The organism is Lonsdalea quercina subsp. quercina, assembly GCF_000688695.1.
Classification (GTDB): Bacteria; Pseudomonadota; Gammaproteobacteria; order Enterobacterales; family Enterobacteriaceae; genus Lonsdalea; species Lonsdalea quercina_D.
In genome coordinates this window covers 228,959-344,301 of the sequence record NZ_JIBQ01000009.1, presented here as the reverse complement: position 1 = coordinate 344,301, position 115,343 = coordinate 228,959, and the positions used below count along the sequence as shown (strand labels likewise).

The 115,343-nt window shown below is 54.8% G+C and carries 89 protein-coding genes and 2 tRNA genes (2 of these 91 running past the window's edge); 48 read left to right on the top strand and 43 right to left on the bottom strand.

The window, feature by feature from the left end:
* The 7 genes from SB13_RS10820 to SB13_RS10790 form a co-directional block, all read left to right on the top strand.
* Positions 1 to 761 carry the 3' portion of a malate/lactate/ureidoglycolate dehydrogenase gene (locus SB13_RS10820; protein ID WP_051616480.1) on the top strand. 337 nt of this gene lie to the left of the window's left edge, so the window shows 761 of its 1,098 coding nt (coding positions 338-1,098); the start codon falls outside the window, past its left edge; it ends in the stop codon at positions 759 to 761.
* A gap of 72 nt (positions 762 to 833) precedes the next feature.
* Complete coding sequence (gene hinT / locus SB13_RS10815; protein ID WP_026740370.1) at positions 834 to 1,184, top strand: purine nucleoside phosphoramidase; 351 nt, start codon at positions 834 to 836, stop codon at positions 1,182 to 1,184.
* A gap of 89 nt (positions 1,185 to 1,273) precedes the next feature.
* Positions 1,274 to 1,855, top strand: coding sequence for a penicillin-binding protein activator LpoB (gene lpoB / locus SB13_RS10810; protein WP_026740369.1), 582 nt, complete (start codon positions 1,274 to 1,276; stop codon positions 1,853 to 1,855).
* Between the two features lie 6 nt (positions 1,856 to 1,861).
* Positions 1,862 to 2,710, top strand: a complete 849-nt coding sequence (locus SB13_RS10805) for a phosphotransferase (RefSeq protein WP_026740368.1) — start codon at positions 1,862 to 1,864, stop codon at positions 2,708 to 2,710.
* Positions 2,711 to 2,748: 38 nt separating this feature from the next.
* Entirely contained in the window at positions 2,749 to 3,774 is a 1,026-nt protein-coding gene (gene nagZ, locus SB13_RS10800; RefSeq protein WP_026740367.1) for a beta-N-acetylhexosaminidase, read from the top strand.
* 351 nt (positions 3,775 to 4,125) lie between these two features.
* Entirely contained in the window at positions 4,126 to 5,433 is a 1,308-nt protein-coding gene (locus SB13_RS10795; RefSeq protein WP_026740366.1) for an NAD(P)/FAD-dependent oxidoreductase, read from the top strand.
* A 335-nt stretch (positions 5,434 to 5,768) separates the two neighbouring features.
* A complete protein-coding gene (locus SB13_RS10790; protein ID WP_036150315.1) occupies positions 5,769 to 6,308 on the top strand; it encodes a glycine zipper 2TM domain-containing protein in 540 nt (179 codons plus the stop codon).
* Positions 6,309 to 6,430: 122 nt separating this feature from the next.
* On the opposite strand, the gene SB13_RS10785 is transcribed toward SB13_RS10790, so the two are convergent.
* Together SB13_RS10785 and mfd are read right to left on the bottom strand one after the other, a co-directional pair.
* Entirely contained in the window at positions 6,431 to 7,333 is a 903-nt protein-coding gene (locus tag SB13_RS10785) for a glutamate/aspartate ABC transporter substrate-binding protein (RefSeq protein ID WP_026740364.1), read from the bottom strand.
* A 447-nt stretch (positions 7,334 to 7,780) separates the two neighbouring features.
* Entirely contained in the window at positions 7,781 to 11,230 is a 3,450-nt protein-coding gene (gene mfd, locus SB13_RS10780; RefSeq protein ID WP_026740363.1) for a transcription-repair coupling factor, read from the bottom strand.
* A gap of 136 nt (positions 11,231 to 11,366) precedes the next feature.
* On the opposite strand from mfd, the gene lolC reads away from it, so the two are divergent.
* The 11 genes from lolC to SB13_RS10725 all read left to right on the top strand — a co-directional run bounded on the left by lolC (position 11,367) and on the right by SB13_RS10725 (position 23,517).
* Positions 11,367 to 12,569, top strand: a complete 1,203-nt coding sequence (gene lolC / locus SB13_RS10775) for a lipoprotein-releasing ABC transporter permease subunit LolC (protein WP_026740362.1) — start codon at positions 11,367 to 11,369, stop codon at positions 12,567 to 12,569.
* Entirely contained in the window at positions 12,562 to 13,269 is a 708-nt protein-coding gene (lolD, locus tag SB13_RS10770; RefSeq protein ID WP_026740361.1) for a lipoprotein-releasing ABC transporter ATP-binding protein LolD, read from the top strand. The genes lolC and lolD overlap by 8 nt, the downstream gene beginning before the upstream one ends.
* Positions 13,266 to 14,513 carry a lipoprotein-releasing ABC transporter permease subunit LolE gene (gene lolE, locus SB13_RS10765; RefSeq protein ID WP_026740360.1) on the top strand — a complete coding sequence of 416 codons (1,248 nt, stop codon included), beginning with the start codon at positions 13,266 to 13,268 and terminating at the stop codon, positions 14,511 to 14,513. Before lolD ends, lolE begins: the two co-directional genes overlap by 4 nt.
* Positions 14,514 to 14,587: 74 nt before the next feature.
* On the top strand, positions 14,588 to 15,502 hold the full coding sequence (gene nagK / locus SB13_RS10760; protein ID WP_026740359.1) for an N-acetylglucosamine kinase: 915 nt from the start codon (positions 14,588 to 14,590) through the stop codon (positions 15,500 to 15,502).
* Between the two features lie 9 nt (positions 15,503 to 15,511).
* Positions 15,512 to 16,342 (top strand): Sir2 family NAD+-dependent deacetylase, encoded by an 831-nt coding sequence (cobB, locus tag SB13_RS10755; protein ID WP_026740358.1) that lies wholly within the window; start codon positions 15,512 to 15,514, stop codon positions 16,340 to 16,342.
* 479 nt (positions 16,343 to 16,821) lie between these two features.
* Positions 16,822 to 17,253, top strand: a complete 432-nt coding sequence (locus SB13_RS10750) for an NlpC/P60 family protein (RefSeq protein ID WP_394296373.1) — start codon at positions 16,822 to 16,824, stop codon at positions 17,251 to 17,253.
* Positions 17,254 to 17,739: 486 nt separating this feature from the next.
* Positions 17,740 to 18,474 carry an EAL domain-containing protein gene (locus SB13_RS10745; protein WP_026740356.1) on the top strand — a complete coding sequence of 245 codons (735 nt, stop codon included), beginning with the start codon at positions 17,740 to 17,742 and terminating at the stop codon, positions 18,472 to 18,474.
* Between the two features lie 103 nt (positions 18,475 to 18,577).
* Positions 18,578 to 20,029 (top strand): protein adenylyltransferase SelO, encoded by a 1,452-nt coding sequence (locus SB13_RS10740; RefSeq protein ID WP_026740355.1) that lies wholly within the window; start codon positions 18,578 to 18,580, stop codon positions 20,027 to 20,029.
* 344 nt (positions 20,030 to 20,373) lie between these two features.
* Positions 20,374 to 22,092 carry a L,D-transpeptidase gene (gene ldtD / locus SB13_RS10735; protein WP_026740354.1) on the top strand — a complete coding sequence of 573 codons (1,719 nt, stop codon included), beginning with the start codon at positions 20,374 to 20,376 and terminating at the stop codon, positions 22,090 to 22,092.
* A gap of 166 nt (positions 22,093 to 22,258) precedes the next feature.
* Complete coding sequence (locus SB13_RS10730; protein WP_026740353.1) at positions 22,259 to 22,807, top strand: YcbK family protein; 549 nt, start codon at positions 22,259 to 22,261, stop codon at positions 22,805 to 22,807.
* Positions 22,808 to 22,872: 65 nt separating this feature from the next.
* Positions 22,873 to 23,517 (top strand): MBL fold metallo-hydrolase, encoded by a 645-nt coding sequence (locus tag SB13_RS10725; protein WP_026740352.1) that lies wholly within the window; start codon positions 22,873 to 22,875, stop codon positions 23,515 to 23,517.
* Between the two features lie 77 nt (positions 23,518 to 23,594).
* Here SB13_RS10725 and SB13_RS10720 read toward each other — a convergent pair whose 3' ends face one another.
* The 4 genes from SB13_RS10720 to pncB form a co-directional block, all read right to left on the bottom strand.
* Positions 23,595 to 24,785: an amino acid aminotransferase gene (locus tag SB13_RS10720; protein WP_026740351.1), complete on the bottom strand. Its 1,191-nt coding sequence runs from the start codon at positions 24,783 to 24,785 to the stop codon at positions 23,595 to 23,597.
* Positions 24,786 to 25,028: 243 nt separating this feature from the next.
* On the bottom strand, positions 25,029 to 26,108 hold the full coding sequence (locus SB13_RS10715; RefSeq protein WP_026740350.1) for a porin: 1,080 nt from the start codon (positions 26,106 to 26,108) through the stop codon (positions 25,029 to 25,031).
* Between the two features lie 293 nt (positions 26,109 to 26,401).
* Positions 26,402 to 27,802 carry an asparagine--tRNA ligase gene (gene asnS, locus SB13_RS10710; RefSeq protein ID WP_026740349.1) on the bottom strand — a complete coding sequence of 467 codons (1,401 nt, stop codon included), beginning with the start codon at positions 27,800 to 27,802 and terminating at the stop codon, positions 26,402 to 26,404.
* Positions 27,803 to 27,982: 180 nt separating this feature from the next.
* Positions 27,983 to 29,188 (bottom strand): nicotinate phosphoribosyltransferase, encoded by a 1,206-nt coding sequence (gene pncB, locus SB13_RS10705; protein WP_026740348.1) that lies wholly within the window; start codon positions 29,186 to 29,188, stop codon positions 27,983 to 27,985.
* A 574-nt stretch (positions 29,189 to 29,762) separates the two neighbouring features.
* Here pncB and pepN point away from each other — a divergent pair.
* Positions 29,763 to 32,378, top strand: coding sequence for an aminopeptidase N (pepN, locus tag SB13_RS10700; protein ID WP_026740347.1), 2,616 nt, complete (start codon positions 29,763 to 29,765; stop codon positions 32,376 to 32,378).
* 241 nt (positions 32,379 to 32,619) lie between these two features.
* On the opposite strand, the gene ssuB is transcribed toward pepN, so the two are convergent.
* The 5 genes from ssuB to ssuE all read right to left on the bottom strand — a co-directional run bounded on the left by ssuB (position 32,620) and on the right by ssuE (position 36,900).
* The gene (gene ssuB / locus SB13_RS10695; RefSeq protein ID WP_026740346.1) at positions 32,620 to 33,414 is read right to left on the bottom strand and encodes an aliphatic sulfonates ABC transporter ATP-binding protein; all 795 of its coding nucleotides are present in this window, start codon (positions 33,412 to 33,414) and stop codon (positions 32,620 to 32,622) included.
* Positions 33,411 to 34,202 carry an aliphatic sulfonate ABC transporter permease SsuC gene (gene ssuC / locus SB13_RS10690; RefSeq protein ID WP_026740345.1) on the bottom strand — a complete coding sequence of 264 codons (792 nt, stop codon included), beginning with the start codon at positions 34,200 to 34,202 and terminating at the stop codon, positions 33,411 to 33,413. The genes ssuB and ssuC overlap by 4 nt, the downstream gene beginning before the upstream one ends.
* A 9-nt stretch (positions 34,203 to 34,211) precedes the next feature.
* Positions 34,212 to 35,357 (bottom strand): FMNH2-dependent alkanesulfonate monooxygenase, encoded by a 1,146-nt coding sequence (ssuD, locus tag SB13_RS10685; RefSeq protein ID WP_026740344.1) that lies wholly within the window; start codon positions 35,355 to 35,357, stop codon positions 34,212 to 34,214.
* A 19-nt stretch (positions 35,358 to 35,376) separates the two neighbouring features.
* Positions 35,377 to 36,333 carry a sulfonate ABC transporter substrate-binding protein gene (locus SB13_RS10680; protein WP_026740343.1) on the bottom strand — a complete coding sequence of 319 codons (957 nt, stop codon included), beginning with the start codon at positions 36,331 to 36,333 and terminating at the stop codon, positions 35,377 to 35,379.
* Positions 36,334 to 36,342: 9 nt separating this feature from the next.
* On the bottom strand, positions 36,343 to 36,900 hold the full coding sequence (gene ssuE, locus SB13_RS10675) for an NADPH-dependent FMN reductase (protein ID WP_026740342.1): 558 nt from the start codon (positions 36,898 to 36,900) through the stop codon (positions 36,343 to 36,345).
* A 248-nt stretch (positions 36,901 to 37,148) separates the two neighbouring features.
* On the opposite strand from ssuE, the gene pyrD reads away from it, so the two are divergent.
* The 8 genes from pyrD to rmf all read left to right on the top strand — a co-directional run bounded on the left by pyrD (position 37,149) and on the right by rmf (position 47,374).
* Positions 37,149 to 38,156, top strand: coding sequence for a quinone-dependent dihydroorotate dehydrogenase (gene pyrD, locus SB13_RS10670; protein ID WP_026740341.1), 1,008 nt, complete (start codon positions 37,149 to 37,151; stop codon positions 38,154 to 38,156).
* Between the two features lie 158 nt (positions 38,157 to 38,314).
* Positions 38,315 to 38,875, top strand: coding sequence for a cell division protein ZapC (locus SB13_RS10665; RefSeq protein WP_026740340.1), 561 nt, complete (start codon positions 38,315 to 38,317; stop codon positions 38,873 to 38,875).
* Positions 38,876 to 39,382: 507 nt separating this feature from the next.
* Positions 39,383 to 41,500, top strand: coding sequence for a bifunctional 23S rRNA (guanine(2069)-N(7))-methyltransferase RlmK/23S rRNA (guanine(2445)-N(2))-methyltransferase RlmL (gene rlmKL, locus SB13_RS10660; RefSeq protein ID WP_026740339.1), 2,118 nt, complete (start codon positions 39,383 to 39,385; stop codon positions 41,498 to 41,500).
* 4 nt (positions 41,501 to 41,504) lie between these two features.
* Positions 41,505 to 43,424 carry an ABC transporter ATP-binding protein gene (locus SB13_RS10655; protein WP_026740338.1) on the top strand — a complete coding sequence of 640 codons (1,920 nt, stop codon included), beginning with the start codon at positions 41,505 to 41,507 and terminating at the stop codon, positions 43,422 to 43,424.
* Positions 43,425 to 43,486: 62 nt separating this feature from the next.
* Positions 43,487 to 44,728 (top strand): membrane integrity-associated transporter subunit PqiA, encoded by a 1,242-nt coding sequence (gene pqiA, locus SB13_RS10650; protein ID WP_026740337.1) that lies wholly within the window; start codon positions 43,487 to 43,489, stop codon positions 44,726 to 44,728.
* Between the two features lie 13 nt (positions 44,729 to 44,741).
* Positions 44,742 to 46,385: an intermembrane transport protein PqiB gene (pqiB, locus tag SB13_RS10645; protein ID WP_026740336.1), complete on the top strand. Its 1,644-nt coding sequence runs from the start codon at positions 44,742 to 44,744 to the stop codon at positions 46,383 to 46,385.
* A gap of 3 nt (positions 46,386 to 46,388) precedes the next feature.
* On the top strand, positions 46,389 to 46,952 hold the full coding sequence (pqiC, locus tag SB13_RS10640; protein WP_026740335.1) for a membrane integrity-associated transporter subunit PqiC: 564 nt from the start codon (positions 46,389 to 46,391) through the stop codon (positions 46,950 to 46,952).
* A 254-nt stretch (positions 46,953 to 47,206) separates the two neighbouring features.
* The gene (rmf, locus tag SB13_RS17355) at positions 47,207 to 47,374 is read left to right on the top strand and encodes a ribosome modulation factor (RefSeq protein WP_071999766.1); all 168 of its coding nucleotides are present in this window, start codon (positions 47,207 to 47,209) and stop codon (positions 47,372 to 47,374) included.
* Positions 47,375 to 47,486: 112 nt separating this feature from the next.
* Here rmf and SB13_RS10635 read toward each other — a convergent pair whose 3' ends face one another.
* Complete coding sequence (locus SB13_RS10635; protein ID WP_026740334.1) at positions 47,487 to 48,533, bottom strand: 3-deoxy-7-phosphoheptulonate synthase; 1,047 nt, start codon at positions 48,531 to 48,533, stop codon at positions 47,487 to 47,489.
* A 133-nt stretch (positions 48,534 to 48,666) separates the two neighbouring features.
* Positions 48,667 to 49,494, bottom strand: coding sequence for a posphoenolpyruvate synthetase regulatory kinase/phosphorylase PpsR (ppsR, locus tag SB13_RS10630; RefSeq protein WP_026740333.1), 828 nt, complete (start codon positions 49,492 to 49,494; stop codon positions 48,667 to 48,669).
* 278 nt (positions 49,495 to 49,772) lie between these two features.
* On the opposite strand from ppsR, the gene ppsA reads away from it, so the two are divergent.
* Positions 49,773 to 52,151 carry a phosphoenolpyruvate synthase gene (gene ppsA / locus SB13_RS10625; RefSeq protein ID WP_026740332.1) on the top strand — a complete coding sequence of 793 codons (2,379 nt, stop codon included), beginning with the start codon at positions 49,773 to 49,775 and terminating at the stop codon, positions 52,149 to 52,151.
* Between the two features lie 513 nt (positions 52,152 to 52,664).
* Here the strand turns inward: ppsA and ydiK are convergent.
* On the bottom strand, positions 52,665 to 53,771 hold the full coding sequence (gene ydiK / locus SB13_RS10620; protein ID WP_394296372.1) for an AI-2E family transporter YdiK: 1,107 nt from the start codon (positions 53,769 to 53,771) through the stop codon (positions 52,665 to 52,667).
* Between the two features lie 301 nt (positions 53,772 to 54,072).
* On the opposite strand from ydiK, the gene ydiJ reads away from it, so the two are divergent.
* Complete coding sequence (gene ydiJ, locus SB13_RS10615; protein WP_026740330.1) at positions 54,073 to 57,126, top strand: D-2-hydroxyglutarate dehydrogenase YdiJ; 3,054 nt, start codon at positions 54,073 to 54,075, stop codon at positions 57,124 to 57,126.
* Entirely contained in the window at positions 57,123 to 57,548 is a 426-nt protein-coding gene (locus SB13_RS10610; protein ID WP_026740329.1) for a hotdog fold thioesterase, read from the top strand. Before ydiJ ends, SB13_RS10610 begins: the two co-directional genes overlap by 4 nt.
* Positions 57,549 to 57,563: 15 nt before the next feature.
* Here SB13_RS10610 and SB13_RS10605 read toward each other — a convergent pair whose 3' ends face one another.
* On the bottom strand, positions 57,564 to 57,965 hold the full coding sequence (locus SB13_RS10605; RefSeq protein WP_026740328.1) for a hypothetical protein: 402 nt from the start codon (positions 57,963 to 57,965) through the stop codon (positions 57,564 to 57,566).
* A 419-nt stretch (positions 57,966 to 58,384) separates the two neighbouring features.
* Here SB13_RS10605 and sufA point away from each other — a divergent pair, with 419 nt between their 5' ends.
* From sufA to SB13_RS10570, 7 genes are all read left to right on the top strand, one after another.
* Positions 58,385 to 58,756, top strand: coding sequence for a Fe-S cluster assembly scaffold SufA (sufA, locus tag SB13_RS10600; RefSeq protein WP_026740327.1), 372 nt, complete (start codon positions 58,385 to 58,387; stop codon positions 58,754 to 58,756).
* 14 nt (positions 58,757 to 58,770) lie between these two features.
* Complete coding sequence (gene sufB / locus SB13_RS10595) at positions 58,771 to 60,282, top strand: Fe-S cluster assembly protein SufB (RefSeq protein ID WP_026740326.1); 1,512 nt, start codon at positions 58,771 to 58,773, stop codon at positions 60,280 to 60,282.
* A gap of 93 nt (positions 60,283 to 60,375) precedes the next feature.
* Entirely contained in the window at positions 60,376 to 61,122 is a 747-nt protein-coding gene (sufC, locus tag SB13_RS10590) for a Fe-S cluster assembly ATPase SufC (protein WP_026740325.1), read from the top strand.
* Entirely contained in the window at positions 61,097 to 62,392 is a 1,296-nt protein-coding gene (sufD, locus tag SB13_RS10585) for a Fe-S cluster assembly protein SufD (protein WP_026740324.1), read from the top strand. The genes sufC and sufD overlap by 26 nt, the downstream gene beginning before the upstream one ends.
* Complete coding sequence (sufS, locus tag SB13_RS10580; RefSeq protein ID WP_026740323.1) at positions 62,389 to 63,615, top strand: cysteine desulfurase SufS; 1,227 nt, start codon at positions 62,389 to 62,391, stop codon at positions 63,613 to 63,615. The genes sufD and sufS overlap by 4 nt, the downstream gene beginning before the upstream one ends.
* Before the next feature lie 19 nt (positions 63,616 to 63,634).
* Positions 63,635 to 64,051 carry a cysteine desulfuration protein SufE gene (sufE, locus tag SB13_RS10575; protein WP_026740322.1) on the top strand — a complete coding sequence of 139 codons (417 nt, stop codon included), beginning with the start codon at positions 63,635 to 63,637 and terminating at the stop codon, positions 64,049 to 64,051.
* A 251-nt stretch (positions 64,052 to 64,302) separates the two neighbouring features.
* On the top strand, positions 64,303 to 65,307 hold the full coding sequence (locus tag SB13_RS10570; RefSeq protein WP_026740321.1) for a L,D-transpeptidase family protein: 1,005 nt from the start codon (positions 64,303 to 64,305) through the stop codon (positions 65,305 to 65,307).
* Positions 65,308 to 65,480: 173 nt separating this feature from the next.
* Here the strand turns inward: SB13_RS10570 and SB13_RS10565 are convergent, their stop codons facing one another.
* Both SB13_RS10565 and pykF read right to left on the bottom strand, forming a co-directional pair.
* Positions 65,481 to 65,717, bottom strand: coding sequence for a major outer membrane lipoprotein (locus SB13_RS10565; protein ID WP_026740320.1), 237 nt, complete (start codon positions 65,715 to 65,717; stop codon positions 65,481 to 65,483).
* 334 nt (positions 65,718 to 66,051) lie between these two features.
* Complete coding sequence (pykF, locus tag SB13_RS10560) at positions 66,052 to 67,464, bottom strand: pyruvate kinase PykF (protein ID WP_026740319.1); 1,413 nt, start codon at positions 67,462 to 67,464, stop codon at positions 66,052 to 66,054.
* Positions 67,465 to 67,761: 297 nt separating this feature from the next.
* Here pykF and SB13_RS17885 point away from each other — a divergent pair, with 297 nt between their 5' ends.
* From SB13_RS17885 to SB13_RS10530, 7 genes are all read left to right on the top strand, one after another.
* On the top strand, positions 67,762 to 67,938 hold the full coding sequence (locus SB13_RS17885) for a hypothetical protein (RefSeq protein WP_160168638.1): 177 nt from the start codon (positions 67,762 to 67,764) through the stop codon (positions 67,936 to 67,938).
* 173 nt (positions 67,939 to 68,111) lie between these two features.
* Positions 68,112 to 68,966 carry a BglG family transcription antiterminator LicT gene (gene licT, locus SB13_RS10555; RefSeq protein WP_026740318.1) on the top strand — a complete coding sequence of 285 codons (855 nt, stop codon included), beginning with the start codon at positions 68,112 to 68,114 and terminating at the stop codon, positions 68,964 to 68,966.
* 263 nt (positions 68,967 to 69,229) lie between these two features.
* A complete protein-coding gene (gene bglF, locus SB13_RS10550) occupies positions 69,230 to 71,116 on the top strand; it encodes a PTS beta-glucoside transporter subunit IIABC (RefSeq protein ID WP_026740317.1) in 1,887 nt (628 codons plus the stop codon).
* Between the two features lie 27 nt (positions 71,117 to 71,143).
* The gene (locus SB13_RS10545) at positions 71,144 to 72,538 is read left to right on the top strand and encodes a glycoside hydrolase family 1 protein (RefSeq protein ID WP_026740316.1); all 1,395 of its coding nucleotides are present in this window, start codon (positions 71,144 to 71,146) and stop codon (positions 72,536 to 72,538) included.
* Positions 72,539 to 72,633: 95 nt separating this feature from the next.
* The gene (locus SB13_RS10540; RefSeq protein ID WP_200873536.1) at positions 72,634 to 74,328 is read left to right on the top strand and encodes an alpha-L-rhamnosidase-related protein; all 1,695 of its coding nucleotides are present in this window, start codon (positions 72,634 to 72,636) and stop codon (positions 74,326 to 74,328) included.
* Positions 74,329 to 74,462: 134 nt separating this feature from the next.
* The gene (locus SB13_RS10535) at positions 74,463 to 76,067 is read left to right on the top strand and encodes a carbohydrate porin (protein ID WP_036150308.1); all 1,605 of its coding nucleotides are present in this window, start codon (positions 74,463 to 74,465) and stop codon (positions 76,065 to 76,067) included.
* A 46-nt stretch (positions 76,068 to 76,113) separates the two neighbouring features.
* Positions 76,114 to 77,145 carry a nucleoside hydrolase gene (locus SB13_RS10530; RefSeq protein ID WP_026740313.1) on the top strand — a complete coding sequence of 344 codons (1,032 nt, stop codon included), beginning with the start codon at positions 76,114 to 76,116 and terminating at the stop codon, positions 77,143 to 77,145.
* 118 nt (positions 77,146 to 77,263) lie between these two features.
* On the opposite strand, the gene SB13_RS18040 is transcribed toward SB13_RS10530, so the two are convergent.
* Positions 77,264 to 77,407, bottom strand: a complete 144-nt coding sequence (locus SB13_RS18040; protein WP_235202398.1) for a hypothetical protein — start codon at positions 77,405 to 77,407, stop codon at positions 77,264 to 77,266.
* 147 nt (positions 77,408 to 77,554) lie between these two features.
* Positions 77,555 to 77,631, bottom strand: a tRNA-Val gene (locus SB13_RS10525).
* 551 nt (positions 77,632 to 78,182) lie between these two features.
* Between SB13_RS10525 and SB13_RS10520 the strand changes: the two genes are divergently transcribed.
* Positions 78,183 to 78,743 carry a helix-turn-helix domain-containing protein gene (locus tag SB13_RS10520; protein ID WP_026740312.1) on the top strand — a complete coding sequence of 187 codons (561 nt, stop codon included), beginning with the start codon at positions 78,183 to 78,185 and terminating at the stop codon, positions 78,741 to 78,743.
* 416 nt (positions 78,744 to 79,159) lie between these two features.
* On the opposite strand, the gene SB13_RS10515 is transcribed toward SB13_RS10520, so the two are convergent.
* The 3 genes from SB13_RS10515 to SB13_RS10505 all read right to left on the bottom strand — a co-directional run bounded on the left by SB13_RS10515 (position 79,160) and on the right by SB13_RS10505 (position 82,049).
* A complete protein-coding gene (locus tag SB13_RS10515; RefSeq protein ID WP_026740311.1) occupies positions 79,160 to 80,026 on the bottom strand; it encodes an ABC transporter permease in 867 nt (288 codons plus the stop codon).
* Between the two features lie 30 nt (positions 80,027 to 80,056).
* Positions 80,057 to 80,932 carry an ABC transporter ATP-binding protein gene (locus tag SB13_RS10510; protein ID WP_051619097.1) on the bottom strand — a complete coding sequence of 292 codons (876 nt, stop codon included), beginning with the start codon at positions 80,930 to 80,932 and terminating at the stop codon, positions 80,057 to 80,059.
* A gap of 118 nt (positions 80,933 to 81,050) precedes the next feature.
* Positions 81,051 to 82,049: an ABC transporter substrate-binding protein gene (locus SB13_RS10505; protein WP_152545810.1), complete on the bottom strand. Its 999-nt coding sequence runs from the start codon at positions 82,047 to 82,049 to the stop codon at positions 81,051 to 81,053.
* Between the two features lie 2,135 nt (positions 82,050 to 84,184).
* Here SB13_RS10505 and SB13_RS10500 point away from each other — a divergent pair.
* On the top strand, positions 84,185 to 88,051 hold the full coding sequence (locus SB13_RS10500) for a non-ribosomal peptide synthetase (protein ID WP_026740309.1): 3,867 nt from the start codon (positions 84,185 to 84,187) through the stop codon (positions 88,049 to 88,051).
* A 201-nt stretch (positions 88,052 to 88,252) separates the two neighbouring features.
* Here SB13_RS10500 and SB13_RS17345 read toward each other — a convergent pair whose 3' ends face one another.
* The 13 genes from SB13_RS17345 to SB13_RS17045 all read right to left on the bottom strand — a co-directional run bounded on the left by SB13_RS17345 (position 88,253) and on the right by SB13_RS17045 (position 102,815).
* The gene (locus SB13_RS17345; RefSeq protein WP_072000241.1) at positions 88,253 to 88,405 is read right to left on the bottom strand and encodes a DUF2474 domain-containing protein; all 153 of its coding nucleotides are present in this window, start codon (positions 88,403 to 88,405) and stop codon (positions 88,253 to 88,255) included.
* Positions 88,406 to 88,423: 18 nt separating this feature from the next.
* Entirely contained in the window at positions 88,424 to 89,431 is a 1,008-nt protein-coding gene (cydB, locus tag SB13_RS10495; protein WP_026740308.1) for a cytochrome d ubiquinol oxidase subunit II, read from the bottom strand.
* A 1-nt stretch (position 89,432) separates the two neighbouring features.
* Entirely contained in the window at positions 89,433 to 90,854 is a 1,422-nt protein-coding gene (locus tag SB13_RS10490; protein WP_026740307.1) for a cytochrome ubiquinol oxidase subunit I, read from the bottom strand.
* Between the two features lie 242 nt (positions 90,855 to 91,096).
* Complete coding sequence (locus SB13_RS10485; protein WP_026740306.1) at positions 91,097 to 91,804, bottom strand: SDR family NAD(P)-dependent oxidoreductase; 708 nt, start codon at positions 91,802 to 91,804, stop codon at positions 91,097 to 91,099.
* Entirely contained in the window at positions 91,801 to 92,316 is a 516-nt protein-coding gene (locus SB13_RS10480) for a cupin domain-containing protein (protein ID WP_200872293.1), read from the bottom strand. The genes SB13_RS10485 and SB13_RS10480 overlap by 4 nt, the downstream gene beginning before the upstream one ends.
* A 14-nt stretch (positions 92,317 to 92,330) precedes the next feature.
* Positions 92,331 to 93,353 (bottom strand): NAD-dependent epimerase/dehydratase family protein, encoded by a 1,023-nt coding sequence (locus SB13_RS10475; RefSeq protein ID WP_026740304.1) that lies wholly within the window; start codon positions 93,351 to 93,353, stop codon positions 92,331 to 92,333.
* A gap of 742 nt (positions 93,354 to 94,095) precedes the next feature.
* Positions 94,096 to 95,280, bottom strand: a complete 1,185-nt coding sequence (locus SB13_RS10470; RefSeq protein WP_051616474.1) for an MFS transporter — start codon at positions 95,278 to 95,280, stop codon at positions 94,096 to 94,098.
* Positions 95,270 to 95,860, bottom strand: a complete 591-nt coding sequence (locus tag SB13_RS10465; protein WP_026740303.1) for a hypothetical protein — start codon at positions 95,858 to 95,860, stop codon at positions 95,270 to 95,272. The genes SB13_RS10470 and SB13_RS10465 overlap by 11 nt, the downstream gene beginning before the upstream one ends.
* A 16-nt stretch (positions 95,861 to 95,876) precedes the next feature.
* Complete coding sequence (locus SB13_RS17785; protein WP_160168637.1) at positions 95,877 to 97,205, bottom strand: chorismate mutase family protein; 1,329 nt, start codon at positions 97,203 to 97,205, stop codon at positions 95,877 to 95,879.
* Positions 97,202 to 99,202: an aminodeoxychorismate synthase component I gene (pabB, locus tag SB13_RS10455; protein WP_051616470.1), complete on the bottom strand. Its 2,001-nt coding sequence runs from the start codon at positions 99,200 to 99,202 to the stop codon at positions 97,202 to 97,204. The genes SB13_RS17785 and pabB overlap by 4 nt, the downstream gene beginning before the upstream one ends.
* A complete protein-coding gene (locus SB13_RS17925; protein WP_051616468.1) occupies positions 99,195 to 99,827 on the bottom strand; it encodes an anthranilate synthase component II in 633 nt (210 codons plus the stop codon). Before SB13_RS17925 ends, pabB begins: the two co-directional genes overlap by 8 nt.
* A 1,203-nt stretch (positions 99,828 to 101,030) precedes the next feature.
* A complete protein-coding gene (locus SB13_RS10445) occupies positions 101,031 to 101,567 on the bottom strand; it encodes a hypothetical protein (protein ID WP_026740302.1) in 537 nt (178 codons plus the stop codon).
* 363 nt (positions 101,568 to 101,930) lie between these two features.
* Positions 101,931 to 102,815 (bottom strand): LysR family transcriptional regulator, encoded by an 885-nt coding sequence (locus SB13_RS17045; RefSeq protein WP_026740301.1) that lies wholly within the window; start codon positions 102,813 to 102,815, stop codon positions 101,931 to 101,933.
* Positions 102,816 to 104,301: 1,486 nt separating this feature from the next.
* Here SB13_RS17045 and SB13_RS10435 point away from each other — a divergent pair.
* Positions 104,302 to 105,069: an SDR family NAD(P)-dependent oxidoreductase gene (locus tag SB13_RS10435; protein ID WP_026740300.1), complete on the top strand. Its 768-nt coding sequence runs from the start codon at positions 104,302 to 104,304 to the stop codon at positions 105,067 to 105,069.
* A 250-nt stretch (positions 105,070 to 105,319) separates the two neighbouring features.
* Here SB13_RS10435 and potF read toward each other — a convergent pair whose 3' ends face one another.
* The 6 genes from potF to SB13_RS10405 form a co-directional block, all read right to left on the bottom strand.
* Positions 105,320 to 106,432: a spermidine/putrescine ABC transporter substrate-binding protein PotF gene (gene potF, locus SB13_RS10430; RefSeq protein ID WP_036150306.1), complete on the bottom strand. Its 1,113-nt coding sequence runs from the start codon at positions 106,430 to 106,432 to the stop codon at positions 105,320 to 105,322.
* A gap of 287 nt (positions 106,433 to 106,719) precedes the next feature.
* The gene (locus tag SB13_RS10425) at positions 106,720 to 108,201 is read right to left on the bottom strand and encodes an aldehyde dehydrogenase family protein (protein WP_026740298.1); all 1,482 of its coding nucleotides are present in this window, start codon (positions 108,199 to 108,201) and stop codon (positions 106,720 to 106,722) included.
* 132 nt (positions 108,202 to 108,333) lie between these two features.
* Positions 108,334 to 109,092 (bottom strand): helix-turn-helix domain-containing protein, encoded by a 759-nt coding sequence (locus SB13_RS10420; RefSeq protein WP_463605557.1) that lies wholly within the window; start codon positions 109,090 to 109,092, stop codon positions 108,334 to 108,336.
* Between the two features lie 174 nt (positions 109,093 to 109,266).
* A complete protein-coding gene (locus SB13_RS10415; RefSeq protein WP_026740296.1) occupies positions 109,267 to 110,664 on the bottom strand; it encodes an NAD(P)/FAD-dependent oxidoreductase in 1,398 nt (465 codons plus the stop codon).
* A 336-nt stretch (positions 110,665 to 111,000) separates the two neighbouring features.
* A tRNA-Val gene (locus SB13_RS10410) sits at positions 111,001 to 111,077 on the bottom strand.
* 153 nt (positions 111,078 to 111,230) lie between these two features.
* On the bottom strand, positions 111,231 to 112,604 hold the full coding sequence (locus SB13_RS10405; RefSeq protein WP_026740295.1) for an MATE family efflux transporter: 1,374 nt from the start codon (positions 112,602 to 112,604) through the stop codon (positions 111,231 to 111,233).
* A gap of 265 nt (positions 112,605 to 112,869) precedes the next feature.
* Here SB13_RS10405 and SB13_RS10400 point away from each other — a divergent pair, with 265 nt between their 5' ends.
* Entirely contained in the window at positions 112,870 to 113,517 is a 648-nt protein-coding gene (locus tag SB13_RS10400; protein ID WP_026740294.1) for a riboflavin synthase, read from the top strand.
* 48 nt (positions 113,518 to 113,565) lie between these two features.
* Here the strand turns inward: SB13_RS10400 and cfa are convergent, their stop codons facing one another.
* Positions 113,566 to 114,717: a cyclopropane fatty acyl phospholipid synthase gene (cfa, locus tag SB13_RS10395; protein ID WP_026740293.1), complete on the bottom strand. Its 1,152-nt coding sequence runs from the start codon at positions 114,715 to 114,717 to the stop codon at positions 113,566 to 113,568.
* A gap of 347 nt (positions 114,718 to 115,064) precedes the next feature.
* Positions 115,065 to 115,343, bottom strand: partial view of an HTH-type transcriptional repressor PurR gene (gene purR / locus SB13_RS10390; protein ID WP_026740292.1) — the final stretch only. 747 nt of this gene lie beyond the right edge of the window; the window shows 279 of its 1,026 coding nt (coding positions 748-1,026); its start codon lies beyond the right edge, outside the window; it ends in the stop codon at positions 115,065 to 115,067.

The window sequence follows — 115,343 nt, the reverse complement described above, 5'->3', positions numbered from 1 at the left end:
CGACCTGCCACCTTGGGCGCATTGGAACCTATGGTGAAATGGCGGCCGATGAGGGCCTGATCGCCATCCACTTTGTCAACGTTAACGATCTTCCGCCCATCGTGGCGCCGTTCAGCGGCAGCGAAAGCCGTTTCGGCACTAATCCTATCTGTATTGCTTTCCCAGGCAGCAGCGAAAATCCGCCGTTCATTCTTGATTTTGCAACCAGCATGGTCGCCCTGGGGAAAACGCGGGTGGCTTATCTGGCGGGAAAAACCTTCGATGAAGAGGTGATGTTCGATAATGAGGGGCGTCTGACCAACGATCCCAGCGTGATGTGGGATGAAGCGCGTCCCGGCGCGCTGCGGCCCATTGCCAGACACAAGGGCGGGGGATTAATTATGGCGGCAGAACTGCTGGCGGGGATCTTGTCCGGCGGCGGAACTATCCAGCCGGAAAACGAACGTGCCGGGGCTATCGTTAATAATATGACGACCATCGTGATCGACCCTGCTCAACTGGTTGGTATGGAGTGGTTGCGTCGGGAATATGATGCCATGCTGGACTACGTACGCTCTTCGCGCACTCCCGATCCTGCCGCGCCTATCCTGATGGCGGGTGAACCGGAAATAATTGCTTGCCGCGAGCGCATGGCTGATGGCATTACTCTCTCCGATCAGGAGTGGCGAAAGATTGTCGAGGCGGGTTATTCACTGGGGATGCCGGAAACCGCGTTTGCTCTGTCATTCGCCAATGCGGTGATAAAAAACGAAGATGGTTGAAAACCATCAGATTTATCGCTCATACTTCACAACGATGCGCCAGAGGGCGCGGCTAAACAAAGGATAGTTATCATGGCTGAGGAAACAATTTTCAGTAAAATTATCCGCCGGGAAATTCCAGCGGATGTGGTTTATCAGGACGATTTGGTCACCGCGTTTCGTGACATCGCGCCACGCACACCCACCCACATTCTCATCATACCGAATGTGCTGATCCCTACCGTGAACGACGCCACCGCCGAGCATGAAGCCGCGTTGGGACGTATGATTACGGTGGCGGGCAAAATCGCCCGGCAGGAAGGGATCGCCGAAGATGGCTATCGCCTGGTCATCAACTGTAACCGTCATGGCGGGCAAGAAGTCTACCATGTGCACATGCACCTACTGGGCGGCTGTGCGTTGGGTCCATTACTGGCTATTTGATTTGTGACGTTGTCACAAAAAGTGTCGCGATACCGTTGTGGCTTATTAGCGTGTCGTCGTTTCTGCTTGGGTTTGTTGAGAGGAAAATCATGAAGAAATATCTCGGCGTATTACTGCTTGCGCTGATCGCTGCGGGCTGTACCAGCCGTCAGCAACAACCAGAGCAGCCGCCTGCTCCCGTTCAACCGGCGGAGCCGTCGGCGCCTTCGCAGCCGTTGCCCCCCCAGTCTGAGCCTGTTCCTTCACCGCCTAAACTTCAGTCTCTGGACTGGCAGGCCAGCGTTTCACCATTGGTGGATCAGATGTTGAAGGCGGAAGGGGTCACCAAAGGCAGCTTGCTGCTGCTTGATAACGTGAAGAACAGCACCAACGGCTCACTGCAGACCGGAAAAGCGACCGCGGCGCTTTACAATGCGCTGGGGTCTAACCCTGTGTTCACGCTGGTGTCGCGCCAGCAACTGGGCGTGGCGCGGCAGACGCTGGGCCTTTCCGCAGAAGATAGTCTGGGGTCGCGCAGCAAAGCGATTGGACTGGCTCGCTACGTCGGGGCGCAGTATGTGCTTTACAGCGACGCCAGCGGCGACGTGAAATCCCCTGAACTGGAGCTGCAATTGATGCTGGTTCAGACCGGCGAAATTGTCTGGTCCGGCACCGGCACGATTCATGAGTAAGGCTCTATGAGTCAATCAGCGCTCCTCGCGCTGATTGAACGACAAAAACCGGCGTTGACCGCCGGTTTTTGTTTGTCTGAGGTGCGGGGGCTCAGTTCAGAAAGCAGGCGGGTGCATACGCCGGAGGGTGACTGGCTGGCGCGAGGGCAATCGCGTGACGGCGCACAACTGGGCGGTAATCGTCGGCGTGAGTTCCGCATTTTGCGCCAGCTCTCCCAAGCCGGACTGGCGCCTCGCCCCGTCGACCTGGGTAGCAAGTGGCTGCTGGTGGAGTGGCTGGACGGAACCGTCGCCACGGACGCCCAGTTTGCTGAACTTCTGCAAAACGGTGAGCTGGCGGCACAGCTGGCGGCGCTGCATCATCAACCTGGCTACGGTTTTCCGTTGCCATTGAAAGCGCTGTTGGCTCGCCATTGGCAAAATATGTCGCCCGCCCGGCGGACGCCAAACCTGCTGCGTCATCTCAAACGGTTGCTAGGCCGCCCCTTGCCGCCGACGTTGATTCTCGCGCCATTGCATCTGGACGTACATCCGGGCAACCTCGTCCATCATGCGCAAACCTGGCATCTGATTGATTGGGAATATGCGGCCGATGGCGACATCGCTCTGGAGCTAGCGGCGCTGTTCCGCGCTAATGCGCTGGCGGCTGAACAACAGCAGCAGTTTCTGGACGATTACTGCCGCCATTGGCCCGGCATGTCCTCGCGATTACTGAGCGAGCGGATAACGCAGTGGCTGCCCTGGGTCGATTTCCTGATGTTGATGTGGTACGAAGTTCGCTGGCAGCAGACGCGCCAGACGACATTTTTGCAGGCCGCAACGCCGTTGCGGTTGAAATTAGGCTTGCCCTGGTAGGCTCGGCGGGCAAATAAAAACAGATGAATGAGGTTGTTGTGGGTCCGTTAATGTTAGATGTGGCCAGCTACGAGCTGGATGCCGAAGACCGCGAAGTGCTGGCACATCCGCTGGTCGGCGGCTTAATTCTGTTTAGCCGTAATTTTCATGATGCGGAGCAGCTCGGCGAGCTGGTGCGTCAGATCCGTCAGGCGGCGCGACAGCCGCTGGTCATTGCCGTCGACCAAGAAGGGGGGCGCGTTCAGCGCTTCCGCGACGGTTTCACTCCGTTGCCGGCGGCACAGTCTTTCGCGGCACTCAACGATTTAGCGCAGGCGGAAGCACTGGCGGAAGAGGGTGGTTGGCTGATGGCGGCTGAAATGATCGCTATGGACATCGACATCAGCTTCGCCCCGGTGCTGGACGTTGGTCACCAGAGCGCCGCTATCGGCGAACGCGCGTTTCATGACGATCCTCAAACCGTATTGGCGGTGGCGGATCGATTCATCACCGGCATGCACTCGGCGGGAATGAAAGCGACGGGCAAACATTTTCCAGGTCATGGCGCGGTGAGCGCGGACTCGCACAAAGAGACCCCGCGAGACCCTCGTCCGCTGGCTCAGATTCAGGAACGGGACATGTCCGTGTTCCGTGAATTGATTAATCGCGGACAGCTGGACGCGATCATGCCAGCGCATGTGATTTATACCGAAGGCGACCCGCTGCCTGCCAGCGGTTCGCCATACTGGCTGAAACGCGTTTTGCGGCAGGAATTGAAATTTGACGGCATCATCTTTTCCGATGATTTATCGATGGAAGGCGCGGCGGTCATGGGGAGCTATCCCGAACGTGCGGAAGCCTCTCTGTCAGCCGGTTGCGACATGATTCTGGTCTGCAATCATCGCGAAGGGGCCGTCAGCGTGCTGGATCATTTACCTCATCGCGAGGTGTCGGGCCTTGAGCGGTTATTGCACAAGGGCCATTTCACGCGTCGTGAACTGCTGGATTCCCCGCGTTGGAAACGAGTGAGTCAGCAATTGACCACGCTTAACGAACGCTGGCAGGCTCTTAAGGCGACGAAGTAGCCGACCGCTTTACTATCATAAACGGCACCGCGAGGCGTTCCATTTCTTAGGGACGCCTCGCTGATGTCGCCCTTTCACACTGGGTTTGATACGCGCAGATACCGGTTCATCTTGCGGGTGTTTTACGAATCGTTTCAGTTTTTTAACTGGCTGTTTATCAATAACTATTTTTGCTCGTCTGATTAAGAAATATCAAAAAGAATTGATATATATCAATTTTGGTATGACCATATGACCCGCCATGATATCCTGCCCGTAGATACCGACTAACTTCATAGAACCACATGTTATATAAGGATATTCTGACTTTCCTTTGTTAACCGTGGGTTTACCTATTTTCAGGGGGTCATTTTGACATCTTTGCCAATCAAAAAAATTGTGATTGTCGGCGGTGGCGCTGGCGGATTAGAACTTGCAACAAGCCTTGGGCACAAATTAGGTCGTAAAAACAAAGCCGAAATTACGCTGGTCGACCGCAATTCGAGCCATTTGTGGAAACCGCTGCTGCACGAAGTGGCGACCGGCTCTCTGGATGATGATATGGACTCCCTGAGCTATCTGGCTCACGCCAGCAATCATCACTACCAGTTCCAAATGGGGACATTGACGGGCATTAATCGCGAGCAAAAAGAGATCGAGCTGGCCGAAATTCGTAACGAAGCCGGCGAGCAGCTGGTTGCCGCGCGCACGCTGCCCTACGATATTTTGGTGGTTGCTCTGGGCAGTACCTCCAATGACTTCGGCACTGCCGGCGTTAAAGAACATTGCATCTTCTTGGATAACCCAAAACAGGCGCGTCGTTTCCACAACGAAATGCTGGATCTGTTCCTCAAATTTAACGCTGATCCCAACCGCAAAGAGCGCGTCAATATCGCTATCGTGGGCGGTGGTGCGACGGGCGTCGAGCTGTCCGCTGAGTTGTATAACGCGGTCAAACAGCTGAACAGCTACGGTTTCAACGCGCTGGACAATCAGACGCTGAATGTCACGCTGGTCGAAGCAGGCGAACGTATTCTGCCTGCGCTGCCGCCGCGTATTTCCTCGGCGGTGCATCAGGAATTGACAAATATCGGCGTGCGTGTGCTGACGAAAACCATGGTGACCAGTGCAGAGAGCCAAGGTCTGCATACCAAAGACGGCGAATTTATTGATGCCGATCTGATGGTCTGGGCCGCGGGGATCAAAGCGCCAGATGCGATGAAGGATATTGCCGGTCTGGAAACTAACCGCATCAACCAGCTGGTGGTGGAACCCACGCTGCAAACCACCCGCGATACGAGTATTTTCGCGCTGGGCGACTGTGCTTCCTGCCCGCAGGAAGGCGGCGGTTTCGTGCCTCCTCGCGCTCAGGCCGCGCATCAAATGGCGTCGCTGTGCTTCGATAACATCATGGCGCTGATAAACGGCAAACCACTGAAATCTTACGTCTACAAAGACCACGGTTCGCTGGTTTCGCTTTCCAATTACAGCACCGTTGGCAACCTGATGGGCAACCTGATGCGCGGCTCCGTGATGGTCGAAGGGCGGATTGCGCGTTTCGTTTACATCTCGCTCTATCGTATGCACCAGATTGCGCTGCATGGCTATGTGAGAACCGGTTTGATGATGTTGGTCGGACGCATCAACCGGGTGATCCGGCCCAAGCTGAAACTGCACTGATAGCCTGAACCTGGCCGCCTGTCCCCATGATGGGCGGCATTAATTAATTGTTTTGTAAATAGTTATGCTTACTCTTTCTTGCTGAAATTGATAAGAAAAATCCCAAATCGTAATGTTTGCGGATGTCGATCGTCGTTTGGTTCATTAATCCTATTGTCCCCCAAAATCACTTTGTGCAGACTTCCCCCTGTTTACGAACGGCGTTGCGCGCACGTCACATCACCCGAAAGTTGGCGCTTTCGGCATAATCATCACCGCTCTTCACAGGTCTGTTGCAACAGGATGGCGTTGGGGCGAGATGGAGAATGCGTGAATATTTATTCAGGAGGTTTCCTGTGAACAAGTCAATGTTAGCAGGCGTGGGGATCGGCGTTGCCGCCGCACTGGGTGTGGCCGCGGTCGCCAGTATGGATGTCTTCTCGCCGAAGCCGCAGTATGCCCAGGTGTTAGCTGCTACACCGATTAAAGAAACCGTTAAGACGCCGCGGCAGGAGTGCCGTAATGTCACGGTGGCCCACAGACAGCCTGTGCAAGATGAAAACCGTATTACCGGTTCGGTGCTCGGTGCGGTTGCCGGGGGCGTTTTAGGCCATCAGTTCGGCGGCGGTCGGGGCCGTGACGTCGCGACGGTAGCCGGTGCTTTAGCGGGCGGATACGCGGGCAATCAGGTGCAGGGCAAGATGCAGGAACGTGATACGTATTCTTCCACTCAGCAGCGTTGTCAGACGGTGTATGACAAGTCGCAAAAAGTGTTGGGTTACGACGTCACCTACAAGATAGGCGAACAGGAAGGTAAAGTGCGTATGGAACGCGACCCCGGTACGAAAATACCGCTAGACCGCAATGGTCAGCTGGTGCTGAGCGAGCAGATTTGAGCCGCTCCTCCAAGCCATTCGCTGTCCACACAGGTTCCGCCCAGGGTTTGTTTGGGCGGAACCTGCACGCTTAACCGGTTACATTTTTTCCGCGATGACCGGAGCGGGATGAAAGTCGTGCATCACAGAATATGGTCGTTCGGCGCTTTGAACAGGGCTTTCATATCCTCGGACATCTCAAAGTTCATGTTGATGTTTTTCGGGGGAATAGGCTGCGTAAACCAGCGCTGATACCACTTCTCCGCTTCGCCCTGGGTCTGCGCCTGAGCAATCGTCGAGTCCATCAACTGCTTGAATGCCGGATCCCCCTTACGCAGCATACAGCCATACGCTTCATGGGATTGCGGCGTGCCGACGATGACCCATTGGTCAGGTCGCTTGGCTTTTGCGCGCTCTCCGGCCAGCAGCGGATCGTCCATATAGAACGCGACCGCACGTCCGCTCTCCAGCGTTCTGAATGCATCGCTGTGGTCTTTGGCTGAAATGATGCGCATCTTCATCGCGTTCTTGTCATTCAGCTGGTTGAGCAGGATTTCGTTGGTCGTCCCCGCGGTCGTCACGACCGGTTTACCGGCGAGATCTTTAAAGTCACCGATCCCACTCTCTTTCCTGACCAGAAGTTTCCCACCTACGATAAAAATAGAGTTGGAAAATGCCACCTGTTGCTGGCGCTCCGCGTTGTTGGTGGTGGATCCACACTCAAAATCTATCGATCCGTTTTGTAGCAGAGGAATGCGCGTGGACGAGGTGATGGGCACCATTTTCACCGCCAGATCAGGCAGACCCAGCTGTTTTTTGACGGCATCGACAATTGCATTCGAATACTCCTGCGAGTAGCCGACGACTTTCTGATCGTTGTCCAGATAGGAAAAGGGGACGGAGGATTCGCGGTGCCCGACAACAATCAACCCGCGTGCTTTGATTTTCTGCAAGGTATCGGTGGCCGAGGGGCTGGTATCCGCGGCATAGGCTGCGTGGCAAGCGATCCCGGCCAGAATAGCCGAGATCCATATCGTTCTTTTCATTATGGACTCCGTGGTTAATGGGGTGACCGCTTAAGCGTAGAACGTTTACCTGAATCCTTCGCTGTTACGGGCCGCCGGCCTATGCGCCGAGCACGGTTGTCCGGCGGGGTGCATCATGACGCAAAATTGATGCCATGATGCATACTGCCAAATCTGAAGGAAGGCCATCCCTCGCTAAGCAAGGCGCCAGAGAGTGAAAAGACGTCAATGGCATGCGCATCGTCCGTCGGGCAGCGTTGTGCTGCACCTTGATAGTGCGTATTGACGAGAGCGTTTGTCTCAAGGGGGAGGACATCTGCGGGAGAGCCAAACATGGAGAGCGGCGTGTTGTCGCGCGGAAACGAGCGGTGAAACAGGGCGTGAACTGAAAAGACCCCGTTTAGAACCGGGGTCTTTTCAGTCAGGCGAGAGACAGACGCACTCGCCCGCCACACGCGGTTACGCACCTTAGGCCGGGCACGTGTGCTGCGCCATCGCGGTCAACAGTTCGCGGATGAAGGTTAATCGCGCAGGGCGATCGCTCAGATCGGTAATGAATTTGAGACGGGTCGGACCATCCAAGCGATACACGCTGGGTTCTCGCTGCAGCAAACCAATCAGATGGCTCGGCTCGACGCGGTTATTTTGGCTGAATTCGATGAAGCCGCCTTTGTCGTGACCTTCTATCCGCTTGATGCCCAATGCCTGCGCCTGCTGGCGTAGCGCCGCGATCTGCAACAGGTTGCGCGCGGCGTCCGGTAGCGGACCGAATCGGTCGATCAGCTCGGCTCTGAGATCCGTCAACTCGCCATCTCCGTGGGCGCTGGCGATACGTTTGTAGAACGACAGCCGGGTATTCACATCAGGAATGAAGTCTTCCGGCAGCAGGGAAGGCAGCCGCAGCTCGACGTCGGTCTGGTTGCTGATCAGATCCTCCAGCGAGGGTTCCCGACCTTCCTTGAGCGATTCGACTGCGCTCTCCAGCAACTCCATATACAGCGAGAAGCCGACGCTTTCCATCTGTCCGCTTTGCCCTTCGCCCAGTAGCTCGCCTGCGCCACGGATCTCCAGATCGTGGGTTGCCAGCGCGAAGCCGGCGCCGAGATCTTCCAGCGAAGCGATAGCCTCCAGACGTTTGTGCGCGTCCGTGCTCATAGCCTTCGGATTCGGGGTCAACAGGTAGGCGTAGGCCTGATGGTGAGAGCGGCCTACGCGTCCGCGCAACTGGTGGAGCTGCGCCAGACCAAAATGATCGGCGCGCTCAATGATGATGGTATTGGCGCTTGGAATATCGATGCCGGTTTCAATAATCGTCGTACACACCAGCACGTTGAAACGTTGGTGATGGAAGTCGTTCATGACTCGTTCGAGATCGCGTTCGCGCATCTGCCCGTGGCCGATGGTGATCCGCGCTTCCGGCACCAGCTCGCTGAGTCGTTGCGCCGCCTTTTCGATATTTTCGACATCGTTATACAGGTAATACNCCTGACCGCCGCGCAGCGTTTCGCGCAGAATCGCTTCCCGCACTACCAGGCTGTCATATTCACGCACAAAGGTTTTGACCGCCAGACGGCGTGCCGGCGGAGTGGCGATGATCGATAAATCGCGCATACCGCTCATCGCCATATTCAGCGTTCGCGGGATAGGCGTCGCGGTCAGCGTCAGAATATCCACATTGGCGCGCATGGCTTTGATGCGTTCTTTGTGACGTACGCCAAAGCGGTGCTCTTCATCCACAATCAGCAGTCCGAGATCGTGCCAGTGCACATCGCTCTGCAACAGCTTATGGGTGCCGATGAGAATATCGACTTTACCCTCGCGCGTTTGTTCCAGCACCTGTGATTGTTCGCTCTGACTGCGGAAGCGGGAAATCATCTCAATGCGAACGGGCCAGTTGGCGAAGCGGTCACGGAAATTATCAAAGTGCTGCTGCGCCAGTAGTGTCGTGGGGACCAAAACGGCGACCTGTTTATGGTTTTCGACCGCCAGATAGGCGGCGCGCATGGCGACTTCGGTTTTGCCGAAGCCCACATCGCCGCACACCAGGCGATCCATCGCCAACGGTTGGCACATGTCGCTCAACACGGCGTTGATGGCCTGAGCCTGATCCGGCGTGGTTTCGAACGGGAAACCTTCGCAGAACAGCTGGTATTGGGCTTTGTCGTGCTTGAAGGCGAAACCGCGCTTGGCCTCGCGCTGCGCATACACATCCAGCAGCTCGGCGGCGACATCGCGAACTTTCTCGGCGGCTTTTTGACGGGCGCGGACCCAGGCGTCGCCGCCCAGCTTGTGCAACGGCGCGTTTTCGTCGCTGCCGCCCGCATAACGGCTGATCAGGTGCAGGGAGGAGACCGGCACATAGAGTTTGTCGTTGCCGGCGTAATGCAGGATCAGGTACTCCGCCGTGATACCGCCTGCTTCAAGGGTGGTCAGCCCGGCATAGCGCCCCACACCATGTTCTAGGTGCACGACCGGTTGCCCGGTGCGCAGCTCCGCCAGGTTGCGGATGAGCGTTTCCGTGTTGATGGCGCGTCGGTTGTCCTGACGCGGTCGGCTGACGCGCTCACCCAGCAGATCGCTTTCGCATATCAGCGCCCAGTGTCGCAGGGTGTCCACGAATCCATGTTCGCTCGCCCCGACCTGCAGATAACAGCCGGGTTCCTGCGCTTGATCCAGACGGGCAATCGGCTTTGGCGCCAGTTTGATTCGCGACAACAGTTCCTGCAGCGTTTCCCGTCGGCCCTCGCTTTCTACCGAGAACACGATACGGCCGCTGAACGGCTCCNCGAAGCGGCGCAGCGCATCAAGCGGAGATTTTTGCTGATGCTCGACGGCCAGAGGCGGCAGCGTCTGGTAGCCCAGATTGACGTTGGCGGCTTTCGACGGCAGAGACTCCGTGCGTAGCTGCACGCGCGGCCACTGCTTGATTTCGCTGAGTAGCGAGTCGACCGGGAGCCATAAGACGGGAGGCGCCAGCAGCGGACGCATCGGATCGACACTGCGGCTGTCATAGCGCTGCTGAATATCCTGCCAGAAACGTTCGGCGCTGTGCTGTAAATCGCCGCTGTTGACAAGCAGCGTGCCTTCCGGGAAGTAGCTGAACAGCGAGGGCAGGGGCTGGCTGAAAAACAGCGGCTGCCAGTACTCAATCCCGGCGGGCCAGGTGTTCTTGCTGACCTGCTGGTAGACATGCTCCGGATCGCGGCGCACGTCGAACTGCTCGCGCCATTGGCTGCGGAACAGCTCAATGGCGTCTTTGTCCGTCGGGAACTCGTGAGCGGGCAGCAGGCTGATGTGATCGACCTCGTTCAGCGTTCGCTGAGTATCCACATCGAACAGCCGCAGACTGTCGATATCATCGTCGAAGAAGTCGATGCGGAACGGTTCTTCGCTGCCCATCGGAAACAGATCGAGCAAAGCGCCACGTGTGGCGAACTCCCCATGTTCCATCACCTGATCCACACTGCGATAACCCGCCTGTTCCAACTGATCGCGCAGTTTGTTGCGGGATAAATGCTGCCCTTTCTTCAGCATCAGCGCATGCCCATGCAGGAAGGTATGTGGGCAGACTTTTTGCATCAACGTGTTAACCGGCAGGATCAGAACGCCGCGCTCCATCAACGGCAGTTGATACAACGTCGCGAGTCGGGCAGAGATAATTTCCTGATGAGGCGAGAAACTGTCGTAGGGCAAGGTTTCCCAGTCCGGCAAGGTGGTGACCGGCTGATCCGTAAACTGTTGGATTTCGTCACGAAGCCGCAGCGCGTTTTGCATATCCGGGGCGATTAGCACCACCAGTCCTGCATGACGTTCAATGATTTCTGCGCATTCCACGGCGCATGCAGCACCGGTCAATTCGCCCAGCAGGCGCTGCTCTCCCGCTTTGCGTGGCAAGGTATAACGGTATTGTTCAGGCATAGTCTGATTATCAGGTCTTAATCTCGGCCCCTCTAAGAAAAAGCCGGAGAGAGAGATAGTTAGGGTTCCATAAAGCGGTACTACCCTTTATTATCCTTGATCACTTTGCTTTAGCAACCTCATCCAGACGGATTTCATGTATCAACCTGTCGCGTTATTTATCGGCCTTCGCTACATGCGTGGGCGTGCCTCGGACCGCTTTGGGCGGTTTGTCTCCTGGCTGTCGGCTATCGGCATCACCCTCGGTGTGATGGCGCTGGTCACCGTCCTTTCAGTCATGAACGGATTTGAGCGAGAACTGGAAAAAAGCATTCTGGGACTGATGCCTCAGGCGTTGATCACCACGCCCCAGGGATCGCTGAATCCTGACCATGTCCCCGCCACCGGTCTGCAAAATCTTGAAGGGGTGACGCGCGTCGCGCCCCTGACGACCGGCGACGTGGTGTTGCAAAGCGCTCGCGGCGTCGCGGTGGGCGTCATGCTCGGCATTAACCCGGATGAAGACGAACCGTTGTCACGCTATCTGGTCAACACCCGCCAGCAGCAGCTGCAGCCGGGGGCCTATCAGGTCATTCTGGGCGAACAGTTGGCGAGCCAGCTGGGCGTCAAGCGCGGCGATCAGCTGCGCCTGATGGTGACCAGCGCCAGCCAGCTGACGCCGATGGGCCGAATCCCCAGTCAACGTCTGTTCACCGTAGCGGGCACTTTTGCCGCCCAGAGCGAGGTGGACGGCTATCAGCTGTTGGTCAATCAGCAGGACGCCTCTCGACTGTTGCGCTACCCGCTTGGCAACATCACCGGCTGGCGGCTCTGGTTGCAGGAACCGTTGGCGGTAGACGCGCTCAGTCAGCAGTCATTACCCGCTGGGACCGTATGGAAAGACTGGCGCGAGCGTAAGGGCGAGCTGTTTCAGGCGGTACGAATGGAGAAAAATATGATGGGGCTGTTGTTGAGCCTCATCGTGGCCGTCGCGGCCTTTAACATCATCACATCTTTAGGACTGCTGGTGATGGAGAAACAGGGAGAAGTGGCGATTTTACAAACGCAGGGATTGACGCAGCGTCAGATCATGGCGCTGTTTATGGTTCAGGGCGGCGGCGCAGGCGTATTCGGTTCGCTGGTCGGCGCGTTGCTCGGCGTGCTGTTGGCCAGCCAGCTTAATACGCTGCTGCCGTTGCTGGGGCTGCTCATCGACGGCGGATCTCTGCCGGTGGTGATTGAGCCGCTGCAGGTGACCGTTATCGCCCTCGTGGCGATGCTGCTGGCGTTGCTCTCCACGCTTTACCCTTCCTGGCGCGCCGCCGCCGTCCATCCTGCTGAGGCTTTACGTTATGAATAAGACTTTACTGTTACAGTGCCGCCATTTGTGCAAGCGCTACCAGGACGGGAAGGTATCGACCGATGTGCTGAAGGACGTCTCGTTCGATATGGCGCCGGGCGAATTGATGGCAATAGTCGGGAGTTCGGGTTCCGGTAAAAGTACGCTGTTGCATTTGCTGGGCGGCCTAGATACGCCGACATCCGGCGAGGTGATTTTCAAAGACAAACCCCTGAATACGCTTTCGCCCGCGGCCAAAGCGGCGTTGCGTAACCGCGAGCTGGGGTTCATCTATCAGTTTCATCATCTGCTTCCGGATTTCACCGCGTTGGAAAACGTGGCTATGCCGCTGTTGATCGGCAAAACGCCGCCAAAAGCAGCCAAAGAGCAGGCGCGTGAAATGCTGGCGGCTGTCGGGCTGGAAAAGCGCAGTCACCATCGTTCGGCGGAGCTTTCCGGCGGTGAGCGTCAGCGCGTCGCGATCGCCCGCGCGCTGGTCAACAACCCGTCCTTGGTGTTGGCCGATGAACCGACCGGTAATCTCGATCAGCGTACGGCAGATACCATCTTTGAACTGTTGGGCGAACTCAACGTGCGTCAGGGCACGGCATTTCTGGTGGTAACACATGATTTACAGCTGGCGCATCGGCTCAGCCGCCAGTTGGAAATGCGCGACGGCCAACTGCAGCAGGAGCTGACTCTGGTGGGGGCGCCGCAATGAGTTTTCCTCCACTTTCACTCCGGGTGGGATTGCGGTTCAGTCGGGGACGGAGACGCAGCGGTATGGTGTCGCTGATCTCGGCGATTTCCACGATCGGTATTGCGCTGGGCGTGGCGGTGCTGATCGTCGGTTTGAGCGCGATGAACGGCTTCGAGCGTGAACTGAAAAATCGTATTTTGGCCGTGGTGCCGCATGGAGAGATCGAAGCGGTCAATCCCCCCTTCAAGGGCTGGCAGGGGCTGATCCCGAAGGTCGAATCGGTGCCGGGCATTGCGGCGGTGGCGCCTTACATCAACTTTACCGGATTACTGGAGCATGGCGCCAATCTGAGGGCGATTCAGTTTAAAGGCGTCGACCCGCAGCAGGAGCTTCGTTTAAGCGCGCTGCCGCACTTTGTTCTTAACGACGCCTGGAGCCGCTTTCAGGCCGGCGAACAGCAGGTCGTACTGGGCAAAGGCGTGGCCGACGCTTTAGGCGTGAAGGAAGGCGAATGGGTGACGGTGATGATCCCCAACAGCGATCCGCAGATGAAGCTGCTACAACCGAAGCGCATCCGTTTGCACGTCACCGGAATTCTCCAACTGAGCGGACAGCTCGATCACAGTCTGGCGTTAGTCCCGCTGAAAGACGCTCAGGGCTATCTGGATATGGGCGATGCGGTGACCGGTCTGGCGCTGAAGATGGATGACGTGTTCGCCGCCAATCAACTGGTGCGCGACGCGGGTAAGGTTACGGAAGAGTACGTTTACATCCGCAGCTGGATTGGCACTTACGGTTATATGTACCGCGATATTCAGATGATCCGCACGATTATGTATCTGGCGATGGTGCTGGTGATTGGCGTCGCCAGTTTCAATATTGTGTCCACGCTGGTGATGGCGGTGAAAGACAAGAGCAGCGATATCGCGGTGTTAAGAACGCTGGGCGCCGGAGACGGACTTATTCGCGCCATTTTCGTCTGGTATGGTCTGCTGGCGGGACTGCTGGGCAGCGTGCTGGGGGCCATCGTCGGGATTATCGCGACGCTGCAGCTCACGCCGCTGATCCGCGGTATTGAGACGATAACCGGTCATCGCTTTCTGTCCGGCGATATCTACTTTATCGATTTCTTGCCGTCGGAACTGCATGCCGCCGACGTCATTCTGGTGTTGGTCACGGCATTGGCTCTCAGCCTGATCGCCAGCTGGTATCCCGCACGCCGGGCCAGCCGCATCGATCCCGCCAGGGTGTTGAGCGGTCAGTAAGCGGGCGCATAACGTTCACGGCTCAGGCGCGATAGCGTCGAATCCTGAGCCAGCCGTAGTGACGGGAGTAGGGTATGTATTACGGGTTCGACATCGGCGGCACCAAAATAGAGATCGGTGTGTTCGACGCCGACTGGCGACCGGTGTGGCAAAAACGCGTGGCGACGCCGCGCGATGACTATGGTCAACTGCTGACGACGCTGAAGCAGCTGACCGATGAGGCCGATACCGTGGCCGGAACCCCGGGATCCATTGGTATCGGCGTGCCCGGGCTGTATGAGCAGGACACCAGCACGTTGTTCACCGCTAATCTGCCCTCCGCGATGGGACGACCGTTGCGGCAGGATCTTACCCGTCTGTTGCAACGAGACATCCGCATCAGCAACGACGCCAACTGTTTTGCCCTTTCGGAAGCACACCACGCTGATTTCCGCCGTTATCCGGTCATTGTCGGCCTCATTTTAGGGACCGGGGTCGGCGGGGGGCTTATCGTCAACGGCCATCCGGTCAATGGCGCGAACGGCATCACCGGGGAGTTTGGCCATACCCGTTTGCCGGTGGACGCGTTGGATATTCTGGGATGGGGGTCGTGTCGCGCGCCCTGCGGATGCGGCCGGAAGGGGTGTGTAGAAAACTACATTTCAGGCCGGGGCTTCGAGAGGCTCTACCAGCATGACTATTCACAGGCGCTGCCTGCCACCGCGATTATTCAGCGCTATTACGCTGGTGATAAGCAGGCCAAGATCCATGTTGAGCGTTACGTGAAGCTGCTCGCCGCCTGTCTGGGCACTCTGCTGACGTTGCTTGACCCGGATCTGCTGGTGCTGGGCGGCGGCCTGTCTAATTTTGGCGCTATTTATTCACTCTTGCCGCATTATTTACCTGACTTCCTGCTCCCCACGGCACGTTTGCCTTCGATCGAAAAGGCGCGCTATGGGGACGCAGGCGGTGTCCGGGGAGCGGCTTTGCTACACTTACTGGAGCTTTAAGGAGCAAACATGCATTCGCATCGGCGTTTAGGCCGTTTTCGTCAGGGGAAGCGTATGCGTCATCAGCGTTTGCGTGCGCGTATATTTCACATCGATTATCTGGCGGTGAAACACGTGAAAAAACCTCGTGTCGTGGTGCTCACCGGAGCGGGTATTTCCGCTGAATCCGGCATCCGTACTTTTCGCGCTGCCGATGGGCTGTGGGAAGAACATCGGGTAGAAGACGTGGCGACGCCGGAGGGATTCTCGCGGGATCCTGCGCTGGTTCAGCGTTTTTACAATGACCGACGTCGTCAGCTGACGCAGCCGGAGATCGCCCCGAATGAGGCTCACCGTGCGCTGGCGCAGTGGGAAGAGATTCTAGGCGACGACTTTCTGCTGGTTACGCAGAACATCGATGATTTGCATGAACGGGCTGGCAGCCAGCGCGTTGTGCACATGCATGGCGAATTGTATAAGGTGCGTTGCGACCGGAGCGGGCAGGTGTTCGAACGGGACGGAGACGTCGGCATAGACGAACGGTGTACGTGCTGTGAAATACCGGCCCGGCTGCGTCCTCACATTGTCTGGTTTGGCGAAATGCCGCTGGAGATGGACCGCATTTATCAGGCGTTAACCGAAGCGGATTTCTTCGTGGCCATCGGCACATCGGGCAACGTCTATCCGGCTGCCGGATTTGTGTATGAGGCGCATCAGCATGGCGCTCATACGATTGAGCTGAATCTGGAGCCGAGTCAGGTCGAAAGCCATTTCGACGAAAAAATTTATGGCCCCGCCAGCCAGGTGGTGCCGGATTTCGTTCGCCGCTGGTTGTTAGCGCATATCAGCATCTCGTTTTAAGCTCATCACCGCCCCCAAGGGTGGAGGCGAACGTTTGGCGCGCCCCTCGCGTGATCGAGGGCGTGGTGACTGAATCAGTTAAGTTGATGTGAGGGTTCATGCAGCGCATGGGCCTTTTTTTTCGCTTTTATTCCAGCAAGTTTGGTGGGTTTCTTTTGTGTCTGCGCAACGTCTGCTGCTTGATGCGGGCACCCTTTTCCAGGTTACCCCATACAGACCAGGTTAAACGGACCGCGCTTTTTATTGTGACAAGCGGGGCAGAGATACTGTTTTGTTTAGTTATTGTTGCATCATCGGTGTCATCATAGGGCAAATGCAAAAATCGATGGGGTATTTCAGCCATTGTTTAAAATAATAAGCATTATAATGTTCTGACTAAGGCCATAGAAAGCCAGTATGGCAGGTCAATTATCTTCCCGAACGTGAGTGAGCGTATGTACGTGTTGCGTTGGAAATTTATAGTGTTGGCAGCAGTTCTCATGATCCTCACGGGGTGCAGCCATCATGCGCCGCAGCTTAACGGCCGCTTGAGCGACTCTCGGGAAGTCAAGGCACAGTTACACCAGCAGCTGGCCGAATGGCGGGGTACACCCTACCGCTATGGTGGCCTTGACCGGCGGGGCGTGGATTGCTCGGGCTTCGTTTTTGTGACATTCCGTGACAAGTTTGGCCTGCAGTTACCTCGTTCCACTGAAGATCAGGTGGAAGTTGGTACGCGTATCGACAAAGAGGACCTGTTGCCGGGCGATCTGGTTTTTTTCAAAACCGGAAGCGGCAACAGCGGTATGCATGTGGGTATTTATGATGCCAATGAACAATTTATCCATGCCTCTACCAGCAAAGGCGTCATTCGTTCATCGCTGAACAACGTTTACTGGAAACGCGCTTATTGGCAGGCGCGCAGAATCTGAAGGCTGTCGGGCAATGCCAGCCTCTTTCTGAGCCGACGGATTGAGCTTAAGACGGTGAGAAGCCTTTCAACGGATTGAATCCAGGCTAAAAATGCGAATCAAGCATGTTGCAACGGTGGTTGAATATTTGTGATGCGCCGTGGGCGATATATGAATAACGTTTGGGAATTGAAATGTTTGTTAATAAACTGCAACGCTTATTGGGGGTTTGTCTGAAAAGTGAAAAACGAATTGTGTTCTCTTGGGGACACATTATAGAGTATCTGCAGGATGTTCTTTATTCGGCTTTTACCCTGCGTAGTTTTTTATTACGACCATCGCATTCTCGTGACTTTAAATGTCTTAATCTATTAGACTTATGATTAATATATTACAAACGATCAATAGATGAATAATTACTGATTGAGTTGTGGTGAATAGAAACGTGTCGTCGCTTGCGTCTCTGTTCGGGTGAATGTTCACATTATTTAATTCTGGCAAAACACTATGCGTATCCAGCTTGATGTGGAGTATATCAGCAACTACCTCTTTTCACCGGTCTATAGCCTGGATGCCCGGCTGCTGGCCGTGGAAATGACTGGCCGCTTCCACAGCGCCGCCGGCAACCTGGCTATGCCTCAGAGTATCCTGATGAGCCTGCTCGATAGATCGCAGAAAGTCGCTTTATTTAAAGAACAACTTCTTATTATTAAAAGCAAAGCGTCTTGGTTTAGAGATAATCAAGTGATGGTTTTGCTTAAGATTGATCGTGCATTGTCTGAATTAGTGATTCGCGATGAAAAAATTAAAGAGACACTCAACACACTTTCTTTTATCCAACTCGAAATTAATGAGATTTATCCCAACCTCGACGAGGGTAAGGATAATCCTAATATTTTGGCACTCAGTAAATCATTCAATTTGTGGCTGGATAATTTCGGCTCGGGAAAAACCAATTTGAAACCCTTCTATGATGGCTTATTTCGCCATGTGAAATTGGATCCCCGTTTCGTTCAACGCTTATTAATGCGTCCGACGGAAGTGTCCATGATCAACCCCATGCTGAGCGTCATCAAAAAGCACAACGCCGGTATGATGGTGATTGCTCAGGGCATTGACAGTCCAGCGCTACTTGAACAGTCGTACGATCTGGACATCAGTGGCGTTCAGGGGCAGCTGTGGCCTGCGGTGCCGTTAGAACAGCTGGATCAGAAACTGCCGGCTGCGGTGTGCTACGGCTAAATCTATCGGCAATCATCTTTTTTCGGCCGCGAATACCCTTATCTTTACTCGGTGTTAATTCCTCGAACTCCGCTCTACACTGCGGTAAAGAGAGGACCCGACCATGCCGTACCCCCCTAAATTCAACAATCGTTATTATCAGCAGCTGCCCGGCTTTTATACCCAACTGGAACCTTCCCCGTTGCAGGGGGGCAGGCTGCTTTATCACAGCGAAGCGCTTGCCGATGAGCTCGGATTGTCCGCTGACTGGTTTACTCCCGAAAACAGCCCTATTTGGTGCGGTGAAAAAAGTCTGCCGGGAATGCAGCCTATTGCGCAGGTTTATAGCGGACATCAGTTTGGCGTTTGGGCCGGACAATTAGGGGATGGTCGCGGAATTTTATTAGGCGAGCAGCAGCTAGCCGACGGACGCCACGTCGACTGGCATCTCAAGGGCGCGGGGAAAACGCCCTATTCACGTCAGGGGGATGGGCGTGCCGTGCTCCGTTCTGTGATCCGAGAGTTTTTGGCCTCCGAGGCATTACATGCGTTGGGGATACCGACGACTCGCGCACTGACTATCGCCACGAGTGAACAAGGGGTGCAACGTGAAACGGAGGAGCGGGGCGCAATGCTACTGCGAGTCGCGGAAAGCCATGTGCGTTTTGGTCACTTCGAACACTTCTATTATCGCCGTGAACCGGACAAAGTGCGCCAGCTGGCCGATTTTGTCATAGAGCACCACTGGCCGCAGTGGCACCAGGAATCGGACAAATATCGTCTGTGGTTTACCGACGTGGTGGAGCGCACCGCGCGTCTCATCGCACATTGGCAGTCGGTAGGCTTTGCGCATGGCGTCATGAACACAGATAACATGTCTATTCTTGGGATGACGATTGACTTCGGCCCCTTCGGCTTTCTGGACGATTACGATCCCCATTTCATCTGTAACCACTCTGACTATCAAGGGCGCTACTCTTTTGATAATCAGCCGGCTGCGGCCCAGTGGAATTTGCATCGGCTGGCCCAGTCGCTTTCCGGACTCATGCCGCCTGAGACATTGCAATCCGCGCTAGATCGCTACGCGCCGGTATTAATGCAGCAGTACGGCGATCTAATGCGCGCTAAGCTTGGCTTCTCATCATCAGAACACGCGGACAATGATATCCTGACGGGATTATTCCGGCTCTTGCAACAGGAAAAAGGCGACTATCATCGGACTTTCCTGCTGCTGTCCGAGACGGAAGTGCAAAATGAGCGTTCGCCGCTTCGTGACGAATTTATCGACCGCGAAGCCTTCGATCGCTGGTTTGGCGCGTATCGCCGTCGCTTACGCCTGGAGCCAGCTGATGATACTGCGCGACGCGAGAGCATGTACAAAGCAAATCCGACCTACGTATTGCGTAACTATCTGGCGCAGCAGGCCATTGAAGGCGCTGAGCGGGATGATGTCAGTGCGTTGACGCGTCTACATCGGGCTATCAGTCATCCTTTCGAAGCACAGCCGGATTTGGCTGAACTATCAGCGCCTCCCCCCGAATGGGGAAAGCACCTCGAGATATCCTGCTCCAGCTAAATGACCAGACATCAACACGGTGATTGGGTTTGTCGAGGCTGAGGTATTCTCATGGCCGTTTGTTTGCGTGGGGAACTGCCTGATTCAATAGGGATTAGGTTATTTTGTAAACAAATCTCTCCTAAGGGGACAAGTTTCTACAAAATAAGTTCATTCCGCCTGAAGCAAAAATTATTTTCTGTTTATATACTAGCGTTTAAAGCGATCTGAATTCATACCCGCTCCTCATCAGACAGGTTTCTTTTCCACAAAGCACCGTGACTTTCCGCAAATGCAAAATCTCTTTCCATAATGCGGCAAGGACGAGTACTGAATTCGGTAAGGTAAAAACAGGGGATTATTGGATGTTGTTAGCAAAAAGAAAAATGCAAGGTCTAAGACTGGGCATAACGGGAGGCACGCTTTGGCTTAGCGGCCTGATTGCGTTTTCAGCTCAGGCGGCCACGCAAACCATGCTGTCAGGGACGACGACGCCAATATCCACCGCAGAGCCTGCGGCTACCAGTTCGCGCGGGCCATTGCCTACAGGCATGACACTGCATTATGACTCTGCGCTGCGCGGGCTGTATAGGCAAACGGCTGAGCAGCCTATGTGGTCAGATAGTCGAGCCGTTAATGCATTCCAACAACAATTAGCCGAGTTGGCGCTCGCAGGGATTCAGCCACAGTTCACGACGTGGGTTTCCTGGTTGACCGACCCCAAACTGACCGGATTGGCGAGGGACCGGGTGCTGTCCGATGCCATGTTGGGCTATCTGCAATACGTCTCAGGCGTGGACAAAAATGGGAGCAGCTGGTTATACGCCAATGTGCCTTATACGCTATCTTTACCTCCGTCAGGGCTGATTACCGAATGGCAAAATGCGGTTAAAGAAGGCCGTAGCGCAGAATTCGTCGCCACCTTGGCTCCGCGGCACTCCCAGTATGTGAAGATGCATGAAGCGTTGAAAGCGAGCCTGTTGGACAAACGTCCGTGGCCCAAATTGCAGCTTGGCGGGACGCTGCGTCCGGGCGATCAAAGCAGCGAGTTGCCGGCTCTGCAGGAGATTTTGCAACGTACCGGCATGTTGGCCTCGAATGCGACTACCTTGCCGCTGTTCAATGACTCCCCTTCGACTGATGGCAGCGGGACCACAGCGCCGTCGGGGGCAACGAACGTCTACACGGGGGAATTGGTTGATGCCGTTAAGCGTTTCCAACATTGGCACGGCTTACAAGACGATGGTGCGATAGGGAAGCGGACAAAAGACTGGCTGAATGTGTCGTCGCAAATGCGGGCAACGCTGCTGGCGCTGAACATTCAGCGGTTGCGATTAATTCCCGACAATGTGTCGAACGGCATTTTGGTCAACATTCCCAACTTTTCGCTGACCTATTATCAGAATGGCGCCGAAATTTTATCTTCCCGAGTGATTGTCGGGCAGCCGAAACGTAAAACTCCGTTGATGAGTAGCGCGTTAGTTAACGTGGTTGTCAATCCGCCCTGGAATGTGCCAACGACACTGACCCGTCAGGACATCATTCCCAAGGTGATTATGGACCCGGGATATTTACAGCGTCATGGTTACACGCTGTTGTCTGATTGGAGTGAGAACGCGCAGCCGATCGACCCTACCATGATCGATTGGTCTCAGGTGTCAGCTGACCGATTCCCTTATCGTCTGCGTCAGGCGCCGGGAAGCACCAATTCGCTGGGACGTTATAAATTCAATATGCCGAACTCTGAAGCCATCTATTTACATGACACTCCGAACCATAATCTGTTCCATAAAGATATTCGGGCATTGAGTTCGGGTTGTGTGCGAGTCAATAAGGCCGCTGAGCTGGCCGGGCTGCTGTTGCAGGATGCAGGTTGGAATAGTGCGCGGGTGTCCTCGACCTTGGAAGAGGGGAATACGACATACGTCACCATGCGCAAGCGTATTCCGGTCAACTTCTATTATTTGACGGCTTGGGTCGCAGAGGATGGCAAAGCCCAATATCGTACAGATATTTACAATTATGATGGACGGTCCAAAACGGGTGAATCCATGCTGTCCAAAGTAGGATTATTATTGCAGTAAGCAAGGATTTCCGTAAGTTACGGCTGAGTCAGCCGATGCCGCGGGCGGGGCGCTTATCACACCTCGCCGTAGGGCGGGTTGACTCAGCAAGTTTCGGCGGTTAAGGTTCAAAGCGGTGCGCGTTTTGTGCCCTCACACCGATTATTAGCCTGGGTAATATTGCCATATGGAACACATCGATAACCATCGTCGCAAATGGTTGACGCTCGGAGGGGCTGCTTTGGGCATAGCCTTGCTTCCTGGTCAGTCACTCGCCTCATTATCTACTGCACGTCCTCGAATCTTAACACTCAATAATCTCAATACAGGCGAACGTCTAAAAGCAGAGTTTTTCGATGGGCGACGTTATATAAAAGAAGAACTTACCCGATTAGATTATTTCTTCCGCGATTATCGCGCTAATAAAATNAAAAGCATCGATCCGCAGCTTTTCGATCAGTTATATCGATTACAGGTCATGTTGGGAAACAACAAGCCAGTGCAGCTGATTTCGGGTTATCGCTCGCGTGGTACTAATGAAGACCTCCGCTCTCACAGCCGTGGCGTGGCTAAACAAAGCTACCATACGCAGGGTAAAGCGATGGATTTTCATATTGAAGGCGTGCAACTGGCGAATATCCGCAAAGCGGCAGTGAAAATGCGGGCGGGCGGCGTCGGATACTATCCACGCAGCAACTTCGTACATATTGATACAGGTCCTGCGCGTACCTGGTAAGAAAGAGAAAACAGCCCGCAGCGATGTTAATGGAACACGGGCTGTGGGGACGAAAGCGGAGCGATATGAAATATCAAATTATTCCTGTGACGGCATTCAGCCAGAATTGTACTTTGTTGTGGTCTGAGGCAAGTGGCGACGCGGCTTTAGTCGATCCCGGCGGTGAAGCAGAAAAGATCAAACAAGCCGTGGCGGAAGCCGGTGTGACCGTTAAGCAAATTCTTTTAACCCATGGTCATTTGGATCATGTTGGCGCCGCAGCAGAACTCGCTGACTATTATCAGGTGTCCATTAAAGGCCCGCAGCGTGCCGATGCTTTCTGGCTTGACGGGCTGCCGGCACAAAGTCGGATGTTCGGTCTTGATGATTGCCAGCCGCTGACGCCGGATGAGTGGCTGGAAGAGGGTGATACGGTCACTATTGGTGACGTGCATCTTTCGGTTCTGCATTGCCCAGGACATACGCCGGGGCACATCGTCTTTTTCTGTGAGTCTGACCGGCTGGCAATTTCAGGCGATGTCATCTTCAGAGGGGGCGTGGGTCGCAGTGATTTTCCTCAGGGCAATCACGACGCGCTGATTCAGTCGATTACCGAAAAGCTGTTGCCGCTCGGCGATGATGTAGCTTTTATTCCCGGGCATGGTCCGATGTCGACCTTAGGCGAAGAACGCCTAACTAACCCTTTTTTGCAGGGAATTACCGTCGGGTAAAGCGCCCTTTGCTGATTAAAAAAAGCCAGTTCGGCGTCAACCGGACTGGCTTTTTTCTTGCTCACAGATTCGCTTGTTTATAACACGGCAACGATCGCCTCGCACAGCGGAGCCATGTTTTCAGGGGTCATCCCTGCTACGTTGACTCGCCCGGAATTAACGGCGTAAACGCCGAATTCATCGCGAAGGCGGATGACCTGATCTTTGTTAAGTCCGCTAAATGAGAACATACCGTTCTGCTGGATAATGAAAGAGAAGTCTTGTTGTGCGCCTTTCTCCTGAAGGGTGTTCACAAAAAGCTGACGCATACGCTGGATACGTTCACGCATCGCCGTCAATTCCTGTTCCCAGATCCCGCGCAGAACATCGTTAGAGAGAATTGTCGCGACTACGGCTGCGCCATGAGAAGGCGGGTTAGAGTAGTTTGCGCGAATCGCCGCTTTTATCTGGCTAAATGCGGTATCGGCAATTGCACTCTCTGCAGCAACCAATGTGCAGGCGCCCACACGTTCGTTATACAGACCGAAATTTTTGGAGTAGGAGCTCGCGACTAACAGTTCCTGATGGTTAGCGGCGAAAGTCCGCAGGCCCTGAGCATCTTCGTCCAAACCATTCGCAAATCCCTGATAGGCGAAATCGAACAAAGGTAACCAGCCTTTCTGCTGTGAAAGTGACGCTAACTGAGCCCACTGCTCTGCCGTAGGGTCAATCCCCGTAGGGTTATGGCAGCAGCCGTGAAATAAAACGATATCTCCCGCCTGAGCGGCATTGAGGCTTGCCACCATGCCGTCAAAGTCCAGTTTATGGGCATTGGCGTCGTAATAATCGTAGTCACAAACTTCCAGCCCGACCGCGGCAAATACGTTTCTGTGGTTAGGCCAGGTCGGATTGCTGATCCAAACACGTTTAGCCGTAGTGTTATGCGCAATAAAATCTGCCGCGACACGGAGTGCGCCTGTACCACCTGGGGTTTGGGCTGTCCGCGCTCGTTTATTCGTGATGATGTCGTTATCTTTACCAAACAGCAACTCTTGCGTGCGGAGTGCAAACTCCGGTAAGCCGTCGATGCTGAGATAGTTTTTGCTGACTTCGTTTTCGAGCAAATACTGTTCTGCTTTTTTTACGCTGGTTAATACAGGTGTTTTACCGGTTTCGTCCTTATAAACACCGATACCCAGATTGATTTTGTGAGGACGCTCGTCAGCGCGAAAGAGATCGGCCAGCCCAAGAATCGGGTCGGCTGGAGCAGCAGAGATTTTTTCAAACATTGCGCAGTAGTTCCGTGACTGAATTTAAGCAAGAGAGTTAGCAGGTTAACGCTAGCATCAGGCTTTGCCAACCGTTTGCATCAAAGAAATGACAATTATTAGGAAAGGAAGAACACGAGCTGGCAAACAGAATGTTTGCTTTTACGCAAACTAAAACGCCAGTTGGATATACCAACTGGCGTGCAATCTTGACCTGGTTTATAAACTAAACTACCAAATTAAGGCAGATAAGCTTTATGCAGATTAGAACTGGTAAACAACACCCAGTGCTACGCGATCATCGTTAGCGAGGGCGTAAGCGTTATCGTCATCCAACAGGTTGATGTCGTATTCGGTGTAAACAGACATGTTTTTGTTGAACGCGTAGTTAGCACCCAGGCTGACGTATTTGGTGACGTAGTCGTTGTTGCCGTTAGAGTCGTCTTTTGCTTTCGCGGAAACGTAGCCCAGAGACGGAGTCAGACCGAAATCAAAGGTGTACTGAGCGACAGCTTCGAAGACTTTAGTTTTGTCTGCGGTGGTCGTTGAAAGTGCAGGCGTTATGGTGTTGTTGTGGCCGACGTAGGTCAGGTTACGGTATTCACCGTAGGTTGCGGCCAGATAGACGCTGTTAGCGTCATATTTCAGACCGGTAGCCCATGCTTCAGCGCGATCGCCGTGACCGTCGTTAGATTGAGCGGTAGTACGGTCAACAGCTTCATAAGAACCGATTACGCCCACGCCAATCGGAGAGGTGTAGGAAGAAGACACGCCCCAGCCGTCGCCATTCTGGCGATCTACAGCACGAGAACCTTCGTTTTTGCCCTGATACTGAACGGCGAAATCCCATCCATCAACCAGACCGAAGAAGTTTTTGTTGCGGTAGGTCGCTACGCCAGAGCTACGACCTGTGATGCTGTCTGTGTACTGGCTGTCACTGCCGAATTCCGGCAGAACGTCGGTATAAGAGATACCGTCGTAGGCGATGCCCAAGTTGCGGCCATAGTCAAATGAGCCGTAGTCCGCGAATTTGAACCCAGCGTAAGCGTAGCGAGTTTTGCTAGCGGATGCATTCTGGTTTTCAGCGCCTGATGCATTGAATTCATACTCGAAGCGACCGTAGCCGGTCAGTTCGTTAGTGATCTGAGTTTCACCTTTGAAGCCAAGACGAGCATAAGTTTTGTCACCGTCACTACTGTCGTCATCGGAGAAGTAGTGCAGGCCAACAACTTTGCCGTAAAGATCCAGCTTGTTGCCGTCTTTATTGTAGACTTCAGCTGCATTTGCTGCGCCTGCAGCCAACAAAGCCGGGATTACCACTGCAAGAAAATTGCGCTTCATCATTGTTACCCTCATTGGTGTTATTGGACACCTACATTTGCCCCAGAAAATTTCTTACGGAACTTTAGTGGCAATTGTGATGTCTTCCTGTGTCTGCACGCAGTTTTCCATTCACTAAGTCGTTAAGCCACCCTAAAAATGATACTAACTTCGCAATCAGGTAACTATTAGAAAATATGTATTACAAAATGTAAAAAACGCTGAACTTTTTACAAGAATGCAAAATAATCGAAGGGGCCGTTAGAAACGGCCCCTTCGTTATTCTAGATATTTGTTTTGCTTATATTAATTTTTTATTAAAAGCTCGCATTACGCGGAGTGCGTGGGAACGGAATGACATCTCGCACGTTTTGAACGCCGGTCACATAAGCGACTAGACGTTCGAAACCGAGACCAAAGCCGGAGTGGGGGACCGTGCCGTAACGGCGCAGATCGCGGTACCAACCGTAGTCTTCTTTATTCAGTCCCATTTCTTCCAGGCGGCGATCAAGGTGATCAAGACGCTCTTCACGCTGAGAACCCCCGATGATTTCACCGATACCTGGCGCCAGAACATCCATCGCGGCAACGGTTTTCCCGTCATCATTCATGCGCATATAAAATGCTTTGATGTCTTTCGGGTAATTTTTAACGACCACAGGCGCTTTGAAATGTTTTTCAGCCAGATAACGCTCATGCTCTGAAGAGAGATCGATCCCCCAAGACACCGGGTTTTCGAATTTTTCGCCGCAGTTTTCCAGAATGGTGATTGCGTCGGTGTAATCCACCTGAGAGAAATCAGCATGGATAAATTTCTCCAGACGCGTCAACGCCTCTTTATCTACGCGCTGAGCGAAAAATGCCATATCGTCCGCGCGCTCTTCCAGAACGGCTTTAAACACGAACTTCAGCAGGTCTTCGGCCAGTTTCGCCGTATCTTCCAAATCGGCGAAGGCAACTTCCGGTTCGATCATCCAGAATTCAGCCAGATGGCGGCTGGTGTTGGAGTTTTCAGCGCGGAAGGTAGGCCCGAAGGTATAGATTTTTGATAACGCGCATGCGTAAGCTTCGCCATTTAACTGGCCGGATACGGTCAGAAAAGCTTCTTTACCGAAGAAATCTTCGTTGAAATCGACTTTTCCCTCTTCGGTACGCGGCAGGTTTTCCAGATCCAACGTGGATACGCGGAACATTTCACCGGCGCCTTCGGTATCCGAAGCCGTAATCAACGGGGTTGAAACCCAGTTAAAACCTTGCTGATGGAAAAAACGATGGGTAGCTTGCGCCAGCGTGTTGCGCACACGAGCGACCGCGCCGATCAGGTTGGTCCGCGGACGCAGGTGCGCGACTTCACGCAGGTATTCGATGCTGTGACGTTTAGCCGCCATCGGATACGTATCCGGATCGTCCACCCATCCCACTACGCTGACGTCGGTCGCCTGCAGCTCAAAGCTCTGGCCCTGACCGGGCGATGGAACGACTTTACCCGTGATCGCTACGGAACAGCCGGTAGTCAGGCGCAGAACATCGCTCTGATAATTATCAAGATTATTATTAACCACGGCCTGTAGTGAATCAAAGCAGGAACCGTCATAGACGGCAATAAAAGAAATACCGGCTTTAGAATCTCTCCGGGTACGTACCCAGCCGCGCACGGTGACTTCGCTGTCAACGGCGACACGGCCTTGCAGTACGTCGACTACAGGCACTACGCTCATAACATTCTCTCTTTGAATAAAATGTGTTTAAAAACAGTAAATGCCCCAGCTCAGGGCAGCATTGCTATGTTACTTGCCGGTATGCAGGACACAAGTAGAAATCACCGGAATGCAATAAGTTTTGTGCATTCCGGTGTCGCTGGATTAAAGATTAAGCGCTGGGGAGTGGGAACTGGCGTTTCAGCTGGCCTTGCGTACCTGCGGCAGGTCGAAGGCTTCTCGTAAGGCGCTGACGAACGCCGGGTCGTGGCAAATGGTTTTTCCCGGACTGTCGGATAACTTCGCCACCGGCCGTCCATTACACTCTACTAACTTAATGACAATGTTGAGCGGCGTGACTCCCGGAATATCGCAGGTCAGGCGCGTACCAATGCCGAAAACGAGATTGATGCGCTGCCAGAAATGGCGATAAAGCGCGATGGCTTTTTCCATGTTCAGGCTGTCGGAGAACACCAACGTTTTCTCCATCGCATCTATTCCCAGCGAGAGGTAGTGAGCGATCGCTTTTTCGCCCCACTGGATCGGGTCCCCTGAGTCATGTCGCAAGCCCTGATATTTTTCCGCAAAGCGATGGTCGAAATCCCTGAGGAAGGCATCCATGGTGATGCAGTCGGTCAGTGCAATACCGAGTTGGTCGGGATATTCCTGCAACCAGGCTTCCAGCGCCGCCCGTTGGCTATTTTCGAGCGTCGGGCTAATTTGTTGATGCGCCTGAAACCATTCGTGGGCCTGAGTTCCTACCGGCGTCAACTCGAGTCTCCGGGCCAGATCATAGTTGCTGGTGCCAATCAGGTAAGGGAACTCATCTTTCAGCGTGCGCACGATGTTGTATTGCACGTCGCGGGAGAATCGGCGACGTGTGCCGAAATCCATCAGCTTGAAATGCGACAAATCCATACCCGCGCTCGCGGTCTCGAACTGGCTCAGCGTTTGACGCAGTTGAGCGATAGCCTCATTCACATCGACATGCGGTGAGCGATCGCGGTGTACGACTTCGCTCACCACGGACAGTAACGGTACCTCCCATAGGATCACTTCCCGCCACGGGCCGGCAATGCGAATATCCAGTCGCCCCTGATGAGCGCTGATTTGAACCTGCCGGGGATTGAAGCGAAACGTCTTTAGCCAATTCAGGTAATCTGTTTTAAAGAAAGGCAGCGCTGAGAGGTAGTCAAACTCGTCATCGCTGAGCGCCAGGCTGCCCATCGCTTCCACCTGCGCGGAGATCTCCTCCGCATAGATACCTAGTTTTTCATCACCGCGGCAGCGGAACTCCGCCGCCACCTCAACATCGTAGTACTGATGATAGACAGCCTGCTGCATATGCAGCTTGTAGGCATCGGTATCCAGCAACGAGGTCATAATCGGGGAAAGGGAAGAAGTCATAATGCGTTACAGCATCCTCGTTCAACGCAGTTAAGCGGTTAAAACGATGACGGAAGGGCTCGGAACCTTCCCAAAATCGTCTGTTTGTTCGGGCTATATCACCATATTGGACGTGTTTAGGCGAGATTCAAATGTGCGATTGTGAAAATAAAGTGTCTATTTTTTTGCCGTTTTTAACATTAGTGTTTGAAACCAAATGTTTTTTATACTAAACAAAAAATTCCAAAAAAACGTGTTGTGTTCGATTCAAAAGTGGAAAAGAGGGAATGTTTGCATTCCGTCACCGAGATCCCTTTAATAGAGGTAACAGCTTGTTCAATAAAGAATCTGTGTGTAAAAAAAACGCATTTTGATGTGTTGTTCAGATGGTTGGTGGGGAAACTCAGACACTGAGTTCACCCCCTGATACGTCTATATTGAAAGACTCGGTGGTTTAACTCAATTTACGCGCCGTGGAACGACGCAGGCGCTCGCCGCGAAAAAAAAGCGCCCGGTCTGAAATGGCGCTTCTTAACCCGGCGGGCCTGATTGCATGACCTGTCGCCATTATTGTCCGTCACTAAGGTAACGATTTATGAGCCAGCAACCCCAAGTAAAATACCGGCACGACTATCGCGCGCCGGACTACACCATCACCGATATCGCATTGGATTTTGACCTGGGCCCGGACAAAACACGGGTGGTCGCCACCAGTCAGGTGGTATTACAGGGCGAAACCGGGGCTCCTTTGCGGTTGGACGGCGAAGGATTGCACCTGATCGACATTCTGGTGGACGGCCAGCGTTGGACGGAGTACCAGCAACTCCCCGATGGTCTTGAACTCAACGGGCTGCCGCAAAAATTCGCGTTGCAGATCGAAACGGAAATCAACCCGTCGGCCAACAGCGCGCTGGAAGGTTTATATCAGTCCGGCGATGCTCTGTGCACCCAATGTGAAGCCGAGGGTTTCCGTCATATCACTTACTACCTTGACCGACCCGATGTACTGGCTCGTTTCACCACCCGAATTACGGCAGACAAAACCCGCTATCCCTACCTGTTGTCTAACGGCAACCGCGTGGCGCAGGGCGAGCTTGCCGATAACCGTCACTGGGTGGAATGGCAGGATCCGTTCCCCAAACCTTGCTACCTCTTTGCCTTGGTTGCAGGAGATTTTGACGTCTTACGCGACACGTTCACCACGCGTACCGGCAGAGAAGTCGCGCTGGAACTCTATGTGGATCGCGGCAATCTTGACCGCGCCGACTGGGCGATGACGTCGCTGAAAAATGCGATGAAATGGGATGAGACACGCTTTGGTCTGGAATACGATCTCGACATCTACATGATCGTCGCCGTCGACTTCTTCAATATGGGCGCGATGGAAAACAAAGGCCTGAACGTCTTTAACTCCAAGTACGTCCTGGCCAAAGCGGAGACCGCAACCGACAAGGATTACCTCAATATTGAAGCGGTGATCGGTCACGAGTATTTCCACAACTGGACTGGCAACCGCGTCACGTGCCGCGACTGGTTCCAACTTAGCCTTAAAGAAGGCCTGACGGTATTCCGCGATCAGGAGTTCAGCTCCGATCGAGGGTCGCGTCCCGCTAACCGGATCGATAACGTTCGGGTGATGCGCGGCGCGCAGTTCGCCGAGGATGCCAGCCCGATGTCCCATCCAATCCGTCCGGACCAGGTCATCGAGATGAATAACTTCTATACCCTGACGGTTTACGAAAAGGGTGCCGAGGTCATTCGCATGATGCACACGTTGTTGGGCGAAGAAAAATTCCAGGCTGGGATGCGGCTCTATTTCGACCGCCATGACGGCAGCGCCGCCACTTGTGACGACTTTGTTCAGGCGATGGAAGACGCGTCTGGAATCGATCTGACGCAATTCCGTCGCTGGTACAGCCAGTCCGGGACGCCGGTGCTGACCATTCAGGATGATTACGATGCGGAGAGTGAACAATATCGCCTGCAGGTGACGCAGAACACGCCTATCGGTCATGACAAACTGCGTAAACAGCCGCTGCATATCCCGCTGGATATCGAGCTGTATGACAACGAGGGTCAGCCGATCCCGCTGGTGCAGAACGGCCAGGCGGTGGGATCCGTGTTGAGCGTGACGGAACCCGAACAGACGTTTGTATTCGAGCAGGTGCCTTGTCAGCCGGTTCCTTCTCTATTAAGAGAGTTTTCCGCGCCGGTGAAAGTCAACTACAGCTGGGGCGATGAGCAACTGACCTTCCTGATGCGCCACGCCCGCAATGCATTCTCCCGCTGGGATGCGGCGCAAAGCCTGTTGGCGAGCCATATTCGTCTGAACGTGGCACGCTATCAGCAGAAACAGCCGTTATCGTTACCACTGCATGTGGTTGACGCTTTCCGCGGCGTTTTGCTGGATAACTCTCTGGACCCGATGCTGGCATCGCAGATTTTGTCGCTGCCCAGCGAAAATGAGATTGCAGAACTGTTCGATATTATCGACCCCGAAGCGATTTCCGCCGTGCGTCACGCGTTGACTCAAACGCTGGCGCAGGAGATGGCGGACGAGCTGCTGGCGGTGTATCGCGATAATCAGACACCAGCGTACCGCATCGACCAGGAAGATATGGGCAAACGCGCGCTGCGTAATGTTTGCCTCCACTATCTGGCTTTCGGCGACGAGCATCAGGCGGATACGCTGGTGAGTCGGCAGTTCGAGCAAGCCGACAACATGACGGACTCTCTGGCGGCGCTGTCGGCGGGGGTAAGTGCGTTGCTGCCGTGTCGCGATGCGCTGCTGGCGTCGTTCGACGAACGCTGGCATCAGGACGGCCTGGTGATGGATAAGTGGTTTACATTACAGGCCACCAGCCCGGAAACTGATGTGCTGGATCGCGTACGGGCACTGTTGAAACACCGTTCGTTCAGTCTGAACAACCCGAACCGTCTGCGGTCGCTGGTTGGTGCCTTTACTTCAGGCAACCCGGCGGCATTTCATGCCGCTGATGGTAGTGGCTACCGTTTCCTGACCGAAATGTTGGTGGACCTCAACACGCGTAACCCGCAGGTTGCCGCCCGGTTGATCGAACCGTTGATCCGTTTGAAACGCTACGATCAATCTCGACAGGAGCAGATGCGCAAGGCGTTGGAAACGCTCAAAGCGTTGCCTAATCTGTCGGGAGACTTGTTCGAGAAGATTACGAAGGCACTGGAAGCCTGATCGTCGTCGGAGATTCCCCCCTGGATTTAGGTGGCGTTAGCGTCACATGAATGGAGGCGTTTCTTCGCACAGCCGTCGAGGCGATGTTGAGGTCTTCAAGCAAGGCCTCAACGGACCGATTCATTGATGTGATGAAAAGGCTTCGTCTCTGCTGATGAAGATCACGCCGGCTTTACTAACGGTCTTACAGCCGCTCGCCTGTCCAAGGCAGCGGCTTTTTTTTCGTTTCAATCGATGGAAATCAAAACGTCGCCCGTGTTAACGACGCTGGGTGTTCATGCTTAGTGGGCGTCAGAATCCGTTCCAACACGCTGGCCTCCAGTTCGGCCAATCTCGCCGAGCCGCGTCGACGCGGCCGGGGATGATCGACCAAAACATCCAGACCGATTTGACCTTCCTCAATCAAAATAACGCGATCCGCCAATGCGACCGCTTCGCTGACGTCATGGGTCACTAATAGCACGGTGAANCCTTGTTGCAGCCAGAGCGATTCGATCAGTCCCTGCATCTCGATGCGCGTCAACGCATCCAGCGCGCCCAGCGGCTCATCCAGCAGCAGCAAACCGGGGCGATGGATCAATGCGCGGGCCAGCGCCACACGCTGTTTTTGTCCGCCGGACAGCGCGGCCGGCCATTCGTTTGCACGCGAGGCCAGTCCGACGGCAGCCAGCGCATCCTGCGCGGCAGATCGCCATTCACCGCGCAGCCCCAGGCCCACATTATCAATCACTTTTTTCCAGGGAAGCAGGCGTGCCTCCTGAAACATCAGTCGGGTATCCGCCCGAGACTGGCTTAACGGTGCGCTGCCTGCCAGCAATTCCCCGGACGACACCGTTTCCAGTCCGGCGAGCAGGCGCAGCAGGGTGCTTTTGCCGCAGCCGCTGCGGCCCACGACGGCGACAAACTGACCCGCGGGGATATGTAGCTGGATATCCTGCAGGATGGTACGCCGACCGTAACGTTTGCTAATGCTATTGATCAGCAATGGCATACCCGCGTTAAGACGCGCCGGCGAGGAGAGCGAGGTAAGATTCATGCAGGTTCCTCCTTAGGTTGATAGGCGGGATGCCAGCGAAGCCAGATGCGCTCAAGCAACACGGTGCTGACATCGGCCAGTTTGCCCAGGCAGGCATAAAGAATAATGGCGACCACGACGACATCGGTCTGAAGAAACTCCCGCGCATTCATCGCCAGATAACCAATTCCCGAACTGGCCGAAATGGTTTCCGCCACAATCAGGGTTAGCCACATCAGCCCCAGCGCGAACCGTACGCCCACCATGATGGAGGGGAGAGCGCCGGGCAGCACAACCTGCCGGAACAGGCTAAACCCCGAAAGGCCGTAGCTGCGCGCCATCTCCAGCAAACCGCGGTCGAGGTTACGGATGCCGTGATAGGTGTTGAGATAAATAGGAAAAAGCGTGCCCAGAGCGACTAAAAAGATCTTGGCGCTTTCTTCGATCCCGAACCACAGAATTACCAGAGGGATCAGCGCTAAATGCGGAATATTGCGCAGCATCTGCACGGAGGTATCGAGCAGACGTTCGCCCGTGTGGGAAAGCCCGGAAATAAAACCGAGCAGCAGTCCCAGCGAGCCGCCGATAGCGAAGCCGAGCAACGCGCGCCAAGTGCTGATCGCCAGATGTTGCCATAGCTCGCCGCTGACGGTCAGCCGCCAAAATGCTGCGACAATGGCTTCGGGAGAGGGCAGAATCCGGGTGGAAAGCCAGCCGGTTTGCGATGCAACCTGCCAGACGACCACCAGCAGGAGCGGCAGCGCCCAGGGCGTAAGTCGATAAGCCGTTTGTCGCCATAGCGATTTCATAGGCGCTCCTTAGCTTTGCGCGGCCTGCAGCGGCACATAGTTATTGCCGATGACTTCGCCCAGCGCCGGTAGTAGTCGCGACGCTGGCACGTCGGGCACGGCGACGTCCAGATGAGGAAACAGCAGCTCTGCCACGCGATACGCCTCTTCCAGATGCGGGTAGCCGGACAGAATAAACGTGTCGATGCCGAGGTCCGCATACTCCTGAATCCGCTCCGCGACCGTCGCGGGGTCGCCCACCAGCGCCGTCCCCGCGCCTCCGCGCACCAATCCCACGCCTGCCCAGAGATTGGGGCTGATCTCCAGTTTGTCTCGTTTCCCACCGTGCAGAGCGAGCATGCGTTGTTGGCCGACGGAATCGTAACGTCCCAGCGCTTGCTGCGCCTTGGCGATAGTGTTGTCGTCCAGTTGAGAGATGAGTCGATCCGCCGCCTGCCAGGCCTCACGGCTGGTTTCCCGCACAATCACGTGCAGGCGAATGCCGAAACGCACCGTGCGGCCATGCGCCGCCGCTTTGGCGCGCACCTGCTCGATTTTCTCTTTGACCTGTGCCGGAGGCTCTCCCCAGGTGAGGTACAGTTCCACTTGCTCCGCCGCCAGATCCTGCGCGGCGTCGGACGATCCGCCGAAGTACAGCGGCGGGCGAGGCTGCTGCACGGGCGGGAAGATCAGCCGCGCGCCTTTGACCTGAATGTGCTTGCCGTCGAAATCGACAGTTTCGCCTTCCAGCACCCGTCGCCAGATGTGGGTAAATTCGGCGGATGCTTCATATCGCTCCTCGTGATTAAGGAACAGACCTTCGGCGGCCAGTTCGTCCGGATCGCCGCCGGTCACCAGATTAAACAATGCGCGGCCGTTGGACAGGCGGTCCAGCGTCGCCGCCTGACGGGCGGCCAAGGTAGGCGAAATGATGCCNGGGCGTAGCGCGACCAGAAAGCGCAGCCGCTGAGTCACGGGGACGAGCGATGACGCGACTAGCCAGGAGTCCTCGCAGGAACGGCCGGTCGGGATCAACACGCCGCCGAAACCAAGTTGATCCGTCGCCTGTGCGATTTGTTGCAGGTAGCGGTAATCCACTGGACGTGCCGACTCACCGCTGCCGAGGTAGTGACCGTCGCCGTGTGTGGGGAGAAACCAGAAAATATTAAGGCTCATGACGTGTCTCCAGTCGATTTTATTGTTCGGAAGGGGCGTTCCAGACTTGGGATGAGATCGTGATCGGCACCGGAATCAGACGATTTTGATAGAACAGATCCGCCGTTTCCTGCTGCGCCTTGATAACGCGTTGATCCAAAGGGCGGATCACGGTCACCGGGCGATGATCCAGATAGCTCGCGATCACTGCGTGTGGAAGTCCTATCGCGTTGACCAGCAGGTCAGTACTTTGCGAACGTTCGCTGACCGTAAATTTTTCAGCTTCCGTCAGCGTGTCCAACACCTGCCGGATAAAAACGCCGTTGCGCTCCGCGTAGTGACGGGACGCCAGATAAAACGCGCCTGTCTGATTCAAATGGCTGCCGTCGGTCAACACGCGAACGTCGCCCTGCAGCAGGGCGGCGGAATAATAGGGATCCCAGATGGCCCAGGCGTCCACATTTCCCTGTTGAAATGCGGCGCGAGCATCGGCTGGGGTCAGGTAGGCAGGCTGAATATCGCTGAACGATAGCCCGGCCTGTTGAAGGGCGCGCAGTACCAGATTGTGTGAACTGGACCCCTTCTGGAGCGCCACTCTTTTGCCTTTCAGGTCTGAGACGCTTTTCACCGGACTGTTGGCGGCGACCAAAATGACTTCAGCTTTGGGCTTTGGGGGCTCAACGCCGATGTAAAGCAGGTCTGCGCCGGCGGCCTGAGCGAATATCGGGGGCGTATCGCCGGTGCTGCCGACATCAACGCTGCCCACGTTCAGCGCTTCCAGCAGTTGCGGTCCGGCAGGAAACTCGATCCAGCGAATGGCGGTATCCGGAAAACGTTTTTCCAGCAGCTGATGCGTTTTCGTGAGCAGCAGACTGACGGAGCCTTTTTGGTAACCGATGCGCAGCTGGGGCGGACTTTCGGCCGCGAAGGTGACGGAAGCCAGCCCCAGCGAGCCGATCATCAACCAGGGGGATTGACGTTTCAACCATGAAAACATGCGGAAATCCTATGCGCTGTGTTGCAGTTGAGGATAGTGTTGACGTCTCAGCAGCGCCTGAAACAGGTTCTCTAACGCTTCCTGTAGCCGTTCTTGCAAAGCGCTAGAGAATTCTGGAGTGCGGTCGTAATCGCGGATCTGGCTGTCGTCGGCGAACACGCTTTGGAGGATCTCCTGAGCCTTCAGCGCGTTGAGTACCGGCAGTAGGCTATAGTCGACCGCGAGCATGTGCGCGAGCGATCCGCCGGTGGCGATCGGCAGTACGGCCTTATGCGCCAGAGCCCGCTCGGGCAGGACATCCAGCAGGGCTTTCAGACCGCCGGTAAACGAAGCCTTGTAAATTGGGGTGGCGATGATCACGCCGTCGGCGGTGGACAACTGCTCGTTGAGTGTTTGCAAGGCCGGACTGTCGAAGCGGGCATTCAGGAGATCTTCCGGGGGAAAGTTGTGTAGATGCCAGGGTAGGACTTCCACGCCCTTGGCCGTCAGCCACTTGCTCGCATGCTGCAGAAGCGCGGTGGAACGTGATGGGTAGCGAGGACTTCCTGCTAAAGTGATAACGCGCATATGCACTCCTTCTAACGTATTGTTAGCAACTCTTACCATTGGGCAACATGCGGCCAGTCTGGCAGACACAGACTTATTCCATTAAATGATTTATTGTGTAATCGAAAGACTCAAAGTGCATAACATCAGCCGCGCCTTGGCCCTCCCGACGTGACCGGCGAGGCTTTTTTGTCACAGGTCAATTCCCTTTCCGATACGGATGGCCGATAATACTGCCCCGGTCTGCAACCGGGAATCCAGGAGAGTCCATGTACCCCCTTATTCGTAAAGCGTTATTCCAGCTCGACCCAGAGCGCGCGCATGAGTTTACCTTTCAGCAGTTGCGTCGTATCAGCCACACCCCGTTAGAATTTCTCGTCCGTCAGTCTGTTCCCACCAAGCCCGTGACGTGCATGGGGCTGTCGTTTAAAAATCCGCTGGGGCTTGCGGCCGGGCTGGATAAAGACGGCGAATGCGTGGATGCGCTGGGGGCTATGGGATTTGGCTTCATTGAAGTCGGGACCGTGACGCCGCGCCCTCAGCCGGGAAATGATAAGCCGCGCTTATTTCGTTTGGTCGAAGCCGAAGGATTAATTAACCGCATGGGATTTAATAATCTTGGGGTGGATAATCTGGTGGAGAATGTTAAGAAATCCCATTTCGGCGGCATATTGGGCATTAATATCGGCAAGAATAAAGATACGCCGGTAGAGAATGGAAAGGACGACTATCTGATCTGCATGGAGAAGACCTATGCGCATGCGGGTTATATCGCCATTAATATTTCTTCGCCGAATACGCCGGGATTACGAACCCTTCAGTATGGCGAAGCTCTGGATGATTTGTTACAAGCGGTAAAAAATAAACAGGCGGAGCTGGAAGCCAAACATCAAAAATATGTTCCTGTGGCGGTGAAAATAGCGCCGGATCTTTCAGAGGAAGAATTGATCCAAATTGCAGATAGTCTGGTGCGACATAATATTGATGGCGTGATTGCTACGAATACCACGCTGGATCGTCAATTGATCCAAGGGTTGAATCACAGCGGTCAGACCGGGGGATTAAGCGGTCGTCCGTTGCAACTGCTCAGCACCGAAGTGATTCGTCGTTTATCTCAGGAATTAAACGGTCGTCTACCTATTATCGGAGTCGGTGGTATTGACTCTCTAATGGCTGCACGGGAAAAAATGGCGGCGGGCGCGACGCTGGTGCAAATTTACAGCGGGTTTATTTTCCGTGGACCGGGTCTAATTAAAGATATCGTCACTCATATCTAATTTTTTCATCTTCATTCATAGCCGGGGGTTTATTTCTGCTCCCGGCTAGTCTATATTTTTTGTGCTGTATAAAAATAACGCATTCGAGTTCTCCACGGGTTAATTTTGCAGGCGTTAAATATCGCAGGCAGCGCAAAAGGAAGAATGAAGGTATCACGATGAAATTAAAACCTGACGATAATTGGCGTTGGTATTTTGACCAAGAACAGCAGCGTCTGATGTTGGATCTGGCGGATGGCATGTTATTCCGTTCTCGTTATCCTATGTCGATGTTAACCCCGGATGCTTTTATGGAAAGCGCGTTTTGCGTCGATGACGCCGCGTTATTTTTTACCTATCAGGAAAAGTGTCAGAGAATAACCCTCTCACAGGCGGAAAAAGCCGAACTGATATTAAACGCGCTGGTAGCCAATCGCTTTATGAAACCGCTAATGCCGAAAAGCTGGCACTTCACGCCACAATCCGGTGAAGGATACCGCCCAACGACAGGGGACATCGTCAACGTTCAACTCGTGGACCGCGATGAAGACGCCAGTCTTTTGGTGGTGGAAGAGGGTGAGAAAGCCAGCCTGTGTTTGCTGGCGCAAAGCCAACTGACGCTGAATGCGAAAACGCTGCAACTGGGCGATCCCATCAAAATTATGCACGATCGGCTGTCGCCGACGGCGGCGATTGACGATATCGACAGCGATTCGTCGCCGTATGCCTGCGTAGGCTGACTCCGCCGGTTCGGCTACAGATGTCCGGCGTCGACCGTGCCGGTCTTTCACCTATACATCTGCCGTGACCGCCGCATCCCCCCCTTGTCGCTCGAGGCAAGTTTTGTTTGTCCTCACCATGTCCCTCCCTGAGTTCCTGCGTCTTATCGCGCGTTTAACGTGGCCCGACGTGTCGATATAGCCGATTTGATGACGGTTTAGACGTCAAATGATGACCACGCATCGCCTCTTTATATACGTTTTGTGCGGCTTGTTCTGGGATATTCTGACTGCTCGCGACCTGAAGTTCCCTTCACTGACACTCCATTGCTCAAGCCACACCAGCTCGCGGGCGCAGGGGCGCTGCGGCATCATCTGACGAATGGGCATCGTGATGCTCAAGGCGCGATGCCGTCAAACCCAACTTTGCAAAGACCACAATGATTTCGATCGGCTGCGGTGCATTATGACAACCGGTGGGGATTAGCTATAATGCGCCTCAATTTTCTTTAAGGTGATATCTGCTCTATGAACTCTCTGTTTGCCAGCACGGCGCGTGGTTTGGAAGAATTATTAAAAAGCGAACTTGAGGCGCTGGGCGCCCAGGATTGCGCAGTCGTGCAGGGGGGCGTGCATTTTCAGGGAGACGATCGCCTGGTGTACCAAAGCCTGATGTGGAGCCGCCTGGCGTCTCGCATCCTGCTTCCGCTCAACGAATTCAACGTCTACAGCGATTTGGATCTCTATCTAGGGGTTCAGGCGGTAGACTGGTCGACGATTTTCAGCGTCGACAAAACCTTCGCCGTCCATTTCAGCGGCACCAATGACGAAATCCGTAATAGCCAGTACGGCGCATTGAAAGTTAAAGACGCCATCGTCGACAGCTTCACCCGCCGTACCGGCCAGCGTCCCGACGTCGCCAAACAGCAGCCGGATATTCGCATCAACGTTTTTCTGCAGCGTGAGAAAGCCAGCGTAGCGATCGACCTCAGCGGCGACGGTCTGCATATGCGGGGTTACCGCGATCTGGCCGGTCAGGCGCCCCTCAAAGAAAATCTGGCTGCCGCGATCGTGCTGCGTTCCGGCTGGGAAAAGGGTACGCCGATGGTCGATCCGATGTGCGGATCCGGGACGTTATTGATCGAAGCGGCCATGATCGCTGCCGACCGGGCGCCAGGGTTGCACCGCCATCATTGGGGATTCCTGGCCTGGGAGCAGTTTAATCCGACGCTGTGGAAAGAGGTGACGACTGACGCACAGCAGCGCGCCCGCGCCGGAGTGCAGGCTACCGCGTCGCGTTTTTTCGGCTCGGATAACGATCGCCGGGTGATTGACATCGCTCGCGCCAACGCGCGCCGCGCCGGCGTCAGCGAGTTAATCCGTTTCGATGTATGCGATGCCGTACAACTCAAAAATCCGCTGCCGGAAGGCCCTACCGGGACGGTGCTCAGCAACCCGCCTTACGGCGAACGTCTGGAAAGCGAGCCTGCTCTGATTGCGCTGCACAATATGCTGGGGCGTATCATGAAAGCGTCGTTCGGGGGCTGGCAGCTGTCTCTCTTCAGCGCTTCACCGGAGCTGCTGAGCTGTTTACAACTGCGCGCCGACCGCCAGTTCAAAGCCAAAAACGGTCCGCTGGACTGTGTGCAGAAAAATTACCAGCTGGCGGCGAACAGCGCTGAAAGCGTAAGCGCGCCGGCGGATGATTTCGCCAATCGACTGAAGAAAAACCTGCGTAAGCTAGACAAATGGGCCAAACAGCAGGGGATTGAATGCTATCGCGTCTACGACGCCGATTTGCCGGAATACAACGTCGCCGTTGACCGCTACGGCAGTTGGGTGGTGGTGCAGGAGTACGCGCCGCCGAAGACGGTGGATGCCCAAAAAGCCCGTCAGCGTTTGTTCGACGTCATCAATGCCACACTCAGCGTGCTGGGCGTGCCGACGAACCAGCTGATCCTCAAGACGCGTGAACGGCAAAAAGGAAAAAATCAGTATGAGAAGCTGGCCCAGAAAGGCGAGTTCCTGCTGGTGGACGAGTACAACGCTCGACTGTGGGTCAATCTGACTGACTATCTGGATACCGGTCTGTTCCTGGACCACCGCGTCGCCCGCAAAATGCTGGGTGAACTGAGTCAGGGAAAAGATTTTCTCAACCTGTTCGCCTATACCGGAACGGCCAGCGTTCATGCGGGCATCGGCGGCGCACGCAGCACGACGACGGTGGACATGTCGCGCACCTATTTGGAATGGGCGGAAAAGAACCTGCGCGCCAATGGTCTCACCGGGCGTCAGCACCGATTGATCCAGGCGGATTGCCTGAGCTGGTTGAGCCAGTCTAACGAACAGTTCGACGTGATCTTCATCGATCCGCCGACGTTCTCCAACTCTAAACGCATGGAAGCCACGTTTGACGTGCAGCGGGATCATCTGATGCTGATGAAAGATTTGAAGCGCCTGCTGAAACGCAGCGGTACCATCATGTTTTCCAACAACAAACGGGGCTTCCAGATGGATATGGAAGGTCTCGCCGCGCTGGGTCTGGACGCACAGGACATTACCGCACGTACCCAATCGCAGGATTTCGCCCGCAATCGTCAGATTCACAACTGCTGGCTGCTGAAGCACGCCGGAGAGGAAAAGTAATTACATGTCATTAATCAGTTTATCGGGCGCCTGGCTGTCATTCAGCGATGCGCCGCTGCTGGACAATACCGAGCTGCATATTGAAGACAACGAGCGTGTCTGTCTGGTCGGTCGTAACGGCGCCGGAAAATCGACGCTGTTAAAAATCCTCGCGAAGGAGATCCCTCTGGACGATGGGCGTCTTATTTTCGAGCAGGACCTGATTGTCGCCCGATTGCAGCAGGACCCGCCGCGCAACGTGGCCGGCAGCGTTTTCGACTTTGTGGCGGAGGGCGTCGCGGAGCAGGCAGAGCATCTGAAAGCGTATCACGCCGCGCTGCGGCTGGTTGAAACGGATCCCAGCGAGCGTAATCTGAATCAACTGGCTAAAGTCCAGGAAGTGCTGGACCATCAGGGTCTCTGGAAACTGGAAGATCGCATCAACGCCGTGCTGGAACAGCTGGGTCTGACCGCGGATACGCCGCTGTCGTCCCTGTCCGGCGGTTGGCTGCGCAAGGCCGCGTTGGGCCGGGCGCTGGTTAGCGCTCCCCGGGTATTGCTGCTGGACGAACCGACTAACCATCTGGACATCGAAACCATCGACTGGCTGGAAGGGTTCCTGAAATCGTTTCAGGGCAGCATCATTTTCATTTCCCATGACCGTTCTTTCATTCGCAATATGGCGACCCGAATCGTTGATTTGGACCGCGGCAAACTCGTTTCCTGGCCGGGCGACTATGATAAGTATCTGGCGGGCAAGGAAGAGGCCCTGCGCGTGGAAGAACTGCAGAACGCGGAATTCGACCGCAAACTGGCGCAGGAAGAGGTTTGGATCCGTCAGGGCATCAAGGCGCGCCGCACCCGTAACGAAGGCCGTGTGCGTGCGTTGAAGGCTTTGCGTCAGGAGCGTACTCAGCGTCGCGAAGTGATGGGATCGGCCCAAATGCAGGTGGAAGAGGCGGCGCGCTCCGGCAAAATCGTCTTTGAACTGGAGAACGCCAGCTATCAGGTCGGCGGCAAAGTTTTGCTGAACAACTTCTCCGCTCAGGTTCAGCGCGGCGATAAAATCGCGTTGGTCGGGCCTAACGGCTGCGGTAAAACCACGCTGTTGAAGCTGATGCTGGGCCAGTTGAAGGCAGATAGCGGCCGCATCCATTGCGGGACAAAGCTGGAGGTCGCCTACTTCGATCAGCATCGCGCCGAATTGGATCCGGAGCGGACGGTGATGGACAACCTGGCTGAAGGCAAGCAGGAAGTGATGGTCAATGGCCGCTCTCGCCACGTGCTCGGCTATTTGCAGGACTTCCTGTTCCATCCTAAACGGGCGATGACGCCGGTGAAGGCGTTGTCCGGCGGAGAACGAAATCGCCTGCTGTTGGCGCGGCTATTTTTGAAGCCGAGCAACCTGTTGATTCTCGATGAACCGACCAACGACCTGGACGTGGAAACGCTGGAGCTCCTCGAAGAGCTGCTCGACAGCTATCAGGGCACGGTATTGCTGGTCAGCCATGACCGTCAGTTCGTCGACAACTCGGTCACCGAATGCTGGATTTTCGAAGGCAACGGCGTTATCGGCCAGTACGTCGGCGGTTACTATGACGCACAGCAGCAGCGTTCAGTGGCGACCCCGCTGCGCGCGACGGCGGCTTCTGCTCCCGTCGAGTCCAAGTCTGCGCCCGCCGCATTGCGACCGGCTAAACCGGCCGCCACGGTGAAGCTCAGCTACAACCAACAGCGTGAACTGGCGCAGTTGCCTCAGCAGTTGGAAGAGTTTGAGCGTGAGATCGCTTCGCTGCAGGCGCAGATGAGCGACCCGTCGTTTTTCTCTCGACCTCATGAGGAAACGCAGCCGGTGCTGGACGCGTTAGCGTTGGCGGAACAGCGTCTGGAAACCAGCTTTGCCCGCTGGGAAGAGCTTGAGTCTTTGCAAAACGGCAACGCGTAGCTTTTGACGTCAGGCAAGCCCGCATCGCGGCTGCCTGGTTGGCTGGCAACAGGAGGTTATTGATGTGCACCCACTCCCACTCTGCGGAGGGTAAGATGCTGTGCCCGCAGTGCGACCTGCTGGTCGAACTTCCTGACTTACGGCCAGGGCAGCGGGCGGTATGCCCGCGATGCAATACGCTGCTGACGAGTCATCGTCCTGAAGCGCGCTGGCGTTCGGTGAGTTTCGCCATCAGCGCGCTGGTGATGCTGTTCCTGTCTGCGCTGTTTCCCTTCGTCTCCATGCAGGTGGCGGGGATCACCAGTGAAGTCACTTTGCTGGAAATCCCCAAAGTCATGGTGGATGAGAACTATGCCAGCGTCGCGACGCTGTTCATGCTGTTTGTGCAGTGTATTCCCGCCAGCTGCATGCTCATCATCATTGGGCTGTGCGGGCATATCCGGATGAATCTTGGGCTCACCCGGCTGCTTGCGCGGATTCTGTTCCAACTGAAAAGCTGGGGTATGCCGGAAATCTTTCTGGCTGGTGTGCTGGTGAGTTTTGTCAAACTGATGGCCTACGGCAGCATCGGCATCGGCATCAGCTTTATTCCCTATGTCCTGTTTTGTCTTCTGCAACTGCTGGCTTTCCAGAGTCTTGACCGCCGGCGTTTGTGGCACGATGTCACGCCCGCGCCGGCGGTGCCGGATACCCTCGAAACAGGGCGCAGCGGGATTGCGCAGGGCGTTCGCTCGTGCAGCTGTTGTACGGCGGTGCTCCCGGCGGATGTGCAGGTGTGTCCGCGTTGCCACACGCATGGACATCTGCGTCGGCGTCATAGCCTGCAGTGGACGCTGGCGCTGCTGGTCACCTCGCTCATGCTGTACATCCCGGCCAATATGTTGCCCATCATGGTGACGGAAGCGCTGGGCAATAGAATGGATTCGACGATTATGTCCGGCGTCGTCTTGCTGTGGGGCTCTGGTTCTTACCCGGTCGCCCTGGTGATTTTTATCGCCAGCATCATGGTGCCGACACTGAAGATGATCGCGCTCGGCTGGCTTTGCTGGTGTACGCAGGGCAAAAGCCGTCACGATACCGAGCGTATGCATCTGGTCTACGAAGTGGTGGAATTCGTGGGGCGTTGGTCCATGATTGATGTGTTCGTGATTGCCGTGCTGTCCGCGTTAGTTCGCGTCGGCCGTTTTATGAGCGTGTATCCTGAAATCGGCGCAGTGCTGTTTGCCGCGGTGGTTATTCTGACCATGCTTGCCGCTATTATGTTTGATCCCCGCCTGTTGTGGGATCGTTACAACCGTGAGTGAGAGGAGTTTTCCATTGACGAAAAATAACCACAGCGCCGCAGAGATTGAATCGCTTAAGCGCTGGTCTCCGGTCTGGATTGTGCCCATCGTCACGTTGCTGATCGGCGCCTGGATCCTGTTTTATCACTTCAGCCATCAGGGGCCGGAAATTACACTGACGGCACAGACGGCAGATGGCATTGAGGCGGGGAAAACGCCCATCAAGAGCCGTAGCGTCAACGTCGGCGTGGTGGAAAGCGTGGTGCTGAGCAAAGACCTCCATCAGGTTGAGATCAAAGCGCGTTTGAATAACGACATGGATCATCTGCTGAGCACCGATTCGGTGTTCTGGGTGGTCAAGGCTCAGGTTGGACGAGAGGGGATTTCCGGGCTCGGGACGCTGCTGTCAGGGTCGTTTATTCAGTTGCAGCCCGGNTCCAATAAGGATGAAAGCCGAGATTTTAAACTATTAGACAGTCCGCCGTTGGCGTCTCCGGATGCTAAAGGGGTCCGCGTGTCGCTGACCAGCGAACGCGCCGGCCAGTTGAATGCGGGCGATCCGGTGCTGTTCCGCGGTTATCGCGTTGGTTCGGTGGAAACCAGCCACTTTGATCCTGCGGAACGAAAAATGAGCTATCAGCTGTTCATTAACGCTCCCTACAACTCGCTGGTGACCAGCAACGTTCGCTTCTGGAAAGATAGCGGCGTCGCGCTCGACCTCTCTGCGCAGGGGATGCGCGTTGAGATGGGATCGCTGGCGACATTGCTGAACGGCGGCGTGAGCTTCGACGTGCCGAGCGGCTGGGAACGGGGCGATCCGGCGAAAGAACACGCCGAATACCAGCTGTATGACAGCCAGCGCAGCATTCAGGATACGCTCTACACCCGATTCAAGGAGTATCTGCTGTTCTTCGACGAGTCTGTTCGCGGTCTGCAGCCAGGCGCGCCGGTTGAGTTCCGCGGCATCCGTTTGGGCACCGTGTCGCAGGTTCCGTTCTTCCCGCACGAGATCAAGCAGAGTCTGACTAATGACTACCGCATTCCGGTCATGATCCGCATCGAGCCGGACCGTTTGCAGGCACACGTCTGGGATCAGTTGAATCTGGAAGAGGAAATCAAGGAAGCGCCGGCGCTGGGCCTACGTGCCTCCATGAAGACGGCTAATATCCTGACCGGCGCGCTATATATCGATCTGGACTTCTACCCGCAGTTGAAGGGACGTCCGGTGTCGATGGTCAAGGTTGACGGCTACGAGGTCTTGCCGACGGTCACCGGCGGGCTGTCGCAGATCCAGCAAAAATTGATGACGGTATTGGATAAGGTGAACGGTCTGCCGTTGACGCCGATGGTATCGCAGGCCACGCAAACGCTGGCTGAAAGTCAGGCGACGTTGCGCGAGCTGCAGAAAACGCTGGCGTCGCTGAACCAGATTACCGGCAACAAGTCGATGCAGGAGCTGCCTCAGGATATGCAGCGTACGCTGCGTGAGCTGAATCGTAGCATGCAGGGCTTCCAGCCAGGTTCTCCAGCCTACAACAAGATGGTGACCGATATGCAGCGGTTGGATCAGGTGTTGCGTGAACTGCAGCCGTTGCTGCGCACCCTGAACGGCAAGAGCAATGCGCTGGTGTTCGAAGCGTCGGGTGGTCAGGATCCGCAACCGAAGAAGGCGAAATAAATCATGATGAAACGATGGACATTGGCATTGGTGCTGCTGCTTGGGGCATGCAGCAGCGATTCGCAGAAGGTCTACTATCAGCTGCCGTCAGAGGCTGATAAAGCCACGGCTTCCGTGACTCCCGCCTCCGCGCCCCACCTATGGGTGCGCGGGGTGGCGCTGGCCGACTCGCTGTCGAACAGCGGGATTGTGTATCAGACGTCCGACGTACGGTACACCATCGCCAGCAACAACCTCTGGGCCAGCCCGCTGGATCAGCAGCTGCAGCAGTCGTTGATAGCGACGCTGCAGCAGGGGCTGCCTTCATGGGGGGTTGTGAGCCGTGAGCCGGATGGCGATCGGGCGACGCTGGATATCACCGTCTCGGCCTTCCAGGGCCGCTACGACGGTAGTGCGGTGATTCGCGGCGCCTGGACGCTGCGTTATCAGGATCGCATCATTACTCAGCCGTTCAACGTCACGCTGCCGCAGTCTGAAGATGGCTACGATGCGCTCGTAAAAACGCTGGCCGAAGGCTGGCAGCAGGTGGCTCAGTCCATCGTTCGTCAGGCTGCCGCTCTGTCCTGATGGGTTCTAAAAATAGACCGCTGAATGTCGATTTTTTATAAACAAAGGCATTCAGCGGTTTTGTTTTCCCCTCAAACGGTTACCGTGAACCGTTCCCGCTCCTCGGTAAAAGATTCCGATATTGGCTCACAAATATGACAATGGCGTGAATATTGCGTCTTGATCTTCAGACCAGGAATCGCTATTCCTTAAGTGTGGTTGCTCATAAAGTAATCACCATTCTTTCCACCAGACTCGTATGAGGGAAATGAGGCATGAAGAGACAGAAACGAGATCGCCTTGAACGGGCGCATTCACGCGGTTATCAAGCAGGTATTTCTGGTCGACCCAAGGAGCTTTGCCCCTATCAATCGATCAATGCTCGGTCTTACTGGTTGGGAGGGTGGCGTCAAGCCATGGAAGATAGGGCAGTAGCAGCTTAGCGCTGCCTTATCTATCGAAAAGGAACCACCTCCGCCTTGCTGCGGAGGTTTTTTATGGCGGCTCCGATGTGGTCAGGCAGCGTAACTCTTTCACGCTGCTTCCGGCGACGAATTACAAACGATGGCTCACTGCCTCCGCCAACTGAGCCAGTACACGCTCGCTATCTTCCCAGCCCAAACAGGGATCCGTAATAGATTGGCCGAATGTTAACGTGGCCGGATTGAGCGACGGCTGCGCGCCTTCCACCAGAAAACTTTCAATCATCACCCCCGCGATAGCCGTGGTTCCCTCTGCGATTTGCCCACAGATTGAGAGCGCGACTTCTTTCTGACGCCGGTGTTGCTTTTGACAATTGCCGTGGCTGAAGTCGATGATAAGCCGCGGCGTCAGAGAAAACGACGCCAACTGCTGGCAGGCTTGCGCCACATCTTCGGCATGGTAGTTGGGGGTTTCTCCACCGCGCATAATAAGGTGGCCATACGGATTTCCTGATGAACGGTAGACCGACATCCGGCCTTGCTTATCTGGCGACAGAAACATGTGAGGCGCCTGTGCGGACCGGATCGCATCAATTGCGATGCGGATATTACCGTTCGTTCCGTTCTTGAACCCGACCGGGCAAGATAGCGCCGACGCCATTTCCCGATGAATCTGGCTCTCTGTCGTGCGTGCGCCGATGGCGCCCCAGCTAATCAGATCGGCAATATACTGGCCGGTGACGATATCTAAGAATTCGGTGGCGGTCGGCAGGCCCAGCTTGTTGATCTCCAGCAGCAGTTGACGGGCGAGTGTTAAGCCTTTGTTGACCTGAAAAGTGCCGTTCAGATCCGGGTCTGCGATTAATCCCTTCCATCCCACCACCGTACGCGGTTTTTCAAAATAAGCCCGCATCACGATTTCCAACCGATGATGATAGCGCGTGCGAAGTTCGGCTAATCGTCGTGCGTACGTCAGAGCACTTTCCGGATCGTGGAGGGAACAGGGGCCGATGATGACAAGCAGACGCGGGTCGCGTCCGGATAGAATATTTTCGATGTGGGCTCTCGACGTGGTCACGGTTTCGGCGACGTCGGGCGTCATGGGAAGAAGGCTGATCAGTTGATCCGGCGTCATCAGCGTATCGAGGCGTGAGCTGCGGAGTTCGTCAGTTTGGGGCATGAAAGCATTCTCAGTAAAAGGGAAAAGGAGGCGCTGATAGGGTTAAGCGGAGCACATGAACTGGTGCTCAACGCTCTGGCTGGTCTCCATTCAGCACGATGCGGGAAAGTCTACCACCTGGCGTATTACTGTACTAGTACATGCGCCTGCTCATGCCCAGGATATCGATGATGCGAGCGGAAATTTCTTCCACGGAGTAGTTGGTCGTATTGATGTATTTGATCTGATAACGGCGGTAAAGCGCCTCGACTTCCCGCAGCTCCAGCCGACACTGCCGTAACGACGCATAATGGCTATTGCCGCGCCGCTCTTCGCGAATGGCGGCCAGCCGTTCTGGATCGATGGTCAGACCGAAAAGTTTATCGTGGTAGGGCCGCAGCGCCTCGGGCAACCGCAGATTGAGGTTGTCCAGGTCTTCGGCGATGAACGGGTAATTGGCGGCGCGGATGCCGAACTGCATCGCCAGATACAGGCTGGTGGGCGTTTTTCCGCAGCGTGATACGCCCAGCAAAATGACTTGAGCCTGATCGAGATTGCGCAGCGAGATACCATCGTCATGCGCAAGCGTGTAATCGATAGCGGCAATGCGGGCATCGTATTTGATCAGGTTATTGGCCGTGAGTCCGTGGGTCCGGTTCGCCACCGGGCTCGGTTCGATATTCAACTCCTGCTGCAGCGGCGCGACCAAGGCTTGCACGATATCCTGACAGAAGCCTTCGCTGCTGACGATGATGTCTCGGACCGACGGCGTCACAATAGAGTAGAACACCAGCGGGCGCACGCCGCTCTGTTGGTAAATCGCGTTGATCTGCTCCCGGACGGCGTTGGCACGGCTGGAACTTTCGACAAACGGCAGGGTATAGCTCGTGAAATCGACGGGAAACTGCGAGAGCACGGCATGCCCCAGCACCTGGGCTGTAATGGCGGTACCGTCGGAGACATAAAAGACGCTTCGTTCCACAGGGGCTCCTCAAGGCGACAGGCTCCCGAGCGGTCCATACGGAGTATCGGCATCCAGGACCAAGGCGGGGCATATCTTTCTGATTAAGTGGGTAAACCCACTCACTATTGATGTTTTTCCCCGGCCGCGCAATGTGAATCAGAGGCGACAATTTTTTTTCACTGGGTTGATCGATTCACCTTTCCCAGCTTTACAAAACGCTATGCTACGCTCGAAAAAGCTGAGGTTTCATCAGCAGTGCTTCCATACCCTACATTGTATGCAGAAGGATAATTTCGATGTCCAACAACGGTACAGATAAGCGTAATGTCTTGTGGTACGACCAACTCGGTATGCATGACGTGGAGCGGGTAGGCGGCAAGAACGCCTCTCTGGGTGAAATGATCACCAACCTGTCATCGCTGGGCGTGGAAGTCCCTAATGGCTTCGCGACAACCGCTCAGGCGTTCAATGATTTTTTGACACAGAGCGGCATCAACCAGCGGATCTACGCGCTGCTGGATAAAACCGACATTGACGATGTTAACCAGCTTGCCAAAGCTGGCGCCCAAATTCGTCAATGGATTGTGGATACGCCATTCCAGCCTGCGTTGGAACAGGCGATACGCGACGCCTATCAGCAGCTCTCAGAAGACGATCCAGACGCTTCCTTCGCCGTCCGTTCGTCGGCCACCGCCGAAGACATGCCCGATGCCTCCTTCGCCGGCCAGCAAGAGACGTTCCTCAACGTACAGGGCTTCGATGCCGTGCTGACGGCGGTCAAACATGTATTCGCCTCGCTGTTCAACGACCGCGCCATTTCTTACCGTGTACATCAGGGCTACGATCACCGCGGAGTCGCGCTGTCCGCCGGGATCCAGCGCATGGTGCGTTCCGATCTGGCGGCGTCCGGCGTCATGTTTACGCTAGACACCGAATCCGGGTTCGATCAGGTGGTTTTCATCACCGCGGCCTGGGGACTGGGTGAAATGGTGGTACAGGGCGCGGTCAACCCGGATGAGTTCTACGTCCACAAACCAACGCTGCTGAAGGGCAATCCTGCGATAGTGCGCCGCAACATGGGGTCGAAGAAGATCCGCATGGTGTATGCCCCCAGTCAGGAGCATGGCAAGCAGGTCAGCATCGAGGACGTCCCGGAGACGCAGCGTGACCGTTTCTGCTTAACCGATGAAGAAGTGCAGGCGCTGGCGCATCAAGCGCTGCTGATTGAAAAACACTACGCCCGACCGATGGATATCGAATGGGCGAAAGACGGACACACCGGTCGCCTTTACATCGTGCAGGCGCGTCCGGAAACCGTGCGCTCGAATGGTCAGGTTATGGAGCGCTATCACCTGCCCGCTAGCGGCAAAGTGCTGGTTGAGGGCCGGGCTATCGGGCATCGCATTGGCGCGGGTGAAGTCAAAAATATCAACGACATCAGTGAAATGCATCTGGTTAATGCGGGCGATGTGTTAGTGACGGACATGACCGATCCCGATTGGGAACCGATTATGAAAAAGGCCGCGGCTATCGTGACCAACCGGGGCGGACGTACCTGTCATGCGGCGATTATTGCCCGTGAGCTGGGGATCCCGGCCGTCGTAGGCTGCGGTGATGCGACGGAGCGGCTCGGTAATGGGCACAAGGTGACCGTCTCGTGCGCGGAGGGCGATACCGGCTACGTCTATCAGGATCTGCTGGACTTCACGGTGAAAAGCTCGCCGGTGGACGCCATGCCGACTTTGCCGCTCAAAATCATGATGAACGTAGGCAACCCGGATCGCGCCTTTGACTTCGCCTGCTTGCCTAATGACGGCGTAGGGCTGGCGCGGCTCGAATTCATTATCAATCGCATGATCGGTGTGCATCCGCGCGCGCTGCTGGAGTTTGACCAGCAGACGCCGCAACTTCAGCAGGAGATCAAAAGTTTGATGCAGGGCTACGACGATCCGGTCGAGTTTTACATCGAACGTCTAAAAGAGGGCATTGCCACGCTCGCCAGCGCCTTCTGGCCGAAGCGCGTTATCGTTCGGCTTTCTGACTTCAAGTCCAACGAGTATGCCAATCTGGTTGGCGGCGACCGCTACGAACCGGACGAAGAGAACCCTATGTTGGGATTCCGTGGCGCAGGCCGTTATGTGTCACCTGACTTCCGCGACTGTTTTGCGCTGGAATGTGAAGCCGTCAAACGGGTGCGCGATGTGATGGGGCTGACCAACGTCGAAATCATGATCCCGTTTGTCCGCACTGTTCAACAGGCGGAGGCCGTGGTGGCGGAGTTGGCGGCCCAGGGGTTACGTCGCGGAGAAAAAGGGCTGAAAATCATTATGATGTGTGAAATTCCGTCCAACGCGTTGCAGGCTGAAGCGTTCCTGCAGCACTTTGATGGATTTTCCATCGGCTCGAACGATATGACGCAGCTGACATTGGGCTTGGATCGTGACTCCGGCGTGGTATCGGCGTTGTTCGATGAACGCAATGAGTCGGTAAAAATGCTGCTGGCGATGGCGATTAAAGCCGCCAAAGCGCAGGGCAAATACGTCGGCATCTGCGGACAAGGGCCGTCAGATCATGAAGACTTCGCCGCCTGGTTGATGGAGCAGGGCATCGACAGCCTGTCGTTGAATCCGGATACCGTGGTGCAAACCTGGTTGAGTCTCGCGGAAATCCGCTAACAGAGAATCAGTTCGATGTGGTAATCGCGATACTCTCTCTTATGTTTTGTCACTCATCGCGTCGCGATAGAGAAAACGCTCGTGGTCAACCTGGGTTGTCACGGGCGTTTTTTTGTAGGGCGATGGGCGCTATCACCAGGAATAATTCGCAGCCAAAAAAAAAGCCCATCACAGGGGATGGGCAAAGACTACACACAGCAATTCGTTACTGGCTCTGACGAGGAGAAACCTCCGGACAGATGTTACTTCAACACTAGCTTCGACATTCATAGTATGAACTCGTGTCGAATCCGTCATTAAGAATCATCCTAATGGTTAATTGTTTTTTAACGATTTTTTTTAGTTACACAGTTCTTTTGCGGATATTTGCCTGTGTGCAAGGATTTACAGAATGCCAGTCATTGGGGGGAAATCGGAGTTGTCTTAAATAGGTAAGATTCGCTTAATTGTTTCCTATTCTCCAAGGCAGAGGCTGCCTCGGAGAATGTCATTGGATAAGGCAACGCCGGCTGGTTATAGCCGGGTGCTTTTGGGATCCACATGCACGTCTGACAGTGATGGCGGCTCCGGGGTGTCCTGCATCCAGGCGGAGAGCAGGCGGTAAGATACAGCCAACACAACCGGCCCAATGAAGAGTCCGATCATGCCAAAGGCCAGCAGGCCGCCGATGACCCCGGACAGGATCAGCAGTAGCGGCAGATCGGCACCCATACGGATCAGGATCGGTCTGATCACGTTATCCAGCGTAGCGACGACGCCGCTCCATACCAACAGCACGGTTCCCCAGGTTGTATCGCCCGTCCAGTACAGCCAGATGATGGCAGGGACCAGTACCGGCAGTGGACCAAGCTGTGCGACGCAGCTAAAGAACATCAAGACGGTGAGCAGCGTCGTGTAAGGGATGCCGGCGATCGTCAGACCGATCCCGCCAAGCACGGATTGCACGATAGCTGTCACGACCACGCCCAGCGCAACGGCGCGAATGGCTTGCGCGGCCAGGATCACCGCCGCGTCGCCGCGCTCCTGCCCTAAACGCATGGCAAGTCGACGTACGCCAAAGGCTACCCGATCGCCTCTGCTGTACAGTAATACGCTGAACAGCACCATCAGGGCGCAATGCATCAAGAAGCGACCAACGTGTGCGGCCTGCGCCACGACCCAGGTTGCCGTTTTCCCGACATAAGGCTGAACTTGCGACATTAGGGCGCTGCCGCCACTGTGAATGAGCGTCTGCCAGCTGTTATACAGTTTGCTACCCACCATAGGAACGGACTTCAGCCATTCCAACGTGGGCGGCGCCATGTGCTCCTGAGAAGACGCCCAGCCGATCAACGCCGAAGAGTTATCGATCACGCTGCTCACCAGAATAGACGTGGGGATAACAAAGAGCAGAACTAGTAGCAGCGTCATGGCGACGACCGCCAGCGACCGGCGGCCCCAGAGCAATTTCTGCAAGCGAATCAACAGCGGCCAAGTGGCGATAACCACCATGCTCGCCCAGGCAAAACCCAGAATAAAGGGCTGAACGACCCAGAAGCAGGCAATGATCATTATGGCAATGAACATGAGCGTGAACAGCATTGTAGCAAGGTCGAAACGGGGTGACTGAGAGTGTTCCATCAACGATTATTACCTCTTGAGCGAATGTCTTATCGACTGACGGTAGACCTTGTCAGCGGGAAAGATAATAGCGGTAAAAAAGCCAAGGTGCTGCATTTACTGCGGATCGAGTGGTGAGTCTTGATCGCACGCCTTGCGCCAAACAGGGCGTTTTCTCCGTAAGTTTTTATCGTTCCGTAGGCGCGCCCCGGCATGAAATGTGATAAAACAAAAAATCGTGCGGCGCCGGGATAAAGAAGCGCCACGCCTATCATTCTATCACTGTTTTGCAAACACTATTCTACAGACAGGGTCAACCACAATGATCCCACAGATCACTCAGGCGCCTGGCCTCGTTCAGCCGGTGCTCGACTTTTTGGAAGCGTTAAAACAACACGGATTCACCGGCGATACCGCCACCCACTATGCAGACCGACTGACAATGGCGACTGACAACAGCATTTATCAACTGTTGCCGGATGCCGTGGTTTTTCCTCGTTCGACCGCCGATGTGGCGCTCTTGGCGCGGCTGGCGGGCGAAACGGCATTCTCGTCGCTCACGTTCACGCCGCGCGGCGGCGGCACCGGCNCTAACGGACAGGCCCTGAATCGGGGCATCGTGGTCGATATGTCGCGCTACATGAACCGGATTCTGGAAATCAATCCCGAGCAGGGGTGGGTACGCGTTGAAGCCGGCGTGATCAAAGACCAGCTTAACCAGTACCTTAAACCGTTCGGCTATTTTTTTGCGCCGGAGCTGTCGACCAGCAACCGCGCCACACTGGGCGGGATGATTAACACGGACGCTTCCGGTCAGGGCTCTCTGATGTACGGCAAAACGTCTGACCACGTACTCGGCGTGCGGGCCGTGCTGTTAGGCGGCGAAATGCTGGACACGCAGCCCATGCCGGTGGCGTTGGCAGAACAACTGGCTGAGGAGCCGTCGCCGGTCGGGCGGATATACCACACGGTGCTTAACCGCTGCCGCGAGCAGCGCCCTCTCATCGTCGACAAGTTTCCCAAGCTGAATCGATTCCTTACTGGGTACGATCTACGTCATGTATTCAGCGACGACCTGCAGACTTTCGATCTCACGCGCATTTTGACCGGGTCGGAAGGATCTCTGGCCTTTATCACGGAAGCCAAACTGGATATCACGCCGTTGCCGAAAATCCGGCGGCTGGTGAATATCAAGTACGACTCGTTCGACTCCGCACTGCGCAACGCGCCGTTTATGGTGGACGCCAAGGCCTTATCCGTGGAGACGGTGGACTCCAAAGTGCTGAATCTGGCGCGCGAGGATATTGTCTGGCATTCGGTCAGCGAACTGATTACCGACGTTCCCGGTCAGGAAATGCTGGGGCTGAATATCGTCGAATTTGCCGGGGATGATGAAGCTCTGATCGATGAGCGCGTCGGGTCCTTGTGTCAGCGGCTCGATGATCTGTTGGCGAAGCGGGAGAAGGGTGTTATCGGGTATCAGCTCTGTCACGACCTCGCGGGTATCGAGCGGATTTATGGCATGCGTAAAAAGGCGGTTGGTTTGCTGGGCAACAGCAAAGGGCAGGCCAAACCCATCCCGTTTGCCGAGGATACCTGCGTTCCTCCCCAGCATCTGGCGGACTACATTGCGGAGTTCCGCGCGCTGCTGGATAGCCATCAGCTGAGCTACGGCATGTTCGGCCATGTGGATGCCGGGGTACTGCATGTCCGTCCGGCGCTGGATATGTGCGATCCGCAGCAGGAGATGCTGATGAAGCAGCTGTCGGATCAGATTGTGGCGTTAACCGCCAAATACGGCGGTCTGCTCTGGGGAGAACACGGCAAGGGATTTCGCGCCGAGTATAGTCCGGCCTTTTTCGGCCCGGAACTGTATGAAGAGCTGCGGCGCGTCAAAAGCGCCTTTGATCCGCAAAACCGCCTCAATCCGGGAAAAATCTGTGCGCCCATCGATGTCGACGCGCCGATGATGAAGGTCGATGCGGTGAAACGCGGCACCTACGATCGCCGCATTCCTCTGGCGGTTCGCTCCTCTTTTCGCGGCGCGATGGAGTGTAACGGCAACGGTCTGTGTTTTAACTTTGATGCACGCAGCCCGATGTGTCCGTCGATGAAGGTAACCGGCAATCGCATCCATTCTCCCAAAGGCCGCGCGTCGCTGGTGCGTGAGTGGCTACGGCTGCTGACGGAGCAGGGCGTGGATCCACTGGCGCTGGAAAATAGTCTGTCGGCGCAGCGCATCAGTTTCCGCACCTTGGTGCAGAAGACGCGCAATACTTGGCAGGCGCGCAAGGGAGACTATGATTTTTCGCACGAAGTGAAAGAGGCGATGTCGGGCTGTCTGGCCTGTAAGGCCTGCTCGACGCAGTGTCCGATTAAAATCGACGTGCCGAGTTTCCGCTCGCGCTTCCTACAGCTCTATCACACGCGCTACCTGCGACCGGCGCGGGACTATCTGGTCGCTGGGGTAGAGAGCTATGCGCCGCTGATGGCGAGAGCGCCGAAAACCTTCAACTTTTTCCTCAAACAGCCGTGGGTCGGCGAGTTAAGCCGCAAATGTATCGGCATGGTCGATCTGCCGCTGTTATCTTCCCCGTCGTTGCGGCAACAGTTTGCGGGCCATCCCGCGATGACGACCACGCTGGAACAGCTGGAACAGCTTTCCCCGCAGGCGCGCGCCGACTATGTGCTGATTGTGCAGGATCCGTTCACCAGCTATTACGATGCGAAAGTCGTGGCGGATTTCGTCAAGCTGGTGGAAAAGCTGCATTTCAAACCGGTGCTGGTGCCGTTCTCGCCGAATGGTAAGGCGCAGCATATCAAAGGGTTCCTGACCCGTTTCGCCCGGACGGCGAGTAAAACCGCGGATTTCCTCAACCGCGTGGCGGCCCTCGGGCTACCGATGGTCGGCGTCGATCCGGCGCTGGTGCTGTGTTATCGCGACGAATATCAGGAAGCGCTGGGCGACCGACGCGGCGACTTCAAGGTACAACTGGTGCACGAGTGGCTGGTGAACGCCTTGCCGGACGGCACGGACAGAGACGAGGCGGGCGAACCGTGGTATCTGTTCGGTCACTGTACGGAAGCGACCGCGCTGCCAACGAGCACCCAGCAATGGAGCCGCATCTTCGCGCGATTCGGCGCCAAATTGGAAAACGTCAGCGTCGGTTGCTGTGGGATGGCGGGAACGTATGGACATGAAGCGCCCAACCTGGATAACTCCAAGAAGATCTATGCGCTGTCCTGGCAGCCTGCAGTGCAAAAACTGCCGCCACAGCGTTGTCTGACAACCGGATATTCCTGCCGCAGTCAGATGAAACGGATGGAAGGACAGTCCTTCAAACATCCCTTACAGGCGTTGCTGGAGCTCGTATGAGTTTGTGGAAACGAGAGTGCGATCTGGAACAGCTTAATCAGCGGGCGGCCCACTGCATGGTGGGTCATCTCGGGATTCGGTTTACCCGCATGACTGACGATACGCTGGAAGGCGTCATGCCGGTGGATGAACGGACGCGACAACCGTTCGGTCGACTGCACGGCGGGGCTTCCGTCACGCTGGCGGAATCATTGGGGTCCGTCGCGGGCTATCTGTGCTCGCAGGACGATCAGCAGGTGGTGGGGGTGGAAATTAACGCCAATCACCTGCGGGGCGTCGGCGAAGGCGAGGTGCGAGGCATCTGCCGCGCGCTGCATGTCGGTAAACGGCATCAGGTGTGGCAAATCGACATCTACGATCCCGACGACCGGCTGTGTTGCACGTCGCGTCTGACCACGGCGGTCATCACACCCGACGGATAACGCTCAGCGTTCGCCTCAGGGCATAAACGCGACGCGTTTTGCGAAGTCGGCCTGGAATGCGGTGACTTTTTGCCAGCAGCCTTGTTGGCTGAACTGATTGCAGATCAGCTGTAGCGTCTGTCGGCCGAAGTGGTAGCTCTGCAGGCGGCACAGATGGCAGCGTCGCGGATTGTTGATCTCTCGAATGAGCCGATGGTGCATTTTGATCAGCGCCAGCAGATAGCTGTCGTCGTCGCCGTAACGTTGGCTCAGCTCCACCATCTTCATACCGGACAGATAGTAACTGCGAATGTGGGTGATATCGCTGTTGGGATTATCCAGATTCACTTCTGCCATATACATTTCCATCGTGGCGTCACGCAATGTCGCACGATAGTCATCGATATGGGATTGCAGCCAGGCATTGAAAGGAAACATGGGGTCAATCCTTTGTTAAATGATAATCGTTATCATATTTTCCCTCAAAGTGACATGCAACGGTTGAGATGTAAATAGCAGCAAAAAGCTTAAAATAGGGGGAAAATATCCGCTGATCTCTCCTGTTTATAAAATAGGTTCCAGCGATAGATGTTATACTTATGATAATAAAATGTTGAATAATCTACCGGTGCGATCACTTCAACTTCAATTATTGTTCTTTCATTTCATATGGTTAGAATAAGCGGCCACCCGTGAATCGGACCCGAACGTTTTCGGGGAGGTTAAAAAAACCGGTGTTTTAAGCCGAAGCGCCGTATAGCCCTAGAAATCACGAGGTTGAAGCCCCCTCACTATTATCACTACCATTAGGGCAGATCCGCTAAAAGCGGAAAATTTAGAGAGACGAGGTAATTCCCATGCAATCGCAAAATGTAGAGACATTTTCACTGGATGAAAATGTCTGGCAGGGACTCACGCTGACTGAAAGCGCAGCCGCCCATATTGTTCGACTGATGCAACAGGACCCCGAAGTGCAGGGGCTACGGCTGAGTGTGAAGCAGTCTGGGTGTGCGGGCTTTGGTTACGTGTTGGATATGATCAAACAGCCTGATGCTGACGAGCAAGTGTTTCAGCGCGACGGCGCCCGTCTTTACGTTCCTCTCAAGGCGATGCCTTTTATTGACGGCACTGAAGTGGACTACGTCCATGAAGGCTTGAATCAGGTGTTTAAATTTAACAACCCTAAAGCTCAACACGCCTGCGGGTGTGGTGAGAGCTTTGGGCTCTAAGCGGCGACACTATTATGGCGCGTAGTAACGTAGATGTATCCGATGATGTACAGATCTGGCTCGGCGACGGCCGCTACAAAGAGGGCTTCTTCACCGAACTGGCGACGGATGAGCTGGCCAGGGGTATTAATGAACAAGTGGTGCGGGCGATTTCCGCCAAGCGTAACGAACCCGAGTGGATGCTTGAGTTTCGTCTCAATGCCTTCCGCGCGTGGTTGGAAATGGAAGAACCGCACTGGTTGAAGGCGCATTACGACAAGCTTGATTATCAGGACTACAGCTATTATTCCGCGCCATCCTGCGGCCAGTGCGACGACACCTGCGGATCGCAGCCCGGCGCGGTGCAGCAGTCCGGTGAAAACGGCGCCAATACGCTAAGCGAGCAGAACTACCTGACTACCGAGGTCGAAAAGGCGTTCGAGCAGCTTGGCGTGCCGGTACGTGAAGGTAAAGAAGTGGCCGTCGACGCGATTTTCGACTCCGTGTCCGTCGCCACTACTTATCGTCATGAGCTGGCTAAACACGGCGTGATTTTCTGTTCGTTCAGCGAAGCGATTCAGGAACACCCGGAGCTGGTGCGCAAATACCTGGGCACCGTGGTGCCGTCCAACGATAACTTCTTTGCCGCGCTGAACGCTGCCGTGGCTTCCGACGGCACGTTCGTTTACATCCCGAAAGGGGTGCGCTGTCCGATGGAGCTGTCGACCTATTTCCGTATCAACGCGGCTAAAACCGGTCAGTTTGAACGTACCATCCTAATCGCGGACGATGACAGCTACGTCAGCTACATCGAAGGGTGTTCCGCCCCGGTGCGTGACAGCTATCAGCTGCATGCCGCCGTCGTGGAAGTGATCATCAATAACCGGGCGGAAGTGAAGTATTCCACCGTGCAGAACTGGTTCGCGGGTAAAGACAGCGAAGGCGGGATTTTGAACTTTGTAACCAAGCGCGCGCTGTGCGCGGGAGAAAGTTCGAAAATGTCCTGGACGCAGTCTGAGACCGGCTCTGCTATCACCTGGAAATATCCCAGCGTGGTGCTGCGCGGTGACAACTCGGTCGGCGAGTTCTTCTCTGTGGCGCTGACCAGCGGTCATCAGCAGGCGGATACCGGCACCAAGATGATCCACATCGGGAAAAACACGCGGTCCACCATTATCTCGAAAGGGATTTCGGCGGGCAGCAGCGAGAACACTTATCGCGGACTGGTGAAAATCATGCCGACCGCGACGAACGCCCGTAACTTCACCCAGTGCGACTCGATGTTGATTGGTAGCGAGTGCGGCGCGCACACGTTCCCGTACGTGGAAGTGAAAAACAATACGGCGCAGCTGGAGCACGAAGCGACCACGTCCCGAATTGGTGAAGACCAGCTGTTCTATTGTTTGCAGCGTGGTATCAGCGAAGATGATGCGATTTCAATGATTGTGAACGGGTTCTGTAAAGATGTCTTCTCCGAACTGCCGCTGGAGTTTGCGGTGGAAGCCCAGAAGCTCCTGGCTATAAGCCTTGAGCACAGTGTGGGCTGATCGCTGTGGAAGTGACAATGTCACCTATTGAACACACGCACTCCGGTGCCTATAAGACGAGCGCCTGCGGCAAAGGCGTCTGAAGGATAAAGTATGTTGAATATTGAAAACTTAAGAGTCAGTGTCGAAGAAAAAGAAATTATCAAAGGGCTGAATCTTCAAATCAAACCTGGCGAAGTCCATGCCATCATGGGGCCTAACGGCTCCGGTAAAAGTACGCTGTCCGCCACGTTGGCCGGACGCGAAGACTACGAAGTGACTTCAGGTTCCGTCACGTTTAAAGGCAAAGATTTGCTGGAACTGTCGCCGGAAGATCGGGCGGGCGAAGGCATTTTCATGGCGTTCCAGTACCCGGTCGAAATTCCGGGCGTCAGCAACCAGTTCTTTTTACAGACCGCGGTCAATGCCGTTCGTCAATATCGCCAGCAAGAGCCTCTGGATCGCTTCGATTTCGAAGACTTCATCGAAGAGAAGATCAAGTTGCTGAATATGCCGGCCGACCTGCTGACCCGTTCGGTCAACGTCGGTTTCTCCGGCGGTGAGAAGAAACGCAACGATATCCTGCAGATGGCCGCGTTGGAACCCAACCTGTGCATTCTCGACGAAACCGACTCCGGTCTGGACATCGATGCGCTGAAAATTGTCTCCAACGGCGTCAACACGCTGCGTAACGAAGAGCGCTCCTTCATCATCGTAACGCACTATCAGCGTATTCTGGACTACATCAAACCAGACTTCGTTCACGTGCTGTATCAGGGGCGGATTGTGAAATCCGGCGACTTCACATTAGTTAAACAGTTGGAGGAGCAGGGCTATGGCTGGCTTACCGACCAACAGTAATACGAAAGCGACGCAGGCGCTGCAGCAGTGGCAGCGGTTGTTCGACAGCGCCGGAGCGCGTTCTGAAGAAGCGGGCGAACACTGGCAGCAGGTATTGCAGCTGGGCGTGCCAAACCGCCGGCAGGAGCACTGGAAATACACGCCGCTGGACGGCTTGCTCGGCCATGAATTCACCGAACCTGCCGCGCGGACGGTCAATGCGGTGCAACGTGATGCGCTGTCACTGCCGCTGGATGCGTGGCGTATGGTGTTCGTCGACGGACGTCTGAGTCCCGAACTCAGCGACGCCGACTGGGGCCCTTATCAGGTGGAAGTAGCGGCATCCCCTGCGTCTCTGCCGATGGCCGCTCCGATTCAGCCGGACGTCTTCTTGCATCTTACCGAGAGTCTGGCCGCCGAGCGCACGCAAATTCGTCTTGCCGCTGGCGTACAGGCTGAAAAGCCGTTGTATCTGCTGCACATCAGCTCCGGCGACGGCGCGGTACTGAATACGGTTCACCATCGTCACGATTTGCAGGTCGGCGCGAACGCCGCCGCTACGGTAATTGAACACTATGTCAGTCTGGATGAGAGCGCGCATTTCAGCGGCGCCCGTCTGACCGTCGACGCGGGTGAAAACTGCGACGTTACGCATTATAAGCTGGCGTTTGAAGCGGCGGCGGGTTACCACTTCGCCCATAATGATGTGCGGATGGCGCGCTCGGCGCGCGTTTCTAGCCACAGTTTCCTGTTGGGGGCGGGGCTGACCCGGCATCAGACCAGCGCGCAGATGAACGGCGAAGGGGCCAATCTGACCATCAATAGCCTGATCCTGCCGCGTGGCAGCGAGGTTTGCGACACGCGAACCTATCTGGAACACAATCAGGGCAATGGCGAAAGTCGTCAGCTGCATAAGACGATCGTCCGCGATCGTGCCAAGGCGGTCTTCAATGGCATGATCAAAGTGGCACCTCATGCGCTGAAAACCGACGGCAAGATGACCAACAACAACCTGCTGTTGGGCCGTCTGGCGGAAGTGGACACCAAGCCGCAGCTGGAAATCTACGCCGACGACGTCAAATGCAGCCATGGCGCGACGGTCGGTCGTATCGACGAAGAGCAGCTGTTTTACCTGCGCGCCCGCGGCATCAGTGGTGAAGACGCGCAACAAATGATTATCTTCGCTTTTGCCGCCGAACTGACGGAAGCGATCTCTGACGACGCCCTGCGCGACGTCGTGATCAAACGCATAGCGGAACGCCTCATCGGCGCCGCGGGAGGTCAGCAATGAGTGATTACCCGATAGAACGCGTCCGGGCAGATTTCCCCGTCCTGAAACAGGAAGTCAACGGTCAGTCGCTGGTCTATCTGGACAGCGCGGCCAGTTCGCAAAAGCCGCAGTCGGTCATCGACCGTGAGCTGAATTTTTATCGCAATGAGTATGCCGCGGTTCACCGCGGCATTCACACGTTGAGCGCCCGGGCGACAACGGCGATGGAGGATGTGCGTACGCTGACGGCGTCATTCATCAACGCGGAGTCTGCGGAAGAGATCGTATTCGTACGTGGTACTACAGAAGCGATTAACCTGGTCGCCAACAGCTACGGGCGGACCTTCATGCAGCCCGGCGACAACGTGGTGATTACCGGCATGGAGCACCATGCCAACATCGTTCCCTGGCAGATGCTGGCCCAAACGCACGGTATCGAAATTCGCGTTCTGCCATTGACGGTCGACGGTGAGCTGGATGTCGCTTTGTTGCCGGAATTGTTGGATGAACGGACTCGCTTAGTCTCCGTTACCCACATTTCGAACGTGCTGGGAACCGTGAACCCGGTGCAGGACATCGTTCGTCTGGCGCATAGCGTCGGCGCGAAGGTGTTGCTGGACGGGGCGCAGGCGATCATGCATGAGCCTGTCGACGTTCAGGCGTTGAACTGTGACTTTTACGCGTTCTCCGGCCATAAAATTTATGGGCCTTCGGGGATCGGCGTGTTGTATGCCAAACATGCGTTGCTACAGGCAATGCCGCCGTGGGAAGGCGGGGGCTCGATGATTCGCGAAGTCAGCCTCACCAAAGGAACGACCTACGCCGATGCGCCCTGGCGCTTCGAAGCCGGTTCTCCTAACACCGCCGGGATTATGGGATTGGGCGCCGCATTGGATTACGTTTCTGCAATAGGACGCGAAGCGATCCACCGCTACGAAACCGACCTGATGCAGTATGCGGTATCCGCACTCAAGACGGTGCCGACGCTCATCCTGTACGGTCCGGAACAGCGCCAAGGCGTGATTGCTTTCAACCTCGGTCAGCACCATGCCTACGACGTGGGGAGTTTCCTCGATCAGTACGGCATCGCCATCCGTACCGGCCACCACTGCGCCATGCCGTTAATGGAACACTATGGGGTTTCCAGCATGTGCCGTGCGTCTTTGGCCGTTTATACCCAGCGTGAAGATATCGACCGGCTGGTCGCCGGGCTACAACGTATTCATGGTTTATTAGGCGGTTAAGTTAACCGCGGAGGATATTATGGCAAGTCTGCCGGAGCCGCAGAAACTGGTACGCAATTTTTCTCGCTGTCATAACTGGGAAGAAAAGTATCTCTACATCATGGAACTGGGATCCCGTCTGGAGCCGCTTAGCGACGATCTGCGTCAGGAAGACAATCGCGTGAATGGCTGTCAGAGTCAGGTATGGATCGTGGTGACGCGAGATGAGCAGGGTCGAGTCGCGCTGCAGGGCGACAGCGACGCTGCGATCGTCAAAGGACTTATCGCCGTTGTTTTCAGCCTTTATCAGCAGCTAACGCCGCAGGATATCGTCTCGCTGGATGTCCGGCCGTTTTTCCAAGAGCTGGCGTTGACCCAGCATCTTACCCCTTCACGTTCGCAAGGGCTGGAAGCGATGCTGCGGTCCATTCGCAGCCGGGCCGCTGAGCTGGCCTGATCGCTCTCTCTTGAGCGGCGTTGGCATCACGCTGACGCCGTTGTTCTCCTCTTTCCCTTCATGCTTTAAGAGTTCGCCCGTGGATCTGCGGGAGATCTGCTCTTATTCTTAATATTAGCTTCGCAACAAACTGAATGTTAAACAATTCAATCGTTAATAGTCCGGCAAACGGTCTATACGGTGGCGGTAGGGCATTTCTGCCGCCACCGTATAGATCACAATATTCGAGCCTTAAGAATAGGGAACTGATGATGAAACGCGCGTTGACGTTAATGGGGCTGCTCCTGGTGTCGTACATCGGCGGCATGCCAGCAGGGCAAGCCACCGAGTATCCGCTGCCGCCGCCAGATAGCCGTCTAGTTGGTGAAAACACTACCTATGTCGTTCCACACGATGGTCGTTCTCTGGAGGCGATTGCAGCCGACTATAAGATAGGTTTGTTAGGGATGCTGGAAGCGAATCCCGGCACCGATCCTTATCTTCCCAAGCCTGACATTTCGCTTACCATCCCTACCCAAATTTTGCTGCCGGATACGCCGCGTGAGGGCATTGTCATCAATCTGGCTGAACTTCGGATGTTCTATTACCCCAAGGGTCAAAATAAGGTGATCGTTTATCCTATTGGTATCGGTCAACTGGGACGTAATACGCCGGTGATGACCACAACCATCATCTCTAAACACCCGAACCCGACCTGGACGCCGACACCGAATATCCGCAAGCACTATAAAGAGCAGGGCATCGACCTGCCTGCCGTCGTGCCTGCGGGGCCGGATAATCCAATGGGACTATTTGCGATGCGTATGGCGAAGAGCGGTGGGGTCTATCTGATTCACGGCACCAACGCGAATTTCGGCATTGGTATGCGCGTCAGCTCCGGCTGTATTCGCTTGCGGGCAGATGATATTGAGGCGTTGTTCAACGCAGTTGAGCCTGGAACCCGGGTACAGGTNGTTAACGAGCCGATAAAAGTCGCCGTAGAACCTGATGGTAAGCGCTATATCGAAGTTCATCAGCCATTGTCTCGCACGGATAAAGATGACCCGCAGACGATGCCTATCGCGCTCAGCAAGAAAGTGAAGAGTTTTATCAACAATGAAGAGACCAATAAGGCGGTTGTCGAAAGCGCTATCGAGCGTCGCTCTGGCATGCCTGTGCTGGTAAACACTGGTGAACCAATCCCCGCTCAGCAAACGGCTAATGACGCCGCCGCGCCAGTGACGAGTGTAACCGATTCAGCGTCGTATCATCCGTAGCATCAGCTACGGGCCAGCAAAGATAGGGAGTCGCGTCTTCCAAGCCTGGAAGGGAGTCCAGTCTCAGGCGGCGTTAAGAAGAGTAGGGCCTAGCGAGAAGCGTTAGCTGAAGGATTTATGACAGACAAAAAAATGGCGCACAATGTGCGCCATTTTTCATTCTACAGATTCGATTACTTTTTGTAAGTGCGAACCTGGTTATCCAGACGCTGGTTAGCACGAGCTGCGTCGTCTTTAGCAGCCTGTACGTCAGAGCGGATTGCGGTTACATCGTTGGACAGCTGATCAACTTTGCTGTTCAGAGTCTGAACGTCAGAAGACAGTTGATCGATTTTAGCATTGCTAGAACAGCCAGCCAGCAGAGTAGAACCCAGAATTACCGCGCCCAGTACCAGTTTAGTACGATTCATTATTAATACCCTCTAATTGAGTTAATCTCCATGTAGCGATACAAGTATTACACAAACTTTTTTCTAATGAGAATAAATTTTTGATGAGAACACGCTTAATTTGGATTGTTCGCTCAAAGAAGCAGCGCCTTTAACTTCAAAGACAAAAAAAGTAAGGAAAACAGGCTTTTTTTATCAGATTACTCTGAATAGGCGTTATCTTATATGTCTTTTTAGCATAACTGACTGGAAGGATCTCTGCCCGAAATGCAGAGAAAAGTAAAATAAAGTCACCCATAAAAAAAGCGCCCCTAGGGGCGCTTGATACTCATCGGCGACTTATCGCCATGAGGTATTACAGGCGATGTACGGAAGCGGTGTTGGTGGTGCCGCTCGGTACCAGGGCGCCGGAAACCATGACGACAACGTCGCCTGATTGGGCAAAACCACTTTCCAACGCGGCCTCTTTACCAATGCGGTAGAAATCGTCGGTAGAAGCGATTTCTTTCACCAGCTGCGTTTCTACGCCTTTGGTCAGAATCAGCTGACGCGCGGTGACTTCATTAGTGGTCAGCGCCAGAATACGCGCATCCGGGAAGTATTTACGGATGGACTTGGCAGATTTACCACCGCTGGTGGCGACCACGATCAGCGGCGCTTCCAGTTTCTCTGCAGTTTCTACCGCGCCGCGGCATACGGCCTCGGTAATGCGCAGGCGACCGGTGTTCGCTGCGCGTTCCAGACGCGGTTTCATGACTTTGTCAGTACGTTCACAGATCGTGGCCATGATGCTGACCGCTTCCAGCGGGTATTTACCCTTGGCGCTTTCGCCAGACAGCATAACGGCGTCGGTGCCGTCGATGATGGCGTTGGCGACGTCACCAGCTTCCGCACGGGTAGGACGCGGGTTTTTGATCATGGAATCCAGCATCTGCGTTGCGGTGATAACGACTTTGCGCGCCTGGTTACATTTTTCGATCATCATTTTCTGAGCGAAAATCACTTCTTCAACCGGGATTTCCACGCCCAGGTCGCCACGAGCAACCATGATGCCGTCGGAAGCTTCCAAGATTTCGTCGAAGTTGTTCAGACCTTCCTGGTTTTCGATTTTGGAGATGATCTGGATGTGTTCGCCGCCGTGCTGTTTCAGATGCGCGCGGATGTCTTCAACGTCGGAACGTTTACGGATAAAGGAGGCGGCAACGAAATCAACACCCTGCTCGCAACCGAAGATCAGGTCGCGTTTGTCTTTTTCTGCCAGAGCCGGCAGCTGGATGGAAACGCCCGGCAGGTTAACGCCTTTGTTTTCGCCCAGGTCGCCGTTGTTCAGTACGTTACAAACAACTTCGTTACCGTTGATGGCAGTGACTTCCATACCGATCAGACCGTCATCCACCAGCACCGTGTTGCCGACGCTCAGGTCTTCTGGGAACCCTGCATAGGTTACCGCTACGCGATCTTTGTTACCGATGACGTTCTGATCGGTAGTGAAGGTGAAAGTCTGTCCGGCAGACAGAGAAACATCGGCGCCGTTTTCCAGCTTCATGGTACGGATTTCTGGACCTTTGGTGTCCAGCAGGATGGCGGCTTTCTGACCGGTTTTCTGCATGATGGCGCGCAGATTCGTGATGCGTTGACCGTGTTCGGCGTAGTCACCGTGAGAAAAGTTCAGGCGCATAACGTTCATGCCTGCGTCCAACAGCTTGGCCAGCATTTCCTCGGACTCAGTTTTAGGGCCGATAGTACAAACGATTTTGGTCTTTTTCATAACGGTTAATTTCTACAAGTTGTGATGGATAAAAATGGGAACCGGCGGTTAAGGCTGCTAACCCCCGATAGGGATTTGCTGAAAAAAGAGACAGAACACGTTGAGTGCAGAGAGTGACAGCAACCGAAATTTTGAAGGCACTCAGGGTCAGATATCATCCTAAAAGAGTGGATGAAACGAGGTAATACCGTTTTAAAACTTGTTATTAATCTTGGCACGGTAGTTTGCTGAAACCATTCAATAAGACAACGCCCGTATTATAGTTGCTGAGTGATGAGAAACAAGCGGTGAGGCAGTATGATAACCTATATTTTAGTGCGTTTACGCAAAAAAATAGGCGATTTTTCACTTTTGCGCACTGGTGTTGCGCAATCTCTCTGCAATCATATTTCCCTGCAGATAAAAATCATGCAATCCAATGATTATGCGCCATATTTCGCTATGTCAGTCGGTATTGTAGAAAATAATGTGTAAATTTTAAGCTTTTGTGTCGATCTCCGTCACGTTTCTTCGTGATGCATATTGAGAGAGTCTGAGGGGAGGTTGATGATGGGTGCCAGGGTTGTTACTGCTGACGGCAGGCAAGACCAGATATTCGCTTGTAGACGAGTGGATGTCTGGTCTTTTTGTTTCCAGGGTTCGTAAAAATGAAAATAGCCAAAATACTCAATAATAATGTCGTCACCGTCTTGGATGAACACCATAACGAACAGGTGGTTATGGGGCGAGGGCTAGGTTTCAAAAAACAGATTGGCGATCGCCTCGATAAGGCGCTGATTGAGAAAGTGTTCGAACTGCGCAGCAGCGAACTCACGTCGCGGCTGAGCGAGATTTTGCAGGGAATACCGCTTGAGGTGTTCACCACCGCGGACAAAATCATCGCGTTAGCGAGGAAACAACTCCCGGGGAAGCTGCAAAATAGCATCTATGTATCGCTGACCGACCACTGTCATTTCGCCATCGAGCGTCATCGGCAGGGCGTGGATATTCGCAACGTGCTGCTCTGGGAGATCAAACGGCTATATCAAAAAGAGTTTGCGGTAGGTCTGGAGGCGCTGGAGATCATCCATCGCCGCCTTGGCGTTCGTTTGCCGGAAGACGAAGCCGGGTTTATCGCGCTGCATCTGGTCAACGCGCAGCTCGATAGCCAGATGCCGGAGGTGATTCAAATTACCAAGGTGATGCAGGAGATACTCAATATCGTCAAATACCACCTGGATGTGGACTACAACGAGCAGGCGCTCAGTTATCACCGCTTTGTCACTCACCTCAAATTTTTTGCGCAGCGGCTCGTCGGGCATGATCCGGTCTCCAACGATGACGAATCACTGCATGATGTCGTCAAAGAGAAGTATGCTCAGTCCTACGCCTGCGCGGAAAAGATCCAGACACACATCCATCGGCAATACGATTATGTTTTGACGAAGGAGGAACTGATGTTCCTGACCATTCATATCGAAAGAGTGCGTGCGGATATCTCAGGACAAGAACCGGAGGAGTAAAAAGCAAAAGAGTGTTGTGCATCACAAATTAATTGTCAGCTAATTAAAGTCGCTTGCTTGGGTGATCAAAACCCCGCAAGCTGACCCGCAAGATTTGGATTGTTACTGCAGTTGCCTTCGGGCAACGCAGGCGAAACCTGAATCGCTTCCTGAGTCGTCATGAGACCGCCGGGGAAGTGATTCAGGTTTTTTTTCGTCTAAAAAACAGCCTCGCCCGTCATGTCGGATGTTATCTGGCTGTGACCCGCATTAAGGAATGTCCTATGGAATATAAGATGTTAGCCAGTGAGATCATTGAGGGTGTTGGTGGCCGGGACAATATTAGCAGCGTCCTGCATTGCGCCACTCGCCTGCGTTTCAAACTCAAGGATAGTGCTAAAGCCGATGCCGCCACGCTGAAAAACAATCCCGGCGTGATTATGGTGGTGGAAAGCGGCGGTCAGTTTCAGGTCGTCATCGGCAATCATGTCAGCGACGTTTATCGCGACGTCGCGGCCGCTGCGGGGATGGAAAACGGCGAAAGTGCCGCCTCGCAGGATGAGAACAAATCAGACAGTTTGTTTTCCCGTTTCATTGACATTATCGCGGGCATCTTTACGCCATTTATCGGTGTGATGGCGGCATCAGGGATACTCAAAGGCCTGTTGGCATTATGTCAGGCGCTGGGGTGGCTGGAATCAAGCCACGGCACGTATCAAATCTTGTTCGCGGCCAGCGATGCGCTGTTTTATTTCTTCCCGGTGATCCTGGGTTACACCGCGGGCAAAAAGTTCGGCGGCAATCCGTTTACGACGATGGTCATTGGGGGAACGCTGGTGCATCCCATGATGATCACCGCATTCAACGCCATGCAGTCAGCCGATTATCAGCCGATGACCTTTCTGGGCATCCCCATCACGTTTTTGAATTACAGCTCGTCGGTTATCCCGATTATTTTCGCCTGCTGGGTATCGTCCAAACTGGAGAAAAAATGCAATGCGCTGCTGCATGCCAACGTCCGAAACTTCTTGACGCCGCTGCTGTGCATCTGCATCACGGTGCCGCTAACGTTTCTGGTGATCGGCCCGTGTGCAACCTGGCTCAGCGAGCTGCTGGCCAGCGGCTATCAGTGGCTCTATAACCTCAACTCGGTCGTTGCAGGCGCGGTGATGGGCGCGATTTGGCAGATCTGCGTGATTTTCGGCCTGCACTGGGGACTGGTGCCGCTGATGCTGAACAACCTCAGCGTGCTGGGACACGATACGCTGCTGCCGCTGTTGACGCCCGCCGTGCTGGCGCAGGCGGGGGCAACGCTCGGCGTGCTGCTGCGTACCCGGGATGCCAAACTCAAAGGTATCGCCGGCTCTGCTTTCTCGGCGTCGATCTTCGGGATCACCGAACCAGCCGTCTACGGCGTCACGCTCCCTCTGCGTCGTCCGTTCATCTTCGGCTGCATCGGCGGCGCCATCGGCGCGGGCATTATGGGCTATTTCCACTCCACCATTTACTCCTTTGGTCTGCCCAGCATCTTCACTTTCACCCTGATTATTCCCCCCGAAGGCTTTAACAGCAGCGTGTGGGCGGCCATTGTCGGCACGGCGATTGCCTTCCTCTTTGCCGCTGTAGCCAGCTGGCTGTTCGGTATCCCGGCCGCAGCGCTTTCNCCCAAAAAGGATGCACCGACAGCTGCGACGGTCGACTCTGCGCTGGGCATCCGCACGGAAACGCTGGCGAGTCCTCTGACGGGTCAGGCGATCCCGCTGGAAGAGGTTAACGACAGCACCTTCGCCAGTGGACTGCTGGGGAAAGGCATCGCGGTTGTGCCTGAAGAGGGCAAGCTTTATGCGCCGGTAGACGGCACGGTGGCATCGCTATTCAAAACGCATCACGCCATCGGCCTGGCCGCAGATAACGGGGCGGAAGTGCTGATCCATGTCGGCGTGGATACGGTGAAACTGGACGGCCTTCATTTCACGCCGCACGTCGCTATCGGCGACATCGTCAAGCAGGGCGATCTCCTGCTGACGTTCGACGCCGAGGCGATCGCAGCGGCGGGATATGACCTGACCACTCCCATCATTATTTCCAACAGCGACAGCTATCTGGATGTGCTGCCATTAGCCCGCGGCGCCGTCGTTGCGCGCGCGCCGCTGCTGTCGTTGGTGCATTAACTCACTCTCGTGTACAGGAGAAACTCAATGAACGCTCGTTTTCCGAAAGACTTTTTATGGGGCGGCGCGATTGCCGCCAATCAGGTGGAAGGCGCCTATCAAGACGATGGCAAAGGACTCTCGACGTCGGATCTGCAGCCGCAGGGGATCTTCGGCGATATTGTTGAGCGCCAACCCGGCGACAGCAGCATTAAGGATGTCGCCATCGACTTCTATCACCGTTATCCGCAGGACATCGCGCTGTTCGCTGAAATGGGGTTCCGTTGCCTGCGCGTGTCCATCGCCTGGACGCGTATTTTCCCGCAGGGCGACGAGCTGACGCCCAATGAAGCCGGGCTGACCTACTACGACAAGCTGTTCGACGAACTGGCGAAGCATGATATCCAGCCGCTGGTCACGCTCTCGCATTACGAGATGCCCTATGGACTGGTGAAGCGCGTCGGCGGTTGGGGCAGTCGTACAACGATCGACTGTTTCGAGCGCTATGCCCGCACCGTCTTCAAACGCTATCGCAATAAGGTCAAGCTGTGGTTGACCTTTAACGAAATCAACGTCTCGCTGCACGCCCCGTTTACCGGCGTCGGTCTGCCGCCGGACAGCGACAAAGCCGCTATCTACCAGGCCATCCATCACCAACTGGTCGCCAGCGCCAAGGCGGTTAAAGCCTGCCATGAAATCATTCCCGACGCGCGGATTGGCAACATGTTGCTGGGCGCGATGCTTTACCCGCTGACCTGCAAACCGGACGACGTTATGGAAAGCCTGCGCCAAAACCGCGAATGGCTGTTCTTCGGCGATGTTCAGGCTCGCGGGGCCTATCCCGCCTATATGAAACGCTTCTTCAAAGAGCAGGGAATTGCGCTGCGCATCGAAGAGGATGACGTCCAGGCGCTGAAGGAAACGGTTGATTTCATTTCGTTCAGCTACTACATGACCGGCTGTGTCACCCAGGACGATGAAGAAATCCAAAAAGCGCGCGGCAACATCCTGAACATGATCCCCAATCCGTATCTGGAAAGCTCCGAATGGGGCTGGCAGATAGATCCGGAAGGGCTGCGCTACCTGCTTAACGTCCTGTACGACCGCTATCAGAAACCGCTGTTTATCGTGGAAAACGGGCTGGGGGCGAAAGACCAGCTGGAGGCCGACGGCACCATCAACGACGACTACCGCATTAAGTACCTCAATGATCATCTGGTGCAGGTCGGTGAGGCGATCGCCGATGGCGTCGACGTACTGGGATATACCAGCTGGGGACCCATCGATCTGGTTAGCGCCTCCAAGGCGGAAATGTCCAAACGCTACGGCTTTATTTATGTGGACCGGGACGATCAGGGGGCGGGCACGCTGGAGCGTAAGCGCAAGAAGAGCTTCTACTGGTATCAATCGGTCATTCGCAGCAACGGTGACGCGCTGAAGTGATCGACGGGCGGGCATGGCGTCTTCCATGCCTTAACGTCTGACTACGGGCTGTGCGGCCGCAGCGCCGGGCCCGTCCAAGAAGGTGGCTGATAACCATGAATAGAAGAGAGTTATTGATCCACGCGGCCGTCGTCACCGCCTGCGCCCGTCTCGCGCCGTTACGCGCGGCGGATAAGACGGCTGGCGCGGCGAAAACGGGCGGCGACAGACCGACGGCGCTGAACCGACAGCAGCATTGGATCGCGATGGCGGAAGTGCTGAAACCGTCGCTGTCCGAAGAGTCTTATTCCGCGTTGAACGTCGTCGCGCCTCGGGAAGCGCCCGAGCATCTGTTGGGCGTGGCGATGACGCAGCAGTATGACGTGGGCGAATTGACGAACAAGAGTTTCAAGACCGGTGACAGTTTCATCGTGGATTTCGGCGAGCACTATACCGGTTATCTGACGTTCTCATTGGGATGGCAGGGCGTTTCCTGCGATGCACCGGTGCGTTTGCGATTGATTTTTGGAGAGGTTGTCACGGATGTGACGCAGCCGCTCTATCCCTACAACGGCTGGATCAGCGCTTCCTGGCTACCGGATGAAATACTGAACGTCGATTTTCTGCCGCAGCAGGTCAGGATTGAACGCCGCCATGCCTTCCGCTTCGTCAAAATCGAAATTATCTCCACTTCGACGAATTTCAGCGTCACGTTCAGCCAACTACAGGTGAAGGCGGTCTCTTCCGCCGGTCAGGATCGGCTGGCGCCGGCGCGCTATGACAGCGACCTGCTGAAGAATATCGACCGCGTCAGCATTCGGACATTGCACGAATGTATGCAGACCGTCTTCGAGGACGGGCCGAAGCGCGATCGGCGGTTATGGGTTGGCGATCTGCGCCTGCAGGCGATGGTCAACTATGTGAGCTTCAACAACACCGCGCTGGTTCGCCGCTGCCTGTATTTGTTCGCCGGGCTGCAGCGGGACGATGGTTATATCACGGCCTGCGTCTATGAACAGCCGGAGCCGCGTATGGGCGAAGTCGTGCTGATCGACTATGCCGCATTGTTCGGCAGCATCGTGCGCGACTATCTGCGGGCGAGCCACGACACCGCGACGGCACAGGAGCTGTGGCCGGTGGCGAAACAGCAGTTGGCGTTGGCGCTGAAGAATGTCAATGCGCAGGGCCTGTTCGTCGCGCCGGAAAAGGATTACGTGTTTATCGACTGGAATCCGGGATCGGACCAAAGCGCCGCGCTGAAAGGTCTTGATAAACAGGCGGCGATCCAGGGGCTACTGATTTACAGCTGTCAGGAGGGCATCGAACTGGCGAAATCGCTGGGAAGAGATGCCGAGGTCGCGTATCTGGAGGAAATCGTTGTGCGGATGAAGCAAGCGGCACGCGGGCTGTTTGATGAAAAGCAGGGCGTGTTCGTCAGCGGCGAACAGCGACAAATCTCCTGGGCATCTCAGGCATGGATGGCGCTGGCCGACGTGCTGCCTCAACCGCAGATGGCGCAAGCGTTGACCCGCGTTATGTCGCTGCCCCAGGCCATTCGGCCGCTTACACCCTACCTGTACCACCACATGGTCGATGCGCTCATTCATTGTGGACTGAGCGAAGAAGCGCGAACGCTGGTGGAGGAGTATTGGGGGGCAATGGTCAAAACCGGGACCAATACCTTCTGGGAAGCGTTTGATCCTAAAAAACCGATGTCGTCTCCCTATGGCAGCAAACAAATCGACAGTTACTGCCATGCCTGGAGCTGTACCCCCAGTTACTTTATCCGCCACGGTTTCGCCCGCGGATAGGCAGACATAAAAAGCGTTCAAGGTGAGAGGCGGAGCATCGCCGCTTCGAATAAAAACGTTGAGCAACGCACGTTGACCGGGAATAGCGGGCAGGCGAGTTTGCGCCCCCGCGCATCAACATTGGAACCACCATAATGATAAAAATTAACTCTGTATCCGTAAAAATCATCACGCTGGCTCTGCTCTACGCCGGTGTGCCTTATCACGCGCTGGCCGCGAAATTAACCGTGGAGGAACGACTCGAACTGCTCGAAAAGGAATTAAACGCCACCCGAAAAGAGTTGCAGGAATATAAAATCGCCGCCAGTCAGGCCCAACAAAATACGGCGCCGAAGCAGCGCGACGTCAACGTGATGGTCGTGAACGATAGCGCCCAATCCACGGCAAAAGCTACGCCGACGTCTTCCTCCACCTCGGTCAACGGCGGCGCCAACGCCAGCACCAGCAACGCTACCGTTTCTTCGACGCCGATGACGCTTGGCGACATCAGCAACTACGTGAAAAACGACATCGGCTTTACCTACTCGGGGTATTTTCGATCTGGCTGGGCCACCTCATCGCGCGGCGTACCCAAGTCTTATGCGATTGGGTCTCTGGGCCGTTTCGGCAATGAGCACAGCGGTTGGTTCGATTTGATCCTGAACCAACGCGTTTACGATCAGGACGGCAAAACCGCGCATGCCGTCGTGTGGCTCGATGGCAATGTGGGGCAGTCATACAGTAACGGCGTATTCGACTCCAGCAGCGACAACCTGCTCCAATTTTCCGACATGTACGTCACCACCACGGGCTTTATTCCGTTTCTGCCGGAGGCCACGTTCTGGGTCGGGAAACATTATCTGAAAAATTATGAAATCCAGATGCTGGACTGGAAAGCGCATAAGGCCGATTCTGCGGGCGCAGTCGGGCTGGAGAACATTGACGTGGGCGTCGGGAAATTGGATATGGCGTTACTGCGTCAGGATCTGGATCTCTACGATAAGTCCTACACCTCAACGACGCAGGTGAATACCAACGCCATCGATATCCGCTACCGGGAAATCCCACTCTGGAATAAGGCGACGCTGGAAATAGACGGCAAATACAACACGGCGAATGAAAGCGACAGTCAGCATTCGAGCAACTATTTCGAATTAAAAGACGCGTGGCTGGCGACCGGTCTTTTCCGGCAGAACTTTGATAACGGCGGATTTAATGAATTTGCCCTCCAGTACGCCAGTAACTCCATCGCCAGTGGCTTCATGCGGATATCCGACGCCAATCCGGACTACGGCGATGGCAAATATTATTACGGCGAACATACCGGGGGGACCGCCTTCCGGCTGATCTCGCAGGGGGAAACGTACCTGCATCCCGACGTGATCATGGCAAACGCGCTGGTGTATGGCCGCGGCAACGATCTGTACAGCTATGAGACCGGCGCGCACACGGACTTTGAAACGTTCCGTGCGGTAGTCCGTCCCGCGTATATCTGGGATCAGTACAACCAGACCGGCGTCGAGCTGGCCTATTTCAACCAGACCAACAAGGCAGGCGGCGTCAACTATCGTGAGTCAGGCTACAAAACCACGCTGTTCCACACCCTCAAAGTCAGCACCAGCATGCTGACCTCTCGTCCGGAGATCCGTTTTTACGCCAGCTATCTGAAATCGCTGGAGAACGGCATCTCTCAGTTCAGTTTCGAGGACGATAAAGACGATCAGTTCAGCCTGGGGGTGCAGGCGGAAGTCTGGTGGTAACTCGGCACATCCATGTTGTGTCCTTTTCGCTTATGGGGATCTTTTTATGATTATCACTAGAAGTAAGAAACGCGGGTTAATGCTGATGAGCCAGGGTCTGGCTCTACTTCTCGTCGTGCTGTGGAGCGTGTCGTCGCGAGCGGCCGAGCTGCCGTATGACGTGGTGGAACACAAGCAAATCAGAGTCATGATTAGCAGCGATGCTAAAAACGAGGCGGACGACGATTTCGCGGTGGCGCACGCGTTAATGTCGCCCACGCTGAAGGTGACCGGTCTTATCGCCGCCCACTACGCTCGAACGGCGCCGTTGTTAAAACGTCCTGCCGCTGACAGCATGATGGAAAGCTATCGCGAGCTGCAGCGCTTAACACAGGTGATGGGAAAAACGGCGGTGCCGGTTTATCGCGGCGCAACGGGGCCGCTGGAGGGTAAACCGGCCCTGAGCGAAGGCGCGCAGCAGTTGATCGACGAGGCCAAAAAAGACGATCCTCAGCCGCTATTTGTTCTGGTGCTCGGCGCGCTGACCGATGTTGCGGCCGCGCTGCAGGCGGACCCGACGATTGCCAAGAAAATGACCGTGATTTGGATCGGCGGCATGCCTTATCCAAAGGGCGGCTGGGAATACAACCTGTTTAACGATCCGCAGGCGGCGAATGTGGTGCTCCAGTCCAACGTTCCGCTGTGGCAGGTCCCGCATAACGTCTACATGTCGGTCAGGGTCTCTTTGGCGGAGCTGGCGGCGCGCGTCAAACCGCAGGGCAAGGTCGGCGAGTATCTGTGGCAGCAGCTGATTGACTTTAATCGGGAAATCTCGATGACCTTAAAGGACGTGCCCTGGCCGAAAAGCGAAGTGTGGGTCTTGGGCGATAACCCCTCGGTCGCGCTGTTGCTGGATGACCACGAATACCAATATACACTGCGTGATGCACCGCAGATTAATGATGACCTGAGCTATGGGCAGCAGAAAAGCCCCCGACAGATCCGGGTTTATCATGCTGTGGACACGCGTTTCACGCTGGAAGATTTCTACGCCAAGCTGGCGTTGCTCTATGGAGAGAAGGGGACACGCGCACAGTAGGACGGGGTTAACGACAGGGGATTGATCCCCCTGACTCAAACAAAAGTAGCAAAGACATCCAAGCCGTCACACAAAATGTGGCGGCTTTCGTTTAGGCACGCGTTAGGCGTGTAAGAAACTATCGCGGCGAAATGTTGTTCTGGCTGGGGGGGGCATAGACGCTGACCGGCAGTAGCGTGCTTTGTAGTTTGGCGGCCCCGATTTTGATCAGCGTGGTTTTGTAGGAACCAGTAGCGTGTCGGTAATGGACGGTTGGCAACATCTGGAGAATCGATGATAAAGCGAACAAAGCCGGGGGAATAAACGGATAGAACCAGCAATACAGGGGAAAGTCACGATTAGAAAACGGGGGATCATCAATGATGACGGATAGGTCAGGGAACTAGGACTGCCGAAGGCAGAAAAGAATTGGTACGACCGAGTGGACTCGAACCACCGACCCCCACCATGTCAAGGTGGTGCTCTAACCAACTGAGCTACGGTCGTACAGGGTGTTTCGCATAAAATCTAGAGATAACTCTTTGATTAAAATGCTTTTTCTTGCGTTCCAGTAACTGGAATGGACGTCATTATGGACTGCTCCGGCATGGATGGCAAGCCCTTTGTTGCTTCTCATATTCAAGTGTCGAATGTTTGGCCGACTTTCCGCTCCAAAGCCTATAAAGAGAGCTGAGGCGAATAAAAATCGCTCTACTGTGACCCTCTCATACCGGGCGGCGATGACGGGTGTGGGGGCTCACCGAATTCGGCTCTGTGGCACAACCGAATATGTTGATAGAAAGGGGGAATCGATAGGTAAGATAAAAGTCAGATTAAGCAATGGATAAATGCACAAATAATATGCGACCAGAAAGTTAACTTGATGGGTAATAAGAGAGCAGACCAGTAAAGTCCAGATTTAACCTACCATAATTTTTGTTAAGTGCTATGGTTTATGAGAATTGCTTAAACGATAAAAATTCATACTGTTCGATTTAGCCGCACTAAAAACGGCTTTACTTGGTTTCTATTGCTTGCGGTATGGGGGTGGTATAACAATGGACTATGTGTTCCTGGTTGAGAATGAAATCATTTCTTATTCTTTACAGAATATCATTATCAGTAAAATAATGACGGATAGCGATAGGTGTTTTGTCGCTGCGGATATCTGTGATTTAGTCAACAATCTGCAGCAGGAAAAAGAGCAGGTATTTCTTATTGAAGTATTGCATGACTCTTCCATCATCTCTTCGCTGGTTGACGTAATAAAATACATCAATAGCAATAACAAGATTGTCATCTTCAAAGACAGTCAGCCTGACCGGATGTTTCGCTATATCAATTACGATGCGATTATCGATTTGAAAAGTCCGATCGTTGAAATCATCTCCAAGATACAAGACGTCACACACCATGCCTCAGGCCCATCCTGGGATGTGCAACTGAAAAAACTCTCTCCCAGAGAGCAATTGGTGCTTCAGTATCTGTTGAAGGGGAAAAGCAACAAGGAAGTGTCTGGCCTTTTGTGTTTGAGTGAAAAAACGATTAGCTGCCATAAGCAAAGCATGCTACGGAAACTCAATATCAAAAGTATTATGGAAGCGTCTCAGCGTCGATGATTATTCGTGTTGCTGCGCGAGATTTTTATTAGAATCGACAATTGTTTATATTCATACACACGCAAATAAAATGTTTTTTCTTCGAGCGTCAGTTAACTCTCGTTGTTTATCTCACGTGACATTTTATTTACAATATTTTTATAAGCGTGAATAATAATATAATTCAATATTGTCTACTCTATTTAAAATCGATGTCTTTTCTCTTTATCTTAAATAGATTGATGGTGTTGAAATAATCAACTAATAAAAATATCGAGGTATCGCTCTAAGTCTCAAACTTACGCCCGGTTGTAAGGTGTGACGGCGATGAAGTCAGTCCCACATCTTATTCATACATAAAGAAAAGTGCATTTCCCTTTGCCTGTATCGAGGGGCAGTACGCCGACGAAATACCCTCGTCGGCGTACTGCGTATTGCTAGCGCTGCATTCCCCAGCGTTTGATCGTGACCCGTTCGATGGTGGCGAAGATCAGCGTTTCCACGAGCAGTCCAATGATAATCACCGAAGCTAATCCGGCGAATACCCGGTCGGTATACAGTTCGTTGCGGTTCTGAAAAATGTACCAGCCCAGTCCGCCTTGTCCGCTGGATGCGCCAAAGACCAGCTCGGCGGCGATGAGCGTACGCCAGGCGAAAGCCCAGCCTATTTTGAGACCGGAGAGAATAGAAGGCAGCGCCGCCGGGATCAGAATGTGCCAAACGTAGCGTAACCCCTTAAGTCCATAATTACGGCCGGTCATCCTCAGCGTCTCCGAGACCCCGAGAAAGCCTGAATAGGTATTTAACGCCATCGGCCACAGTACCGAATGAATCAGCACGAAAATTAAACTTTGTGTGCCCAGCCCGAACCACAGCAGCGCCAGCGGTAACAGCGCGATAGCGGGCAGGGGATTCAACATAGAGGTTAGCGTGGACAGCAGATCGCGGCCCAGCCGAGTGGAGACCGCCAGTGCGCTGAGCGCCAGCGCCAACGCGGTCCCAATCAGATAGCCTTTCACCAGCGTACTCATGGAGATGGCGATCTTAGCGGGCAGTTCGCCGTTACGTATATCCTCAATAAACGCCGTCGCCGCCTGAGTAAACGTCGGCAGCAACAAATCATTATTTTGCCAGCGGGCGGCGCCCTCCCACAGCAAAGCCAGCAAGATCAGCAAGAGTGACTTGCGGACGGCGCCCTGATTCCACAGGCGGTTAAGCAGCGGTAATGGCTGGGCGACGTTAATATCGGTCAGCGGAGCCAGCTCTCTCTGGTACTCCGGACGAACAGGGGGATGTTGACTCATCGTGAAACCTTTCATGTTAAGAGATAAAACTCAGCGCGAGTGTTGTCCAGCCAGCGCGCGAATGGGCGAGGGCGTCGACGAGGTTGGCGCCGGGGCCACGGAATGGCCCGTCGGAAACAGCAGATCGTGGATGCGCCGCGCCGCCGCCTGAAACTCTGTGCCGCCTTCATCGTGGTGAGAGAACTGATGACAATTGAGCTCGGCGCGCACGCGTCCTGGATGGGGCGACAGCAGCAGAATGCGGTTACCGACGACCAGCGCTTCTTCAATCGAGTGGGTGACGAACAGCAGCGTGAAGCGCACCTCCTCCCAGAGTTCCAGCAGCTCCTGCTGCATTTTGCGGCGTGTCAGCGCATCCAGCGCGGCAAACGGTTCGTCCATCAAGAGCACCTTCGGTTTCATCGCCAATGCGCGCGCAATGGCGACCCGCTGCTTCATCCCCCCGGACAGCGTATGCGGCCAGGCGTTGGCGAAGTCGGCCAGCCCTACTTTTTCCAGATAATACATCGCCTGATCTCGCGCTTCGGCGGCGGACAGCTTGCCGGTCACGAGGAGTGGGAACTGCGTATTTTCCAACACGGTTTTCCACGGCGGCAGTTGGTCGAACTCCTGAAAGACCATCATCCGTTCCGGCCCCGGCTGCGAGATGGCCTTTCCTTCCAGCAGGATGCGGCCATCGACCGGCGGAAGAAATCCGCCGACGGCTTTCAATAGGCTGGATTTACCGCAGCCGGAAGGGCCGAGCAGGATGAAGCGTTCAGCCGGGAAAATATCGAAGCTCACGTCATGGGTGGCGCGCACCCGGCGTTCGCGAGTGGCGTATTCCAGGCCGACGTTCTCCACCTGTAGCAGTGGGACGTCGGGCCGGATCGTGGCGTCACGATCCTGCGATAAATGTTTAGACATCTTGGTTTCCTCTCGTTGTTGTCCACCGCCAGTGAGGACGACGATAACGCCCCGTCGGCGCGTGAATGCCCGCCAACCCCCAAGGTCGGTAGGCCGGAGATCTCCGCGCCGGCGGCATTTAGCTTCCCGAATCGACGTGTGGATCGTCGAAGAAGTAATCCTTAACCGACTCAGGATTGTTTTTCAGCGCGCCAACGCGGTACATGAACTGGCCCAAAGACAGCGTGTTTTGCGGCGTAATACTGAATTTGGATTCAGGACTTTTGAGAATGCTCAGCAACAGCTTGCGGTCGATTTTTGACTTGGTGATGCGAATGAAGGCGTCTGCCGCCGCTTCTGGATTTTTGGTGGTGAAGTCTGCCGCTTCGGCCAGCGCATCGACGAAGATTTTGTAGGTGCGAGGGTTCTCTTGGCGGAATTTTTCTGTGGTGTAAAGCACCACCGGCGATGTCGGGCCGCCCTGAACGTCATAGGAGTTCAGAACGATATGCGCCTTGGGATTGCCTGCCAGCTCCTGCTCTTGGAAAGGGGCGTTGGCGAAGTGAGCGGAAATTTCCGTGCCGCCGCTGATAATGGCGGCAGTGGCGTCCGGATGCGGCACCGCGACTTGCAGCTTATCCAGACGGTTAAACGCTTTATCGCCCCAACGTTCGGCCGAAGCCGCCTGCAGGAAGCGTGATTGCAACGAGACGCCAACGGCCGGGACGGCGATGCGATCTTTATCGGTGAAGTCGGCGATCGTTTTGACGTTGGGGTTAGTGCTGATGAGATAGTAGGGGAAGCTGCCGGTGGCGAGCACAGCCTTCACATTCTGACGATTTTTGGTGCGATCCCACAGGGTAAACAGTGGGGCGATGCCCGCGCCGGCGATATCCACGGATCCTGACAGCAACGCATCATTCACCGCCGCGCCGCCCGAGAGCTGCAAGTAATCTACTTTGACGTCCAGTCCTTCGGCCTTGGCATGTTTCTCAATCAGCTGCTTGTCCTGCGCCACGTTGAGCAGCAGGTAGACGATGCCGAATTGCTGTGCGATGCGCAGCTGGCCTTCCGCCTGAGCCTGCATGGGGAAGGTGAGCGCTGACGTCAACAGCGCGGCAGTGGTTGTCAAACTCATGACAATGCGGGAAAACCGCCTGGTGGAACGAGGGGGACTCTTCTGGTGTTTCATACTTTATTTCCATTAAAAGTGTTTATGCCCTTCGGCCAGATCTCTCCGTTTTCAACGGCACAGGCTGTGTAAAATAGCGATGGCGATAAGTCATTATTGAGTTGTCGTCATGCCAATGACCGTCATTTTATTCAGTCTGTGAATCTGACCGGCCTGAGGATTTTAAATAAATGTTTTTTATTACTTTAGTTTAATATACCCCGCCTTTATCAGGGTATAAGGCGAAGCATAAGTGACCCTTTCCTCCTCGCTAAATCGCGTTTTGTAATAAGCTAGAGGCAATGGTTATTTCACGAATAAACGGCGTCAGCGCCAGCCGATAATGTGGGTAATACCCTTTCCTTAATCATTGGATAATTCTGTTTTTCCGCTGACTTAAATAAAAGATTAAAGGTAACTCATTGATTGTTATGTTTTTTATTGTTGTAACCCATGTCGTTCACCGGTGAGCTGAAAATAAGTGAGGGAACGAGAATATCCCGATAAGTACAGTACCGAACTATTTGCTTATTTTGTTTTTGATTATCTATATTTCATCATTAGCTAATGCCTTAAGTTTATTAGGGTAAAAAATCCGCACGGCGATCGCAAAAAGACTCAAGCGTGGCTCTTCTTTAAAAATAGGGCCATTTTGTAATGTGTGGGGTGATGACCCACGCTGGGGCCATTCAGGACTATCTATAAACACTTCTCTCTTTCGGGCATACACGTTTTAAGATCGCGTTAGCGTCTGACCTGATTTCGTCTTTACCCAGAGGTAATCATCGGACAGACGTAAATTTTTTCCTATTTCTCTGCTGGTGAACCGTGTGGGCGGTAAGAGCCTCCTTCATTAACGTGACTTAGCTATATGCGCACGAATCATTTTCGAAAAAGAATAAAAGCCGCCTTTTAATCAGTCCACGTTCCGGGACTATTTACATTGCCCTCAAATGACAATAGGCCAAATAAGGCCATGAATTTATCTTGCTCAGATATCTCGATGAAATAATAACGCTAAGTAAACACAGTGGATGAATGTCGAAATTAACATTCCTAAATAAAAACTCAACGAAAGGGATTTATCGGTAATTAAGTTAAACCTGACGAAAAAAAGGCACTATTCCAAAACAGAATACCGTGGGCTGATATTTTCTCATTAGAAAGAAGGGCATGTCGCTGAAAACAGCGCCCTTCGTCAAAAACCGACGGTCTAAGCCATCAAAACAGCATGAGCGGGGAAGTGAGCGCTGAAGGGGTGTCGCATCCGAGCATGGCGGAGAACCCCGCCAATACTGGCGTAAGCGGCGGTTAAGCCTTTCCGCGAGTGCGCTGAAGGGTGACGTGGCAGACGCTGCAGGAGACGCGTGATGCTCAGGCGGAAAGGCTGAGGGCACGGTGCGGCAGGGTTATCCTCGAAAATCGACTTTTTGCCGTAAAGTTATTTTCATTAAGCGGGATTGTTTCGGCCCGTTATTTAAATCACAAATGTAACTCGATATAAATAGTGACACACTCTCCCAGATGACTATTCAAGATAAGCAACGGCTGTTATCAACAGAATAAAAATGGAGAAGAGTTTTGAAATGTCCGTTTTTCTTATTTTTTATCGAGAAAGGTCGAAGTGATTATTTTAGAGTCGTGTCAATTTATTGTTTTTAAGTTATTGATTTTGTTAATCTTGTTTCTGATTGTTGTTTGGTGAAATTCTCGCTGATCGGGGTACTAATGAGACGGCGGTAATATTGGGGTGTGGGTGTTTTCATAATAAAACTATCTTTTTAATTCGCGGAAATTCAATATGGATATTTATTTGAAATAGCCAAAAAATAAATACTGATGATACTTTGCTCAGACGTTTTATTTGCTCTTGCTTAATTAACTTTTTTATATCTATCATAGAAAAACAAAATGACAGACCATTAATTCTTACCCTCTGGGTATTATTACTTATTAGATTTCCTCGTGAAATTATTGCACCGGGCCGATAACTCTATGGTTATTAAGCTACGTCAGTGGCGAAAATCGATACTCGTTAAAAACTCTCAGTCGTAGAAATTAACGAGTGGAATCTGCGTGGTAATTATAAAGAGGAATGTTTTATGCCTGAAAAGGAACCCTGTCCACTGAGCGCTGCCCAACAGGAAGTTTGTTTCGCTATCGCAAAAGCTGAACATAATCTGAATTATCATTTATGTGACGTGCTTGAGTTTAAAGGGCAGCTTAATCGTGATTTGCTCATTCAAGCTATTAATACCGTGTGCCGCGAAGTCGATACCACGCACACTCAATTCGAAATAAACCCCGCGTCTGGGCAATACGTGCAATATGTCGTGCCTTGCCAGACACACGCTTACGTGCAATATGTTGATCTTTCCGCCGAACGCGACCCTGAACCGGCCTATCAATTGCTACTCGATAATCTCCTGGGTCGAGATATGGACCTGGCTCATGCGCCGCTGATCCGCTACTGCCTGGTCAAAATAGCCGACGACCAGCATCGCCTGATAGAGATGGGAACGCACTTGATCCTTGACGGTTACAGTCATGGGATATTGTTCCGACTGCTGGCGGAACATTACGGACAGCTACTGCGCAATGAAACCCCCGCGCCACTGATGCTGGAGCCGTTAAAACGGGTGCATGAAGTGGAACAGGTGTACCGTAAGAGTTCTTCTTATATAAAGGATCAGGCCTACTGGCGTGATTATTGTCTGGCTTTGCCGGAAGTCACGCAGCTGGTGCCGGGCAATGTGCCGCTGACTACGCTCAACCGCCTGCGGAAGCGTTACACCGGGGAAAATTTGGACCGCCTGAGAACCCTCGTCTCGGTCAACTATCCGGAGTTACGTTTATCAAGCATCCTCATCGCGGTGTGCGCCGCCTACCTGCATAAAATGACGGGGCAGGACGAACTGGTTGTGGGCATGCCCGTCGCCGCCCGTAAAGCGAAAGCGCTGCGCAACATCCTGTCGATGGTGGCCAACATTCTGCCGTTACACATCTCTTTCTCTGCCGACTCCACGATAATTTCCGTCGCGGCGGCTATTCAGCGTCAACTGCGCCACCATTTGTTACATCAGGGCTACCGTTCAGAATCGATGATCCGCGATCTTTACGCCGAGCGCGGGCACAAACCCCTGTTTAACACGTTGATCAATGTGATTGCCTACGACCAGAGCGCCCACTTCGACGGCTGTGAGATGTCAGTGGATAACGTGGCCTGCGGGCCGGTAGAGCATCTGAGTTTCAATATTTTCGACCGTAATAGCGACGGTCACCTGGACTTCGGGTTCGACGCCAACGCGGATTTGTATCCGATGGACGGTTTGGCGTTGTATTACCAGCGGCTGATTTCTCTGCTGGAGCAGTTTGTGGACGCGCCGGCGTCGCGGGTGGCGGATTTCGACCTGCTATTGCCCGGCGAGCGTGAACGTGTTTACCCGCTGCCGCCCCGTCCGGATGCGCTGCCGTTGTTCCCCGAAACGTTTGCCGATTCCGTACGGTCTTATGCCAATGAGATTGCGCTGGTACAAGATAAACGTCAGGTCAGCTACGCCGAGCTGGATGAGGCTTCCAACCGCCTGGCCGCGCATCTGCGGGAACGGGGCATCCGCCCCGGCGACGATGTAGCGGTGGTTGTCGCGCGCAGCGTCGAGTGGGTGGTGACGATGGCCGCACTGTTCAAACTGGGAGCCTGCTACATTCCTATCGTGCCCGAGTTACCGGAGGGCCGTATCAGCTACATTCTTGACGATGCGAAGCCTGCCGCCGTGATAGTGGTATCGGACAGTCCGCTGAACGCCGACGTCGACCCGTCCATCGTGCTGCATCTGACGGCGGAGAGTCTGGCCGCACTGCCGCCAGCGACGCATCCTCTGGATCGTTTCGATCAGTCCACGCTGGCCTACCTGATCTATACCTCCGGCTCGACCGGCAAACCGAAAGGGGTGGAAGTCACCCACCGTAATCTGGTGTCGATCGCCGGTTCGGCGATGGCGGCGGCGAAATTACAGCCTGGCGTTCGAGTACTGCAATTTATCGCGGCGGGCTTCGATATGTCGGTATTGGAAATCTTCATGACGCTGCTTTCCGGCGCAACGTTGGTGATTGCGGACAAGGTTTCCGCCACGCCGGGCCGGGCGTTGGCGTCGCTGATCAAAAGCAAGAACATCCATGCGCTGGTCATGACCCCCAGTCTACTGGCTTACCACCAGACGGAGGATTTCCCACAGGGTATGACGCTGCTGCTAGGGGGAGAATCCTGTACGTTGGCGCTGTTGGCGCGCTTCTCCCACTGCCGTTTGCTTAACGTCTACGGCCCGACGGAAACCTCGTTCGCCACCTCGATTAACGCCCATTACGGCGCCGCCGATCTCTCGATTGGCGACCCCACGGCCAACACGCGTCTCTATGTCGTAGACCGGAATCAGCGCCTGTTGCCGCCGGGCGCCTGGGGGGAGCTGTATATCGCGGGGCCGGGGGTCGCCAGAGGTTATCGCAACCGGCCGGATCTGACGGCCGAAGGTTTTGTCCCCGATCTGCTGGACCCCGAACGCAGAATGTACCGGGCGGGTGACCGTGTGTTCTTCGATCATCAGGGACTCATTCACTATCAGGGCCGTAAAGATAATCAGGTCAAGCTGCGCGGTCTGCGCATCGAGCTGGATGAAATCAAAAACGCGTTGCTAAGCTGCCAAGGGGTGGAAGATGCGGTGGCGATGCTGAAAGAGCTGGCCTACGGCCCGGCGATCGTGGCTTACGTCGCCAACAGCCAGCTGGAACTGGACAGCGAAACCCTGAAGCTGGCTGTCGGTCGTCAGCTGCCCCAGTATATGGTCCCCAGCGTGATTATGGTGGTCGAGTCTTTTCCGTTGACGCCCAACGGCAAGCTGGCTGTCCGGGAGCTTCCCGAGCCTATCATGCTGGACAAGGTTGAACTGTCGCCGCCGCGCACACCGGAAGAGGAGTCGCTGTGCCGGCTGTTCGCCACCATCCTTGAGTGCGACAAAGTCTACGCCAACCAGAACTTCTTTACGCTCGGAGGCCATTCGCTGCTGGGGCTACAGCTTATCAACCTGATCCGCGACGAGTTCGGCGTGCAGTTGGGCATCACCGATTTTCTCTCCTCGCCGACGCCGCGACAGCTGGCGCAACGACTCAGAATCGCTGGCTGTGCCGCCGACCCGTTTGATCCTATTCTGCCGTTGCGTACGACGGGCGATCGTCCACCGCTGTTTTGCTTCCATCCCGGCGGCGGGATCGGTTGGGCCTTCGCCGGGCTGCTGCCTTATCTGCCGGACGACCAGCCGGTCTACGCATTGCAGTCGCCCATCCTTCAGGATCCGACGCGCGTCATTCATTCCATTGATGAAATGGCGGTGGACTATCTGCGACGGATCCGGACGATCCAGGCGCACGGCCCTTATCAGCTGGCCGGGTGGTCGGTTGGCGGCAACGTCGCACTGCGCGCCGCCAATCTGCTGCAAGCGGCGGGCGAGGAAGTCAGCTTCCTGACCATGTTCGACAGCTACCCGCTGCAACACGGCAGGGCGTCGCTGCGACTGGATGACGAGACCATCATCACGCGGATGACCCGGGCGATTTCCGGCGCGGCGCGCGGAGGAATGAAAGGGCTGAAGAGTGCGATGGAGGAGGCGCTCGGGGATCGCAGCATTCGTGAAACGTTCCTGACGCGTCTCGTCGGCGACGCCACGCTGATGCTGGATCTGCTGGAGAAATGTCGATATCAGCCCTTCCACGGCGACCTGCTCTTTATCCGCGCCTCGACCGATATTCTGAGATCGCAGGAACAACAGCCGGAGCTTTGGCGCCCCTACGTCACGGGAAAACTGATTCAATATGATGTGGATGCCACGCATGAGTGCCTGCTGCAACGCCAGTATCTGCAACAGTTTGGGCGTCAGTTCGCCGACGAGCTGTTGAAACGTCAGAACTGTACCGCCTGAGCCTCTTAGGTAAAGCATCACTTTGATTATCGTCGTTCAGATCAGGGCGACCTGAGCGGCGCGATTTTTCATCGTTCGCCAGGGAAAGACACACAAGACGACGGACTGGCTCTCCTCTCCGTCAATCAATAAATTCGGTCATCGTACCGTCATAAAGCCTCAGGCTCCGACGATTTCCGCCGGAGCCTGAGGCTTTTCTCATTAGTGGCTCTTCATTCCTGCCGCAGTCATCATCATGCGAAACAGCAGCGAGACCACGCCCAGCGCCAGAATACTTCCCGACCAGATAAGCACCATCCACAGCAGCCGCTGCCACAACGGCGCACGGGGGGGAGCGGTGTTGATTTCAGCCATATTGCCTCCGCAATTCTGTTAGTGATAACCCGCATCCGGTTTGATTTTTCCCCGGAAGACGTAATAGCTCCAAAAGGTATAGATCAAAATGATCGGGATGATGACCAGTGCTCCGACCAGCATAAAACGCTGGCTCTGCGGGGGAGCGGCGGCATCCCACAGGGTAATGGCCGGAGGAATGAGGTGCGGCCAGATACTGATGCCGAGTCCGCTAAAGCCCAGAAAGACCAGCCCCAACGTCAGCAGAAACGGTGCGTAGTGCGCATGCCCTTTCACCGCGCGGACAATTCCCCATGAACAGGCCAATACCAGCAGAGGCACCGGCGCAAAATAGAGCAGGTTCGGCATCACGAACCAACGGTCGGCGATAGCGCGATGCTCAAGCGGCGTCCACAGGCTGATGATGGCGAGAATGACCAGCAGCGCGGCCACCAGCGGGGTCGCCAGCGCGGACATTTTGCGATGCAGTTCATGCTCGGTTTTCATAATCAGCCATGTGCAGCCCAGCAGCGCATAGGCCACGACCAGACCGACGCCGCAGAACAGCGAAAATGGCGACAGCCAGCCCAACGCCGGACCGGTGTAGGTGCGTTCCGTGACGGCGAATCCGTTGAGAAACGCGCCGACGACCACCCCTTGACTGAAGGTCGCGAGCAGGGAACCGGCGATAAATGATTTATCCCAGAAAGGGCGATGCGCGGGGGTCGCCTTAAAGCGAAATTCAAAGGCGACGCCGCGAAAGATGAGCCCGATCAGCATAGCCGTCAACGGGATGGCGAGCGCATCGATAATCACGGCGTATGCCAGCGGGAATGCGCCGAATAGCGCCGCGCCGCCCAGCACCAGCCAGGTTTCGTTGCCGTCCCACACCGGGGCGACCGTGTTGACCATCATGTCGCGCTCCCCGGCATCCTGATTGAAGGGAAACAGGATGCCGATGCCGAGATCGAAGCCATCCATCACGATGTACATCAGGGTGGCGAACACGATAATGGCGAACCAGATAAATGGAAGATCGATAGTCACGTTATTTCCCCTCTTCGGTCGTTAACGGTTCACGGCTCGCCGACAACGGTCTTGACGGCGTTTGCGGTTTGCCCGGTCCACCTTCCGGCGTATGGGTGCCTTCACCGGGCCGCGGCCCTTTTTTGATCAGGTGCATCATGTAGATGTAACCGATGCCGAAGACCGAGCAATAGACTGCGATAAAGGCGAGCAGGCTGAGACTCATTTGCAGATCGCCGTGTGCGGAAACCGCCGCTGAGGTGCGCTGGAGACCGTAGACCACCCAAGGCTGACGGCCGATCTCCGTGGTGAACCAGCCGGCAAGAATGGCGAGCAGCCCGGAAGGCCCCATCAGTAACGTAAACCAAAGGAAAGGACGCGACTGATACAGGCGGCGTTTGACGCGTAGCCACAGGCTGATCAGCCCCATCAGAATCATCAGCAGGCCCAGCGCGACCATGATCCGAAACGACCAGAAAACCACCGTGGAATTGGGGCGGTCGGCTTTGGGAAAACTCTTTAACGCTGGCACCTGTTTGTCCAGACTGTGCGTCAGGATCAGGCTGCCCAGATAAGGGATCTCCAGCGTATATTTCGTACGCTCTTCGTTCATATCCGGCAGGCCGAACAGGATCAGCGGCGTGGCTTCGCCCGCCCGATTTTCCCAGTGACCTTCGATAGCGGCGATCTTGGCCGGCTGATATTCCAGCGTGTTGAGACCGTGCATATCGCCCAGCATTGCCTGAATAGGCGCGACAATCAGCGCCATCCACAGCGACATCGACAGCATGGTGCGGATAGCCGGGGTATCGTTGCCACGCAATAAATGCCACGCGGCCGAGGCGCCGACGAAAAATGCGGTGGAGAGGAAAGCCGCCGTGGTCATATGCAGCAGCCGGTAGGGGAAGGAAGGGTTAAAGATGACGGCAAACCAGTCGACCGGCACGACGACGCTGTTGATGATCTGGTAACCCTGCGGCGTATGCATCCAACTGTTCGACGCCAGTATCCAGAACGTGGACATTAACGTGCCCAGCGCCACCATGCAGGTGGCGAAAAAGTGCAGCCCCGGCCCGACGCGGTTCCAGCCGAACAGCATTACGCCAAGGAAACCGGCCTCCAGGAAAAAGGCGGTCAGCACCTCATAGGTCAGCAGCGGGCCGGTAATACTGCCCGCATACTCGGAAAAACCGCTCCAGTTGGTGCCGAACTGATAGGCCATGACCAGCCCAGAGACGACGCCCATACCAAAATTGACGGCGAAGACTTTCGACCAGAAATGGTAAAGATCGCGATAGTCCTCGTTGCGGGTTTTGAGCCATAGCGCTTCCAGCACGGCCAGAAAGCTGGCTAAGCCGATAGTGATGGCAGGGAAAATAATATGAAAAGATACCGTGAACGCGAACTGTATCCTTGCAAGATGAAATGCATCTAATCCAAACATGTCTCGCCTCTTACTGAATGAACATCTCCGTTTCCCCCTTTCGCCTGCGGCTCGGTGAACGATATCCACACAATTCGAAGGGCAAAAGAGAGAGATAGCCTAATCTTAGGTCGGATTTGCCTATCCCGAGAGGTCAGCGTCCAAATACACGCTTCGCTCAGGTGTTCAGTGCGCGGTAAACAGGGAAGGACGTTGACGGTCAGGAGAGAGAAACACCGCCCTGACCGTCACGGGGTAAAAAACTAGCGAAGAAAGCGACAACACTCCAGATCCACATTGGGCACAATGGCGCCAGGCGAGAGAGAGAGCAGGAACTGGACACAGTTCACCACATCGTCAGTCTGGATTTTATCTTCCGCCATGACGCCTGGAAAATCGCGCGTCATGTCGGTATCAACAAAGGCGGGATTGATATTGGATAGCTTGATGTTATGCGACAGCAGATCCAGCATCAGTGATTCGGAAAACCCGAGCAGCGCATGTTTAGATGCGCTGTAAGCGCCAATGCCGGGCAATACTCTTCGCGCCGCGTTGCTGACAATATTAAAGATGTAACCCATCCGCTTTCTTTTCATGGCAGGCAGCACGGCCTGGATAAGCTGAACCGGCGCAAGAAAATTGACGGCGGTCAGTTCTGCCAACTGTAAAGGCATAATCGCCTCGGTACCGCCGTGGAATATTCCTGCGTTATTGATAAACACGTCAATATTGGGCTCGTTTTCCAGTCTTCGACACAGGGAAGCGACGTCTTCGCTATCCGACAAGTCCGCTTCGAGCAGCGTGATGCGACAGGTCGGAGACAGACTTTCCCATTCGCGCTGTAACCGCTGACCGGCTTCGCGGTCGCGTACTATCGCGATGACGTCGTACTTCCCTTGCTGAATAAAGCGGGTCGCCAGCCTTTTTCCAATCCCGCGCGACGCGCCAGTGATCACGAGGGAGGAAGTCATGAACGACCTCCGTAGCTATAACGCTGTATCCACGATGGCAGTTGAGGGAAGGTGGTCAGCAAATCGTCCTGCCGCGCGATGACTGAGTCAACGATCTCCCAGCCGGGAAACACGACCTCGCTGACCAAGCCAAACTCGGCATCGGCTGAAAGTTCTGTTGATTTCCATACGCCGCCGTCGGCGACCAGTTGCAGCCGATGTCCCTGTTCAATATCGGGACCGAGGATATGTTCTTCGGTCGTGCCGTCGGGATGGATGAACCGATAAGTCAGCGGTCCTCCCGAGTGATAAAAGTGCATGATCGGCGACAGATTTTTATGGAAGTAACCGATGGGGCTCTCTTTGGTCAAAAGATAGTAGATGCATGTCGACAGGTGTCTTCGACCATTGTTGTGCTCCCGGTCGGTATTAATCAGATCCTGACTGCGATACGTCTCGTTGTAGTAGCCGCCTTCTTCATGTTTTTTCAGCGACAGCGTTCTAATGAGCATTTTCGTGGTCATTGCGGACATGGCTGTTCTCCTGGTTAGCGCGCCTGTAGCTGTCGTGTGTCGGTCGACGCCGCATCTAGCGGGTAGGGCATGTCTTCAAACNCCTGTTCGTGGTAAGGATGCCACCCGATGTTCTCAGCCAAAGCGCTACGGAACGGGCGATCGTGTGCCAGGCAGTCAAGGGCATACGAGAACGTATATTTGGGCTGCCAGTTGAGCAGTCGGACAGCTTTTTGATTGACGTACACCCGATCGATACGATCAAACAAGCGCCAGCCCAGCGAGTCATAGATATCGCGATAATGCGGGAACAGCGAGCCGACGACGGCGTCCGCATCCTGATTGAGGCGCAGGCAGTGCGCTTTATCAAAAGGCGTGGTGGTGCTCAGGATAAACGTGTCGAAGTGTGCCTCGGGGCGGTAGGTGAGGGCGGCGGCCAAATGGGCATTCACCGCATCTTCGATATCTATGCGCCGATACAGCAATTCATTGACTTTGGCGTTGTCGCTGCAAAAGGCGTTGCGGACGTCGGGGTTATCATCATCCTCATAGAAAAAGCGAGAGACTCTGAGTACAACGCAGTTGAGCCGGTAATTCCGTGAGAAAATGCGGCACAGTTCTTCGCCACCCAGCTTAGTCACTCCGTAGATGTTTTTGCTCAAGATTTGCTCGCTTTCATCAATCCAGCTGGCGGGCGAACTGGCTGCCGGTGACAGCGTGTCGCCGTACACGCTAGTTGTGCTGGAGAAAATAAATGATTTAACGTGATGGTTTTTGGCGCTTTGTAATAAATAGTACGTGCCTAATGTGTTGGTTTCGATAAATTCGCTGTGGGGGTGGGTCGCAATATGCGGCTTATGCAGTGCCGCAGTATGAAATACGATATCCACGTCTTTCATGCATCGGTCAATTAATGATTTATCCGTGATGTCACCGATGATATCGGTATTTTCCGATTGGCGCCGGTCAAAGCCAATAACATTAAATCCTCTTTCTTTGCATTTAATGGATAAGGCTGCGCCAAGATTTCCGCTACTTCCTGTAATTAAAATATTCATGCTTAACCTCAATTTTATTCTCTATCGATAGCTAAGAGTGATCTCCTGAAATGTGCCGCATTTCAGGAGGGTAAAAATGAAGGCGTGATAAATGCATGATGCAATAAAGGACTTATAATCTGCCCCTCATACGTCGATAAGTTTATCTTATGTATGATTCGTATTTTGTGGGTATGAGAATTATCTGAATGAATGCTGCGAAACCCTTGCCTGTCAAGGCTTTGATGGTACTGAAAAGGTGTGTTATTACCGGATTTCCTCTCCTAAACATGGGGTTAATTACCGATAAAGTGAAAATAAGAAAAACGTGAATGGGATTGAAGGTATTGTTATTCACTAAACAATAAAGCTTATGTGAAATAGGTGTCATTCATCGATGAAGAATAAAATAAAGTTTGTCGTTCAAGGTGGGATGATTCGGTTTTGGTTGATGGGAGTTGTTATTCCATCAGATTGGCGTGACGTTGTAGTTAGGTTCTAGATATGTTGTGGTTATGTCTTATTGATGTCCTGGTTATACCGTGGTTATTATGTGCTGCTCTTTTTTCCTATTTTATAGGAACCATTATATGTTCAATATATCGCTTTTTACCTGAGCATGAAAAAAGACCTCATCGGTGCGAGGGGAAATAACCCCGTGCACAGCATATTCACGAATTGTTCGGTCTTAAGGGCGGTTATCTAATGCCAGAATGCATGAGTGCGATTTGATGGCATATGCCCGCCCGCGTGAATGCTGTCCTCAGGGAGGCTTGCGCATCACGCGCGTTGCCGGGATCAGCGCCAGGATCCCGATGATCCCCGCGATCAGCGCCAGCATCGAAAACCCGCCTCGCGCAATGAGGAGACCGCCCAGCGCGCTACCGGCGCCGATGCCGATATAGATGACCGCGCTGTTGATCGCCAGCACCTGTTGGGACGCAGCGCCCGCCAGTCCCAGCAGCCGATGTTGAATTGGAACCAGATACATATAGCTGACGATGCCCCAGCCCGCGCCGAGGGCGAACGCTGCGACAGCCGAGTCCCGCAGTAGAACCAGCGCGACCAGCCCGGCCGTTTGCAGTGCGATGACGCAGTTAAGCACTCCCCCCGGCCCCCAGCGATCGGTCAATATCCCCGTGGCGATATTGCCGAGCACTGAGCCGATGCCATAGGCCATCAACACCCAAGGCAGCACCGGCATGTCGCCAAGACGGGTATTGGCCAGCAGGACGCTGATGTAGGCATACACGGTAAACTCCGACGTGACGACCAGCAACGTGACGCCGAACAGCCCCCAGACGGCAGCGGGAAAACGGCGCGATCCCGGCGCGAAGCGCGGCGCGTCGGCAGGTCGGGCGTCGGTGGGGGCCAACAGCGTGAATAGCAAGGCCCACGCCAGCGCGCCGAAGAACACGACGCTATAAAACGCCCAGCGCCAGTTCATGGCGTGTGACATCCAGGCCGTCAGCGGCACGCCCAGTGCCTGCGACATCGTCATGCCGCCGAAGATCAGCGCCAGCGCGACGCCTTTTCGACCCGGAGGCATGCGCTGAGCGGCCAGCGCGGTCGCCGTCGGCGTGAACGTCGCCGCGCCTAAAGCGGACACCATGCGTCCGACCATCAAGACGCTGAAGGTCGGACTCAGGGCGCTTAGCCCATTGCCCGCGATGAAGCAGGCCAGAGACAGCAGCAACACCCATTGAGGCGGCCACGCGCGCAGCCACCAGGCGCTCAGCGGTGCGAACGCGGCGTAGCACAGAGCGGAAACGGACACCAGTCTGCCCGCGGTCGCGGGAGAGATCGCCAGGTCGCCTGCGATGTCGTGCAGCGCGCCGATGGCGACGAAGGTATCCAGACCGATGGCGAACGCACCGAAGGTCAACGCCAGCGGCATCAGCCGAGCGCGCAGCGAGCCGCCAGCACGCGCATGAGGGTCAGGAAACATGCTGCGGCGCGTTCAGCTCGGGATAAGGCATGGCGATGATCTCCCCGCGATAACGCGCTCGCGGACCATACAGCAGCCATGTCGTGACGACCTCGCCGAAGGTTTCCAGAAGTTCGATGCGATCGGGGTTCTCGGTGGCGACGAAGGTGTAGGCCAGTCCTGCATCGTACTCGCCCGCCAGCAGTTTCGCCGCCACGACCGGTTTGGACGTTTCAAGGATAATTTCATCCCAGTCTTCGGGATGGATATAGCCCAGCGTGGGTTCCGGCAATGCCAAATGGCGCGGGTGTTCGATATCGCGACGCTTGAGCAACGCCAGAGGCTGGGTAGGGAAAATAAAGGTGTCCACAACCGGAAGTCGTTCGCGGTAGCGCTCGGTGACGATGTGTACCTGATGATGGGCGCTGCACTGTAGCAGGTAGGCATCGCCATCATCGACGGCCTGTTGGCCTGCGGCCACGAGATCGTCGACCAGAATGATCTCTGCCTCCGCCTCCGGCACGTTCTGGAAGCGCAGGTAGTGCCGCAGGGCGTTCTCATGGCAGGTGCCGGAAGGGCCCAGCGTGTAAATTCGTATCATGCGTCAGATCTCCTTCTCAGTGCGGTTGCGCAGTCCGATCATCGTTGATGATGTTGTCTTCCAACCGGCAGGCCTCGTCGATAATGCGTTCGTAGAGTGCGATCGCAAACTCAGGGTCTAGCCCATGACTCGCCGCGCGTTCCGCGCACCGCTGTTTCACGGCCTCGACCCGGCTTGGCTGCATCATCGGGATGTTGTGCGTACGTTTGTATGCGGCGACCTGTGCACAGATATCAATACGCTGGGCGATTAGATTGATTATGGCGTCGTCCAGCGTGTTGATCTGAACTCGGAAAGGCTCCAGTCCTCCTTGCGGATTTTGTACATGAGAGGCGTCGGTCTGGGCGTGGGGGCCGCAGAGGCCCTCAACCAGCGCGAAGGCGCAGTCGGACAGGGCGCTCATGTGATAGCCGCCTTCCTGCACGAAGCAAATCGGCACGTTAGCCGCGGCGAAACGCTTGCCGATCGCGTGGAAGATCTCGGGCGAGAGTCCCCAAATTCCGTGAGGATCGTCCTCGATGATATCGAAGCCGACGCTGACGACCAGCGAGCGCGATCCCGCCGAGAGGGCGTCGTTGAGCACGTCGTCCAGCGCGGCCAGATAGGCGGATGGCTCGGGTGGGGTCTCGAATCCGATATAGCGATGCGCAGGATGGGCCGGAGCGATGGCGTGACGATAAGGAAAGGTCTTTTCGCTCAACGCATGCAGACTGTAAAAACGAATATCCGCATGATCCGACAGTACGTCGCTTGTCCCATTACCGACGTGATGATCGATATCGATAACGCTCACCGGACCCAGTCCTTCGTCGGCCAGCGTGCGTGCGGCGAGGGCCGCGTTGTTGAGATAACAGTAGCCGCCCAGAAAGTCTTTCCCGGCATGGTGGCCCGGTGGTCGGCAGAGCGCGTACGTATAGTGGGCCTGACGTTGCGTCAGACCCCGCGCGGCAAGCAGGCTGACCACGGCTGAGGCCTCCGCCCGGGGATAACAGTCAGGGTCCAGCAGCGTATTCTGCACGATGTCCGGCGCGGCATAGCGTTGCGCCAGCGCCCGGGCATGAGCCGGATCTCGGGGCGGCTCGACGTGACGAAGTCCATCAAGGTAATGAGGGTGATGGAGTCGCGGCAGTAATGCCGCCAACGTTGTTTTCGCCGCATTCACCTCGTCCTGAGACGGCGAGGCGCAGGATACCCCGGGCTGGCGAAGGAGTCCTCGGCCAATGATGGCGGTTCGCTCAGACACTTCTTTGGAGGGGACGAATTGGCCGTCACCGGTAGCCAGTAGCGCGACGGGCGTCGGCGCCGTGTCTGTCACCTGATAAATCCGCATAGTTGTTTGTGTCATCCCTGGCGTCTCCTGTAGCGAGCCCCGGCGCTGGCGTAGCCGGCGGCCTGATAAAATCGAGTGAGTTTCTCCAGCGCCGGATAGCCGTCCATCGGCAAAGTGGCTTCTATCATCGGCCATCCACGTAGTTGCGCTTCGCGATCCACCGCGTCCAACAATCGTTGCCCCAGACCCGCCGCGCGGTAATCGGGTGCGACCCATAGCTCCTGCAAAATGCCGTATTCGCTGCTTGCGCGCAGCGCGTGCACACGGGAGACGGTCGCCAACGCGATAATCGCCTGGCTGACGGGGTCTTCGATTAGATAGGCAAAGCCAAAATCCGGGGAGGCGGTGATGCGGATGGCGGCCTGGCGGGCGCCGTCGTGGGAAAACTGCGGCCCGGGTCCGCCCAGTTCCCGCAGGAGCTGATAGACCGCGTCCGCCATCGCCTGCGCGTCTTCTGGTTTGGCCAAACGCAGCAGCGGCTCAGCGGCGGGTGACCCGGCCGCATCGCTGAATTCGCCTGCAATCGTGAAAGGCGCATCCGCCTGACCGGTGACGGACTCGGCGATAGCGGCGAGCGGCGCCTGCGCCTTTAACAGGATTTCGTCGAACTCCGCGACAGGGTCGGACAGCGCGACGATAGCGCCTCCGCAGCCGACCGAGACGCTGTCCGGCCTACAGACGATAGTGCGAATGACAATGTTGAGATCCACGCTGCCCGACAGCGACAGGTAGCCGATGGCGCCGGAATAAATGCCGCGCGGAGCTTCTTCCATCGCGTCGATGATTTCCAGCGTGCGAATCTTCGGCGCGCCGGTCATGGAGCCGCCGGGGAAGCAGGAGGCGATACAACTGAGCACGGTTTCGTTAGCGCCGAGACGGCCTTGAATGACGCTGACTAACTGATGAACGGTGCGGTAGCTTTCGATATGCATCAGGCTAGGGACGCTAACGCTGCCGGGCTCGCAAACGCGGCCGAGATCGTTACGCATCAGATCGACAATCATGAGATTTTCGGCCCGGCTCTTCTCGTCCAGACGTAGCGCTTCGGCAATGGAGGCATCGCGGGCGGGATCGTCGTCTCGCGGCGAAGTGCCCTTGATCGGTTTGGTCTCTACGATGCCGTCGCGCTCGATGCGCAGAAAACGCTCGGGGGAGGAGCAGGCTACCGCCAGTTCGCCAAAGCGAAGATACGCGGCGTACGGCGCTGGGTTGCGGCGACGCAGTCGGCGGTACAGATCGAGCGGGTCAACATGGACCTGAGCGGAAATGTCATTGGTCAGACAGACCTCATACGTCTCCCCGGCGGTGATGTTTGCCAAACACGCTTCGATGTTGGCCAGATAGGTATCCCGGTCCTGGCGCAACGTAAAGTTCACCGGAGAAGAAGCCGTTCCCTCCGCGATGGGAGGGGCGGACGGCAGGCGGCTCAACGTCGCTTTCATCGCCTCGGCCCAGCCCTGCGCCGCTTCCTCTTCCTGCGGGTGATAGATGGCCACGACATAGAGCCGTTTTTCGACGTGATCAAACGCCAGAAAGCGGGTGCAAAACAGAAATGCGGCGTCGGGATAAGGCGAGGGGGGCGACGGCACATTACAGGTCAGCGTTTTCAATTCATAGCCGAAATAGCCGACGTGGCCGCCGATAAAGGGGATGTCGGGCAGCGTTTGCCGTTCGTCCAGAGTGAGCGAGGCTTGGCGATGTTCCAGATAATCGAAAATCGACAGCGTCAGCGTCTCTTCGCTGTTATCTATGGGCCGGATGACTTGCACGGTCTGCCGCTGGGCATCGAAAAGCGTCATGCTGGCATCGTGGCCTGAGGCGTCCCCCATAAAAGACCAGCGCGACAGATGGGGAGCAATCAGGCTGCTGTCCAGCCAGAACGCGTAGTCGCTGTGGCCGTAAACGTGCACGAAAACGTCTTCGGCGTCGACGGTCAGCGGCAGCGGTTCGCACAGCAGTGCGTAACATTCAGGGGAGGCGATCGCGGGGTCGCCGTCGTGGGCTTTAAACATGTAAACCGTCCTTGTGTTGTCCTGTTTTTATCTGAAACGGGGCGATGTCCTCGGAAAGAAAGTTGTTGAAGAGTTCTCGGCCATACTCCGAGCAGATTGACTCTGGGTGGAATTGAACGCCCCAATGCGGCTGGGTACGGTGCCGCAGCGCCATGACGATGCCGTCCTCCGTCTCTGCGATCAGCTCCAGCTCATCGGGTAAGGCGCTGTCGGCCACCAGAGAGTGGTATCGTGTGACGTCGAAGGTTTCGGGTATCCCGCGAAACAAGGGGGTGCCGTAATGACGGATGCGGCGAATACGGCCATGCATCGGTTCTGGGGCCGCAATGACGCGACCGCCGTGATACAACGTCAGACATTGGTGGCCGAGACAGACGCCCAGCACCGGGACATCGGCATACGCCAAAATATCCATTGAGCTGCCGACGTCTCGTCGCTGGTGCGGGGTGCCGGGTCCGGGGGAGAGGATGATACGGTCATGGGGAATTTTATGAATTTCGCGCCAGGAAAGGGTATTCGGTAATACGAGAGCCTCCCGGCCATTCACCTCACCGACCATTTGCGCGATATTGAATGTAAAACTATCGAAATTATCAATGATAATAACACTTTTCTGATGACGCATCGTATATTCCTCCATGAAATAGAGAGCGGCTTATTATCAGCGTGTAAAAGTTTTCATCGATATTGCCTGTATAAAAATAGATTGTGATTATTTTCAATAATGAGTCTTTGTCACGAACAGACTATTTAATGTAAGATATTTCCTATTTTTTATTGGTGCGCTCGTCATTCTGATATCGCCTTCCTGAACAGGGTGGTTCGATATTTAGTCCCGGTGGTTAACGGTGGTTGTTATTTTTTATTATTATGAGATATAGCGCATGATATTTACAACTAGATAAAAGGGTGATATCGCTGATTTTTGTTTTATTTGTTGATTTTTAAATATTTTTTGATGCAGAGCCAAGATATGAATGAATATTATATTTTTCAATGTATTGGTGGTGAGCCATTAAAATAAATAGGCTATTTGGATGACACATGCAAAAAGTATTACCATGATAAAAACTCATAATGAGAACAACTGAAGCTAATGATGAGTTGGTGTTTTTAAATAGAGATAAAAGATGATTTCTAGTCAGGGTGACAGTGCGTGTAAATGATCTTTTTCTTCATCTAATGGGTGCATTTACTATTAATAAATGATTCGTTCTTTATTGGTGAAATAACGGCTGTATATGTTTTTGGATGGTTGGACGTTTTAAAAAAATGGATGCTTGATATTTTACGTCATCGGTACATTGGCTTCGTTCGTGCGTCAGAATAAATGACTTGAGTCCGCTCATCGTATTGCCGCGCGCCTGTCCGGCACGCGAATGATGTGGCCTCTCAATTCCGTATGCCTGGAAAAGAATTCTGCGTCTTTTTAATCCTCAACAACGGGTTGGCCACATTTGTCTATATTGCGAGGATGTCTGTTAAATGACCGGGTTGCCTACCCCTGAAAGCGTGCCTCATCGGCGTAACGGGCGATCAGGTCGCATAAAAAGGTTCGCGACAATCCAGCAGGGTATGACTTCCCTAACATGCGGAGCTTGGACAAAAAACGACAGGGGGAATGATATTGCATGTAGCGCTGTTGAGAGCGCCTGCTGGCTAGGTGGTGAGAAACGCGAGCGATCTTCAGGTATGAAAACGACGTTGGCTGGAGGACGGCTTCGCCGACTTCGTCCTGCATCACAGGCCCTCAGCGCAGAAGGCTGGTTCACCAAATAACGCCCGATGGGCTCGGGCGTGGCGTCATCAGCAACGTCTTGCTGTGCCGTTAGCGATTTTCCAGCCCGGCTTCTTGGCGCTTGGCGCGAATTTCGGCTTCGTTATGGCGAATATAGTCACCAAGTTGCTCCAGCCCCGTGCGTACCTTCTGCAACTCGACGGCATGCTGGGCTTTCGGCGTTACGGGATTGGGGTGGGAAGCATCCCACGCCAGTGCCTGCTGAATTGAGGCAGCCCAATTTTTGGGCGAGCCGCCAGCCCATTCGTTAATGGTCTGTCCGAGCGTGTCGTTAAGAGAGGCCATCAGCGCGGGCTCGCCGTCTGGCGGAAGATCGGGGTTAGCCAGCAGATAATAGCGAAAGCGCAGTTGGCCGATGTAAAACCAGGTGACGGCTTTATCACGTTCACCGGCCTCATACAGCCGCTGGGCATACTGATAAAGTTCGCTGGGATGCGCCTGCGCGAGCTGTGCGTCGGTTTCCGATTGAACGGCAACGAGGACGGGCTTGATCTCAGCCGCGAAGGCAGAGGGACTGACATTGGCGGACAGCGCCGTCAAAAACAGTAGGGTGCAACTCCGATTCATGGAAACTCCTGTCAGCGCCGAATCGGCGGGGTCATCACAATGGGCGCGCGTCGAGACCTGGCGCGGTAAAAATGCGATGAGACAGTAGCAGGATTTATAACAAGACACACGAGCGCGTTTTGAAAATGTTGACGCCGGACACCCTGTGAACGCTATTGGGCCAGGGCACAACACGGCGTTCCGGCAAGACGCCTGTCGCGTTATTTGCCACGTCCGCAATGTCACTTTCCGCGGCCGAGAGTCGCGCCATGACCGTTTCCGCCCGTGCCTGCCGAATTCGGCTGCCGGGCGTCCTATTTCATCTCCCCGGGCATCCCTGGCAGGCGGCAGGAGCGACAGGCGGTACTAAGAGGCGCTGAAAACTCAGGGGACGCTATGGCACTCTTTGATCAGCTGAATGAAGTGGTGCAGCTCATCCTCTTTTCGCTTGAGATAATAGAGATACGACACCTCGGCGGGCTGATTGAGAAAGAGGGGGCGAGTCGCCAAAGGAATGTGCCGGGATATTTCGAAGTTCATGAAAGACGAGCAGGAGAACGAATAACCTTTACCCGCGGCGAGATATTCGATGACGTGCGAAAAGTCGGGTAAAACGTGTAGTCTGGCGCGGGTATTCGCCATTCGACGGTGCTGAATGGTTTTTTCCAGAATGGGATGAGGCAGCATTGATGAGTGAGCGACTAAATCCTCCTCGACGATAAGATCCATAATATCCTCATATTTATCAATCACATTCTGTGCACTGATAAGCATACAGCTGTCATTCATGAGAGCGATGCAGGCAATACGCTCAAAACTGTCGACATACTTAGGACAGGAGGAGATGAAGAAGTCGATCTCCTCCGATAACAGCTTGTTTTTGAACTCCGCGTAGGAGTGCTGCATGCACAAGAGGTTGATCCCTTTTTTTATAGAGTTCGAAAAGATGATTTTATAGAAACTGTCGTTGTAGGTATCCGTACCGATTTTCAGCTCACGAAAGAACTTGGTGTTTTTAGTGACCAGTTTGGTGATGTTTTCCAGACGCTCCCTGACGGGCAGCAGCTGTCGATAAAATAAATCCCCCTCTTTCGTCAGATTGATGCCTGAATTTGAACGATTAAACAGCCGGTATCCGAGGGAGTCTTCGAGATCGCTAATACTTTTGCTCAGTGCGGGAGGTGTCACATGGATGCGTTCTGCGGCGGCTTTAAATGAGCCTAATTCCGATATCACGATAAAATGCTCAACTTTTTTTGAAAAAATCATATCCCACCTCTGTGAATTCCATTAAATACAACTCATCTTCCTAATTGATAAATGAAAAGTCTGTTGGTCCGATCAGACCAGAACTTCTCAGCGTCCAGAGCAAAAGAAATAGTCATACTGCGTCATCGGGTGACGAATTTTTAATATGTGTGTTTTTTATTTCAATAGATTGCGTGATTTTGAAGCATTTCATGATCGTGATAATAATTAGAATAATATTTTATCATCTTGGATTTCGTAACAGAGAATAAGAAAATATGTGTTTTTTTATTTCGTATTTTTTCTCGGTGGCTGTATCTCGCGGCGGCATTGGGAAATATCCTGATGTTCTATTTTGGTTAAAAATACGTGAGCTTCATATTCTATACACTACTCTGAATCGATGGGCAAGCGCTGTGCCGGATCAGAAATGTAGGGTTTCCATGCTCAATAAGTTACCCGGTATTTGGACCTGTGGGGAGGGGGGGGGATATGCCGCGTCGCGGCGGTGCTATCGCCTGTCCCAACAGAAACCCTGAACAATGCAGCGTCCCGTTAGCGAACCGTTGTCTCTGATTTGGAAATGACAGGACACCCGTGTGCTGGAGACGCGCGCGTGTATTGCAGCTAATTGCATGACGGCTGCACTCTGCCGTGAATTTTGCGCCATCGCAATTTAATCCTTAACTTTTTTTCTTCATTCTGTGATGTGGCACGGTGTTTGCCTATTTTATTAGATAATGTAGGCCAATATCCAGGATATTTGTTGTCATGCCAACTCTGTGTTTATTGGTTAATGTTGATCATTTCAAAAATGAAGAGATGTTTACGTCGTCGGTTTATTAATCATGATGGATCTTTGAACAAAGGATGGGTGCAGGTACTGCCATTATAAGTATGAATGAATGTATGACCAGTCGTTTATTTGATCCGCGACGAAACTTTTCTTTTTTAGAAACTGATGTGAGACATTTTTGAAATTAATGAAAATAAGAGATGCCCAATATACAAAGGGCAGAGATCAAAATAGCCCAGAAGCATAATGGTTCATTGATCGGTGGCGTTTGGATATTGTTGACTATTATTTTCGGTAAGACCGCGGTCAGAGGGTCGCTTAATTCAATCATCAACAGCGCAATGATGAAAAGGTCATAACGCCGTCTCACTCTTTCTGAACAGAATGGCCGACGTCTCTCGGCAGCCTCACGCTTGGTGGCCTCAGGCTAAGGGGCGTATGACGCGGTGCACGATCGCGATCCGCTACCTAGACTGTAATAAGAACGGAACGCATTCTGCCGTGAGCCACGCCGCCGAAGGGGCTTTGCGCATACGGGGGCATGCCGCCAATAGGGCTTCAACGTCTCTTAACCGATGCAGGCAAGGCCTCGTCATTGACCTTTACTGGACATTTACCGTCCCACATCGACGGCGTCGACGCGATGGATGGAAAAGCGTCCGCAGAATGCATTCACTCTGTGACTCAAACACGCAAATTACAGGAGATATCATGAGCGTAAATACTCACCACGATCGGCGTCTGGCGGGCAAAGTCGCCATCATTACGGGGGCGGCGAAAGGTATTGGACGCGCGACGGCGGAACTCTTTGCCGCACAGGGCGCGCAGCTGATGCTCGCCGACGTGGATGCGGCGGGGGTCAAGGACCTGGCCGCCCGCCTGAGCGAGCACGGCAATACGGTCACCGCGCAGGCCTGTGATGTCCGACATGAAGATGATATTCGCCGCACGATCGATGCCACTCTCGCTGAGTTTGGGCGGATCGATATTCTGGTGGCCAATGCCGGTATTATCCCGGAAGCCACGCTGGAAGAGGCGACCGCGGAACTGTGGGACGAGACGTTTGCCGTTGATGCGCGCGGCATGTTCCTGTCGGCAAAATACGCCGCCAGCGAGATGGTGAAAGCGGGCAAGGGCGCCATTGTCTTCCTCTCGTCCATTTCCGCCGCCGGGGGGCAGCCGGGGCAGGCTGTTTATGGCCCCGCGAAATTTGTGGCGTCGGGATTGACCAAACATCTGGCGATTGAGCTGGCAGGGAAAGGTGTTCGTGTTAACGCCGTGGCGCCGGGGACGATCGATACCCCGGCTGTGGCCGGTCTGACCAAAGAAGGTATTGAGAAGGTAGTGGCGATGCATCCTCTGGGACGCATGGGGAAACCTGAAGAGATCGCCTGGGGGATTTTATTCCTGGCGTCTGATGAGGCGTCGTTCATCACCGGCGCCGTGCTGCCGATAGACGGCGGGTTCCTCGCGCAATAAGGGCAATAAGGCGCTTCGCTCAGGCGGGTGTACCGCATCTCAACGCAAGCCTCGTTTCCCTCAAGAAGCGGGGCTTATTCTTTGGCGCGCCACCCACGAACCGCGCTTGCGATTAGCTGAGCCACTTAGGCTGGCGACCGTTTCAGCGCTTTACGTTATTTGGGTGACAGGCAAGCGGTTATCCTGCCGCGATAACCGCTTTTTCTACACGTATTGCCGGGCGCAACGCCGATGGCGGACCCTGGAGGCGTTATTTTCCGCCGCTCTTCACGCGCGTCCAAGCGCGGGTACGGGCGCGGTCGAGTTTGGGTGATTTGTCCATGGTGATAAAGAGTCTGGCGCGGACGGCATCCGACGGATAGATGCCCGGATTGTTACGGACTTCTTCGCTCAGCAACGGCAACGACGCTTTATTGGCGCTGGCATAGAACACGTGATCGCTGATTTTGGCGATGACGTCCGGGCGCATGAGGTAGTTGAGGAATTGATAGGCTTCGTCCACGTTCTTGGCATCCGTCGGAATGGCGAAGGTATCGAACGTCACCTGAGCGCCTTCCTTCGGAATGCTGTAGCGAATATTAACGCCGTTCTTTGCTTCCTCGGCCCGTTGCGCCGCCTGCAACACATCTCCCGACCAGCCGATAGCGACGCAGATATCGCCGTTAGCCAAATCGTTAATGTACTGCGAAGAGTGGAAATAGCGGATAAAGGGACGAAGCTGCAGCAAGAGGTCGGCTGCCGTTTGGCTGTAGTCCTTCACGTTTTCACTGTTAGGATTTTTTCCCTGATAGTTAAGTACCGAGGCGAAAACGTCTTCCGGCGCATCCAGGAACGAAACCCCGCAGCTTTTCAGTTTTTCCAGATTTTCCGGTTTGAATACCAAATCCCAGCTGTCGACCGGCGCGTCCGCGCCCAGCACCGCTTTTACTTTATCAACGTTATAACCGATGCCGGTGGTGTTCCACAGGTAGGGAACCGCATACCGATTGCCCGGATCGTGCTGTGCGACCAGTTTCATCAGGTCGGGGTCGAGATTTTTGGCATTCGGCAATTTGCTCCAGTCCAGCGGGAGAAAAACGCCTGCGGTGCGAAGACGCGCCATAAAACTGTCCGACGGCACCACCAGATCAAACCCGGTGCTGCCGGCCATCAGTTTACCTTCCAGCACCTCGTTGGAGTCGAAAACGTCGTAGATGACCTTAATGCCGCTCTCTTTCTGGAAATTTTCCAACGTATCCGGGGCAATATAATCAGACCAGTTGTAGATGTGCAGTATCTTATCTTGTGCGGACGCGATGGCGGAAACAGCCATCAGCAGGCCCGCCACCGCGTTAGAAAACCTTTTCATGTCGTGGGTGAACATCCGTTGCTTCCTCCTATCGGGAGTGAATGAACCATTAAAAACCTGTAACGAGAAATTTTAATGTTGTACGAAGACGGTTTGCAGAGCGTGGACAATCAGACGCCCTAGGGCAAACAGGACGCCTTAGTGAAAAATTAATATAAGTAATTGTTTTAATTGATATTTATAAAGCAAATCGCCGATAAAGAAAAATAGGAAAAACAGATATCAGAGGTTGAACGAAGTCGGTTAAAGCCGCCCGAATGACATGACGCTTTGACCTCGGGCGACGGGAGGGTTTGAGCCCATCACGTCTGATCCTTGAGATACCACCCCCACGCCTCTTCGCTGACGTATTCCGTGATCTGCTTCGTTTCCAGATAGTTGTCGAACCCCCAACGGCCCAGTTCGCGGCCAATGCCGCTTTGCTTGTAACCGCCCCAGGGCGCCTGCGTGAACGTTGGCTGCGAGCAGTTCACCCAAACAATGCCGGCGCGCAATGCCCGACTGACGCGCTGGCAGCGCTCCGCATCGGCCGACATCAGCGCTGCGGCGAGTCCAAAACGGCTGTTGTTTGCCTCTTTCACCGCCTCCTCTTCATGCCGGAAACGACGAACGGCTAGCACAGGGCCGAATATTTCCTCCGTCCACAGCGCGCTGTCCGTCGGCGTGTCCAGAAAGATGGCGGGTTCGATGAACCAGCCCTGCGTCAAATGGGCGGGGCGTTCACCGCCGCAGACCAGACGGGCGCCTTCGCGTTTGCCGCGTTCAATCGCCTGAAGCACTTTCTGATATTGTTCGCCGCTAACCAGCGGGCCGAGCTGTATGCCTTCTTGCAGACCGTCACCGACACGAATGTTGCGGGTGGCCTCAATTAATCGTTCGATCAGGCGTTCGTAGAGGCCATCTTGCACCAATAGGCGCGAGGTCGCGGAACAGACCTGTCCTTGATTCCAGAAGATGCCAAACAAAATCCACTCGACGGCAGCCTCGATATCGGCATCGTCGAAGACGATAAACGCCGATTTCCCGCCCAATTCCAGACTGACATTTTTGATGTCCTGCGCGGCCGCCTGCATGATCGCGCGTCCGGTCGGCACGCTGCCCGTAAAAGCCAGCTTATCTACGCCCGGATGATGTGCCAGGGGCGCGCCCGCTTCGCGGCCCTGACCGGTGACGACGTTGAGAACGCCGGCTGGCAACCCCGCCTCATCGGCGACGGCGGCAAGTTCCAGCGCACTTAGCGGCGTCAGTTCTGACGGTTTGAGCACGGCGGTACAACCTGCAGCCAGCGCCGGAGCCACTTTCCAGGCCGCCATCAGCAGCGGGTAATTCCAGGGAATGATCAAACCGGCGACGCCGGTCGGTTCGCGGATCGCGCGGCAGCGAAAACGCGCATCAGGCAGGGGGATGATCTGTTCCTCAACATCCAGCGCTTCGGCCAGCGAGGCATAGTATTCGAAGCAGCCGATCGCATCCTCTACATCCCATAGCGCTTCTGGCAACGGTTTGCCGTTGTCTTTGACTTCCAGCTCGGCCAGCGCATTTTGACGTTGACGGAGGATCTCCGCAATTGCGAGGAGATAACCCGCGCGTGTTTTGCCGCTCATGCGCGGCCAGGGACCTTCATCAAAGGCGCGTCTGGCGGCCGCTACCGCCTTTTCGATATCGTCTGGTCCAGCCGCGGCGACCGTGCTGATTTGCGCTTCGGTCGAGGGATTGACTACCGCCAGACGCCCGTTTTGCGTTGCCGCCTGCCATTGGCCATCAATATAAAGCTGATCATGCATGGTGTTCTTCTCCCGGGTGACGATGAAGTTCCGTTAAGCGGTTAAGGCGACCGTCCGCCGAAGGAGGGCAGGCCGTGCGCGTTTTAAGTGGATGACCCCGGCACGCGTTTTAAGGTCCGTCGTGGGACGGGGTCAATCCGCTTTTTCGGCGATTTTTTGCTGCAAGTAGGATTTAGGCGAAAGTCCGGTCTCCTCTCTAAAGCAGCGGTAAAAGGTCGAGAGGGAGTGAAAGCCAGCCGATTTGGCATCATCGTCAATGCGTTTGGACGAATACTTGCCGTTATTCCACTGCGTTAGGACATGGCGAAGCCGGAGCCGGTTGAGATATTGGTAAAAACTGCAGCCCATGACGTGGTTGAGGAAAAACGAAATCTGATTGCGGGTGTAGCCCGTCGCGGTCGCGACCTGAACCAGGTTCAGATCCGCATTCAAATGGGGGCGGTGTTGGGTGAAATACTGCTGAATGTCGTCAGCCATGATGCTCAGCTGGCGGGCCGATAGCCCCAGTCGTTGCGAAGCGGCGCGGTGGTCCAGCGCGCTCGGGGAGCCTTTCCCCTGGGGCTGAGAAAGCAGGGACGCGTATTCATTGACGCGGGTAATCACGCCATCGCAGACCGTAACCACCTCGCAACAGCAGATAATGGCCCGGCTGTCGCTGCCGCTGAGCGGGGTTTGATATTGCAGGGNGGCCGTATCGCCATCGACGCGCAGGCGATCGGTATAGTGAAGCGTATCTTCCGCCGTCGTCGAAAGACAGGCGCTCAGGTAATCGCGCAGCGCTTCGGGAGCGATGCGGCATCCCTGAAAAAAGTCGTTGTACTCTACCGTCGGAGAGTACAAGGCGAGAAGCCCATCCAGGTCGCGCTGCCACCAGGCTTCGTAATAACGCATCATGACTTGTTGCGTGTGATGATTCGCCGTTTCGGGTGAATAGGGGGTAGTCGTTAATCGTTCAGGGGCGCGTAAGTCATCATCCATAATCAATCCCATTGCAGATTCTTTCACAGAGAACCTAACCGATATTAGTTAAAAACGCCGCCGTTTTTTGAGCTAAGCCATAAGCCGTCAGGAATCGAAGCCGATGCCCAGCGCATCAAAGGTTTTCAGCAGCATATTGCGATGCCCGTCACGGTCTTCCCGGGCCAAAGAGCGGATCGCGGCCTGTACGCCGGCAAAACGCAGCGGTTCAGGGGGAAAGTGGATCGGCGCGCGGGACAGCATACGTAACTCAGTGCGCGGTGTTTTTTCGCCAGCGAGCTGGTCCAGCATATTCAGCGCGGCAAAACGACAGGCGGAGACGCCGAGTCCGGTATAACCCAACGCGTAGGCGATCTTGCCGTCGGCTTCACAGCCGGTAAACATCGTCGTGCGAGCGGATGTGTCGATAATGCCGCCCCAGGCATGACTGAAGCCAATATCCTGGATAGCCGGGAAGACTTCGCGGAACTGTTCGGCAAGACGGTTGAAGGTCTCGGGCCGTTGGGTCAGCGACTCGTCTCGACGACTGCCGTAATGATAAATCGCATCATATCCACCCCAAAGAATGCGGTTGTCTGCCGTTTTGCGGAAATAGTGAAATTTATTACCGCTGTCGGAGATGCCGTAACGTCCTGTCCAGCCGATCGCAGCGAGTTGCTGTTCGCTGAGCGGATTCGTGACCAGCACATAGTCATAGACAGGAATGACCGTCGAGGCCAGATGGCGCAACAGCGGCACAGCAATGTTGGTGGCGAGGACCACCTGTTTGGCAAGGACTTCCCCTGATGCCGTACGCAAACGGACGCCTTCACCGTGCTGCGTCAGCGCTTTCACTTCGCTGTTTTCGTAGAGCTCGATGCCCTGCGACAGACAAACCCGACGCAATTCGCTCACCATTTTGGCGGGGTTGACCATGGCGTAGTTCGACTCGAACAGCCCGGCGCTGTAGCGTGGAGAGTTCAGCTTCTCGGTCAGGCTGTCGCCCTCCAGCCATTCGCATTCCAGTCCGAAGCGTTGATAATCCTGCTGCATGGAACGTAGCCCTTCAATTTGCCAGGGCTGGTTCGCCAGGTTCAATTGACCGGTGTGCTCAAACTCAATCTCCATGCCAAATTCATGGAGGTCCGCTTCCAGATCTTCCAGATTGGTCTTGCCTAATTCGATAATATTTTTAGCTTCTTTAGGCCAGCGATTCAGCGCGATGGAGACCCCATGGGAGATGCTGGGAGAGCAGAAGCCGCCGTTGCGGCTGCTTGCCTCGGAGCCGCAGCGCCTAGCTTCAATAATGACGATCCTTTTTTCGGGCCACCGGCGGCGGGCCAGCAGCGCCGTCCACAGACCGGTATAGCCGCCGCCGACGATGGCAAGATCGCAGGTCACGCTGTCTTGCAGCGAAGGGGCGGGCGTCCCGGCGGTAATGGTATCCAGCCAGAACGGATAAGGTTTTACGTCAACAAATGCTTCTGGATTTGAATAAGTGGTCATGGGGGCTCCTGAAACACAACGAATTTCTGTCTCTTTGAGCTGAGTCTAAACACGGCCAAAAGTGAAACATAGACCGCAGCTTTCCGTGCGGGTCCGCGAGAAAAAATAGTCTGGTAGGCAATCGGGTGTCTTTTGAGCGCGAGGGGGTAAAAAAAGCGGTTAGAAACAACGTATTAATGGGTGAGTGCCCAGCAAGGATGTCGTGGCACCCACAGGGAGGTAATCCGGAAGCTGTTGAAGATCGAACGGTTTTCGATAAGAAGCATCAAGTCTTGAGAAGAGTTCGACGAGTCAGAAAAACAAAGGATGATACGAATTGAGAAGGTGAAAAAGGAATGGTGCGTTCTAATGGACTCGAACCATCGACCCCCACCATGTCAAGGTGGTGCTCTAACCAACTGAGCTAAGAACGCATTCCTGAAGTGCTGCTGTCAGTGCGACAACGGGGACGGATATTAACGACCTGAACGGCGGCTGGCAAGGGGCAAATAAACCAAATTGCCGCCTTGCCGGTTCGATTGACGAGCTTATATCCAGTTCGCCGTTTTTTTCATCATTTCAGTGAGTTAATGCTCCGAACGCGCCAGCGTGACCGCTGCAGGTTGGTTTTGCACCCAGCGAATACGCAAGCCCATCATGATGGCGGAGGCGGNCAGTCCAATGATGAACCCGCACCAGAATCCCGCCGGGCCCATCGGCGCAACCAATCTATCCGTCAGCGCCAGCAGGTAGCCGGAGGGCAGGCCGAGCACCCAATAGGCCGTGAAAGTGATAAAGAAGATGGCGCGAGTATCTTTATAGCCGCGCAACACGCCGCTGCCAATGACCTGAATGGCATCGGATACCTGATAGATGGCGGCGAGCAGCATTAAATGCGACGCCATCGCCACGACCAATGGATTGTCGTTGTACAGCAACGCGATGGGTTCACGCAGTACTACGGTGAAAATCGCCGTGCAGCACGCCAGCGCGACGCCGCAAAAAAGGCTGGTGCGTGCGGCGATGCGGGCATCGGCCACCGAACCTTCCCCAAGTCGGTGCCCTACTCGGATGGTGGCGGCGACGCCCAGCGACATCGGCAGTACGAACATCAGCGAACTGAAGTTAAGCGCAATCTGGTGACCGGCTACATCGACAACGCCGAGAGGCAGGACCAGCAAGGCGACGACCGCAAACAGGCTGACTTCAAACAGCATCGCGAGCGCGAGCGGCAACCCGAGGCTGAATAGCCGTTTGATGACGGGCCAGTCGGGACGCAGCGGCGTGGCGTGGCTACTGATACTTTGTATCCAGCGCGCCCGGCGCAGATAGCCCGCGAGTAACAACAGCATTATCCAGTACACCGAGGCGGTGGCGACGCCACAGCCAACCCCGCCCAATTCGGGCATACCCAGCTTTCCGTGAATAAACACGTAGTTGATAGGAATGTTGACCAGCAGGCCAATGAAACCGACGATCATCCCTGGTTTGGTTTTGGATAACCCTTCGCACTGGCTGCGCAGCACCTGGAAAAACAGATAGCCGGGAACGCCCCAAAGCAGCGCGCGCAGATAGCCGACGGCTTTGTCCGCCAGCTCCGGCGAGTCGTTATGCATTAGCTGAATCACCTTGTCCCCTTGATAGAGCACAAGCATGGTGACGACCGAGATCATGGCGGCCAGCAGAAAAGCCTGCTGCCGCTGATGCGCAATGCGTTCACGCCGGCCTGAACCATTGAGCTGGGCCACGACCGGCGTCAACGCCATCAGCAGGCCGTGGCCAAACAGGATGACTGGCAACCAAATAGACGTTCCGACTGCGACCGCCGCCATATCGGTAGCGCTGTAGGAGCCGGCCATGATGGTATCCACGACCCCCATGGACGTTTGTGAAACTTGGGCAATGATGACGGGGATCGCTAGCGCCAACAGCTGACGCGCTTCCGTTAGATACTTTTGCACGCGAACACCTTTATGAAGATCGACAGTTCGTCACACTAGATGACGCCATCATCCTATTTTGGGGGAAAAAGTGGCACATTGTAATGCGTTAACGCTCTATTACCAATAAGTTGTCTATTTGCACTCGGTGATTTCAGCAGTTAAATCTTTCAGGCTAACTACCCACATCACTCGATATCGTGCAAACTGACGGTAGCGTTTTTGTTGGCGATTTCAAGCCAGCGACATTCAACAGACGAGTTAGATTTGTAAAGAGGCAGAATCCATGTTTACTGGTATCGTTCAGGGCACCGCGCCGGTGGTGTCTATTGATGAAAAAAACAACTTCCGCACTCATGTTCTGCAACTGCCCCAAGCGCTGCTGCCTGGGTTGCAGATTGGTGCGTCTATCGCCAATAACGGGTGCTGTTTAACCGTGACTAAAATCGATGGCGACCATGTTAGTTTCGATATCATGAAAGAGACGTTGCGTTTAACCAATCTGGCGGATTTGCAGGTCGGTTCTTGGGTTAACGTCGAGCGCGCCGCCAAATTTGGTGATGACGTAGGGGGGCATGTGATGTCCGGCCATATCATGTGTACGGCGGAAATCGTGAAGATTCTGACCTCGGAAAACAACCATCAGATTTGGTTCCGCCCGGCAGACGAAACGCAGATGAAATATATCCTGCACAAAGGATTTGTTGGTATCGATGGGATCAGCTTGACGGTGGGTGAAGTGACGAAAAGCCGCTTCTGCGTGCATCTGATCCCCGAAACGTTGCAGCGTACCACGCTGGGTAAAAAACGACTGGGCGAGCACATCAACATCGAAATCGATCCGCAGACTCAGGCGATTGTCGACACCGTCGAACGCGTCCTGGCGAATCAGAACCTTTCGCTGTCCGTGGTTCCTACGCCTTCTCAGGCCTGATCGCAGTTGCAGGCTGGCGGAACCGATAGACTCCGCCAACCTGTACTGTCAACGTGGCGCGCGAATTCCGCCTTCCACGCCATTGGTGCTGAACAACACCTGCCACAGCTGGATGTTCCGAGCCCGGAAGGCCCCCGCGCACGCGTTCAGGTAATAGCTGAACATACGCTGGAAACGTCCGGAATAGGCGCCGGCCAACTCCGGCCAATGCTGCTGGAACCGCTCATGCCAGGCCATTAGCGTGCGGTCATAGTCGGCGCCAAAATTGTGCCAATCTTCCATAATCATGTAAGGCTCGCTGGCGTGTGCGATGTGCTGCACGGACGGCAGACAGCCGTTGGGGAAAATATAGCGGTCAATCCACGGGTCAACGGACAGATCGGTTTTGTTCGCGCCGATGGTGTGCAGCAGGAACAATCCCTTGGGCTTCAGATTCTTGCGGACGACGCGGAAGTAGGTATCGTAATTTTTGGGGCCGACGTGTTCGAACATGCCGACGGAGACGATGCGGTCAAACTGGCGGTCTAAATCACGATAATCTTCAAGCAGGATGGTGACGTCCAGATCCCGACATCGCTCTTGCGCCAGTCTCTGCTGCTCCCGCGAGATTGTCACCCCGGTGACGGAAACCCCATAGTGCCTGGCCGCGTATGCAGATAATCCGCCCCAGCCACAGCCGATATCCAGTAGGGTCATGCCGCGTTTCAACTGCAGTTTTTCGCAGATCATGCGCAGTTTGTTTTCCTGCGCCTGCTCCAGCGTTTCGGCGTCCTTCCAATAGCCGCAGGAGTACTGCATGTAAGGGTCAAGCATGAGTGAGAAAAGGTCATTGCCGAGATCGTAATGCTCTTTTCCGACGATCCAGGCTCGTTTTTTGGACTGTAGGTTGGTAAGGCGGGCGATGAGAACGCGGGCGATATCACTAACATGTTTGGGGAGCTTGTTATCAAGACCTGCCCGGAGTACGCGGTGGAAGAAGATATCGAGTCTTTCACATTCCCACCAACCGTCCATGTAACTCTCTCCCAGACCGAGAGAGCCTTCTCGCAACACGCGTTTATAGAGGTCAGGATTTTTAACCTGAATATCGAACGGACGAACGCCATTGATGGCGATATCCGCCGAGGACAACATTTCTTTCACAATTTGGAACCAGGACGTGTTATGGATGTCCAGTTCCTCCACACAAGATGAACTCATAACCTCTCCCTATCTTGCTGTTAGCGAACATCGCAAGAAACAGCTTAGACAAAATGACCTGCAGAAGGTGTCGGTGGACGTGATCCATCGTCTATCCCCCGAAAAAGGGACTGGGGGGAAATTAAGAGAAAAGCCGGTACGAAAGGCATCTATCCGTGCCACAAAAGCCAGAGTAGGCAACATGTTAATCGACAGGATAGCAAACTGCTCAGTATGTCTTGTTCGTAGGTTATTGTCTTAGAAGACAGGGACAAGTTTATGACTGCTTCAACCAGGGTACAAGCTTTAAATGGCTGAAGCAGGGGAAAAGGCGGGGGTAATTATTTCAATCGAAATAGATGTAATAACTAACGGCGATAATCGCGGAATGGGCCGTCAGCTACGGATCGACGCTCGATTAATCGAGGATGTACCTCAATGACCTGAGACGTTTCACGCTTACTGGTAATTCTGTCCAACAGCATGGCAAACGCGGATTGACCCAACCGTTCTTTCGGCTGATGAATGGTGGTCAGCGCCGGAGTAAAATAGCGTGAATGACGTACGTTGTCATAGCCGATGATAGAGATATCCTGCGGCACGCGCAGACCAAGCTCATCTGCCGCGCAGAGAGCGCCCATTGCCAT

What these genes read in the sequence shown, in the direction of transcription:
- SB13_RS10565 (WP_026740320.1), bottom strand. Translation starts at nt 65,717, where the DNA reads ATGAATCGTACTAAACTGGTACTGGGCGCGGTAATTCTGGGTTCTACT.
- SB13_RS10745 (WP_026740356.1), top strand. Translation starts at nt 17,740, where the DNA reads ATGCGTATCCAGCTTGATGTGGAGTATATCAGCAACTACCTCTTTTCA.
- SB13_RS10805 (WP_026740368.1), top strand. Translation starts at nt 1,862, where the DNA reads ATGAGTCAATCAGCGCTCCTCGCGCTGATTGAACGACAAAAACCGGCG.
- SB13_RS10655 (WP_026740338.1), top strand. Translation starts at nt 41,505, where the DNA reads ATGTCATTAATCAGTTTATCGGGCGCCTGGCTGTCATTCAGCGATGCG.
- SB13_RS10470 (WP_051616474.1), bottom strand. Translation starts at nt 95,280, where the DNA reads ATGTTTCCTGACCCTCATGCGCGTGCTGGCGGCTCGCTGCGCGCTCGG.
- SB13_RS10665 (WP_026740340.1), top strand. Translation starts at nt 38,315, where the DNA reads ATGAAATTAAAACCTGACGATAATTGGCGTTGGTATTTTGACCAAGAA.
- asnS (WP_026740349.1), bottom strand. Translation starts at nt 27,802, where the DNA reads ATGAGCGTAGTGCCTGTAGTCGACGTACTGCAAGGCCGTGTCGCCGTT.
- lolE (WP_026740360.1), top strand. Translation starts at nt 13,266, where the DNA reads ATGAGTTTTCCTCCACTTTCACTCCGGGTGGGATTGCGGTTCAGTCGG.
- sufE (WP_026740322.1), top strand. Translation starts at nt 63,635, where the DNA reads ATGGCAAGTCTGCCGGAGCCGCAGAAACTGGTACGCAATTTTTCTCGC.
- sufC (WP_026740325.1), top strand. Translation starts at nt 60,376, where the DNA reads ATGTTGAATATTGAAAACTTAAGAGTCAGTGTCGAAGAAAAAGAAATT.
- pabB (WP_051616470.1), bottom strand. Translation starts at nt 99,202, where the DNA reads ATGTTTAAAGCCCACGACGGCGACCCCGCGATCGCCTCCCCTGAATGT.
- SB13_RS10480 (WP_200872293.1), bottom strand. Translation starts at nt 92,316, where the DNA reads ATGTCCGCAATGACCACGAAAATGCTCATTAGAACGCTGTCGCTGAAA.
- lpoB (WP_026740369.1), top strand. Translation starts at nt 1,274, where the DNA reads ATGAAGAAATATCTCGGCGTATTACTGCTTGCGCTGATCGCTGCGGGC.
- SB13_RS10510 (WP_051619097.1), bottom strand. Translation starts at nt 80,932, where the DNA reads ATGTCTAAACATTTATCGCAGGATCGTGACGCCACGATCCGGCCCGAC.
- SB13_RS10500 (WP_026740309.1), top strand. Translation starts at nt 84,185, where the DNA reads ATGCCTGAAAAGGAACCCTGTCCACTGAGCGCTGCCCAACAGGAAGTT.
- SB13_RS10680 (WP_026740343.1), bottom strand. Translation starts at nt 36,333, where the DNA reads ATGTTTTCATGGTTGAAACGTCAATCCCCCTGGTTGATGATCGGCTCG.
- SB13_RS10520 (WP_026740312.1), top strand. Translation starts at nt 78,183, where the DNA reads ATGGACTATGTGTTCCTGGTTGAGAATGAAATCATTTCTTATTCTTTA.
- sufA (WP_026740327.1), top strand. Translation starts at nt 58,385, where the DNA reads ATGCAATCGCAAAATGTAGAGACATTTTCACTGGATGAAAATGTCTGG.
- ppsA (WP_026740332.1), top strand. Translation starts at nt 49,773, where the DNA reads ATGTCCAACAACGGTACAGATAAGCGTAATGTCTTGTGGTACGACCAA.
- SB13_RS18040 (WP_235202398.1), bottom strand. Translation starts at nt 77,407, where the DNA reads ATGTTGCCAACCGTCCATTACCGACACGCTACTGGTTCCTACAAAACC.
- cobB (WP_026740358.1), top strand. Translation starts at nt 15,512, where the DNA reads ATGCATTCGCATCGGCGTTTAGGCCGTTTTCGTCAGGGGAAGCGTATG.
- SB13_RS10445 (WP_026740302.1), bottom strand. Translation starts at nt 101,567, where the DNA reads ATGAATCGGAGTTGCACCCTACTGTTTTTGACGGCGCTGTCCGCCAAT.
- SB13_RS10485 (WP_026740306.1), bottom strand. Translation starts at nt 91,804, where the DNA reads ATGACTTCCTCCCTCGTGATCACTGGCGCGTCGCGCGGGATTGGAAAA.
- SB13_RS10715 (WP_026740350.1), bottom strand. Translation starts at nt 26,108, where the DNA reads ATGATGAAGCGCAATTTTCTTGCAGTGGTAATCCCGGCTTTGTTGGCT.
- nagK (WP_026740359.1), top strand. Translation starts at nt 14,588, where the DNA reads ATGTATTACGGGTTCGACATCGGCGGCACCAAAATAGAGATCGGTGTG.
- SB13_RS10750 (WP_394296373.1), top strand. Translation starts at nt 16,822, where the DNA reads ATGATCCTCACGGGGTGCAGCCATCATGCGCCGCAGCTTAACGGCCGC.
- potF (WP_036150306.1), bottom strand. Translation starts at nt 106,432, where the DNA reads ATGTTCACCCACGACATGAAAAGGTTTTCTAACGCGGTGGCGGGCCTG.
- SB13_RS17785 (WP_160168637.1), bottom strand. Translation starts at nt 97,205, where the DNA reads ATGACACAAACAACTATGCGGATTTATCAGGTGACAGACACGGCGCCG.
- SB13_RS10635 (WP_026740334.1), bottom strand. Translation starts at nt 48,533, where the DNA reads ATGCCCCAAACTGACGAACTCCGCAGCTCACGCCTCGATACGCTGATG.
- ssuC (WP_026740345.1), bottom strand. Translation starts at nt 34,202, where the DNA reads ATGAAATCGCTATGGCGACAAACGGCTTATCGACTTACGCCCTGGGCG.
- SB13_RS10515 (WP_026740311.1), bottom strand. Translation starts at nt 80,026, where the DNA reads ATGAGTCAACATCCCCCTGTTCGTCCGGAGTACCAGAGAGAGCTGGCT.
- rmf (WP_071999766.1), top strand. Translation starts at nt 47,207, where the DNA reads ATGAAGAGACAGAAACGAGATCGCCTTGAACGGGCGCATTCACGCGGT.
- SB13_RS10540 (WP_200873536.1), top strand. Translation starts at nt 72,634, where the DNA reads ATGAATAGAAGAGAGTTATTGATCCACGCGGCCGTCGTCACCGCCTGC.
- SB13_RS10505 (WP_152545810.1), bottom strand. Translation starts at nt 82,049, where the DNA reads ATGAGTTTGACAACCACTGCCGCGCTGTTGACGTCAGCGCTCACCTTC.
- SB13_RS10725 (WP_026740352.1), top strand. Translation starts at nt 22,873, where the DNA reads ATGAAATATCAAATTATTCCTGTGACGGCATTCAGCCAGAATTGTACT.
- lolC (WP_026740362.1), top strand. Translation starts at nt 11,367, where the DNA reads ATGTATCAACCTGTCGCGTTATTTATCGGCCTTCGCTACATGCGTGGG.
- SB13_RS10605 (WP_026740328.1), bottom strand. Translation starts at nt 57,965, where the DNA reads ATGTTTCCTTTCAATGCCTGGCTGCAATCCCATATCGATGACTATCGT.
- ldtD (WP_026740354.1), top strand. Translation starts at nt 20,374, where the DNA reads ATGTTGTTAGCAAAAAGAAAAATGCAAGGTCTAAGACTGGGCATAACG.
- SB13_RS10720 (WP_026740351.1), bottom strand. Translation starts at nt 24,785, where the DNA reads ATGTTTGAAAAAATCTCTGCTGCTCCAGCCGACCCGATTCTTGGGCTG.
- pepN (WP_026740347.1), top strand. Translation starts at nt 29,763, where the DNA reads ATGAGCCAGCAACCCCAAGTAAAATACCGGCACGACTATCGCGCGCCG.
- licT (WP_026740318.1), top strand. Translation starts at nt 68,112, where the DNA reads ATGAAAATAGCCAAAATACTCAATAATAATGTCGTCACCGTCTTGGAT.
- ssuE (WP_026740342.1), bottom strand. Translation starts at nt 36,900, where the DNA reads ATGCGCGTTATCACTTTAGCAGGAAGTCCTCGCTACCCATCACGTTCC.
- SB13_RS10465 (WP_026740303.1), bottom strand. Translation starts at nt 95,860, where the DNA reads ATGATACGAATTTACACGCTGGGCCCTTCCGGCACCTGCCATGAGAAC.
- SB13_RS10785 (WP_026740364.1), bottom strand. Translation starts at nt 7,333, where the DNA reads ATGAAAAGAACGATATGGATCTCGGCTATTCTGGCCGGGATCGCTTGC.
- rlmKL (WP_026740339.1), top strand. Translation starts at nt 39,383, where the DNA reads ATGAACTCTCTGTTTGCCAGCACGGCGCGTGGTTTGGAAGAATTATTA.
- cfa (WP_026740293.1), bottom strand. Translation starts at nt 114,717, where the DNA reads ATGAGTTCATCTTGTGTGGAGGAACTGGACATCCATAACACGTCCTGG.
- SB13_RS10545 (WP_026740316.1), top strand. Translation starts at nt 71,144, where the DNA reads ATGAACGCTCGTTTTCCGAAAGACTTTTTATGGGGCGGCGCGATTGCC.
- SB13_RS10425 (WP_026740298.1), bottom strand. Translation starts at nt 108,201, where the DNA reads ATGCATGATCAGCTTTATATTGATGGCCAATGGCAGGCGGCAACGCAA.
- pykF (WP_026740319.1), bottom strand. Translation starts at nt 67,464, where the DNA reads ATGAAAAAGACCAAAATCGTTTGTACTATCGGCCCTAAAACTGAGTCC.
- ydiK (WP_394296372.1), bottom strand. Translation starts at nt 53,771, where the DNA reads ATGGAACACTCTCAGTCACCCCGTTTCGACCTTGCTACAATGCTGTTC.
- SB13_RS10435 (WP_026740300.1), top strand. Translation starts at nt 104,302, where the DNA reads ATGAGCGTAAATACTCACCACGATCGGCGTCTGGCGGGCAAAGTCGCC.
- pyrD (WP_026740341.1), top strand. Translation starts at nt 37,149, where the DNA reads ATGTACCCCCTTATTCGTAAAGCGTTATTCCAGCTCGACCCAGAGCGC.
- SB13_RS10415 (WP_026740296.1), bottom strand. Translation starts at nt 110,664, where the DNA reads ATGACCACTTATTCAAATCCAGAAGCATTTGTTGACGTAAAACCTTAT.
- SB13_RS17045 (WP_026740301.1), bottom strand. Translation starts at nt 102,815, where the DNA reads ATGATTTTTTCAAAAAAAGTTGAGCATTTTATCGTGATATCGGAATTA.
- SB13_RS10490 (WP_026740307.1), bottom strand. Translation starts at nt 90,854, where the DNA reads ATGTTTGGATTAGATGCATTTCATCTTGCAAGGATACAGTTCGCGTTC.
- hinT (WP_026740370.1), top strand. Translation starts at nt 834, where the DNA reads ATGGCTGAGGAAACAATTTTCAGTAAAATTATCCGCCGGGAAATTCCA.
- SB13_RS17345 (WP_072000241.1), bottom strand. Translation starts at nt 88,405, where the DNA reads ATGGCTGAAATCAACACCGCTCCCCCCCGTGCGCCGTTGTGGCAGCGG.
- SB13_RS10740 (WP_026740355.1), top strand. Translation starts at nt 18,578, where the DNA reads ATGCCGTACCCCCCTAAATTCAACAATCGTTATTATCAGCAGCTGCCC.
- sufD (WP_026740324.1), top strand. Translation starts at nt 61,097, where the DNA reads ATGGCTGGCTTACCGACCAACAGTAATACGAAAGCGACGCAGGCGCTG.
- SB13_RS10610 (WP_026740329.1), top strand. Translation starts at nt 57,123, where the DNA reads ATGAGTTTGTGGAAACGAGAGTGCGATCTGGAACAGCTTAATCAGCGG.
- pqiA (WP_026740337.1), top strand. Translation starts at nt 43,487, where the DNA reads ATGTGCACCCACTCCCACTCTGCGGAGGGTAAGATGCTGTGCCCGCAG.
- pqiC (WP_026740335.1), top strand. Translation starts at nt 46,389, where the DNA reads ATGATGAAACGATGGACATTGGCATTGGTGCTGCTGCTTGGGGCATGC.
- SB13_RS17885 (WP_160168638.1), top strand. Translation starts at nt 67,762, where the DNA reads ATGATAACCTATATTTTAGTGCGTTTACGCAAAAAAATAGGCGATTTT.
- sufB (WP_026740326.1), top strand. Translation starts at nt 58,771, where the DNA reads ATGGCGCGTAGTAACGTAGATGTATCCGATGATGTACAGATCTGGCTC.
- SB13_RS10535 (WP_036150308.1), top strand. Translation starts at nt 74,463, where the DNA reads ATGATAAAAATTAACTCTGTATCCGTAAAAATCATCACGCTGGCTCTG.
- lolD (WP_026740361.1), top strand. Translation starts at nt 12,562, where the DNA reads ATGAATAAGACTTTACTGTTACAGTGCCGCCATTTGTGCAAGCGCTAC.
- pncB (WP_026740348.1), bottom strand. Translation starts at nt 29,188, where the DNA reads ATGACTTCTTCCCTTTCCCCGATTATGACCTCGTTGCTGGATACCGAT.
- sufS (WP_026740323.1), top strand. Translation starts at nt 62,389, where the DNA reads ATGAGTGATTACCCGATAGAACGCGTCCGGGCAGATTTCCCCGTCCTG.
- SB13_RS10400 (WP_026740294.1), top strand. Translation starts at nt 112,870, where the DNA reads ATGTTTACTGGTATCGTTCAGGGCACCGCGCCGGTGGTGTCTATTGAT.
- SB13_RS17925 (WP_051616468.1), bottom strand. Translation starts at nt 99,827, where the DNA reads ATGCGTCATCAGAAAAGTGTTATTATCATTGATAATTTCGATAGTTTT.
- SB13_RS10530 (WP_026740313.1), top strand. Translation starts at nt 76,114, where the DNA reads ATGATTATCACTAGAAGTAAGAAACGCGGGTTAATGCTGATGAGCCAG.